This window comes from Kosakonia sp. LAM2021, assembly GCF_016620385.1.
Lineage (GTDB): Bacteria > Pseudomonadota > Gammaproteobacteria > Enterobacterales > Enterobacteriaceae > Kosakonia > Kosakonia sacchari.
Window position 1 is genome coordinate 1 of sequence record NZ_JAENHT010000014.1, and the last position, 91,060, is coordinate 91,060.

74 protein-coding genes, 3 tRNA genes, 2 rRNA genes and 2 pseudogenes are annotated in these 91,060 nt (G+C 53.9%); 49 read left to right on the forward strand and 32 right to left on the reverse strand.

Annotated features, from left to right (window positions below; genetic code table 11):
• From JKP81_RS21325 to JKP81_RS21335, 3 genes are all read left to right on the forward strand, one after another.
• Positions 1–96, forward strand: a 23S ribosomal RNA gene (locus JKP81_RS21325); the annotation flags it as partial.
• 206 nt (positions 97–302) lie between these two features.
• Positions 303–418, forward strand: a 5S ribosomal RNA gene (gene rrf, locus JKP81_RS21330).
• A gap of 54 nt (positions 419–472) precedes the next feature.
• Positions 473–549: transfer RNA gene (locus tag JKP81_RS21335), tRNA-Asp, on the forward strand.
• A 90-nt stretch (positions 550–639) separates the two neighbouring features.
• Here the strand turns inward: JKP81_RS21335 and fabF are convergent.
• Genes fabF through JKP81_RS21355 form a run of 4 tightly spaced genes read right to left on the reverse strand, consistent with a single transcriptional unit; the run spans position 640 to position 5,077 of the window.
• Positions 640–1,914: a beta-ketoacyl-ACP synthase II gene (gene fabF / locus JKP81_RS21340; RefSeq protein ID WP_200553347.1), complete on the reverse strand. Its 1,275-nt coding sequence runs from the start codon at positions 1,912–1,914 to the stop codon at positions 640–642.
• Positions 1,915–1,933: 19 nt separating this feature from the next.
• Positions 1,934–3,496 carry a DHA2 family efflux MFS transporter permease subunit gene (locus JKP81_RS21345; RefSeq protein ID WP_200553299.1) on the reverse strand — a complete coding sequence of 521 codons (1,563 nt, stop codon included), beginning with the start codon at positions 3,494–3,496 and terminating at the stop codon, positions 1,934–1,936.
• Entirely contained in the window at positions 3,493–4,536 is a 1,044-nt protein-coding gene (locus tag JKP81_RS21350) for an HlyD family secretion protein (RefSeq protein ID WP_200553300.1), read from the reverse strand. The genes JKP81_RS21345 and JKP81_RS21350 overlap by 4 nt, the downstream gene beginning before the upstream one ends.
• The gene (locus JKP81_RS21355) at positions 4,523–5,077 is read right to left on the reverse strand and encodes a helix-turn-helix domain-containing protein (RefSeq protein ID WP_017458717.1); all 555 of its coding nucleotides are present in this window, start codon (positions 5,075–5,077) and stop codon (positions 4,523–4,525) included. The genes JKP81_RS21350 and JKP81_RS21355 overlap by 14 nt, the downstream gene beginning before the upstream one ends.
• 202 nt (positions 5,078–5,279) lie before the next feature.
• On the opposite strand from JKP81_RS21355, the gene dkgB reads away from it, so the two are divergent.
• Positions 5,280–6,083, forward strand: coding sequence for a 2,5-didehydrogluconate reductase DkgB (gene dkgB / locus JKP81_RS21360; RefSeq protein ID WP_200553301.1), 804 nt, complete (start codon positions 5,280–5,282; stop codon positions 6,081–6,083).
• Positions 6,084–6,120: 37 nt separating this feature from the next.
• On the opposite strand, the gene yafC is transcribed toward dkgB, so the two are convergent.
• Positions 6,121–7,008: a DNA-binding transcriptional regulator YafC gene (yafC, locus tag JKP81_RS21365; protein WP_200553302.1), complete on the reverse strand. Its 888-nt coding sequence runs from the start codon at positions 7,006–7,008 to the stop codon at positions 6,121–6,123.
• 230 nt (positions 7,009–7,238) lie between these two features.
• On the opposite strand from yafC, the gene JKP81_RS21370 reads away from it, so the two are divergent.
• On the forward strand, positions 7,239–8,036 hold the full coding sequence (locus JKP81_RS21370) for an endonuclease/exonuclease/phosphatase family protein (RefSeq protein ID WP_045513363.1): 798 nt from the start codon (positions 7,239–7,241) through the stop codon (positions 8,034–8,036).
• Positions 8,037–8,097: 61 nt separating this feature from the next.
• Here JKP81_RS21370 and mltD read toward each other — a convergent pair whose 3' ends face one another.
• Both mltD and gloB read right to left on the reverse strand, forming a co-directional pair.
• Positions 8,098–9,468 carry a murein transglycosylase D gene (gene mltD, locus JKP81_RS21375; protein WP_200553303.1) on the reverse strand — a complete coding sequence of 457 codons (1,371 nt, stop codon included), beginning with the start codon at positions 9,466–9,468 and terminating at the stop codon, positions 8,098–8,100.
• Between the two features lie 74 nt (positions 9,469–9,542).
• Positions 9,543–10,298, reverse strand: coding sequence for a hydroxyacylglutathione hydrolase (gene gloB / locus JKP81_RS21380; protein WP_200553304.1), 756 nt, complete (start codon positions 10,296–10,298; stop codon positions 9,543–9,545).
• Positions 10,299–10,331: 33 nt separating this feature from the next.
• Here gloB and JKP81_RS21385 point away from each other — a divergent pair, with 33 nt between their 5' ends.
• Complete coding sequence (locus JKP81_RS21385; protein ID WP_200553305.1) at positions 10,332–11,039, forward strand: class I SAM-dependent methyltransferase; 708 nt, start codon at positions 10,332–10,334, stop codon at positions 11,037–11,039.
• Here the strand turns inward: JKP81_RS21385 and rnhA are convergent.
• A complete protein-coding gene (gene rnhA, locus JKP81_RS21390; protein WP_017458724.1) occupies positions 11,036–11,503 on the reverse strand; it encodes a ribonuclease HI in 468 nt (155 codons plus the stop codon). The two genes, JKP81_RS21385 and rnhA, sit on opposite strands and share 4 nt — an antisense overlap.
• 52 nt (positions 11,504–11,555) lie before the next feature.
• Here rnhA and dnaQ point away from each other — a divergent pair, with 52 nt between their 5' ends.
• Together dnaQ and JKP81_RS21400 are read left to right on the forward strand one after the other, a co-directional pair.
• Entirely contained in the window at positions 11,556–12,287 is a 732-nt protein-coding gene (dnaQ, locus tag JKP81_RS21395; RefSeq protein WP_200553306.1) for a DNA polymerase III subunit epsilon, read from the forward strand.
• A 135-nt stretch (positions 12,288–12,422) separates the two neighbouring features.
• A tRNA-Asp gene (locus tag JKP81_RS21400) sits at positions 12,423–12,499 on the forward strand.
• A 46-nt stretch (positions 12,500–12,545) separates the two neighbouring features.
• On the opposite strand, the gene JKP81_RS21405 is transcribed toward JKP81_RS21400, so the two are convergent.
• Complete coding sequence (locus JKP81_RS21405; protein ID WP_200553307.1) at positions 12,546–14,021, reverse strand: NCS1 family nucleobase:cation symporter-1; 1,476 nt, start codon at positions 14,019–14,021, stop codon at positions 12,546–12,548.
• Between the two features lie 146 nt (positions 14,022–14,167).
• Here JKP81_RS21405 and JKP81_RS21410 point away from each other — a divergent pair, with 146 nt between their 5' ends.
• The 3 genes from JKP81_RS21410 to puuE are packed head-to-tail and all read left to right on the forward strand — an operon-like array spanning position 14,168 to position 16,592.
• Complete coding sequence (locus JKP81_RS21410; RefSeq protein WP_200553308.1) at positions 14,168–14,884, forward strand: GntR family transcriptional regulator; 717 nt, start codon at positions 14,168–14,170, stop codon at positions 14,882–14,884.
• Complete coding sequence (locus JKP81_RS21415) at positions 14,884–15,621, forward strand: aspartate/glutamate racemase family protein (protein WP_200553309.1); 738 nt, start codon at positions 14,884–14,886, stop codon at positions 15,619–15,621. The genes JKP81_RS21410 and JKP81_RS21415 overlap by 1 nt, the downstream gene beginning before the upstream one ends.
• 29 nt (positions 15,622–15,650) lie before the next feature.
• Positions 15,651–16,592 (forward strand): allantoinase PuuE, encoded by a 942-nt coding sequence (puuE, locus tag JKP81_RS21420; RefSeq protein ID WP_200553310.1) that lies wholly within the window; start codon positions 15,651–15,653, stop codon positions 16,590–16,592.
• A gap of 36 nt (positions 16,593–16,628) precedes the next feature.
• Here the strand turns inward: puuE and xni are convergent, their stop codons facing one another.
• The 5 genes from xni to queF form a co-directional block, all read right to left on the reverse strand.
• Entirely contained in the window at positions 16,629–17,381 is a 753-nt protein-coding gene (gene xni / locus JKP81_RS21425) for a flap endonuclease Xni (RefSeq protein ID WP_370568909.1), read from the reverse strand.
• Positions 17,382–17,490: 109 nt separating this feature from the next.
• Positions 17,491–18,858, reverse strand: a complete 1,368-nt coding sequence (locus tag JKP81_RS21430) for an L-serine ammonia-lyase (protein ID WP_200553311.1) — start codon at positions 18,856–18,858, stop codon at positions 17,491–17,493.
• Positions 18,859–18,916: 58 nt separating this feature from the next.
• Positions 18,917–20,206 (reverse strand): HAAAP family serine/threonine permease, encoded by a 1,290-nt coding sequence (locus JKP81_RS21435; protein ID WP_200553312.1) that lies wholly within the window; start codon positions 20,204–20,206, stop codon positions 18,917–18,919.
• Between the two features lie 451 nt (positions 20,207–20,657).
• A complete protein-coding gene (gene ppnN / locus JKP81_RS21440; RefSeq protein WP_086873140.1) occupies positions 20,658–22,022 on the reverse strand; it encodes a nucleotide 5'-monophosphate nucleosidase PpnN in 1,365 nt (454 codons plus the stop codon).
• A gap of 117 nt (positions 22,023–22,139) precedes the next feature.
• Complete coding sequence (queF, locus tag JKP81_RS21445) at positions 22,140–22,985, reverse strand: NADPH-dependent 7-cyano-7-deazaguanine reductase QueF (RefSeq protein ID WP_200553313.1); 846 nt, start codon at positions 22,983–22,985, stop codon at positions 22,140–22,142.
• 69 nt (positions 22,986–23,054) lie between these two features.
• On the opposite strand from queF, the gene syd reads away from it, so the two are divergent.
• The 8 genes from syd (at position 23,055) to JKP81_RS21485 (ending at position 31,474) form a co-directional block, all read left to right on the forward strand.
• A complete protein-coding gene (syd, locus tag JKP81_RS21450; protein ID WP_200553314.1) occupies positions 23,055–23,600 on the forward strand; it encodes a SecY-interacting protein in 546 nt (181 codons plus the stop codon).
• A gap of 631 nt (positions 23,601–24,231) precedes the next feature.
• Positions 24,232–24,561 (forward strand): YqcC family protein, encoded by a 330-nt coding sequence (locus JKP81_RS21455; protein ID WP_200553315.1) that lies wholly within the window; start codon positions 24,232–24,234, stop codon positions 24,559–24,561.
• Positions 24,561–25,355 (forward strand): tRNA pseudouridine(65) synthase TruC, encoded by a 795-nt coding sequence (truC, locus tag JKP81_RS21460; protein WP_200553316.1) that lies wholly within the window; start codon positions 24,561–24,563, stop codon positions 25,353–25,355. The genes JKP81_RS21455 and truC overlap by 1 nt, the downstream gene beginning before the upstream one ends.
• Before the next feature lie 5 nt (positions 25,356–25,360).
• Complete coding sequence (locus JKP81_RS21465) at positions 25,361–25,810, forward strand: flavodoxin (RefSeq protein WP_200553317.1); 450 nt, start codon at positions 25,361–25,363, stop codon at positions 25,808–25,810.
• A gap of 380 nt (positions 25,811–26,190) precedes the next feature.
• Positions 26,191–27,546 carry an MFS transporter gene (locus JKP81_RS21470; RefSeq protein ID WP_017458740.1) on the forward strand — a complete coding sequence of 452 codons (1,356 nt, stop codon included), beginning with the start codon at positions 26,191–26,193 and terminating at the stop codon, positions 27,544–27,546.
• Entirely contained in the window at positions 27,546–28,886 is a 1,341-nt protein-coding gene (locus JKP81_RS21475) for an enolase C-terminal domain-like protein (RefSeq protein ID WP_200553352.1), read from the forward strand. The genes JKP81_RS21470 and JKP81_RS21475 overlap by 1 nt, the downstream gene beginning before the upstream one ends.
• Positions 28,887–28,906: 20 nt before the next feature.
• Positions 28,907–30,247, forward strand: a complete 1,341-nt coding sequence (gudD, locus tag JKP81_RS21480) for a glucarate dehydratase (protein ID WP_200553318.1) — start codon at positions 28,907–28,909, stop codon at positions 30,245–30,247.
• Positions 30,248–30,334: 87 nt separating this feature from the next.
• On the forward strand, positions 30,335–31,474 hold the full coding sequence (locus JKP81_RS21485; RefSeq protein WP_200553319.1) for a glycerate kinase: 1,140 nt from the start codon (positions 30,335–30,337) through the stop codon (positions 31,472–31,474).
• Positions 31,475–31,634: 160 nt separating this feature from the next.
• Here the strand turns inward: JKP81_RS21485 and barA are convergent, their stop codons facing one another.
• Positions 31,635–34,403 carry a two-component sensor histidine kinase BarA gene (barA, locus tag JKP81_RS21490; protein WP_200553320.1) on the reverse strand — a complete coding sequence of 923 codons (2,769 nt, stop codon included), beginning with the start codon at positions 34,401–34,403 and terminating at the stop codon, positions 31,635–31,637.
• A 57-nt stretch (positions 34,404–34,460) separates the two neighbouring features.
• Between barA and rlmD the strand changes: the two genes are divergently transcribed.
• The 5 genes from rlmD to eno all read left to right on the forward strand — a co-directional run bounded on the left by rlmD (position 34,461) and on the right by eno (position 42,278).
• Positions 34,461–35,762 (forward strand): 23S rRNA (uracil(1939)-C(5))-methyltransferase RlmD, encoded by a 1,302-nt coding sequence (gene rlmD / locus JKP81_RS21495; RefSeq protein WP_200553321.1) that lies wholly within the window; start codon positions 34,461–34,463, stop codon positions 35,760–35,762.
• Between the two features lie 52 nt (positions 35,763–35,814).
• A complete protein-coding gene (gene relA / locus JKP81_RS21500; RefSeq protein WP_200553322.1) occupies positions 35,815–38,052 on the forward strand; it encodes a GTP diphosphokinase in 2,238 nt (745 codons plus the stop codon).
• A gap of 64 nt (positions 38,053–38,116) precedes the next feature.
• Entirely contained in the window at positions 38,117–38,908 is a 792-nt protein-coding gene (mazG, locus tag JKP81_RS21505) for a nucleoside triphosphate pyrophosphohydrolase (RefSeq protein WP_200553323.1), read from the forward strand.
• Between the two features lie 352 nt (positions 38,909–39,260).
• Positions 39,261–40,898 (forward strand): glutamine hydrolyzing CTP synthase, encoded by a 1,638-nt coding sequence (gene pyrG / locus JKP81_RS21510; RefSeq protein WP_017458748.1) that lies wholly within the window; start codon positions 39,261–39,263, stop codon positions 40,896–40,898.
• An 81-nt stretch (positions 40,899–40,979) separates the two neighbouring features.
• Positions 40,980–42,278: a phosphopyruvate hydratase gene (eno, locus tag JKP81_RS21515; RefSeq protein WP_065369248.1), complete on the forward strand. Its 1,299-nt coding sequence runs from the start codon at positions 40,980–40,982 to the stop codon at positions 42,276–42,278.
• Between the two features lie 64 nt (positions 42,279–42,342).
• Here eno and JKP81_RS21520 read toward each other — a convergent pair whose 3' ends face one another.
• On the reverse strand, positions 42,343–43,452 hold the full coding sequence (locus JKP81_RS21520) for an SDR family oxidoreductase (protein ID WP_200553324.1): 1,110 nt from the start codon (positions 43,450–43,452) through the stop codon (positions 42,343–42,345).
• A 299-nt stretch (positions 43,453–43,751) separates the two neighbouring features.
• Positions 43,752–44,690 (reverse strand): YgcG family protein, encoded by a 939-nt coding sequence (locus JKP81_RS21525; protein ID WP_200553325.1) that lies wholly within the window; start codon positions 44,688–44,690, stop codon positions 43,752–43,754.
• Between the two features lie 198 nt (positions 44,691–44,888).
• On the opposite strand from JKP81_RS21525, the gene queE reads away from it, so the two are divergent.
• Positions 44,889–45,560, forward strand: a complete 672-nt coding sequence (gene queE / locus JKP81_RS21530) for a 7-carboxy-7-deazaguanine synthase QueE (RefSeq protein WP_200553326.1) — start codon at positions 44,889–44,891, stop codon at positions 45,558–45,560.
• A gap of 216 nt (positions 45,561–45,776) precedes the next feature.
• Complete coding sequence (locus JKP81_RS21535) at positions 45,777–46,562, forward strand: SDR family oxidoreductase (protein ID WP_200553327.1); 786 nt, start codon at positions 45,777–45,779, stop codon at positions 46,560–46,562.
• Positions 46,563–46,655: 93 nt separating this feature from the next.
• On the opposite strand, the gene queD is transcribed toward JKP81_RS21535, so the two are convergent.
• Positions 46,656–47,018, reverse strand: a complete 363-nt coding sequence (gene queD / locus JKP81_RS21540) for a 6-carboxytetrahydropterin synthase QueD (RefSeq protein WP_017458754.1) — start codon at positions 47,016–47,018, stop codon at positions 46,656–46,658.
• A 357-nt stretch (positions 47,019–47,375) separates the two neighbouring features.
• Between queD and cysJ the strand changes: the two genes are divergently transcribed.
• The 3 genes from cysJ to cysH are packed head-to-tail and all read left to right on the forward strand — an operon-like array spanning position 47,376 to position 51,682.
• A complete protein-coding gene (cysJ, locus tag JKP81_RS21545) occupies positions 47,376–49,181 on the forward strand; it encodes an NADPH-dependent assimilatory sulfite reductase flavoprotein subunit (RefSeq protein ID WP_200553328.1) in 1,806 nt (601 codons plus the stop codon).
• Positions 49,181–50,893 (forward strand): assimilatory sulfite reductase (NADPH) hemoprotein subunit, encoded by a 1,713-nt coding sequence (cysI, locus tag JKP81_RS21550; RefSeq protein WP_200553329.1) that lies wholly within the window; start codon positions 49,181–49,183, stop codon positions 50,891–50,893. Before cysJ ends, cysI begins: the two co-directional genes overlap by 1 nt.
• Before the next feature lie 54 nt (positions 50,894–50,947).
• Positions 50,948–51,682, forward strand: coding sequence for a phosphoadenosine phosphosulfate reductase (cysH, locus tag JKP81_RS21555; protein ID WP_017458757.1), 735 nt, complete (start codon positions 50,948–50,950; stop codon positions 51,680–51,682).
• 34 nt (positions 51,683–51,716) lie between these two features.
• Here the strand turns inward: cysH and hpxZ are convergent, their stop codons facing one another.
• The 4 genes from hpxZ to ggt form a co-directional block, all read right to left on the reverse strand.
• Positions 51,717–52,100 (reverse strand): oxalurate catabolism protein HpxZ, encoded by a 384-nt coding sequence (gene hpxZ, locus JKP81_RS21560; RefSeq protein ID WP_045513280.1) that lies wholly within the window; start codon positions 52,098–52,100, stop codon positions 51,717–51,719.
• The gene (locus tag JKP81_RS21565; protein ID WP_200553330.1) at positions 52,097–53,473 is read right to left on the reverse strand and encodes an AtzE family amidohydrolase; all 1,377 of its coding nucleotides are present in this window, start codon (positions 53,471–53,473) and stop codon (positions 52,097–52,099) included. Before JKP81_RS21565 ends, hpxZ begins: the two co-directional genes overlap by 4 nt.
• A 197-nt stretch (positions 53,474–53,670) precedes the next feature.
• A complete protein-coding gene (gene hpxX, locus JKP81_RS21570; protein WP_200553353.1) occupies positions 53,671–53,856 on the reverse strand; it encodes an oxalurate catabolism protein HpxX in 186 nt (61 codons plus the stop codon).
• A 9-nt stretch (positions 53,857–53,865) separates the two neighbouring features.
• Positions 53,866–55,449 carry a gamma-glutamyltransferase gene (gene ggt, locus JKP81_RS21575; RefSeq protein ID WP_200553331.1) on the reverse strand — a complete coding sequence of 528 codons (1,584 nt, stop codon included), beginning with the start codon at positions 55,447–55,449 and terminating at the stop codon, positions 53,866–53,868.
• Between the two features lie 118 nt (positions 55,450–55,567).
• On the opposite strand from ggt, the gene JKP81_RS21580 reads away from it, so the two are divergent.
• From JKP81_RS21580 to hpxK, 3 genes are all read left to right on the forward strand, one after another.
• Positions 55,568–56,407: a MurR/RpiR family transcriptional regulator gene (locus tag JKP81_RS21580; protein WP_200553332.1), complete on the forward strand. Its 840-nt coding sequence runs from the start codon at positions 55,568–55,570 to the stop codon at positions 56,405–56,407.
• A 202-nt stretch (positions 56,408–56,609) separates the two neighbouring features.
• Complete coding sequence (locus tag JKP81_RS21585; protein ID WP_200553333.1) at positions 56,610–57,848, forward strand: alanine--glyoxylate aminotransferase family protein; 1,239 nt, start codon at positions 56,610–56,612, stop codon at positions 57,846–57,848.
• Positions 57,848–59,098: an allantoate amidohydrolase gene (gene hpxK / locus JKP81_RS21590; protein WP_200553334.1), complete on the forward strand. Its 1,251-nt coding sequence runs from the start codon at positions 57,848–57,850 to the stop codon at positions 59,096–59,098. The genes JKP81_RS21585 and hpxK overlap by 1 nt, the downstream gene beginning before the upstream one ends.
• A gap of 36 nt (positions 59,099–59,134) precedes the next feature.
• Here hpxK and JKP81_RS21595 read toward each other — a convergent pair whose 3' ends face one another.
• Both JKP81_RS21595 and fadE read right to left on the reverse strand, forming a co-directional pair.
• Complete coding sequence (locus JKP81_RS21595) at positions 59,135–59,905, reverse strand: amidohydrolase (RefSeq protein WP_200553335.1); 771 nt, start codon at positions 59,903–59,905, stop codon at positions 59,135–59,137.
• A 113-nt stretch (positions 59,906–60,018) separates the two neighbouring features.
• Positions 60,019–62,466, reverse strand: coding sequence for an acyl-CoA dehydrogenase FadE (fadE, locus tag JKP81_RS21600; protein ID WP_200553336.1), 2,448 nt, complete (start codon positions 62,464–62,466; stop codon positions 60,019–60,021).
• A gap of 236 nt (positions 62,467–62,702) precedes the next feature.
• On the opposite strand from fadE, the gene lpcA reads away from it, so the two are divergent.
• Together lpcA and JKP81_RS21610 are read left to right on the forward strand one after the other, a co-directional pair.
• Positions 62,703–63,284 carry a D-sedoheptulose 7-phosphate isomerase gene (lpcA, locus tag JKP81_RS21605; RefSeq protein ID WP_017458774.1) on the forward strand — a complete coding sequence of 194 codons (582 nt, stop codon included), beginning with the start codon at positions 62,703–62,705 and terminating at the stop codon, positions 63,282–63,284.
• Positions 63,285–63,421: 137 nt separating this feature from the next.
• Positions 63,422–64,189, forward strand: coding sequence for a class II glutamine amidotransferase (locus tag JKP81_RS21610; RefSeq protein ID WP_045513248.1), 768 nt, complete (start codon positions 63,422–63,424; stop codon positions 64,187–64,189).
• Here JKP81_RS21610 and dpaA read toward each other — a convergent pair.
• Positions 64,160–64,897 carry a peptidoglycan meso-diaminopimelic acid protein amidase gene (gene dpaA / locus JKP81_RS21615; RefSeq protein ID WP_020456686.1) on the reverse strand — a complete coding sequence of 246 codons (738 nt, stop codon included), beginning with the start codon at positions 64,895–64,897 and terminating at the stop codon, positions 64,160–64,162. The two genes, JKP81_RS21610 and dpaA, sit on opposite strands and share 30 nt — an antisense overlap.
• A gap of 349 nt (positions 64,898–65,246) precedes the next feature.
• Here dpaA and dinB point away from each other — a divergent pair, with 349 nt between their 5' ends.
• A complete protein-coding gene (gene dinB, locus JKP81_RS21620) occupies positions 65,247–66,302 on the forward strand; it encodes a DNA polymerase IV (protein ID WP_200553337.1) in 1,056 nt (351 codons plus the stop codon).
• A gap of 392 nt (positions 66,303–66,694) precedes the next feature.
• Here the strand turns inward: dinB and pepD are convergent, their stop codons facing one another.
• Positions 66,695–68,152: a cytosol nonspecific dipeptidase gene (gene pepD, locus JKP81_RS21625; RefSeq protein ID WP_200553339.1), complete on the reverse strand. Its 1,458-nt coding sequence runs from the start codon at positions 68,150–68,152 to the stop codon at positions 66,695–66,697.
• A gap of 262 nt (positions 68,153–68,414) precedes the next feature.
• Here pepD and gpt point away from each other — a divergent pair, with 262 nt between their 5' ends.
• The 3 genes from gpt to crl all read left to right on the forward strand — a co-directional run bounded on the left by gpt (position 68,415) and on the right by crl (position 70,682).
• On the forward strand, positions 68,415–68,873 hold the full coding sequence (gene gpt, locus JKP81_RS21630; protein WP_010427903.1) for a xanthine phosphoribosyltransferase: 459 nt from the start codon (positions 68,415–68,417) through the stop codon (positions 68,871–68,873).
• Positions 68,874–68,981: 108 nt separating this feature from the next.
• Positions 68,982–70,226, forward strand: a complete 1,245-nt coding sequence (gene frsA / locus JKP81_RS21635; protein ID WP_200553340.1) for an esterase FrsA — start codon at positions 68,982–68,984, stop codon at positions 70,224–70,226.
• Positions 70,227–70,283: 57 nt separating this feature from the next.
• Complete coding sequence (gene crl, locus JKP81_RS21640; RefSeq protein ID WP_017458780.1) at positions 70,284–70,682, forward strand: sigma factor-binding protein Crl; 399 nt, start codon at positions 70,284–70,286, stop codon at positions 70,680–70,682.
• A 140-nt stretch (positions 70,683–70,822) separates the two neighbouring features.
• Here crl and phoE read toward each other — a convergent pair whose 3' ends face one another.
• Positions 70,823–71,926, reverse strand: coding sequence for a phosphoporin PhoE (gene phoE, locus JKP81_RS21645; protein ID WP_200553341.1), 1,104 nt, complete (start codon positions 71,924–71,926; stop codon positions 70,823–70,825).
• 296 nt (positions 71,927–72,222) lie between these two features.
• Between phoE and proB the strand changes: the two genes are divergently transcribed.
• From proB to JKP81_RS21670, 5 genes and pseudogenes are all read left to right on the forward strand, one after another.
• Positions 72,223–73,326 (forward strand): glutamate 5-kinase, encoded by a 1,104-nt coding sequence (gene proB, locus JKP81_RS21650; RefSeq protein ID WP_200553343.1) that lies wholly within the window; start codon positions 72,223–72,225, stop codon positions 73,324–73,326.
• An 11-nt stretch (positions 73,327–73,337) separates the two neighbouring features.
• Positions 73,338–74,591, forward strand: a complete 1,254-nt coding sequence (gene proA / locus JKP81_RS21655) for a glutamate-5-semialdehyde dehydrogenase (RefSeq protein ID WP_200553345.1) — start codon at positions 73,338–73,340, stop codon at positions 74,589–74,591.
• A gap of 111 nt (positions 74,592–74,702) precedes the next feature.
• Positions 74,703–74,778 (forward strand) — tRNA-Thr (locus JKP81_RS21660).
• 163 nt (positions 74,779–74,941) lie between these two features.
• On the forward strand, positions 74,942–76,138 hold the full coding sequence (locus JKP81_RS21665) for an integrase arm-type DNA-binding domain-containing protein (protein ID WP_161590700.1): 1,197 nt from the start codon (positions 74,942–74,944) through the stop codon (positions 76,136–76,138).
• Positions 76,139–76,411: 273 nt separating this feature from the next.
• Positions 76,412–77,455 (forward strand): annotated as a pseudogene (locus tag JKP81_RS21670) (IS3 family transposase).
• A gap of 32 nt (positions 77,456–77,487) precedes the next feature.
• Here JKP81_RS21670 and JKP81_RS21675 read toward each other — a convergent pair.
• The 4 genes and pseudogenes from JKP81_RS21675 to JKP81_RS21690 all read right to left on the reverse strand — a co-directional run.
• A pseudogene (locus tag JKP81_RS21675) lies at positions 77,488–77,649 on the reverse strand (arsenical resistance protein ArsH); the annotation flags it as partial.
• Between the two features lie 52 nt (positions 77,650–77,701).
• Positions 77,702–78,106, reverse strand: a complete 405-nt coding sequence (locus JKP81_RS21680; protein ID WP_161590702.1) for an H-NS family nucleoid-associated regulatory protein — start codon at positions 78,104–78,106, stop codon at positions 77,702–77,704.
• A gap of 551 nt (positions 78,107–78,657) precedes the next feature.
• Positions 78,658–78,885, reverse strand: coding sequence for a hypothetical protein (locus JKP81_RS21685; RefSeq protein ID WP_096924194.1), 228 nt, complete (start codon positions 78,883–78,885; stop codon positions 78,658–78,660).
• Between the two features lie 268 nt (positions 78,886–79,153).
• The gene (locus JKP81_RS21690) at positions 79,154–79,372 is read right to left on the reverse strand and encodes a cold shock domain-containing protein (protein ID WP_161590703.1); all 219 of its coding nucleotides are present in this window, start codon (positions 79,370–79,372) and stop codon (positions 79,154–79,156) included.
• Positions 79,373–79,649: 277 nt separating this feature from the next.
• Here JKP81_RS21690 and cspF point away from each other — a divergent pair, with 277 nt between their 5' ends.
• From cspF to JKP81_RS21700, 3 genes are all read left to right on the forward strand, one after another.
• A complete protein-coding gene (gene cspF, locus JKP81_RS21695) occupies positions 79,650–79,862 on the forward strand; it encodes a cold shock-like protein CspF (protein ID WP_001446195.1) in 213 nt (70 codons plus the stop codon).
• An 81-nt stretch (positions 79,863–79,943) separates the two neighbouring features.
• On the forward strand, positions 79,944–80,108 hold the full coding sequence (locus JKP81_RS23680; protein WP_213076230.1) for a YnfU family zinc-binding protein: 165 nt from the start codon (positions 79,944–79,946) through the stop codon (positions 80,106–80,108).
• 155 nt (positions 80,109–80,263) lie between these two features.
• Complete coding sequence (locus JKP81_RS21700) at positions 80,264–88,846, forward strand: GH36-type glycosyl hydrolase domain-containing protein (protein ID WP_161590704.1); 8,583 nt, start codon at positions 80,264–80,266, stop codon at positions 88,844–88,846.
• 19 nt (positions 88,847–88,865) lie between these two features.
• On the opposite strand, the gene JKP81_RS21705 is transcribed toward JKP81_RS21700, so the two are convergent.
• Positions 88,866–89,099, reverse strand: coding sequence for a hypothetical protein (locus JKP81_RS21705; protein ID WP_004132711.1), 234 nt, complete (start codon positions 89,097–89,099; stop codon positions 88,866–88,868).
• Positions 89,100–89,252: 153 nt separating this feature from the next.
• On the opposite strand from JKP81_RS21705, the gene JKP81_RS23790 reads away from it, so the two are divergent.
• The 3 genes from JKP81_RS23790 (at position 89,253) to lpxP (ending at position 90,891) form a co-directional block, all read left to right on the forward strand.
• Positions 89,253–89,429 (forward strand): YnfU family zinc-binding protein, encoded by a 177-nt coding sequence (locus tag JKP81_RS23790; RefSeq protein ID WP_213076229.1) that lies wholly within the window; start codon positions 89,253–89,255, stop codon positions 89,427–89,429.
• 79 nt (positions 89,430–89,508) lie between these two features.
• Positions 89,509–89,781, forward strand: a complete 273-nt coding sequence (locus JKP81_RS21710) for a hypothetical protein (protein ID WP_170833537.1) — start codon at positions 89,509–89,511, stop codon at positions 89,779–89,781.
• A gap of 201 nt (positions 89,782–89,982) precedes the next feature.
• Positions 89,983–90,891: a kdo(2)-lipid IV(A) palmitoleoyltransferase gene (gene lpxP / locus JKP81_RS21715; protein WP_161590705.1), complete on the forward strand. Its 909-nt coding sequence runs from the start codon at positions 89,983–89,985 to the stop codon at positions 90,889–90,891.
• Positions 90,892–91,060 lie beyond the last annotated feature (169 nt).

The window sequence follows — 91,060 nt, forward strand, 5'->3', positions numbered from 1 at the left end:
AAGGAACGTTGAAGACGACGACGTTGATAGGCCGGGTGTGTAAGCGCAGCGATGCGTTGAGCTAACCGGTACTAATGAACCGTGAGGCTTAACCTTACAACGCCGAAGATGTTTTGGCGCGAGAGAAAGACATCAAATCAGCTTGATACCGGATTAATGTTAAGTCCGAAGGATTTTACGCAGCAGCAAGGCGGCAACTGAGACGAGACGGCAGGAGCATACTGGAGTATGTGACTGTTGCGAGCGAAGGCAGCCAACGCAGAAGCGGTGTAAAAGACACAGGACAGAGCACAAAGAATTTGCCTGGCGGCAACAGCGCGGTGGTCCCACCTGACCCCATGCCGAACTCAGAAGTGAAACGCCGTAGCGCCGATGGTAGTGTGGGGTCTCCCCATGCGAGAGTAGGGAACTGCCAGGCATCAAATTAGCAGTGAACCGGGGCAACAAACCGGTGGTTGTAAAGAAATTCGGTGGAGCGGTAGTTCAGTCGGTTAGAATACCTGCCTGTCACGCAGGGGGTCGCGGGTTCGAGTCCCGTCCGTTCCGCCACTCATTTAAGAGCCGCATCTCTAACGAGATGCGGTTTTTTTTCGCCTGTTATTTCGATAAAAAGGGCAATCGCGCCCTTTTTACCGTATGTCACTCCCAGCGTTTCAGTAGCAGGCTGGCGTTCACGCCACCAAATCCAAAGCCATTTGATAAGGCATAACGCATCTCCAGCGGCTGCGCAGTCAGCGCAACTAAATGCAATCCTTCAGCCCCGGCGTCAGGGTGATGCAAATTTAGCGTTGGGGGTACAACCTGATCACGTAAAGCCAGGATAGTGAAAATAGCTTCAATACCGCCTGCCGCGCCCAACAAGTGTCCCGTTGCGGATTTTGTTGAGGTAATTGCAACCGGAGTTTCACCAAAAAGCCCCTTAATCGCCGCCAGTTCTCCTTTATCTCCGACCTGTGTTGAGGTCGCATGTGCATTAATATGTTGAATGTCCGCAGTGGTAACATCTGCCTGGCGAATGGCTGCTTCCATGGCGCGACGCGCACCGTTACCATCTTCCGGGCCTGCCGTCAGATGGTACGCATCCGCGCTGGTTCCATACCCAACCAGTTCTGCCAGCGGTATAGCACCTCGTGCCTGAGCATGTTCCAGCGATTCGATAACCAGCAATCCGGCGCCTTCACCCATCACAAAACCATCACGATCGCGATCAAATGGTCGCGATGCTGTCGGTGGATCGTCGTTAAAACTGCTTGATAGTGCTCGTGCAGCCGCAAAACCGGCAAGACTCACCCGGTGTATTGCCGCCTCACTGCCACCACACAGTGCAATATCCGCTTCACCGCTACGGATCATACGCGCGGCATCGCCGATTGCCTGCGCCCCTGCGGCACAGGCGGTAACCGGTGCGCCAATCGGTCCGCGAAAACCATGCGCAATAGAAACATGCCCGGCAGCAAGGTTGGCGAGGAAAGAAGGGATGGTAAAAGGGGAGAGCCGCCGTGGCCCACGATCGTCCGTTGTGCGCACAGCATTGGCGATTTCGTTAAACCCACCGATTCCGGTCGCAATTACCGTGGCCGTGCGATCTTTTTCTGCTTGATCCTGTGGAAACCAGTTCGCCTGCGTCAGAGCTTCTTTTGCCGCCACCAGCGCAAATTCAATGAAACGATCCATCTTTTTGCGCTCTTTGGCGGGAATCGCCACCAGCGGATCAAAACCGTATTGCGGATCCTCTTCAATAGAAGGAACCTGTCCTGCCACTTTGCAGGGAATATCGTCGACAACCTCGTCTGCAAGCTGGCTAATCCCTGATTTACCTTGTAATAGCGATTGCCATACATGCGCTACACCACAACCCAGTGGGCTGACAATTCCCATACCTGTTACCACGATGCGTTTTGTTGAAACGCTCATCATCACTTCTCCTGAAATATCATGCCGTTTGCGGTTTTTTCATTAAGGGAACCAGCAGAGCAGCGATTAAAAAACCTAACATGATCAGATAGAAAGCATCTGAAAACGCTTGTGTCCGGGCCTCACGCAACGTGATGGCCGAAAGATTCTTTAGCGCAGCACTGCCGGCGATATCGGGTGAAATTCCCTGACTAACCAATCTGCTGACGTTGCTCTGAACGAATTCCGTGACGGAAAGAGAGGCGTTATTGAGATGATCCGCGAGGCGGCTGTAGTGCAAATTGGTTCGGTCATTAATCACAGTGCCGCACAAGGCGATGCCAATCGCGCCGCCCAGATTGCGCATCAAATTGAACAGACCTGATGCCAGCTTCAGCCGCGTCGGCGGCAGGCTGCCAAGGGTCAGCGTGACTGTCGGGGCAACCGCAAATTGTTGCGCCAGGCCGCGAAAAGCTTGCGGTAACAGAAGTTCTTGCGCTCCCCACTCATCGGTGAGCGGAATAAAACTGTACATCGACAACGCAAATCCGAGCAGCCCAGCCATCAGCAGCCAGCGTAAATCGACCCGATTTGCAAGCCACGCATATAACGGGATCGACAGCACCTGGAAAAGCCCAGTGGAAAACACCGCCAGACCAATTTCCAGTGCGCTAAAGCCGCGCACGGTGCCAAGAAATAAGGGTGTTAGATAGATCGTAGCAAAAATGCCAACCCCCGCCATAAACGAGAAGTAGCAGCCCAGCGCGAACGTTCTGTCCTTAAGCGCACGAAGATCCATCACCGGTTGCGTATGGCGTAACGTGCGAACAACAAAAAAGACGCCGCACAGCAACGCCACCCAGCCAGTGAGCGCTAAGGTGTTGTCATCAAACCAACCCCAACGTGGGCCTTCTTCGAGGGTATATTCCAGACACCCCAGCGATACTGCGAGCAGCAGGATGCTCAGATAGTCCGCGCCGCGCAATAGCGACGGGTTTGGCGTATCAATTTTTACCAGCAGTGGCACGGCGAGGGTGATGTAAATCCCCGGTACGATGTTGATATAAAACAGCCAGTGCCAGCTGAAATTCTCGGTTATCCAGCCACCGACTGTTGGGCCGAGCGTGGGTGCCAGCGATGCCAGCCCGCCAATCGTTGCAGCAGCGATGACGCGTTGTTTTCCCTGGAAAAAAGCAAAAGCGGTAGTGAAAACCAGTGGGATCATCGAGCCGCCCGCCAGCCCTTGTAACGCGCGAAAAGCGATCATGCTTTGGATATTCCACGCCCAGCCGCAGAGCAGGCTCATCACCGTAAACCCGGCGGCGGAGGCGGCAAAAAGCCAGCGTGTGGACATCACCCGCGCCAGCCAGCCAGAGAGAGGAATAATGATGATTTCGGCGATCAGATAGCTGGTTTGTACCCATACTGTTTCATCATCACCGGCAGAAAGCCCTCCGCCGATATCACGTAGCGACGCCGACACAATCTGGATATCAATCAGGGCGATAAACATGCCCACACACATCGTTGCGAAGGCAAACACTTTCTGACTCACCGGCATTGAAACGCCCGGTTGCAGCGGCACAGCATCTGTGGTGCTCATTGTGCGCTCTTTTCGTCAACGGTAACGATGACAGAAAACCCCGGGCGCAATACGCCGAGTTTTGCCGCTTCGCCCTCCAGCGCAATACGCACGGGCACACGCTGGACGATCTTCGTAAAGTTTCCGGTGGCATTTTCTGCCGGCAGGAGACTAAATCGTGAACCGGTTGCGGGGGAAACGCTGAGAACATGGCCGTAGAACGTTCGACCCGGCATGACATCCGCCACAATGGTCGCGCGTTGGCCTGGGCGCATATGGGCTAGCTGGCTCTCTTTGAAATTAGCGTCGACCCATAAGCCCTCTGCGGGAACCAGTGAAAGCAGTTGCGTGCCGCCGCCGACGAAGGAGCCGGACCAGGCCCGACGATTCCCTGTCACGCCATCGAACGGGGCGCGGATCTCGGTATAACTCAGGTTTAATTTCGCGATTTCAAGATTCGCCTGAGCTTGCTGCAGTGCGGCTTGCGTCTGTTTTTCCCGTGCATCAAGCACAGCCAGCTGGCGCTTGGCAACAGCGTTATCCGCCTGCGCTTTGCTCTCCTGCGCACGTGCCTGGCGATAATCTGCAGCCGCGTTTTCCCGTACCTGTACAGAAACGGCACTGGACATCACCAGCGCGCCGTAACGGCGGTTGTCATTGGCTGACTTATCACTCACCGCTTTAGCAGCAGCCAACGATGCTGTTGCGCCTTCAATGGTCGCCAGTTGCAACTGGCGCGTCGCGGCAATATCAGCCAGCGCCGCCTGCTGCGCGGCGACTTCACCGGCGGCTTTCGCCAGTGCAGCCTGGTAATCCCGGTCATCAAGGCGGACTAAAAGGTCGCCTTTTTTGACCAGCATATTGTCCTGAACGGCAATCTGTTGGACATAACCGGACACTTTACTGGAGATGGCGCTGATATCACCGCCCACGTAGGCATCGTCGGTAGACTGAATAAATCGCCCGCTTTGCCACCAGTACACGCCGTAACCCGCAACGGCGAACAGCGCTGTGGCTATCAGCAGCAGGGTAAGTGCCTTTTTCTTTTTACTGAGCGTCATTATTGCGGCTCACATAGTGAAGAGGGGCGAATTTTTGCGTGTTATCGCCCGCGCGTTTGCGTAGCAAATAATCGTGGCGGTAATGGATAACCGGTGCCGCCGCAGGGCCGGGCACCAGTGTATATTTCTCCGGCGTGATGGGTTCCCCAGTTGCTTTATCAATAAGGATGGTCTCAACCGGGCGCTGTGTTGCACGCTCGACTAACTCTATTTGCGCGCCTTCTGGCGAGAAGTGACGGTTTCCCCATTCCACCAGGGCGAGGATCACCGGGCGAAAATCGCGCCCGAGGGCCGTGAGGTGATATTCATAGCGTGGCGGTGTTGTGCTGTAGCTCACTTTTTCCAGCAGCCCGTCATCAACCAACTCTTTCAGACGACGAGAGAGAATGTTGGGGGCGACATTGGCGCTTTTCTGGAACTCATCAAAACGTGTGAAACCGGCAAAAGCGTCACGCAGGATAATTATGCTCCAGCTGTCACCAATGCGGCCTAAGCTACGGGCAATGGGGCAGGGAGCGTTGCAAAGCGGTTCATTTTTCATGGTCTGACCCGGTTACTAATTAGATTCTGCGCTCACGGTGACATAGTGACTTTCAAAATGCAAGTCACTATCTTTGCGCGCTGAATTCCTGACTTTTGCTTCTCAGGCAAAAAACCTCTGCTTTTTCGCCTCTTTTTCCCCTTACTGAAGCGGGGAATAATCAGCGCAACGAAACATTACGAAATCAGAAAGAGGAATTCTTATGGCTATCCCTGCATTCGGTCTTGGTACCTTCCGTTTAACTGACGAAGCGGTTATCGCTTCTGTGAAAAATGCCCTTGAGCTGGGCTATCGCGTGATTGATACCGCGCAGATCTACGGTAACGAAGCTGCCATTGGCGAAGCGCTGGCTCAGAGCGGCGTTGCGCGTGAAGAGCTGTTTATCACCACCAAAATCTGGACCGAAAATCTGGGCGCAGACAAACTGATCCCCAGCCTGAAAGAGAGCCTGAAAAAATTAGGCACGGATTATGTTGATCTGACCCTGATTCACTGGCCGTCTCCGGGCGCAGCTGTGGCAGTTGATGTCTCTATGCAAGAGCTGATGAAGGCAAAAACGCAGGGGCTGACGCGCCAGATTGGTGTGTCGAACTTCACCATTCCGCTGATGGAGCAGGCCATTGCCGCCGTGGGCGCGGAAAATATCGCCACTAACCAGATTGAATTGTCACCGTATCTGCAAAACCGTAAAGTCGTTGACTGGGCGAAACAGCACGGTATCCATATCACCTCTTACATGACGCTCGCATACGGTAAAGCGCTGAAAGACGAAGTGATTGGTCGTATCGCACAGAAACATAACGCTACGCCGGCGCAGGTAATCCTGGCATGGGCGATGGGCGAAGGTTATGCGGTTATCCCGTCTTCGACCAAGCGTGAGAACCTGGCAAGCAACCTGCTGGCACAGTCGCTTAAGCTGGATGCGGAAGATAAAGCGGAAATCGCGAAGCTTGATTGCAATGACCGTCTGGTCAGCCCGGAAGGCCTGGCGCCGAAGTGGGATTAATCGAGAATTCAACGGGAGCGTAATGCTCCCGTTGTTGTTATTGCGGCAGATGTTCGCTGATAAAATCAATAAAGGCACGAATACGCGTGCTCACCGCACGGTCACTGTAATAGACTGCACTAAAAGGCATCTCTACCGGCAGGCGCTGATGCGCCAGTAAATCTACCAGTTCCCCACTTGCCAGCTCCTTATCAATCATATAGTCCGACAAACTGGCGATACCGTTGCCGCTCAGACACAAGTGTTTAAGCGTTTCTCCGCTATTTGAGGAAATATCCGGCGTCGCTTCAAACAGTTGACCATCGGCAGAAGCAATTGGCCAGGTGTTGAGGGAGACCGGTTCGGTAAACCCGAGTAACACATGATTACGCAACTCTTCGACGGTTTCAGGCTTGCCATGGCGAGCGATGTAATCCGGTGAGGCGATAATTTTCCGATAGCTCTTGAACAGCGGGCGCGCGCGCAGACTGGAGTCAGTCAGTTTCCCCACGCGGATAGCCACATCCACTTTACGCTCAATCAAATTGATAAACGTCTCGCTTGAGACCAGAGAAAGGTTGATTTCCGGGTAGCGTTCACGAAACGGTTTAATCAGCGGCATAAGGAAATGCAGTACGACCGGCGTTGCCGCATCAATGCGCAGCGTACCGCGCGGCGTGGATTTCGTTTCCATCACCTCTGTTTCTGCGGCCGCCATCTCCTGCAATACGCTTTGTACGCGGCGGAAATAGCGTTCGCCTTCTTCGGTTAAACTGAGCTGGCGCGTGGTGCGATTAAGCAAATTTACGCCCAACTTGTTCTCCAGTTTTTTAACTGCACGGCTGATCGCCGAGTTCGCCTGGCCCAGGCGTTCCGCTGCCCGGCTGAAGCTGCCGCTTTCGACAACAGCGACAAAAATCGCGAGTTCTTCTGAGGTGGTTTTCATTATTGCCTCTGTAGCAACACTGCAACGATATTATTCATCCATAAGCTATTTAACCATGTTGAAGCCTGCGATGCCACGTACGCGCGGCGCTGGCGGCATTAATAAGCGCTCACTAACCATAACCGGGGGTTTTTCTGCCGATTGTGCGTTGAAAGTGTGCGCTAAAATCCCTATAACTGAATGACCGCCCGGGAGCCGGGTGCGGAAATCAATGAGGTTTGAAGCCGAAAGTGCCAAAGAATACCTACGCCATGCGATATGTTGCCGGACAGCCAGCGGAGAGAATTTTGCCGCCGGGATCCTTCGCGAGCATCGGCAAAGCGTTGCCTGCAGGTGTGCCTTTAAGCAGCGACGAAAAAATCCGTGTGCTGGTATGGAATATCTTTAAGCAGCAGCGCGCCGAATGGTTATCGGTGCTGCAGAGTTTTGGCAAAGACGCGCATCTCGTGCTGTTACAGGAAGCGCAAACCACACCGGAACTGGTCAGGTTTGCGACCACTAACTATCTTGCTGCCGATCAGGTTCCCGCGTTTGTGCTGCCGCAACATCCCTCTGGCGTCATGACGCTTTCGTCCGCGCATCCGGTCTATTGCTGCCCGCTGCGTGAGCGGGAACCGATTTTGCGGCTGGCGAAATCAGCGCTGGTCACGGTGTACCCACTGCCTGATTTACGTAACCTGATGGTGGTGAATGTCCATGCGGTGAATTTCAGCCTGGGCGTGGACGTCTACAGCAAGCAGCTGTTGCCGATAGGCGATCAGATTATGCGCCACGCCGGGCCTGTGATTATGGCGGGGGATTTCAACGCCTGGAGCCGACCGCGTATGAATGCGCTCTATCGCTTTACGCGCGATATGTCGTTGCGACAGGTTCGTTTCACCGATGACAATCGCCGCCGCGCCTTTGGTCGTCCGCTGGATTTTGTTTTCTATCGTGGTTTGAATGTGCAGGAAGCGTCGGTGCTGGTGACGCGCGCATCGGATCACAACCCGTTGCTGGTGGAGTTTACCCCAGGCAAACCGGCTTGAGTGGGAACTCACGGGCAAAAAAAAGCACCGCGGGGAAACGGTGCTTTTTTATCGGTTTGTATCAGGAGTCCGGTGTGGCGCTGTTCTTAACAAACAGGGTCAGCTGATCGCCTGGCTGCAAATTATCGGTATCGTTATTCCAGCGCATGACATCCTGGATGTTCACGCCGTGACGTTTCGCAATACTCGATAACGAATCCCCTTTGCGAACGCGATAGGTAATGCTATCGCTGTTGCTGGCGAGACGCTGCGCGCTGCTACCTGCGCCTACCGTCAGACTCTGGCCTACTTTCAGGTTCGAACCGCGCAGGTTATTCCACTGCTGGATATCCTTTGCGCTCACGCCGAGACGCGCCGCGATGGCGGAAAGCGTATCGCCTGAGCGAACCTTGTAACTCCGGCCTGGCAGCGGGGTGTTATCCGCAAGCTGGGTCGGCTGTACGGCGGCGATTTCGCCGGATGCCAAGGATTCACGCAGTTGATCGGCGTGTTTCTTCGGCACCATCACGTACTGCGGACCCGCTGAACCTAACGTCGAACCTTTAACGCCTGCGTTAAACGTTTTCAGTTTGTTCACCGAAATCCCGGCCATTTCAGCCAACTGATTGACCTCAACCGGGCTGCTCAGTCTGACTCGCGCCAGCGCACGGCTTTCGTCTGGTGTTGGCAGACTCACGCCATAACGCTTACTGTTTTTGAGAATATCGCTCAAAGCCAGCATTTTAGGCACGTAAATTTTGGTTTCCTGCGGCAGTGAAAGTGACCAGAAATCGGTGGGTTTACCCCGCGATTTATTGGCTTTCATCGCTTTCAACACGCGACCTTCACCGCTGTTATAAGCAGCGACTGTCAGTAACCAGTCGCCGTCAAACATGCGGTTAAGACGCTGCATCATGTCAAGCGCGGCCGTGGTAGAGGCCACAATGTCACGACGCGCATCGTAGCTGCGAGTCTGCTTTAAACCATAATTTCGCCCGGTGCTCGGTATGATCTGCCAAATGCCTGCGGCATTGGCGCCAGACGTCGCGTGTGGGTCAAAAGCGCTCTCCACTATGGGTAGTAGTACCAGTTCCATGGGCATGTTACGTTTTTTAACTTGCCCTGCTATCCAGTACATATACGGCTCTGCCCGTAAAGTTACATCGTGGAGATAGCTCTTATTGCTTAAATACTTGAGTTTTTGTTCGCGAATCCGGGTATTTTCCGGAATTCCCATCTTTAGCTCGTCGCTAATGGAGGTCCACAAGTCACTGTTATTCTGGGCGGCGAATGTTCCATCGTCCATCCACCGCGCCTGACTAGTAAACTTCCCTGCTTCCCCTTGACCAGCTGCAGAAAGGCTCTGTGCGTGCTGTTGTACCGTACCGTCATGGTTAGACGCCTGGCACCCAGCAAGCAAGACAGAGGCGAATAAGATCGCTTTTGCCTTCATGTGTGTGTCAATAGTAGTTGCTTAAAAGACGAGCGATGATAACGGCGTCGTCTTTAAAAGGCAACCCGGAAATATCAGAAGTTATCTTTCTTTGACCTTAACCATGCGAAACGCTCTTCAGGGTGTTGCAACTTTGTTTCTTGGTTTATTACATCAATTAAATCAGTATCTTCCGTGCGTAAAAATAAATTAATTCGCCTTTCATTTTTCAGAATTACGGGCAGTGTTTTTTGGTTTTTCGCACGTAACTCATTAACTTTTCGATAATATTCGTTAAGTGCAGGATCCTGCGGTAAGATGCTGATCGCAAACTTCATATTCCCTAAAGTATATTCGTGTGCGCAGCAAATCACCGTATCATCCGGGAGCGCATTAATCTTACAAAAGGATTGATACATCTGGCTTGCCGTCCCTTCAAATAATCTGCCGCAGCCACCAGAAAATAGCGTGTCACCGCAAAATAGATAAGGAGAACTGAAGAAACAGATATGTCCTAAAGTGTGACCTGGCGTGGCAAAGACGGAAAAATCATGTCCTAAAACGGAGATAACGTCCCCCTCTTTAACAATCTGTGTGGTTCCCTTATCTTGCGTTTCCTCTGGACCATAAACCACCACATCAGGGAAATGTTGACGCAACGCTTCCACACCGCCAACGTGGTCGTTGTGATGGTGAGTGAGCAAGATAGCTTCCGGTTGCCACTGGTTTTCTTCTAATGCGCGTAATACCGGTGCGGCTTCGCCCGGATCGACAATCAGGCAGCGGCCGTCATCATTGTTCAGCACCCAGATGTAGTTATCCTGGAACGCCGGAATACTGTTAAGATTCATAAATTACCTCTCAAAGCGTAGCGGAAGGTTGTGATGAAACCGGCAAGGACTCCTAAGACATTGGTCGCCCCTGCAAGCTGGAGCGATGTACCTAAAGGCGCGTATTACCGCGAAGCGCTGGAAGGAGAACTTAAGCCGTGGTTTGCAAAAATGTATGGTTTTCATTTGCTTAAAATCGGCAATCTGAGCGCGGAAATCAATGCCGAAAGCTGCGCTATTTCCCACCAGGTCAATGTTTCCCTCAGCGGCGAACCGGCGCAGGTGAGAGCCGATCCGCTGCATTTACCGTTCGCAGAGAAATCGGTAGATGCCTGCTTGCTGGCGCATACGCTTCCCTGGTGTACCGATCCGCATCGGTTATTGCAGGAAGTGGATCGTGTGTTAATAGATGACGGCTGGCTGGTGATGAGCGGTTTTAACCCGATTAGCCTGCTTGGGCTTTGCAAAGCAGTCCCTTTTGCGCGCCGATCACCCGCAGTAAAAAGCCGGATGTTCACCCTGATGCGCCAGTTTGACTGGTTATCGTTGCTCAATTTCGAGGTGTTACATTATAGCCGCTTTCGCGTGCTTCCCTGGACGAAACAGGGCGGGAAACTGCTTAGCACGCATTTACCGGCGCTGGGGTGTATGCAACTCATCGTCGCGCGCAAACGCACCATTCCGTTGACGCTCAATCCGATGAAGCAGAGCCGCAGCAAGCCCCGCGTTCGCCAGACCGTTGGCGCGACCCGCCAGTCTTAACTTTCCGGCTGATAGCCCACATCTTCCTGCGTTGGGTTCATCGCGGCGGCGCGTGCCAGTTCATCGCAGCGCTCGTTTTCCGGGTGACCTGCGTGGCCTTTTACCCATTCCCAGCGGATCTGATGTTGGCTGAGCGCCGCATCGAGCCGCTTCCAGAGATCGACATTCTTGACCGGTTTTTTTTCCGCTGTTTTCCAGCCACGTTTTTTCCAGTTGTGGATCCACTGCGTGATCCCCTGGCGTACATACTGGCTGTCGGTGCTGAGCACCACTTCGCAATGCTCTTTTAACGCTTCCAGTGCGACAATAGCCGCCATCAGTTCCATACGGTTATTAGTGGTAAGACGGTAGCCTTCGCTAAACAATCTTTCATGCTGACGATAGCGTAAAATCGCCCCGTAACCGCCCGGACCTGGGTTGCCAAGACAAGATCCGTCGGTGAAAATTTCTACCTGTTTAAGCATCTCTGGTAGACTTCCTGTGTTTAAAACGACAAGTCTGACATAAATGGCCGCTATGAGCACAGCAATTACACGACAGATCGTCCTCGATACCGAAACTACCGGTATGAACCAGATTGGCGCCCACTATGAAGGGCACAAGATTATTGAGATCGGTGCGGTGGAGGTGATCAACCGCCGCCTGACCGGTAACAACTACCATATTTATCTCAAGCCTGACCGGCTGGTGGATCCGGAAGCGTTTGGCGTTCACGGTATCGCCGACGAATTCCTGCTCGATAAACCGACGTTCGCCGACATCGCCGATGAGTTTATTGAGTATATCCGCGGTGCGGAGCTGGTCATTCACAACGCGTCGTTTGATATCGGCTTTATGGATTACGAGTTCAGCAAGCTGAACCGCGGTATTCCAAAAACCGAAACGTTTTGTAAAATCACCGACAGCCTGGCGCTGGCGCGTAAAATGTTCCCCGGCAAGCGCAACAGCCTCGATGCGCTCTGCTCGCGTTATGAAATAGATAACAGCAAACGTACGCTGCACGGCGCATTACTCGACTCCCAAATCCTTGCTGATGTCTATCTGATGATGACCGGCGGCCAGACATCGATGAAATTTTCGATGGAAGGCGAAGGGCAAACGCAAACCGGCGATGCGGAGATCCAGCGTGTTGTTCGCCAGGCAAGCCGCTTGCGCGTGGTTTTAGCCAGTGATCAGGAGCTGATGACCCATGAATCACGGCTCGATTTAGTGCAGAAGAAGGGCGGAAGCTGCCTGTGGCGTGGGTAAAATCGTTTTGTTAACACGGGAAAATCACCTCGCGGGTGATTTTTGCAGCAAACAATTCAAAACGATGGAAAAAGCGTTGACGGCACCAGGTGCAATCCGTAATATGCGCCTCGTTCCCTAACAGGAACACAACGCGGAGCGGTAGTTCAGTCGGTTAGAATACCTGCCTGTCACGCAGGGGGTCGCGGGTTCGAGTCCCGTCCGTTCCGCCACTATTCAGAAGGCCTGAATCAGCAATGATTCAGGCCTTCGTCGTTTCTACTCCTTTGCAGCCACGCGTTGTGCGGTAAAGGAAGTGCTGCTCACACCTTCACGTTCGTGGCGCGCCAGAAAGCGGTAGCAACCCGCACCGAGGAACGCGCCAATAAACCAGCTAAAATTGGCCACTTCATGCAGCGCCGGAATAAAGCTAATAATCAGCCCAACCGCCACCGATGGCACCAGCGCAGCAATTGCTTTCGGGTTAAAGCCGTTTTTGTACCAGTAACGCCCGTTTGGTGAGTCGGTAAACAGATCGTCGACAAACACGTTTCCGCGTTTAATCAGATAAAAATCGGTCAGTAAAATACCGAACAACGGGCCAATAAACGCGCCGAGCACATCCAGCGTGTAGTGGATCAACTCCGGAGACTGGAACAAATTCCACGGTGTTAGCAGTACCGAGCCGACCGCCGCGATCATCCCGCCGGTACGGAAACTGATTTTTTGCGGGGAACAGTTAGAAAAATCGAAGGCCGGGGAGACGAAGTTCGCCACAATATTGATGCCGATGGTGGCGGTGATCATCGTCAGCAGCCCAATTGCCATCGCCAGGCTGTTGCCAACATGGCTTACGGTTTCGATAGGATCGGTGATCATCTTGCCAAACAGCGATTGGGTGCCGGAAACAATCACTACTGTGACAATGGAAAATAGCAGGAAGTTAAACGGCAGCCCCCAGCGGTTGCCGCGGCGGATCTCTTGCATACTTTTACCGTAGCGGGAAAAATCGCCAAAATTGAGCAGCGGGCCGGAGAAGTAAGAAACCACTAATGCCGTTGCGGTGATCATCTGCCAGGTTTGCTCGCCTGCTGTGAGCTGTTTACTGGCGAGCGTGAAAGAGATGCCATCGAAACCCGTTTGCCAGAGGATCCATCCCGCCAGCGCCATCATCGCCACGTATACCGCCGGACCGGCGATATCGATAAAGCGTTTAATCGCGCTCATCCCGTGCCAGAACACTAGCGCTTGCAGCACCCACATAATGCCGAAACAGAGCCAGCCCAAATGCGACAGGCCCAGAAAGTGACCGTTGGTCAGGGGCGTAAGGGCAGGCCAAAATTTCAGGATCACCAGCATTAACGCGTTGGCGGCCAGATAGGTCTGAATGCCATACCACGCAAACGCAATCAGCCCACGGATCACCGCCGGGATATTCGCGCCGAACACGCCAAATGCCTGACGGCAGATCACGGCATACGGCACACCGGCCATTTGGCTCGGTTTCGCCACCAGGTTTGCGCACAGCTGCACAATACAGATCCCCAACAGAAGGCAAAGTAGCACCTGCCAGCTGGCAAGCCCTAAGGCGAAGAAGCTGGCGGCAACCACATAGCCGCCCATGCTATGCACATCGGACATCCAGAAAGAGAAAATATTGTACCAGCTCCAGGTTTGATGGCGGGTCGGCGCCAAATCTTCATTGGTCAGGCGTGGGCTGTAGCGAGCATCGTAATTTGGTTCAAGGTTTGGCATGGATTCTGCTCCTCTGAATACAGATAGTGACATGTTGTCTGCTATCCCTCGTTGCATTAACCAGGCCAGGTTTTAATTTTTTGTATACAAAATAAATTAACGGTGTATACAAAAATAGATGAATTGAGTAACAAAGGAATTGCGTTATGAACCAGCAAATAGGGCTGCGAACCCCTGCAGATCTGGAAGATAAAGAGCATCTCATTTGGCAATCTTTAATGACCGCCATCGTTGAACATCAATTGCCGCCGGGAAGTAAATTGCCGGAAGAAGCGCTGGCGGAGGTTTTTGGCGTCAGCCGTACCGGCATCCGCAAGGTATTAACCCGCCTTGCGACGGTGCAAATGATCACCATGACGCCCAGACGTGGTGCATTTGTCGCCAATCCCGGCGTTGAAGAGTCAAAAGCAATCTTCACGACCCGTAAAATGATCGAATGCGCCAACCTGCCGCTGGTGCTGGAACATCTGCAGTCGCCGCACCTTGCGGCGCTGGAAAACATCATCGCGCAGGAAGAAGAGGCGCATCAAAGCCACGACGGCGCGGCGGCTATCCGCCATTCTGCGGCTTTTCATATTCAGCTGCAGGCCATTTCCGGTAATGCGGTGGTGACTGACATTATCACCACGCTGGCGCAGCGTTCATCGCTGGTAATAGCCGCCTGGGGCGCGCCCTGGCAGCGCGGCTGTCGCTGCGACGATCATGACCAACTGATTACGCTGCTGCGTAAAAAGGATCTATCAGGGCTTAGTGAGGCGATGGCCCACCATTTTGATCACATTGTTTCCAGCCTGCGCTTTGAGCGCAGCGGCGAGACATTACCGGATTTTGCCCGCCTGTTTGGTGCGCCAGGAGAACACTGATGAGCCAGTTTTGTATACAAGTTATCAATCCTAATACCAGCCCGGAAATGACCGCCACCATCGCCAGCGCGGCGCGCAGCGTGGCGTCGCCTGGCACCACCATTCTTGCCAGTTGCCCCTCGCAGGGTGTGGAATCCATCGAAGGGCATTTTGATGAAGCCATTGCGGCGATTGGCGTGCTGGAGCAAATCAAACAGGGCAAAAACCAGGGTGCACAAGGGCACGTGATTGCCTGTTTTGGTGACCCCGGATTACTGGCGGCGCGTGAGCTGGCGAGCGGGCCGGTCATCGGTATTGCCGAAGCGGCTATGCACGTGGCAACGCTGGTGGCGACGCGATTTTCAATTGTAACTACGCTGCCGCGTACGGTGATTATCGCCCGTCATTTACTGCGCCAGTATGGCTTCGAACATCACTGCGCCGCGCTGCATGCCATCGATTTACCGGTGCTGGCGCTGGAAGATGGCACGGGTCTTGCTCAGCAAAAGGTACGCGAGCGTTGTATACAAGCCAAACGAGAAGATCATAGCGGTGCCATTGTGCTGGGCTGCGGCGGTATGGCGAACCTTGCCAGCGAGTTGACGCAAGAGCTGGGCATGCCGGTGATCGACGGCGTTACGGCCGCGGTGAAGATGGTGGAATCTCTTCTCGCGCTGGGGATTGGCACCTGCAAATACGGCGATCTCGCGTATCCCAATAAAAAGCCGCTTTCAGGATGTTTTGAACAGCTTTGCTGAAAGCGGCCCCGTAAAGAGGTCGAATCAGCATGCAATCAGCAACGGACAAACCTTTCTGGCATTTCACCGCCGACTACCCTCGCGATATGGCGGGCTATGCGGGAAAACCGCCGCACGCCCGCTGGCCGGGCGGCGCGCGCATTGCCGTTCAGTTTGTCCTTAATTTTGAAGAGGGTGGCGAGAACCATGTGCTGCATGGCGACGCGGGTTCAGAGCAATTTTTGTCGGATATTATTGGCGCTGCCAGCTATCCCGCGCGGCATATGTCGATGGACTCGCTGTACGAGTATGGATCGCGCGCAGGGTTCTGGCGTATTCATCAGGCTTTTCAGCAACGTGGCCTGCCGCTCACGGTTTTTGGCGTGGCAATGGCGTTGGCGCGTAACCCGGAAATCGTCGCGGCGATCAAAACGGCAGACTACGACGTGGTAAGCCACGGCTGGCGCTGGATCCATTATCAGGATTTTGATATTCAAACCGAACGCCAGCACATGCAGCAGGCGATCGAAATCCTGCAAACGCTGTTTGGCAAAAAGCCCCTTGGCTGGTACACCGGGCGCGACAGCCCAAACACCCGTAAGCTGGTGGTCGAGCAGGGCGATTTTCTCTACGACAGCGATTACTACGGCGATGATTTACCCTTCTGGACCACCGTGGAGGGGAAACCGCATCTGATTGTGCCGTATACGCTTGATGCCAACGATATGCGCTTTGCCACGGCTCAGGGTTTTAACACCGCCGAACAGTTTTATACCTACCTGAAAGACAGCTTCGATGTGCTGTATGAAGAAGGTGAGCATGCGCCAAAGATGATGTCGATTGGCATGCACTGCCGCCTGCTCGGGCGGCCTGGGCGCTTTCGCGCACTGCAGCGTTTTCTTGATTACGTGCAAAGCCACAATGATGTCTGGATCTGCCGTCGCCAGGATATCGCCGAGCATTGGCTAAAGCACCATCCGTATAAGGGCTGAAGCAAGGCGAACAGCCCGCCACCGTGCGGGCTTTTCTCAGCGTGTCAGCCGTAGCTGCTGTAAGTTGCCATCCAGTTGCAGATCCGTTTGCAGACGTGCCACATCGCGGCAGGTAAAGGCCATTGCTTTATGTGCTTCCAGTTTTTGCCGCCACTTTTCCGGCACGTCCGTGAGATTCTCGTACAGTGCTTCCAGCGTCGGGAAGGTGTTTAACAACTGGGTGGCGCTTTTCGGGCCAATGCCAGCGACGCCTGGCACTTTAGAACTGCTGATCCCCGCCAGCCCCCAGTAATCCGGCAGTTGTTCCGGCGTGACGCCATATTCTTGGTCGATAAAGGGCGCATCCAGCCAGCGTTTCTGGAAATAATCGCGGATACGGATGGTCGGGGAAAGCAACTGGCAATAGCCTTTGTCCGTGGAAACAATTGTCGCCTGCTGTCCGGCCTGCGCCATTTTTACCGCCAGCGTAGCGGCGAGATCGTCCGCTTCGTTACCCGGTGTTGCCCAGCAACGAATACCGCGCTGTTCAAAAGCGCTGCGCAAAGCGGGCATCTCGGCATGCAGCGTCTCTGGCATGGGAGGTCGCCCGGCTTTATAGTCGGGTAATAACTGGTGACGCCAGCCCTGGCTGCGAGCCTCATCATCGAACACCGCCACGGCGTGCGTCGGCTGGCTGTGAACCACAAGCTGTTCCAGCGCGTGAAGACAGGTGTCTACACAGGGCGATCCCTGCACCGCGTGGATCCGGCGGATAAGATTAAGCGCGTCGACAATTAACAGATGAGCCACAGATACCCTCCTTGAAATCGTGCTTAAGGGTAACATCGCGTGCGGCGTGAGGCTATGAAGCGGGGGATAATCAGGAAGATGCCTCGCAAAACGAGGCATCTTCCTGGGCTTAATCGCAGGTTACGATCTTCATCGCCAGCCCGCCGCGTGAGGTTTCGCGGTACTTGGCGTTCATATCTTTCCCGGTTTCGTACATGGTTTCGATGACTTTATCCAGGCAGACGCGCGGCTCGCTGGTACGGCGCAGCGCCATACGCGCGGCGTTCACCGCTTTCACCGACGCAATGGCGTTGCGCTCGATGCACGGCACCTGTACCTGTCCCGCGACCGGATCGCAGGTCAGACCGAGGTTGTGTTCCATACCGATTTCCGCCGCGATGCAGACCTGTGCCGGGCTTGCGCCGAGCAGCTCTGCAAGGCCTGCCGCGGCCATCGAACAGGCAACACCCACTTCGCCCTGGCAGCCCACTTCGGCACCGGAAATGGAGGCGTTCATTTTATAGAGCGAGCCAATCGCGCTGGCGACCAGCAGGTAGCGCGCCAGTGAATTGGCGTTCACCTGGCGAATAAACTTATCGTAATAAGCCAGCACTGCCGGAACAATGCCGCATGCGCCGTTGGTTGGCGCGGTCACCACGCGACCACCAGCGGCGTTCTCTTCGTTAATCGCCAGTGCGAACATGTTGATCCAGTCGACGACCTGCATCGGATCTTTACTGGTGTTATCGCTGCTGACCAGCATGCGACGCAGCGCGGCGGCGCGGCGCGGAACGCGTAATTTTCCCGGTAACACGCCTTCGGTAGTAATTCCGCGCTCAATACCGCCCTGCATCACTTCCCAGACGCGTGCGAGGTGCTGTTCCAGCTCCTCTTTGCTGTGCAGCGCCAGTTCGTTCTTCATCATCAGACCAGAGAGTGAAAGCCCGCTTTCCTGGCAGTGACGTTGCAGATCCGCCGCATTTTTGTACGGGTAAGGTACGGCGACAGGCGCGTTGTTGGTCTGACCAAAATGTTCTTCGTCGACAATAAAACCGCCGCCGATAGAGTAATAGGTCTGGCTATAGAGAACCTTGTCGCCCGCGAGCGCAGTAATACGCATGCCGTTTTCATGCAGCGAGAGGTTATCGGCATGGAAGTTCATGCATTGATCGACAGGAAACTCGACTTCGTGCTCGCCGTTAGCCAGCAGCAGACGGCCGTGCGTGTTTACGTCCTGAATAAATCCCGGAATGGCATCGATATCGACGCTATCCGGCAAGTTACCTGCCAGACCCATAATGATAGCGATATCGGTATGGTGTCCTTTACCGGTCAGAGAGAGGGAACCGTAAACGTCTACCACTACACGGGTCACGTCGTGCAGCATGCTGCGAGCAATCAGATCGTCAGTGAATTGTTTACCGGCTTTCATTGGGCCAACGGTGTGCGAGCTTGAAGGGCCAATGCCGATTTTGAAAATATCGAATACGCTGATCATGACGCATTTTCCATTGCAATGAGAGTCGCGCCGCCCGTGGCGAGCGGCGCGAAAGAGATTAGCTGAACAGAGAGAAGAAGATCGCGGAGATAGCGATAAGGCCCATGATAACAACGAAGATATTGCTGATTTTACCGCTGTATTTACGCATTGCCGGTACCTTGGCGATAGCGTACATCGGCATCAGGAACAGGATCATCGCGATAATCGGGCCGCCCAGGGTTTCAATCATTCCGAGGATGCTCGGGTTCCAAGTCGCCACAGCCCAGGTGGTCAGCAGCATAAACAGCGCGGTAATGCGGTTCAGCTTGTTGATTTCGATGCTTTTGCCTTTACCACGCAGAGACTTAATAACCATACCGTTGAAACCTTCGCGCGCACCCAGATAGTGACCGAGGAAGGATTTGGTGATGGCGATCATCGCGATGATCGGTGCCATCCAGGCGATGATCGGTGCGTTAAAGTGGTTTGCCAGGTAAGAGAGAATCGAGATGTTCTGCTGTTTCGCCGACGCCAGGTCAGCCGGAGAGAGGCTGAGTACGCAGCTGAACACGAAGAACATTACCGTCAGCACCATCATGATGTGTGCGAACGCCAGAATACGTGAACATTTGCTCTCTGCTTCGTCGCCGTACTCTTCACGTTTTGCAACCGCAAACGAGGAGATGATCGGCGAGTGGTTAAAGGAGAACACCATTACCGGAATGGCCAGCCACAGAGTCATCCACAGGCCGTTGCCGGTCGCAGACGTGCTGCTTAAAGACAGGGTATCGAGTACCGCACCGTTCCACTGCGGGATCAGGTAAACCGCCAGCAGCATCAGCGCGATAACAAACGGGAACACCAGAATACTCATCGCTTTTACGATCATCTGCTCGCCAAAACGCACGATAGTCATCATGCCGACAATCAGGATCAGCGACAGAATGGCACGCGGCGGCGGCGTCATACCCAACTGGTGGGTCATAAAGCTGTCAACGGTGTTGGTGATCGCCACGCTGTACACCAGCAGGATCGGGTAGATAGCGAAGAAGTAGAGCAGGGTAATCAGTTTGCCCGCGCCGATACCAAAGTGCTCTTCAACCACTTCGGTGATGTCTTCGCCAGGGTTTTTACCCGACAGCACAAAGCGAGTCAGACCGCGGTGTGCAAAATAAGTCATTGGGAAAGCGAGGATGGCCATGATGATCAGCGGAATTAAACCGCCGACACCGGCGTTAATTGGCAGGAACAGTACACCAGCGCCGATAGCAGTACCGTACAGGCCCAGCATCCACATGGTATCCGTTTTGCGCCATGAACTTCGTGTAGCCGATGTGGCCAGCGTACTGGTTTGAGTGGTTTCCATTTATAAATCTCCTGGGAAAAGCAAAATGCTGGCATGACGGGCGAATACAATGCCTGACAGGCTGGCGGTAATATTAAATTCGGTCAATTACGGTTTTTTTATAATTTCTTTCCGCAATTATTTGCGGCGGAAAGATACATTTATGTTATGACTCTATCAGTGATCAGGATCGCAATTGCAATAAATCACTTTTTATGTGGATATATTTAGACCATCTCTCTGCTTAATGATCGAGAGATGAAATTTATGGGCGCGAAGGCTATCACCAGCAAGATTTGCGATCAAACGCACACCGTTTAAATACGATAAATGCCCTGTAAAAAACCGCTATCGCAGTGATTTATCGACGTTTAAGGGCAACTGAAACGTATGAATATGCTGGGGATATGGGGGGAGCTGTGCGGGAAAAAAATCCGAGGTATAAGGGCGACTTATAGGTCGCCCTGGGAGATCAGGCGCAGATTTCGTAGCAAGGAATGTACGCGCTGCCTGGCAGTTTCATACGATGCTGGGCGACAAAGCCCTGTAGCAAGTCATCCATCCGGCGCATCATGTCGCTATCGCCATGAATTTTATACGGGCCGAACTCCTCAATAGCCCGAATGCCGTGCTCTTTCACGTTACCCGCCACGATGCCTGAGAACGCCCGGCGCAGATCCGCCGCTAACGTTTCTACTGGCTGATCCGGATAAAGTTTCAGGTTAGCCATATTTTCGTGCGTGGGTTCAAATGGCACTTGCAGATCCGGCGCGATGCGAATAGACCAGTTGAAGCTATACGCATCCCCGGTTTCACGACGGTTTTCTTTTACCCGCGGCATCGCTTTTTTCATTTGCCGCGCCACTTCAGCCGCATCATTGATGATGATGGTGTAGTGGCTGCGTGCGGCTTCACCCAGCGTGTTGACGATAAATTCGTCCAGCACGCGGAAATAATCCGCACTCTCTTTTGGCCCGGTCAGGATCAGCGGTAGTACCTGGTTTTTGTTGGCCGGGTTCATCAAAATCCCCAGCAGATACAACAACTCTTCCGCCGTGCCTACGCCGCCAGGGAAAATAATGATCCCGTGTGCAATACGGACAAACGCTTCCAGACGTTTTTCAATATCCGGCATGATGATCAGTTCGTTGACCAGCGGATTTGGCGGCTCAGCGGCAATGATCGACGGCTCGGTCATGCCGATAAAACGGCCCTCTTTATAACGTTGCTGCGCGTGGCCGACCGCAGCGCCTTTCATGGGCGCTTCCATCGCACCTGGGCCGCAGCCCGTGCAGATGTTCAGCTCACGCAAGCCAAGCTGGGTTCCCACGCGGCGAGCGTAGAGGTACTCAGTTTCGTTAATCGAGTGGCCGCCCCAGCAGACCACCATGCTCGGCGCTTCGCCGACATGCAGCGCGCGGGCGTTACGCAAAATGGAAAAGACCAGGTTGGTGATATGAATGGAGCTTTCCAGATTTAAATGCTGGACGCGTCCGGCGTTATGAATCTGCCCATTAACGAAGAGAATGTCGCGCAGAACAGCAAACAGGTTGGCCTGCAGCGAGCGAATAATACGCCCGTCGACAAAGGCCTCTTCCGGTGGGTTGATCAACTCCAGCTTTACGCCGCGTTCACGGCGTAACACGTTGATATCAAAACTTTCGTTACGGGAGAGCAGCTCTTTGCTGCTGTCGGTCTGGCTCCCTGAGTTCAGTACAGCGAGCGAGCAGTTGCGAAACAGTTGATACAGGTCACTGCTGGCCGTGCGTTTAAGCATATCGACTTCCAGCTGCGACAGCATATCCATTGAGCCAAGCGGGCTAATATGTGTAATCAAGTGAACTCCTTACGGGACGAAAATTTTATCTTTCCCGTGATTACAATAGCCCTGGCTTATGACGTTTAACAACCTGTCGCGTGGGATCTTCCACGCAGAGTCGTAAAATGTTGGGTTTTACTGGCGTACTAACCGACCGGTTGCAGGGACAAAATCGGTATTAGTGCGCCATGGGTTGATATCCAGCCCGCCGCGTCGGGTATAGCGCGCATAAACGCTCAGTTTTTCCGGCTGGCAGAAACGTTGAATGTCCGTGAAAATGCGCTCCACGCATTGTTCATGAAATTCATTGTGATGGCGGAAAGAGACCAGGTAGCGCAGCAATTTTTCACGGTCGATTTGCGCGCCGCGATACTGGATTTGCACTGAGCCCCAATCTGGCTGGTGGGTGATCAGGCAGTTCGATTTTAATAAATGGCTGACCAGCGTCTCTTCGACAACCTTTCCGCTGGCGGCATCGGTTAACAGCGCGGCGTCAAAGTCGTAACTCTCGATCGCGATATCCTGGTCGTCGATACAGGTGCCGTGAAAATGGGCGACAGGCTGCCCTTCCAGTTCATCAATGCGATACAGCACCACGTTCACGGCACCTTGCGCGCAGACGCTTAAATCGCGTTGCAACGTGTCGTGTACCTCTTGCCAGCTGGCAAACCGTGTCTGGTTAAAACTGTTGAGATAGAGTTTGAAGCTTTTCGATTCCACCAGATTGATGCTGGCGTGATCCAGCTCAACGTGGCCAACTGCCACCTGCGGCAAACCTTTCGCGTTGAGCCAGGAGAGTTCATACAACGTCCAGATATCCGCGCCGCGAAAAGGCAGGTTCTCGGCTTTTAAGCCTAACGGATCGCGGTTTAACGAACGGGGAACGCCCTGCAGCAAGCTGGCGTCGTAGGTGTCGCGGTAATCAGTGGTTTTGCCAAGCGTCAGGCCAGCCAGCGCCTGGTGGTTATCATAAGAGGACATGTTTCATCGCCATTTTGCAGGTAAACTATGACGCAGAGTTTATCCTGGCTTATGTGAAGAGAGAAATCGGTGGAAAAAGAGACGGCGCATGCCCTGAAAGCCTTTACGGAACGTTACTGTAATGCGTGGCACGAACAGCGAGACAGCTGGCCGCAAAGCGAAGAACTTTACGGTATTCCCTCGCCGTGCATTATTTCTTCCACCGACAAGTACGTTATCTGGCAGCCAAAACAATTCGTGCCGGAACGAAATGTAAACCCAATTGAACAGGCCATGGAAATTGTGGTACAAACGCCGCTCCATACCTTTTACACCACACAATTTGCCGGTGATATGACCGCGCGTTTTGGCGAACTGACGCTGACGCTACTGCAAACGTGGAGTGAGGATGACTTCGTGCGTATGCAGGAAAATCTGATTGGTCACCTGGTTACGCAGAAAAGGCTGAAGTTATCACCTACACTTTTTATTGCTACGCTCGACAGCGAACTGGATGTGATTTCGCTGTGTAACCTAAGCGGCGAAGTGGTAAAAGAGACGCTGGGTACGCGTCAGCGCACTATTCTTGCCCCAAGCCTCGCCGCATTCCTCGACCAGCTCGAACCCGTTGTGTAATCCTCTATACTACTCATCTTGTGAGAGATCTCTTACACGACCTGTAAGAGATCGCCAGGTCTTTTTCCATACTTCTGATGCGCCTTCTCATTCATAATTAATATAAATCATGAGGTTAATCTAAAACCCTTTGCCTGTTGAGGTTTCATTCAAAGGCGAATTTGCGTTAAGTATTCTTGTAAGACGTCACGTAATGGGTAATTCTATTTGAGTCGACACGGAGTCTGACAACGAAGCGTACATCAGGATGATGTTGTTTCGAGGACTCACCAGGACGGTGCTGCAAGGAAAGGCTTCAGGACGAAGCAAGGGGACATCGCTGGAATGCGTTAACGGACACCTCCAGGACGGAGAATGAGAGCCGGTAAGGATACCCGGCAGATCAGGAAGATCCAGGACACGCTTTACGGATGAGGCCATGTCACATCGGGGTGGTGTGAGCAAGATGCGCTGTTTAAGGATGAACGGGTCAGGAGACCGCAGGAAAAGTTTTCATGGATGAGCAGGGAGCACACGAGTAGCGGGACTGCTGCGAAACGAACCGGGAGCACTGTTTTTACAGTGCTCCCTTTTTTTATTTGTTCCGCTCTTTGATATGCTGCGCGCCAGTCTGATTATTCCGGGGGTTTATATGACTCAACATCAACGCGTGCGTGAGCAACTTCATCTTCTCGAAGCGCAACTGCGCGAACACAATCTGTGGCAAACCAGCGCGCCAGCGGCAAGCGCCTTCGAAAGCACGCAGCCTTTTTGCATGGACACCCTTGAGCCGTTCGAATGGCTGCAATGGGTGCTCATTCCTCGCATGCATGCTTTATTGGATGGTCAGCAGCCATTACCGCAGGCGTTTGCCATCGCGCCGTACTATGAAATCGCCCTGGATGCGACCCATCCGTCCCGTGATGTGATGCTGGTGCATTTACAGCAACTCGATGCGCTGTTCAGTGACGAAAACGCCTGATGCTGGAGATTATTTACCAGGATGAGTGGCTGGTGGCGGTGAATAAACCTTCCGGCTGGCTTGTACATCGCAGCTGGTTAGATCGCGATGAAAAAGTGGTGGTGATGCAAACCGTGCGCGACCAAATCGGCCAGCATGTTTTTACCGCCCATCGCCTCGACAGACCCACTTCCGGCGTGTTGTTAATGGGCTTATCCAGCGAGGCCGGTCGCCGTTTATCGCAGCAATTTGAGCAACATCAGATTCAAAAGCGCTATCACGCCATTGTGCGTGGCTGGTTGATGGAAGAGGCGTTGCTTGATTATCCGCTGGTCGAAGAGCTGGATAAAGTGGCCGACAAGTTTGCCCGCGCCGATAAAGAAGCGCAGCCTGCCGTAACGCACTATCGCGGGCTGGCAACGTGCGAAATGCCGGTGGCGACGAGCAAATTTCCCACCACGCGCTATGGTCTGGTCGAACTGGAACCCAAAACGGGCCGCAAGCATCAATTGCGTCGCCATCTGGCGCATCTGCGCCATCCGATCATTGGCGACAGTAAACACGGCGATTTGCGGCAAAATCGTAGTGCGGCGGAACATTTTGGCTGTAACCACCTGATGCTGCATGCCAGCCAGTTAACGCTCTCGCACCCGTTTACCGGCGAGCCGTTAACGATTCGCGCCGGGCTGGATGAAACCTGGATGGGCGCGCTGTCGCACTTTGGCTGGCGCGGGCTTCTCCCTGAAAATGAAAGGGTTGAGTTCTTGCCAGTGAGCCGCCAGGATGAGGGCAATCTGGAATCACGCAAGGAGTAATGAGCATGGCGAAGGTCGGAATTTTTGTTGGCACCATGTACGGCAATTCGCTGCTGGTGGCGGAAGAAGCGAAGGAGATCTTACAGGCGCAGGGCCACAAGGCGACGGTATTTGAAGATCCCGAAGCCAGCGACTGGGAAAACAACAAAGGCAATTACGCGCTGATAGTCACCTCCACGACCGGTCAGGGTGATTTGCCGGAAAGCATTGCGCCGCTGTTCCATTATCTGCGCGACACCGTGGGTTATCAGCCCGATCTGCACTATGGCGTCATTGCCCTGGGCGATAGCACATACGCCCATTTCTGCGGCGGGGGTAAGCAGTTTGATGCCTTGCTGCAAGAACAAGGTGCGCAGCGTATCGGCGAAATGTTGCTGATCGACGCCAGCGAAGACCCGGAACCGGAAACCGTTTCTAATCCGTGGGTTGAGCACTGGGCGACCCTGCTGAAATAACCTGTCTTCCTCTCCGTACGCGGGGAGGAAACCTCTCTTTTTGCCGCGTCAAGCGACACATTTCACACTCTTTAACGCTGCCTCTCTTTTGACCGCCTTCGGTCATGCTCCATTTTCATTTCCGTGAAGTACTCCCCATCCGCCTGGGCTAATGCCTTAAAGGGCATAGCCGCGCCCGGCGAATGTTGTGTTGTTGCACGGTGAGAGTTCAAAAGGCGCTCCATATACTTTTTCTTGCCAGTTAAAAAAACGCGGCCCGCCGGGTGCGGCAAACCCGGCAGGAGCAGCAAAAACACAATGACATCATCCTGTCTTCCCCTACAGGTTGCGCCGTACAGGATGAATGGACAAAAGAACATTTATGCTTCGGGAGTACAACCATGAGTACATTTAGCCAGGCGGCGAGCGGCGCTGAAAAGCGTACCAACGCCCGCTACTGGATAGTGGTGATGCTGTTTATCGTCACATCCTTCAACTATGGCGATCGCGCCACGTTGTCGATTGCCGGTTCGGAGATGTCCAAAGCGATAGGTTTGGATCCGGTCGGTATGGGTTATGTTTTCTCCGCGTTTTCCTGGGCTTATGTGATTGGCCAGATACCGGGCGGCTGGTTGCTTGACCGCTTCGGATCAAAACGCGTCTATTTCTGGTCTATCTTCACCTGGTCGCTGTTTACCTTACTGCAAGGTTTCGTCGACATCTTTAGCGGCTTTGGCATCATCGTTGCGCTCTTCACCCTGCGTTTTATGGTCGGTCTGGCCGAATCCCCTTCCTTCCCTGGCAACAGCCGCATCGTTGCGGCCTGGTTCCCGGCGCAGGAGAGGGGCACGGCGGTGGCGATTTTTAACTCCGCGCAATACTTCGCGACGGTGATCTTCGCGCCGATCATGGGCTGGCTGACGCACGCCGTGGGCTGGTCACATGTGTTCTTCTTTATGGGCGGTCTCGGCATTTTCATCAGCTTCCTGTGGCAGAAAATGATCCACGAGCCGAACCAGCATCCGGGCGTTAACAAAAAAGAGCTGGAGTACATTGCTGAAGGTGGTGCGCTGATCAACATGGATCAGGCGAAAAGCGCGCAGCATGTTCCGTTCTCAGAAAAATGGGGGCAGATCAAACAGCTGCTGGGTTCCCGCATGATGATCGGCGTCTACCTGGGCCAGTACTGCATTAACGCCCTGACCTATTTCTTTATCACCTGGTTCCCGGTTTACCTGGTGCAGGCGCGCGGCATGTCGATTTTGAAAGCGGGTTTTGTTGCTTCAATCCCGGCGATCTGCGGATTTGTGGGGGGCGTACTGGGCGGGATTATTTCCGACTGGTTAATGCGCCGTTACGGCTCGCTGAATGTGGCGCGTAAAACGCCAATCGTATTGGGGATGCTGCTCTCCATGAGCATGGTGTTCTGCAACTACACCGACTCCGAAACGCTGATTATTGCTTTCATGGCGCTGGCTTTCTTCGGTAAAGGTATCGGTGCGCTGGGCTGGGCGGTGATGGCAGATACCGCGCCGAAAGAGATCAGTGGCCTGAGCGGCGGTCTGTTCAACATGTTCGGTAACATCTCCGGCATCGTGACGCCGATTGCCATTGGTTACATCGTCGGCACGACCGGCTCGTTTAACGGCGCGCTGATCTATGTCGGTATCCATGCGCTGGTGGCGGTACTGAGTTACCTGGTTCTGGTGGGTGATATCAAGCGTATCGTGCTGAAACCTGTGACAGGACGTGAATGATGAACACACAAGCAAGCCCGATTATCACCGAGATGAAAGTCATTCCTGTGGCCGGGCATGACAGCATGCTGATGAACATCGGCGGCGCGCATAACGCATACTTCACCCGCAATATCGTGGTGCTCACCGACAACGCCGGTAACACCGGCGTCGGTGAAGCGCCAGGCGGCGACGTGATCTACAAAACATTGGTCGACGCCACGCCGATGGTGGTGGGGCAGGAAGTGGCGCGGTTGAATAAAGTGGTGCAGCGCGTACACAAAGGCAACCAGGCGGCGGATTTCGACACCTTCGGTAAAGGTGCCTGGACGTTTGAACTGCGCGTGAACGCGGTGGCGGCACTGGAAGCCGCTCTGCTGGATCTGTTAGGCAAAGCGCTGAACGTCCCGGTGTGCGAACTGCTTGGCCCTGGCAAACAGCGTGATGCGGTGACGGTGCTGGGTTATCTGTTTTATGTTGGCGATCGTACTAAAACCGATTTGCCCTATCTGGAATCGACGCCTGGCAGCCATGAGTGGTATCACCTGCGTCATCAGGAAGCGATGAACAGCGATGCGGTTGTTCGCCTGGCGGAAGCGTCGCAGGATCGCTACGGCTTTAAAGATTTCAAACTCAAGGGCGGCGTACTGCCAGGCGAAAAAGAGATCGACACCGTGCGGGCGCTGAAAAAACGCTTTCCGGATGCGCGCATCACTGTCGATCCCAACGGTGCCTGGCTGCTCGACGAAGCCATCAGCCTGTGCAAAGGCCTCAATGATGTGCTGACCTACGCGGAAGATCCGTGCGGCGCGGAACAGGGCTTCTCCGGGCGTGAAGTGATGGCGGAGTTCCGTCGCGCCACCGGCTTGCCGGTTGCCACCAATATGATTGCCACCAACTGGCGTGAAATGGGCCATGCGGTGATGTTAAACGCGGTGGATATCCCGCTGGCGGATCCGCACTTCTGGACGCTTTCCGGCGCGGTACGCGTGGCGCAACTGTGCGACGACTGGGGATTAACCTGGGGTTGCCACTCCAACAACCATTTCGATATCTCGCTGGCGATGTTCACTCACGTTGGCGCGGCAGCACCGGGAACGCCAACTGCCATCGACACCCACTGGATCTGGCAGGAGGGCGACGCGCGCCTGACCAAACAGCCGCTGGAGATCCGCCAGGGGAAAATCGCCGTACCCGATGCGCCAGGCCTTGGCGTAGAGATCGATTGGACGCAAATCGAAAAAGCGCACGCGGCATACAAGAAGCTGCCCGGCGGCGCGCGCAATGACGCAGGCCCGATGCAGTACCTCATCCCTGGCTGGACGTTTGACAAAAAACGCCCCGTTTTTGGACGTCATTGATAGACCAAAAGGATTAAAAAATGAGCACATACAGTTCGACACCCGTTGTCTCTTCCATGCAGGTCATCCCGGTTGCGGGCCACGACAGCATGCTGATGAACCTGAGCGGCGCGCATGCTCCGTTCTTCACCCGCAATATCGTGGTGATTAAAGACAATGCCGGTCACACCGGTGTCGGTGAAATCCCCGGCGGCGAGAAAATCCGTAAAACGCTGGAAGATGCTATTCCGCTGGTGGTTGGTAAGACGCTGGGTGAGTACAAAAATGTCCTCAACACCGTGCGCAGCAACTTTGCCGACCGCGACGCCGGCGGCCGTGGCCTGCAAACTTTCGATCTGCGTACTACGATCCACGTGGTAACCGGTATTGAAGCGGCGATGCTTGATCTGCTCGGCCAGCTCCTCGGTGTGAACGTTGCGTCGCTGCTTGGCGAAGGTCAACAGCGCAGCGAAGTGGAGATGCTCGGTTACCTGTTCTTCGTTGGCGACAGTAAAAAAACGCCGCTGCCGTACCAGAGCCAACCGGATGACAAATGCGACTGGTATCGCGTGCGCCACGAAGAGGCGATGACGCCAGATCGCGTGGTGCGCCTGGCGGAAGCTGCGTATGAGAAATACGGTTTTAACGATTTCAAACTGAAAGGCGGCGTGCTGGCGGGAATGGAAGAGGCCGAAGCGATTTCCGCGCTGGCAAAACGCTTCCCGCAGGCGCGCGTGACGCTCGATCCGAACGGTGCCTGGTCGCTGGATGAAGCGATCAAAATCGGTAAGCACCTGAAAGGCGTGCTGGCGTACGCGGAAGATCCGTGCGGCGCGGAACAGGGCTTCTCCGGTCGTGAAGTGATGGCGGAGTTCCGCCGCGCGACCGGCCTGCCGACCGCCACCAATATGATCGCCACCGACTGGCGTCAAATGGGCCATACGCTGTCACTGCAATCAGTGGATATCCCGCTGGCGGACCCGCACTTCTGGACCATGCAGGGTTCGGTACGTGTGGCGCAGATGTGCCACGAGTTCGGTCTGACCTGGGGCTCGCACTCGAATAACCACTTTGATATTTCGCTGGCCATGTTCACCCATGTTGCCGCTGCGGCACCGGGCAATATCACCGCTATCGATACACACTGGATCTGGCAGGAGGGCAACCAGCGCCTGACTAAACAGCCATTCGAAATCAAAGGCGGGATGGTGCAGGTGCCGAGCAAACCGGGTCTTGGCGTGGAGCTGGATATGGACCAGGTGATGAAAGCTAACGAGCTGTATCAAAAACACGGTCTCGGCGCGCGTGACGATGCAATGGGAATGCAATACCTGATCCCGGACTGGAAATTTGATAACAAACGTCCGTGCATGGTGCGTTGATGAAATTGCCAGTCCTTGCGGGGGCTGGCATTTCCTCATCTTTGCTGGGTGTATGCTTAAAGCCGTGAATATGCGTAAGGATGGCTTATGAAAATTGTGATCGCACCAGACTCTTACAAAGAAAGTTTAAGTGCCCTGGATGTGGCGACCGCGATTGAGAGCGGTTTTCGTGAAATTTTCCCCACGGCGGAATACGTCAAAATACCGGTGGCGGACGGTGGCGAAGGGACGGTTGAAGCCATGGTCGCCGCTACCGACGGGCGTATTGTTAAGGTTGCGGTCAAAGGCCCGCTCGGCGAGCAGGCGGAAGGGTTCTACGGCATTTCTGGCGACGAGCAATCCGCTTTTATCGAAATGGCCGCCGCCAGCGGGCTGGAAATGGTGCCCCCGGCCAAACGCGATCCGCTCATCACCACGTCCTGGGGCACCGGTGAGTTGATTCGCCATGCGCTGGACGCGGGCGTAAAACATATCATCATTGGCATTGGCGGTAGTGCGACCAATGACGGTGGTGCTGGCATGGTGCAGGCGCTGGGCGCAAAACTGCTGGATGAGAACGGCCAGCAGATTGCGCTGGGTGGTGCAGCGCTGGAAACTCTGGCGCGAATTGATACTGCACAACTGGATAAACGCCTTGCCGAGTGCCGTATTGAAGTGGCGTGTGACGTGACCAATCCACTCACCGGAAAAGAGGGTGCGTCGGCGGTGTTTGGCCCGCAGAAAGGGGCGACGCCGGAGATGATCCACAGGCTCGATAAAGCGCTCGAACATTATGCGCGGATCATTGCCCGCGACCTGGATTTGGACGTGCTGCACCTGGCGGGCGGCGGTGCGGCAGGGGGAATGGGCGCTGCGCTGTATGCGTTTTGCGGCGCAGAGTTGCGCCAGGGTATAGAGATTGTCACCGATGCGCTGGCGCTGGATGAGTACGTGATTGGCGCTGACCTGGTGATCACTGGCGAAGGGCGTATCGATAGCCAGACGGTGCACGGCAAAGTGCCCGTGGGCGTGGCAAAAGTGGCGAAGCGACATAATATTCCGGTGATCGGCATTGCTGGCAGCCTGACCGCCGATGTTGGCGTGGTGCACCATCACGGTATCGATGCGGTGTTCAGTGTGATCTACAAGGTCTGTTCGCTGGAAGACGCGCTGGAAAATGCCGGCGAAAATGTCCGCATGACCGCGCGCAACGTGGCGGCAGTGCTGAAAGCAGGGCAAAAGCTGTAACCGCAAACCGCCCGGTAGCATGCACGCTTACCGGGCTTGTTCTAACGCGTTCTCACTGACCTGGTGGTGGCGTGTTGAGTGGATAATCAATGAGTTGTTTATCCACGCGCGGATAAACAACGTGTTTGACCTAAACTCCCGCCAGCGGTTATGCGGCAGGCTACCCCAGCAATTTGTGTGCTTCGCGGGTGACGTTATCCATCTCATCGAGCAGTTCCAGAAACTCCGGCTCCAGCTCTTCGGCCGCAACGCCACTGCGTAACTGCTGTTCAATCAACTGGCAGAGATTTTTCAGCCGCGGTACGCCGCTGTAACCGCAACTGCCGTGCAACTTATGGATGCCTTCAGAAAGCCCTTGCGGCGCTTCGCCAACCAGCTGTTCTTCCACCATATTGCGGATCTCCGGCAGGAACTCGACCAGCATATGCAGCATCTCGCGCGCCAGATCTGTTTTCCCTGCCGCCTGGCGCAGCGCCAGTTGCCAGTCGAGCGTGGTATCGGCGTCAACCACGATATCCGCAGGTGCTACTGCCTGTTGCGGTGGCGTCAGCCAACTGCCGATATCCGGGCCGGGCTTATAGCGGCGCAGCAGACTGCGCAGCTTGTCCTCTTCAATGGGCTTCGCCAGATAGTCATTCATCCCGGCGCTGAGCAGTTTCTCTTTTTGCCCGGCCATCGCATGGGCAGTAACGGCGACGACCGGCGTTTGCTGCTGGTGCGGCAACTGGCGAATCAGCTCGCAGGCGCGAATGCCATCCATGTCCGGCATCTGAATGTCCATCAGGATCAGATCGAACTGTAGCTGCCGTGCGCGCTCAATGGCCTGTATACCGCTTTCGCACAGCTCGACATGCTGCACCTGATCTTCCAGCAACGCGCCGATGAGTTTCAGGTTGGCCGGGTTATCGTCCACTGCCATTACCGTCATCGGCAGTTTTGTTTCATCTACCGGCTGAGCCTGCGTGAGCCGGGTCGCACGGCAATATTCTGTGAGCGCGGGCAGCAGGCGGGTGGTGGTCAGTGGTTTCAGCAGACAGGCCGCCGCGCCGTCTTGTTTCAGCTCCTCGGCATTCACCTGCGCATGGCAAGGCAGCGCTAATAGCAGGTAGTCGGTCATGGCGGCGGCACGTGCGAGGCGGTCGTGCTGCATGTTGAGCGGCTCACGCACCGTCACCGGAATCGCCATCAGCAGAATGTCGTAATGCGCCTGCGGCAGTGCCGAGAACGACGGGCTGTAAATCACCTCCAGCGGCGTTTCGTGCAACACGTCCAGCGTGCTTTGCGCGGCTGTCGCATTGGGCTCGACATAGGCAAGGCGCTTGCCCGCCAGGCAGCCGGTGGCTGGCGCTTCGCTGATGGCGTTTGGATTAAGATCGAGATTAATGTGGAACCAGAAGGTGGAGCCGCGATTCGGCTGGCTATGGAAGGAGATATCGCCGCCCATTTCATTGACCAGCCTTTGGGTTATCACCAGCCCCAGGCCGGTGCCGCCGTGGCGGCGAGAGATGCTGGCATCGGCCTGACGAAATGCCTGGAACAGCCGCGACTGATCGCGCTCGGGGATGCCGATGCCGGTATCGCGGATCTGCATCTCAACCTGCACTTTGTTGTTACTGATGGCGCGCTTCTCTACCACAATGTCGATATTGCCATGCTCGGTGAACTTGATGGCGTTGCCGACAAGATTGGTGATCACCTGTTGCAAACGCAGCGGATCGCCAATCACGTTATCCGGCACATCGTTTTTGATGTTCAGCGTCAGTTCCAGCCCCTTGTCGTGCGCCGAATGCGCCAGCAGGATAACCACTTCATCGAGCGTATTGCGCAGCGGGAACGGGATGCTTTCCAGAATTAACTTGCCTGCCTCCAGCTTGGAGAAATCCAGCACGTCGTTAATGATCGCCAGCAGGTTGTTCGCCGAACGTTCAATCGTCAGCAGGTGATCGCGCTGCGTGGGGTTAAGCTCAGATTTCAGCGTCAGGCGGGTAAAGCCAATCACGCCGTTCAGCGGCGTGCGCAGCTCATGGGACATATTGGCGAGGAACTCAGACTTGATGCGCGCCGCTTCCTGGGCGCGTTTTTTCGCCAGATCCAATTCGACGTTCTGGATCTCCATCTGCTCCAGCGTTTCGCGCAGATCGGAAGTGGACTGGTCAATGTTGTGCTGCATCTCTTCGTGGTAGGCTGCCAGCGACATCGCCATTGAGTTGATGCCGTTTTTCAGCATATCCAGCTCGCCAAGCATAAAACCTTCGACGCGGCTGTCGAGCTGCCCGCGTCGAATGCGGTCAACGGTATTGACCATATTACGAATCGGGCTGGTCACGTCGCGCATTAAGCGCCAGCCGAAAATCAGCGCAATACCAATACAGAACAAAATCATCAGGCTGGAGATAAAAATCTCTTTGTACTGCTGCAAACGGACCGATTTGAGATCCAGCTCCAGCGCCACATAGCCGAGCATGTTGCCGGTAATTTTATCCGCCGGTAGCGCGGTGTTGGTTTGCGTAAATCCTTCGGAAAGGATGGGCGTGCGCAGGATCATCACATCGCCACGCCGGGAGACGCTGAGCCTGCGCGGAAAAGGTTGCCCTTCCGCCAGCCGGAGATTATCGCCATCAAGCTGGAAATTAGAGGAAACGAATACGTTATTCTGCCCATCGTAAATGGAAATTGCCCGCACAATATCGGAATGACGGCGATGTAAAACGCTCACCAATTGGCCAATCGCGTCTTTGTCCTGCAACGTCATGCTGTATTCGCTGGAGACCGCCAGCGGCTCAATGATGCTGGCACCGGCGTCTTCCAGTTGACGCTGCAAATCGTTATAGCGGTGAACGACAAAGAAGATGCTGAGCAACACACCGATAAGCACGGTGGGCGCCAGAATCAGAATCATCATGCGTGCGCGCAAGCTGTAGTTGGTCATGGAGTTCCGTTATGGGAGAATTAGGCCATTAATCTGTAAATGAGATAAATCCCTGCAATGGCGCAATTCTACTCTGCAAAACGACGTGTGACGACTAGTCAAAAAGTAACCGTAACCGTAACTGATCTTGATCCCTTTGGGCAGGGGGTTGCGCGCCATAACGGGAAAGCGCTGTTTATCCCTGGGCTGTTACCCGGCGAAACGGCGGACATTGTGCTGAAAGAGGATAAGCGACAGTTTTCACGCGGTGAGGTGAAGCGCCGCCTGAATGATAGCGACGAGCGCGTTACCCCGCAGTGTCCGCATTTTGGCGTCTGCGGTGGTTGCCAGCAGCAGCATGCCAGTATTGCCCTGCAACAGCGCAGCAAAAGTGCGGCGTTGGCGCGTTTGATGAAACGGGACGTTGATGAAGTGATTGCGGGTGAACCCTGGGGGTATCGCCGCCGCGCGCGGCTCAGCCTGAGCTGGCAGCCCAAAAACCAGTGTCTGGAGATGGGGTTTCGTAAAGCGGGCGGCAACGACATTATTAATGTCACCCGCTGCCCGGTGTTGGTGCCCCGTCTTGAGGCATTACTGGCGCCGCTGCGCGAATGCCTGAGCGGGTTGCAGGCAGTGCGTCAGCTTGGCCATGTAGAGCTGGTGGAGGCCGATAATGGCCCATTAATGGTTTTGCGTCACACTGCTGCATTAAGTGCAACAGACAGAGAAAAACTGGAACAGTTTTCGCATTCTCAGGAACTCTCTCTGTATCTCGCGCCACAAAGCGAGATACTAGAACAGGTTAGCGGAGAATCTCCCTGGTACAGCTCTGACGGGCTACGCTTAACGTTCAGCCCGCGGGACTTTATTCAGGTTAACGATGGGGTTAACCAGCAAATGGTGGCGCGAGCGCTGGAGTGGCTCGATGTGCAGCCCGGCGACCGGGTGCTGGATCTGTTCTGCGGCATGGGCAATTTCACGCTACCGCTGGCAAAACGCGCGGCCAGTGTGGTTGGTGTGGAAGGCGTCGCCAATTTGGTGGCGAAAGCGCAGGATAACGCGCAACAGAATGGCTTGCAGAATGTGACATTCTTTCATGAAAATCTGGAGGAAGATGTCACGAAACAGCCCTGGGCAAGCCGTGGTTTTGACAAAGTTTTACTCGATCCGGCACGTGCAGGCGCTGCCGGAGTGATGAAACATATTCTAAAATTGTCGCCGGGCAGAGTGGTGTACGTTTCCTGTAACCCTGCCACCCTTGCCCGCGACAGTGAAGCGCTATTGGATGCGGGTTACCAGATCCAGCGGCTGGCGATGCTGGACATGTTCCCGCACACTGGCCACCTGGAATCGATGGTGTTGTTTGTGAATCACAAATGATTAATTTCGGCTTGTCGAGTTCGACAGGCCCGGTCCCTGAAAGGAGAGGACAATGGTTGCGGTACGCAGTGCGCATTTGAACAAAGCGGGTGAATTCGATCCGGCCAAATGGATCGCGAGTCTGGGGATAACCAGTCAGCCGTCGTGTGAACGCTTAACCGAAACCTGGGCATATTGTCTGCGACAAACACAGGGACATCCGAACGCGGAATTACTGCTGTGGCGCGGCGTCGAGATGGTGGAGATCCTCTCCATGCTGAGCATGGATACCGACACGCTGCGCGCGGCTCTGCTGTTCCCGCTGGCCGATGCGGAAGTGGTCAGCGAAGAGGTGCTGCGCGAAAGCGTCGGTACATCGGTGGTCAACCTGATCCATGGCGTACGCGATATGGCAGCTATCCGCCAGTTGAAAGCTACCCACACTGATTCCGTCTCCTCCGAACAAGTCGATAACGTTCGTCGTATGCTGCTGGCGATGGTGGATGATTTCCGCTGCGTAGTTATCAAGCTGGCGGAACGTATTGCCCACCTGCGTGAAGTGAAAGATGCGCCGGAAGATGAACGCGTACTGGCGGCGAAAGAGTGTACTAATATCTACGCGCCGCTGGCGAACCGGCTGGGCATCGGGCAGCTCAAATGGGAGCTGGAGGATTACTGCTTCCGTTACCTGCATCCGGCGGAGTACAAACGCATCGCCAAGCTGCTGCACGAACGCCGTATCGATCGCGAACACTACATTGACGAATTTGTTGGGCATTTGCGTGCCGAAATGAAGACCGAAGGCGTCAAAGCGGAAGTGTATGGCCGCCCGAAACACATCTACAGCATCTGGCGAAAAATGCAGAAAAAACACCTCGCCTTTGATGAGCTGTTTGATGTGCGCGCCGTGCGTATCGTCGCTGAGCGTTTACAGGACTGCTACGCTGCGCTCGGGATCGTACACACCCATTACCGCCATCTGCCGGATGAGTTTGACGACTACGTCGCGAACCCAAAGCCGAACGGTTACCAGTCTATCCACACGGTGGTGCTTGGGCCGGGCGGTAAAACCGTTGAAATCCAGATTCGTACCCGCCAGATGCATGAAGATGCGGAGCTTGGCGTCGCTGCACACTGGAAATATAAAGAGGGTACAGCTACCGTTGGCAGCCCGCGTTCGGCGCACGAAGACCGCATTGCATGGCTGCGTAAACTGATTGCCTGGCAGGAAGAGATGGCCGATTCCGGCGAGATGCTCGACGAAGTTCGCAGCCAGGTGTTCGACGACCGCGTGTATGTCTTTACCCCGAAAGGCGATGTGGTGGACTTGCCTGCAGGTTCGACGCCGCTGGATTTTGCTTACCATATTCACAGCGATGTCGGTCACCGCTGCATCGGCGCGAAGATCGGCGGGCGCATCGTACCGTTCACTTATCAATTGCAGATGGGCGATCAGATCGAAATTATCACCCAGAAGCAACCGAACCCAAGCCGCGACTGGCTGAACCCGAACCTGGGCTATGTGACCACCAGCCGTGGGCGCTCGAAGATCCACGCCTGGTTCCGGAAACAGGATCGTGACAAAAACATTCTGGCGGGGCGTCAGATCCTCGACGATGAGCTGGCGCATCTTGGCATCAGCTTGAAAGAGGCGGAAAAATTCCTGCTGCCGCGCTACAACTTTAACGAGCTGGACGAGTTGCTGGCGGCGATTGGCGGCGGGGATATCCGTCTCAATCAGATGGTGAATTTCCTGCAATCGCAGTTCAATAAACCGAGCGCAGAAGAGCAGGACGCCGCCGCGCTGAAGCAACTGCAACAGAAAACGTACGCGCCGCAAAGCCGTAGCAAAGACAACGGCCGCGTCGTTGTCGAAGGGGTTGGTAATCTAATGCACCATATCGCGCGGTGCTGCCAGCCGATCCCGGGTGATGAGATCGTTGGTTTTATCACTCAGGGGCGTGGGATCTCTATTCACCGCGCCGACTGCGATCAGCTGGAAGAGCTGCGTAACGTGGCGCCGGAACGTATCGTCGACGCCGTCTGGGGCGAAAGCTACTCGGCGGGTTATTCGCTGGTGGTGCGCGTCACGGCGAACGACCGTAGCGGATTGCTGCGCGACATCACTACCATTCTCGCCAATGAGAAGGTGAACGTGCTCGGCGTCGCCAGCCGCAGCGATACCAAAGAACAGCTGGCCACCATCGATATGAATATCGAAATCTACAACCTGCAAGTGCTGGGCCGCGTGCTCGGCAAACTCAACCAGGTGCCGGACGTCATCGACGCTCGTCGCCTGCACGGTGGCTGATTTTCTCTTCATGCGAGCCTCGTCCTGATGGGCGAGGCTCAACACTCATTACCAGGGATTTCTCATGACTCAAATCGATCGTCTGCTCGGGATTATGCAACGCCTGCGCGATCCGGAAACCGGCTGCCCGTGGGACAAGGAGCAGACTTACGCCACCATTGCGCCTTACACGCTGGAAGAAACCTACGAAGTGCTGGACGCTATTTCGCGCGAAGATTTTGACGACCTACGCGGTGAGCTCGGTGACCTGCTGTTCCAGGTGGTTTTTTATGCACAGATGGCGCAGGAAGAAGGGCGTTTCGATTTCAGCGACATTTGCGCCGCTATCAGCGACAAGCTGGAGCGTCGCCACCCGCACATTTTCGGTGACGCGCATGCGGGAAACAGCACGGAAGTGCTGGCACGTTGGGAGCAAATTAAAAGCGAAGAGCGCGCGGAAAAATCTCAGCACTCAGCGCTGGACGACATTCCACACAGCATGCCTGCGCTGATGCGTGCGCACAAAATTCAGAAGCGCTGCTCGACTGTCGGCTTTGACTGGACGTCGCTCGGCCCGGTGCTCGACAAAGTGTACGAAGAGATTGACGAAGTCATGGACGAAGCCAAACAAGCGGTGGTGGACGAAGCGAAACTGGAAGAAGAGGTCGGCGATTTGTTGTTCGCGACCGTCAACCTTTCGCGTCATCTTGGCGTCAAAGCGGAAGTGGCATTGCAAAAAGCCAACCTGAAATTTGAGCGGCGTTTCCGCGAAGTTGAGCGCATTGTACGCGAACGCGGTCTGGAAATGACCGGTGTAGATCTGGAAACAATGGAAAATGTCTGGCAACAAGTAAAACGCCAGGAACATGATCTTTAAAGCATTTGTTCCAGTAAGCGCGATTTGTGTGATTTTTAAAATAACAAGCGCTTGATTTGCGTCAAAAACATTTACCCAAAAGTGGCTATTTTCACACTCCTTAAGTTTGTTGAAATGCCTTGAGAATCGCCTCTTCGAGTAATTCGGGTCGCAGCAAGGCGGCAACCGAGCGAATCTTCAGACGCAGCGAAATGCGCCGCGCCTGGGGTAAGCGAAAGAAGCCAATGCAGATGCGGCCTGAAGAACAGAGGAGAGGGGCAATGAAAGTTTGTGGCGTAGACCATCATCGGGTATACTGCTTTCCCGTCCTGGTTATTCCATCGTCTTTTAAACCTAACTTCTCAGGTTCAGCATGACAACGAACTATATTTTTGTGACCGGCGGGGTCGTATCCTCTCTGGGTAAAGGCATTGCCGCAGCCTCCCTGGCAGCCATTCTTGAAGCCCGTGGCCTCAACGTCACCATGATGAAATTGGATCCGTACATTAACGTCGATCCAGGGACCATGAGTCCAATCCAGCATGGTGAAGTGTTCGTTACCGAAGACGGCGCTGAAACCGATCTGGATTTGGGTCACTACGAGCGTTTTATCCGCACCAAAATGACCCGTCGCAACAACTTCACCACTGGTCGTATCTACTCCGAGGTTCTGCGTAAAGAGCGTCGTGGCGACTATCTGGGCGCAACTGTACAGGTTATTCCGCACATTACCAACGCGATTAAAGAACGCATTATTGCCGGTGGCGAAGGCCATGACGTTGCGCTGGTTGAAATCGGCGGTACGGTGGGTGACATCGAATCCCTGCCGTTCCTTGAAGCTATCCGTCAGATGGCGGTAGAAGTGGGTCGTGAGCGCACTCTCTATATGCACCTGACGCTGGTGCCTTATATGGCGGCTTCCGGTGAAGTGAAAACCAAACCGACGCAGCATTCTGTTAAAGAGCTGCTCTCTATCGGTATCCAGCCAGATATTCTGATTTGCCGTTCCGATCGCGCGGTTCCTGCTAATGAACGCGCAAAAATTGCTTTGTTCTGTAACGTTCCAGAAAAAGCTGTGATTTCTCTGAAAGACGTCGATTCCATTTATAAAATCCCGGGCCTGTTGAAATCCCAGGGGCTGGACGATTATATTTGTAAACGATTCAGCTTGAACTGTCCGGAAGCAAACCTGGCCGAATGGGAACAGGTTATTTATGAAGAAGCGAATCCGTCAGGCGAAGTCACCATTGGTATGGTCGGTAAGTACATTGAACTTCCGGACGCATACAAATCGGTTATTGAAGCACTGAAACATGGTGGCCTGAAAAACCGCGTCACCGTCAACATCAAGCTGATTGACTCGCAGGATGTTGAAACGCGCGGCGTAGAGATCTTAAAAGGTCTCGATGCGATTCTTATCCCTGGCGGCTTCGGCTACCGTGGTGTGGAAGGCAAAATCGCCACCGCGCGCTATGCGCGTGAAAACAATATTCCTTACCTGGGGATTTGCCTGGGTATGCAGGTTGCGTTGATTGAATTCGCTCGTAACGTGGTCGGAATGGAGAACGCCAACTCCACGGAATTTGTGCCAGACTGTAAATACCCGGTTGTGGCGCTTATTACCGAATGGCGTGACGAAGACGGCAACGTTGAGCAGCGTTCGGAGAAGAGCGATCTCGGTGGCACCATGCGCCTCGGCGCACAGCAGTGCCAGCTTGGTGATGACAGCCTGGTTCGCCAGCTGTATGGCGCGCCAACCATTATTGAACGCCATCGCCATCGTTACGAAGTCAACAACATGCTGTTGAAACAAATCGAAGCTGCGGGTCTGCGTGTTGCGGGCCGTTCCGGGGATGATCAGTTGGTCGAGATCATCGAAGTGCCGAATCATCCGTGGTTCGTCGCTTGTCAGTTCCACCCGGAATTTACTTCTACGCCGCGTGATGGACATCCGCTGTTTGCCGGTTTTGTGAAAGCCGCCAGCGAGTATCAGAAGCGCCAGGCGAAGTAAAAAAGTTACAACAGCAACGCGTACCATCGGTACGCGTTGTTTGTCTGGAGTTTTAGTTTAACTTGTACTGAGGAAAACCTAATGTCCAAAATCGTTAAAGTCATCGGTCGTGAAATCATCGACTCCCGTGGTAACCCGACTGTTGAAGCCGAAGTACACCTGGAAGGTGGTTTCGTAGGTCTGGCTGCTGCGCCGTCAGGTGCTTCCACTGGTTCCCGCGAAGCGCTGGAACTGCGCGATGGCGACAAATCCCGCTTCATGGGTAAAGGCGTACTGAAAGCGGTTGGCGCGGTTAACGGCCCGATCGCTCAGGCAATCCTGGGTAAAGACGCGAAAGACCAGGCCGGCATCGACAAAATCATGATCGATCTGGATGGTACCGAAAACAAATCCAACTTCGGCGCGAACGCAATCCTGGCTGTTTCTCTGGCTACCGCTAAAGCTGCTGCTGCTTCTAAAGGCCTGCCGCTGTACGCACACATCGCTGAACTGAACGGCACCCCGGGTAAATACTCTATGCCGGTTCCGATGATGAACATCATCAACGGTGGTGAGCACGCTGATAACAACGTCGACATTCAGGAATTCATGATTCAGCCGGTTGGCGCGAAAACCCTGAAAGAAGCTGTACGTATGGGTTCAGAAGTGTTCCATAACCTGGCGAAAGTACTGAAATCCAAAGGCATGAACACCGCTGTGGGTGACGAAGGTGGCTACGCGCCGAATCTGGGTTCCAACGCAGAAGCACTGGCTGTTATCGCTGAAGCGGTTAAAGCTGCGGGCTACGAGCTGGGCAAAGACATCACTCTGGCGATGGACTGTGCAGCATCTGAGTTCTACAAAGACGGTAAATACGTTCTGGCTGGCGAAGGCAACAAAGCGTTCACCTCTGAAGAGTTCACTCACTTCCTGGAAGATCTGACCAAACAGTATCCGATCGTTTCCATCGAAGACGGTCTGGACGAATCTGACTGGGCTGGCTTTGCTTACCAGACCAAAGTGCTGGGCGACAAAATCCAGCTGGTGGGCGACGACCTGTTCGTAACTAACACCAAGATCCTGAAAGAAGGCATCGAAAAAGGCATCGTTAACTCCATCCTGATCAAATTCAACCAGATCGGTTCTCTGACCGAAACGCTGGCTGCGATCAAAATGGCGAAAGACGCTGGCTACACCGCTGTCATCTCTCACCGTTCTGGCGAAACTGAAGACGCTACCATCGCTGACCTGGCTGTTGGTACCGCTGCAGGCCAGATCAAAACCGGTTCTATGAGCCGTTCTGACCGCGTTGCTAAATACAACCAGCTGATTCGTATCGAAGAAGCGCTGGGTGAACAAGCACCGTTCAACGGTCGTAAAGAGATCAAAGGCCAGGCGTAATCGCTAAGCGTTGATCAAATAAAAATGCCAGTCAGTTGACTGGCATTTTTTTTTGGGCTTTTGACTATTTAAAATCGACTTCCATCTGCTGCGGTATCGTCAGGCCGCGCGTTGTCTGCACGCAGCGGGCGATATAGTCGGTAAACCGCGGCGGCTTCGGCATGCCCATGCTGAGCAGCTTATCATTGCTGAAACGTACGTTAAGCGTGGCAAACGCTCCGTAAAGACGCATCGCTTTCAGCATCAGGCGCTCGTTGCACGGCCCGAAGATATCCTTCAGCTCGCGGCGCATTTTCACCAGTGTTTCATAGCTAACCTGTGCGTATTTATCGCCAACCGGCGCTTTTTCCAGCGCCTGCGCCATTGCCCTGTCGATATCGGCAAAGCGGACGCTATTCTCTTCCCCGGCCGAGATATGCACCACTTCACCCTGCGCAATCTCTCCGCTAAGTAGCATCAGCAGCGCATCGGCGCAGTAATCCACCGGGATCACATCCACGCGATCTTCCAGTGAACACATAAATTTTTGCAGCATCAGCCCCATGCTGAACACCCAGAAGATACTGGTAGACGGGGTGCAACCGTGGCTGGTGTGGCCGACGACAATCGATGGACGTGCGATCACCAGCGGCAACTGCGGGCACTCTTTGCGCATCAGTTGTTCGATAGTGGATTTGGAGTGCGTATAGGTCACCAGGTGCTCGGCATTCTCGCGAAACTCGCTGCTTTCCGGTACCAGTGAATCCGGCTCCGGGGTACACGACATCGCGGTGCCAACGTGCAGAAAACGCTGTAACCCGGCAACTTGCGACATCCGGCGTGCAAACGTCAGCGTGCCTTCCACGTTGACTTTCCACACCAGCGGATTGTTACCAAAAGAGGCCACGGCTGCGCAGTTCAGCACGTGGGTGACATTTTCCAGACGCGGATCGGCAGTAAAACCTTCTGGTTCGCCCAAATCGCCGAGCAGGATCTGCGAAGTCGAAAGTGAGTTCAGCACCTCATCACTGAGGTTGAATTTGCGCATATTGCTTTTAACGCGCGCAAGCCCGGCTTCGCTATTTTCGGCGCGAACCAGCAGCAATAAATTCATCGGTAGATTGTCGTGAAGAATTTTTTCTAATACCGCCCCGCCAAGAAACCCAGTGACACCCGTAATCAATAATGTATTCATCAACGCTTTCTCATCATGGTTGTTGTGGCGGATTGTAGGCACAGAAAGCTAAACGCCATATCAATAAAATGACGTACAAAAACGGGGTTTCTTAAGCTGGTTTTAAGGAAGAAAACGCGGGGGATTTGTCTACGACAACCAATAAAATAAAAAGATTCCGCCACGTTTCGGAAAATATTTATATCGATGATATTTAATGAATTATTTTTCGTTTGTTAGCCTGTTAATTATTCATAAATATAATTCAGGATGTAAAAGAAATAATACCTGGTTACATCATTTCTTTTGCGCTTTACGGCTCACCAGTTCCCCGAAGCGCCGCCGCCGTCACTCGAACCGCCACCACCGCTGGAACTGTCGCTACTGCTATGGCTGGAACTCTCGCTGCTGGTATAAGTGGTCGTGTCGGTGCTGGTCTCGCCTCCACGCGAATAAGTAAGTTGCCTGCTCTCACGATATTTCTGCCGGCCTGCGGCGGTAAGTCGCTGCGGGTAAATCAACCATACGCACAAAATCATCAGCAAAATAAAGGCGGGCACGGCAGCGCAGAATATAGTAAAAGGCAGCAGCAAAGGGTTTTGTTCACTGTACGCGAACAAAATCACGGCCAGAGGACAGGCGATAAGAAACAGTCCTGCCAGCGTGCGGATTTTGCCTTTGACCATCAGGGCAATGATGACCACCGCCAACACAATCAAACTCTTCCACAGGGAAAACCAGGTGGCCATTTGCTGGAAAAATGACGGGGGTTGAGCTTTAGGTAGCGGCTGGCTGGCAAGCACGGTGCTGATCCCCTCAACGCCGCGCACAATACCGGTATTCAGGTCATTTTGCCGGAAGGACGGAAGCATATATTCATCAATGATTTGCTTTGCCAGCGCGTTGGTTAACATGTCCTCCAGGCCGCTTCCCACCACGATACGCACTTTTCTGTCCTGCAACGCGACCAGCACCAATACGCCGTCATTACGCCGGGCATCGCCAAGCTGCCAGCGGTTAAAAACTGTGTTGGCAAAGTGTTCAATGGTTTCGCCATTTGTCGTGGCTATCAGCAGTACGGCGGTTTGTGTCCCTGTACGGGCATTCAGATCGCTTACCTGCAGGATAAGCGCTTTACGCTGCCAGAGGCTTAACTGATTTTCAGGATCGTTAACCACGCCATTCATCGGTGGAACAGGCACAGCCAGCGCCGGAAGGGTAAAAGTCAGCACCAGCAGCAGTGCCAATATGCGCGCCATTTGCATCATCCTTGCGGGGCAAATCAGGGAAAGAACCGTCATAGGATAGCGGCTGAAAGCCGGTAATGACAATTTGCCATAACTGATAGTTTTCATTATCAGGAAGTTAAATCGCCCGCGGTGCGCGGCGCAAATGGCACATGATCCCCTGCGGGTTATCTGCAATAATGGCGTTTTTCCCTGGTAATAAGAGCGACGATGCAGTACCCGATTAACGAGATGTTCCAGACCCTGCAAGGCGAGGGTTACTTCACCGGCGTTCCCGCCATTTTTATTCGTTTACAGGGATGCCCGGTTGGTTGCGCCTGGTGCGATACCAAACACACCTGGGATAAGCTCGCGGATCGGGAGGTTTCGCTGTACAGCATTCTCGCGAAGACCAAAGAGAGCGACAAATGGGGCGCGGCAAGCAGTGAAGATCTGCTCGCCATTATCCAGCGTCAGGGCTGGACAGCACGCCATGTGGTCATTACCGGCGGTGAGCCCTGCATACACGATCTCACTGCGTTGACCACGCTGCTTGAGCACAACGGCTTTAGCTGTCAGATTGAAACCAGCGGCACACACGAGGTTCGTACGTCGCACACCACCTGGGTCACCGTATCGCCGAAAGTGAATATGCGTGGCGGTTATGATGTCCTCCAGCAGGCGCTGGAGCGCGCCGATGAGATTAAGCACCCTGTTGGCCGCCTGCGCGATATTGAAGCGCTGGACGAGTTGCTGGCGCAGCTACACGATGATAAACAGCGGGTCATCGCCTTGCAGCCGATAAGCCAGAAAGAGGATGCGACACGCTTGTGTATTGAAACCTGTATCGCCCGCAACTGGCGGCTGTCGATGCAGACACACAAATATCTCAATATTGCTTAATAGAAACCCGCCGCTGGCGGGTTTTTTAATACAGAAAGGGGAAATAAAGTGATTATTCCGAAGTGAATTATCGTGATAATTTAACTTTGACCTTTATCAAGTGTTATTTTATTTATCTGTGTTAGAAAATGTCCGGTCACGATATTTAAATATTGCAAAATTCGCTTCGTTATTGCGGAGCGTTGCTTTTTTTCTAAAAGGATTTTGGAACAAGCAATGTCAATAAGATCAATTAATAATTTTTCGCTGGACTTTTTTTCCTTACAGGGGAAAACCGCTATTGTCACCGGCGGTAATAGTGGATTAGGACAGGCGTTTTCCGTTGCGCTGGCAAAAGCCGGGGCAAATGTTTTTATTCCGGCGATTACTTCAGACGGTGGGGAAACAGAAGAAGCCATTAAACAGCAGGGCGTAGATGTTGAATTTATGGAAATTGATATTACCGCCGAAGGCGCACCGCAAAAGATAATCAGCGCCTGCTGTGAACGCTTCGGTACGGTTGATATTTTGGTGAATAACGCAGGTATCTGCAAAATGAATAATGTCTGGCAGTTTAATCGCGCTGATTGGGATCCGATGATTAATGTGAATCTGACGGCCGCCTTTGAATTATGTCATGAAGCTGCAAAAGTGATGGCGAAAAACCTTCGCGGAAAAATTATCAATATTTGCTCGGTGCGTTCATTTTTAGGTCAACAGGGATCGCCAGCCTATTCCGCGACAAAACATGCGCTGGCCGGTTTAACAAAAGCCTATTGTGACGAATTAGCGCAATTTAATATTCAGGTAAACGGTATCGCGCCGGGGTATTTCTCCACGGATATCACGCAAATAATTCGTAGCGATCGCAAGCAATATAAATGGGGAATTGATCACACACCGGCTATGCGCTGGGGAGATACGCAGGATTTAATGGGAGCGGTAATTTTTCTCGCCAGCCGCGCCTCGGATTTTGTCAATGGTCATTTATTAGTCGTCGATGGCGGTTATCTGGTGCGTTGAACACACTGGTGTCTGCGGGCGGAGCAGATAAAGCGTGGGCAAATGTGCTGTCAACCCGCTGCTCGGCTCGCAGGTTGACAGTACGAAAGTCTGTTATTCGCCGCGATAAACGCAACCCGCCGTGCAGGTCTCTTTTACCATCACCGCGCTCAGTAGCGGCACCACCGGTTTCATCTGATCCCAAATCCATTTCGCCAGCACTTCGCTGGTGGGGTTTTCAAGCCCTGGGATCTCATTCAAATAATAGTGGTCCAGGCGCTCGTAAAGCGGCTTAAACGCGGCTTTTAGCTCGGCGAAGTCCATTATCCAGCCGGTATAAGGATCCACCTCGCCGGTGATCTCCAGGCGCACCATAAACGAGTGGCCATGCAGACGACCGCATTTGTGCCCCTGCGGGACATGCGGCAAGTGATGAGCGGCTTCGAAAGTGAAATCTTTAAACAACGTGGTCGACATAATGAACTCTCTGGCTTACAAAAAACCGCCGCATGGTAGCGGAAATGACCTTTTTTAGCATTAATTAAAATCACTAAAAGCGGTTACGACAGAAGCTGAACCGCAACACATTCATTTTATCAATGTAATTCAATAAGTTATTCAACCGGTTTTAGTGTTAACAACTATAACTAAAACAGGTTAGTTCTTTTGGTTATTTATTATTTCCAACCTTTCTTTAATTGTTATTATCCCCACCGTTAACCTTAGTTTCACTTCACTTTTTTCAAAATTATATCCCCATGGATTTCGCGGCGTTGGCGCGTTCACAGGCTGCGCGAAAGACGAAAGGGAATTGCTACTGGAACAATACGACGCATGATGACCCAGGTCCCACCTTCCGCGTTGCTTCCGCTTAATCCGGAGCAACTGGCGCGCCTCCAGGCGGCCACCACTGATTTAACACCCACCCAGCTCGCCTGGGTTTCCGGCTATTTCTGGGGCGTGCTGAATCAGCAGCCAACTGGCGCAACGGTCGCTGCGACGCCGGTAGCAGAAGCCTCCTCTATTACGCTGATTTCCGCCTCGCAGACCGGTAACGCCCGCCGTGTAGCCGAAGCGCTGCGCGATGACTTATTGGCGGCGAAACTCAATGTCACGCTGGTCAACGCGGGCGACTACAAATTCAAACAGATCGCGAATGAGAAACTGCTGATCGTCGTTGCCTCAACGCAGGGTGAAGGGGAAGCACCGGAAGAAGCCGTTGCGCTGCATAAATTCCTGTTCTCGAAAAAAGCGCCAAAACTGGATGGCACTGCCTTTGCGGTCTTCGGTCTGGGCGACACCTCGTATGAATTTTTCTGCCAGGCCGGGAAAGATTTCGACAGCAAACTGGCGGAACTGGGTGCTGAACGTCTGCTGGATCGCGTCGATGCGGATGTTGAATACCAGGCCGCAGCAGCAGAATGGCGCGCCCGTGTGGTTGAGGTGCTGAAAGCCCGTGCGCCAGCCTCTACGCCTGCGCAAACCGCTGTCGCCGCCAGTGGTGCGGTGAATGAAATTTTCTCCAGCCCGTACACCAAAGAAGCACCGCTTAGCGCAAGCCTGTCGGTTAACCAGAAAATCACCGGACGTGATTCAGAAAAAGATGTGCGCCACATCGAAATCGATTTGGGCGACTCCGGCTTGCGTTATCAGCCGGGCGATGCGCTCGGCGTCTGGTATCAGAACGATCCTGCGTTAGTCAAAGAGCTGGTTGAGCTGCTATGGCTGAAAGGCGATGAGCTGGTCACGGTTGAAGGTAAAACTCTGCCGCTCGCCGAAGCGTTGCAGTGGCATTTCGAATTGACGGTCAACACCGCCAATATCGTGGAAAACTACGCCACCCTGACGCGCAGTGAATCACTCCTGCCGCTGGTCGGCGATAAAGCGCAGTTGCAGCACTACGCCGCGACCACGCCAATTGTCGATATGGTGCGTTTCTCTCCGGCGCAGCTGGATGCGGACGCGCTGATTGGCCTGCTGCGCCCGCTGACGCCGCGTCTTTACTCGATTGCCTCTTCGCAGGCAGAAGTGGAGAGTGAAGTGCATGTCACCGTCGGCGTGGTGCGTTATGACGTCGAAGGCCGCGCCCGTGCGGGCGGTGCCTCCAGCTTCCTCGCCGATCGCGTTGAAGAAGAGGGCGAAGTCCGGGTCTTTATCGAGCATAACGATAACTTCCGTCTGCCGGCGAACCCGCAAACGCCGGTGATCATGATTGGGCCGGGCACCGGTATTGCGCCGTTCCGCGCCTTTATGCAACAGCGCGCCGCCGATGAAGCGCCAGGCAAAAACTGGCTGTTCTTTGGCAATCCGCACTTTACCGAAGATTTCCTCTACCAGGTCGAGTGGCAGCGCTATGTTAAAGAGGGCGTGCTGAGCCGCATCGATTTGGCCTGGTCCAGAGATCAAAAAGAAAAAGTTTACGTACAAGACAAACTGCGCGAACAAGGCGCGGAACTGTGGCGCTGGATCAATGACGGTGCGCACATTTATGTCTGCGGCGACGCCAATCGCATGGCGAAAGACGTTGAGCAGGCTTTACTGGATGTAATTGCCGAATTTGGTGGCATGGACACCGAAGCGGCGGATGAATTTTTAAGTGAGCTGCGCGTTGAGCGCCGTTATCAGCGAGATGTCTACTAATGAGCGAAAAACACCCAGGCCCACTGGTGGTCGAAGGCAAACTGACCGACGCCGAACGCATGAAACGCGAAAGCAACTACCTGCGCGGTACGATTGCGGAAGATTTGCATGACGGTCTGACCGGCGGTTTCAACGGCGACAACTTTCTGCTGATCCGTTTTCACGGCATGTATCAGCAAGACGATCGCGATATCCGCGCCGAGCGTGCTGAGCAAAAGCTGGAGCCACGCCATGCGATGATGCTGCGTTGCCGTTTGCCGGGCGGAATTATCACCACCAAACAGTGGCAGGCGATTGATAAATTCGCCCACGACAACACAATTTACGGCAGCATCCGCCTGACCAACCGTCAGACGTTCCAGTTTCACGGCATTTTGAAGAAAAATGTGAAACCGGCGCACCAGATGCTGCACGCCGTTGGGCTGGACGCGCTGGCGACCGCCAACGACATGAACCGTAACGTGCTTTGTACTTCGAACCCGTACGAATCTGAACTGCACGCTGAAGCCTACGAATGGGCGAAAAAGATCTCCGAACATCTGCTGCCGCGCACCCGTGCTTACGCGGAGATCTGGCTCGATCAGGAAAAAGTGGCGACCACCGATGAAGAGCCGATCTTAGGCCAGACTTACTTGCCGCGTAAGTTTAAAACTACGGTGGTTATCCCGCCGCAGAACGACATCGATCTGCACGCTAACGACATGAACTTCGTGGCGATTGCGGAAAACGGCAAGCTGGTGGGCTTTAACCTGCTGGTTGGCGGCGGTCTGTCTATCGAGCATGGCAACAAGAAAACGTACGCCCGCACGGCGAGCGAATTCGGTTATCTGCCGCTGGAACACACGCTGGCGGTCGCGGAAGCGGTAGTTACGACGCAGCGCGACTGGGGCAACCGCACCGATCGTAAAAACGCCAAAACCAAATACACGCTGGAGCGCGTTGGCGTAGATACCTTCAAAGCGGAAGTTGAACGCCGTGCCGGGATCAAATTTGAACCGATCCGCCCGTACGAATTTACCGGTCGCGGCGATCGCATCGGCTGGGTGAAAGGCATCGACAATAAATGGCACCTGACGCTGTTTATTGAAAACGGCCGTATTCTGGATTACCCGGGCCGTCCACTGAAAACCGGCCTGCTGGAAATTGCGAAGATCCACAAAGGTGAATTCCGCATTACCGCCAACCAGAACCTGATCATCGCCGGTGTGCCGGAAAGCCAGAAAGCGAAGATCGAAAAACTGGCGCGCAGCCACGGGCTGATGGACGCGGTAAAACCGCAGCGCGAAAACTCAATGGCCTGCGTGTCGTTCCCGACCTGCCCGCTGGCGATGGCAGAAGCCGAGCGTTTCCTGCCTTCGTTTGTCGATAAAGTCGAAGCGCTGATGGAAAAACACGGCGTGGGCGATGATCACATTGTGCTGCGTGTAACCGGCTGCCCGAACGGTTGCGGTCGTGCGATGCTGGCGGAGATCGGCCTGGTCGGCAAAGCGCCGGGACGCTATAACTTGCATATCGGTGGTAATCGCAGTGGCACACGCATTCCGCGCATGTACCGCGAAAACATTACTGAACCCGAAATCCTTGGCGCTATCGATGAGCTGGTCGCACGCTGGGCGCACGAACGAGAAGAGGGCGAAGGTTTTGGCGACTTCACCATCCGCGCTGGAATTATCCGCCCGGTGCTCGATCCGGCGCGGGATTTCTGGGAATAACGCCTGATTCCTTCCTCCCCGATCGGGGAGGAAGAGGTGATAAGAGAGGTCAATATGTCCGTACTCGATCTGAACGCGCTAAACGAGCTGCCCAAAGTAGACCGCATACTGCAGCTTTCTGAAACCAACGCGCAGCTTGAGAAACTCAGCGCTGAAGAGCGTGTCGCCTGGGCGCTGGAAAACCTGCCGGGTGAATATGTGCTCTCCTCAAGCTTTGGCATTCAGGCGGCGGTGAGCCTGCATCTGGTCAACCAGGTGCGCCCGGATATCCCGGTGATCCTCACCGATACCGGTTATCTGTTCCCGGAAACCTACCAGTTTATCGACGAGCTCACGGACAAGCTCAAGCTGAACCTGAAAATCTACCGCGCCGAGCAAAGCCCGGCCTGGCAAGAAGCGCGCTACGGAAAACTGTGGGAGCAGGGCGTTGAAGGGATTGAAAAATACAATCACATCAACAAAGTCGAGCCGATGAACCGCGCGCTGGCCGAACTGAACGCAAAAACCTGGTTTGCCGGGCTGCGCCGCGAGCAATCCGGCAGCCGCGCCACATTGCCGGTGCTGGCTATCCAGCGCGGGGTGTTCAAAGTGTTACCGATCATCGACTGGGATAACCGCACGGTTTACCAGTACCTGCAAAAACACGGGCTGAATTACCACCCGCTGTGGGATCAGGGCTACCTTTCGGTGGGCGACACGCACACCACCCGCAAATGGGAGCCGGGCATGGCAGAAGAAGAGACCCGCTTCTTTGGCCTCAAACGCGAATGCGGGCTGCACGAAGGTTGATTTTCTCCCTCTCCTTTGACGGAGAGGGCTGTTGTTACCCCATCACACTCACATGCGCCGCCACAATGCGCCAGCCCCACGGGAACTTCACCCAGGTCTGCATCTGGCGGCCAATTTTCTCACTGTTTTCCCGCGTAAACTCGGTGCTCGCCACCGCCATATCATCGCCAAAAGTGGTGATAGTGGTATTGCGTAGCACGCGCTCAAGCCCGCTGGAGGGGCGCGCGTTGCGAAAATCGCGGATCGCGGCAATGCCGTACAGGTTTTCGGTCGCGCCGTAACGCACGGTACGTGCGTCATCCCAGAACAGCTCGTCCAGTACATCAATATCATTGCTGATAAGCGCCTGCTCATAGCGGTAAAACGCGGTGGTCACTTCATTGAGTATCGCCGGGCGATCAACATTATCTCGGTTCATGCTGCATCCTGTGGAAAAAGAAGACCGGCCTGTTCCAGCCGCCATGCCGCCTGTAAACAGCGCGCTTCCTGCCAGGGCGCGCCAATAATTTGTACGCCTATCGGTAAACCGCTGGCGGCTTTCAGCGCCACGGTGACCACCGGCAAGCCAAGAAATGAGATCGGCTGCGTTAACATGCCCATGCTCGCTTTTATGGGTAAATCGACGCCGTTAATGTGCATGGTCTGCGCGCCAATCAGCGTTGCACAGCAGGGCGTTGCCGGGGCTAACAGCAGATCGACATCCTTAAACAACGGCAACGTTTTATCGCGAAACCAGGCGCGAAACCGCTGTGCCTGCGTGTACCACGCCGAGGGTGTCATCGCGCCCGCCAGCAGGCGTTCGCGCGAGTTGGGTTCGAACGCGTCAGCGTCGGTGCGCAGGGCGGGTAAATAATGGTTACCGCCTTCCGCCGCCGACAGCAAAAAGGCCGCCGTTCGCGCCAGCTCCGCTTCCGGCAGCGTTATCGCATTGTCAGCATTCAGCGCTCGCGCGACACGGGCAACGGCCTGACGCGCATAGTCATCGCACCAGCTTGTGAAATACCCCTCCAGCACGGCGCAGCGCAGCCTGCTTTTCCCATGCAACTGCGGCAAGGCGGCATCACTGGCGCGATCGGACTGCCAGCGATCGTCGGGATCGTGACCCTGCAAAGCGTCATACACCTGCGTTAAATCCTCAACGCTACGCGCCAGCGGGCCGATATGATCGAGGCTGGCGACAAACGGATGGCTACCGCTGCGCGACAGGCGGCCAAATGTCGGTTTCAGTCCGTTAATACCGCACAGGGAGGCGGGTACGCGGATTGATCCGTTGGTGTCACTACCGAGCGAAAAATTGACCATCCCCGCCGCGACAGCCGCCGCCGAACCGCCGGACGAACCGCCTGCGATACGCTGCGGATCGCGTGGGTTGCGCGTTGCGCCGTAGTGGCTGTTTTCGGTGGTAAAACCATAGGCGTAGGCATCCATATTCAGCGCCCCGGCGAGCATCGCGCCCGCGCGCGTCAACTGGCGAAGCGCAAACGCGTCTGCCGTGGCGGGCGGTTGCTGGCAAAAGAGCTTCGCTCCGGCAAGCGTGGCGACGCCTTCGATATCAAACAGGTTTTTCACGCCATACGGCACGCCCGCCAGCGCGGGCAATGCTTCGCCATTGGCGATTTGTTGGTCGATTTGCGCGGCCTCAGCCAGCATGCGCATAGCTGTGATGTCAGTAAAGGCGTTGAGGCGCGGATTGTCGCGCTCAATGCGCGCCAGCGTCTGCTGCGCCAGTTCGCTGGCGCTAAAGGTTTTTTCCCGCAGGCCACGCTGAATATCAGCAATCGATAAATTCATAGCCGGTGCTCTCCTGCGCCTTGCTGACGGTGCGCCAGTTCGCAGGCGCTAACGTTTTTTCCCGCAGGCCACGCTGAATATCAGCAATCGATAAATTCATAGCCGGTGCTCTCCAGAGTCTTGCTGGCGGTGCGCCAGTTCGCGAGCGCTAACGTTTCTTCCCCGCAGACCGCGCTGGATCTCAACAATCGATAAATTCATAACCGGTACTCTCCTGCGCCTTCCTGGCGGTGCGGCAGCGTAAAAGCCATTAGCGGTTGCGCCATCGCGGCGATTCTGGCGAGCTGGATTTCCAGCTCGGCGCGGCGTGCGTCATCCAGCGGGACATCAAGCAGTTGTTCCATCAGCCAGATATAGGTCGGCCAGTCAAATGTTGTCTTCATCATTGCTCCTTAAAATCCCGCTGCGCTGCCGTTACTACGCAGATCGTAAGCCCCTTCCAGCATGCCGCTGGTATGGCGCACAATCGCCCCTGCGTGCCCGGTCGCTTCACTCATTCCCGGCAACCACTCAACCTCATGCCCCAGCGCGCGCAGCGCCTGGTATGTCTCTTCGCTAAAGCGTCCTTCCAGTTTCAGGCTATCGGATAGCTGCCCCCATGTGCGACCCAGCAACCAGCGTGGGGCGCAAACCGCCTCCTGCAACGGCATGCCCTGCATGACATGGCGGGTAAAAATGGCGGCCTGCGTTTGCGGCTGACCGTCGCCACCCATGGTGCCGTAAACCAGCGTGCGCCCATCTTTCAGGCGCGCGGCGGCGGGGTTTAAAGTGTGGAACGGCTGTTTACCTGGCATCAGCGCCAGCAGATGTGCCGGATCGAGACTAAAAGCCGCGCCGCGGTTTTGCAGCAGCACGCCACTTTCCGGCAGCACCACGCCGCTGCCAAATTCGTGGTATATGCTCTGGATAAACGACACCGCCAGCCCGTTTTTATCGATAACCCCCATCCACACGGTATCGCCCGGCCCTTTCCCCTGTCCCCAGGGCGCGGCGCGCTGCTCATCAATGCTGGCCGCCAGTTGCTCCAGCGGTGCTTGCTCCAGCAGGCTCTGTACCGGCAGCGTGACGTGGCGCGGATCGGTGATGTAGCGATCGCGCAGGCCGAAGGCTTTCTTGGTCGCTTCCACAATGCGGTGAATGGTTTGCACTTCACTTGCCTGCGCCATCTCCAGATGGTCAGTAATGCCGAGAATGGCCAGCGATACCAGCCCCTGCGTCGGCGGCGTCATATTGAAAATTTCGCCCTGGCTATGGCTGAGCTTCAACGGCACGCGGCGCTGGGCGCGATGGTTCGCCAGATCCTGGGCGGTCACGGGTAAACCCAACGCCTGCATTTCGCGGGCGATCAACTGCGCCAACGAGCCACGGTAAAAACTGTCCAGCCCTTCGGTGGCAAGCTGGGTCAGCGTGCGGGCGAGTTTAGGCTGGCAAAAGCGGCTGCCTGCCAGTGGGGTATTGCCTTGCGGTAAAAAGGTGTCTGCAAAACCGGGGATATCCACCAGTTCCGCATATTTACTTTGCGTAGCGCTGGCCTGCGACTGGGTGACCGGAATGCCGTCGGCGGCGTAGCGAATCGCATCGGCCAGTAACCGGGAGAGCGGAAGCTGCCCGCCACCGAGCGCGGCGGAGACTTTCAGCGCCTCATCCCAGCCGCTGAGCGTGCCGGGTACAGTCAGCGCGGCAAGCGTTCCGCGATGGGGGATATGCGCGTGACCAGCATAAAACTCGCGTGTCGCGTGTTGCCCGGCCGCGCCGCTGGCGTCGATGGCGAGTGGTTCGCCTTCAGGCGGCACAATCAACCAGAAGCCATCGCCGCCGATGCCGTTCATGTGCGGGTAGGCCACCGCAATGGTTGCTGCTGCCGCTACCATCGCTTCAATTGCGTCGCCACCGTGGCGCAGCACCGACAACGCCGATTCGCTGGCGAGATGGTGCGGTGTCACCGCCATGCCGGAGGGGGCCATATTACTTTGCATCGTCACGCTTCCTGTTTTCTGCGGGTAAGTGCAGAACACTAAGCAAGAGCTGTTCCAGATTGACGCCGGGCGTTTCACTGTGTCAGCTTAGCCTGAAACAAAAGTTGCAGGAGAAGCTATGCAGCAGCTGGATGAGCGTTTACGGGCGAGCTTTGACGAGCTATCCCCACAGGAACAACGGGTTGCCTCGTTTATCATCGATCATTTCGACGATCTGGTGAGCTATAACAGCGCCGAGCTGGCGCGCTTGAGCGGGGTATCGAAAGCGACCGTCAGCCGCTTGTTTAAGCGCCTGGGCTACGATCGTTTCAAAGAGATGCGCGATGAACTGCGTACGCTGCGCCAGAGCGGTATGCCGCTGACCGAGAACCGCGACGCGGTGCAGGGCAACACACTGCTGGCGCGCCATTACAAGCAGGAGATGGCGAACCTGACGCTGTGGGTCAATACGCTGGATGCCGGGCAATTCGCCGAGATTGTCACCGCGCTCAACACGGCGAAGCGGGTGTTTATTTTGGGTCTGCGTAACAGCGCCCCTGTGGCGTTGCACCTGCGCCAGCAACTGCTGCAAAGCCGTGGTCAGGTGCTGCTGATGCCGCAGCCGGGGCAGACGCTGGCGGAAGAAGTGGTCGACATCACCCCGAACGATATGGTGGTGGTGGTGGCGTTTCGCCGCCGCCCGCGCGTGGTGCGCCCGCTGCTGGAGGTGTTGCATCAGCAGGGTATTCCGCTGTTGGCAATCAGTGAGCCGCAGGCCGCCAGCATTAAGCCGCTGTGCCGCTGGCACATCGGTTTGCCGCTGGAGAGCGTCTCCGCGTTCGACAGCTACAGCAGCGCCATGAGCCTGGTTAATTTGCTGTCCAATGCCGTGCTGCACACCGCACTGAGCGAAGGGCGCCAGCGAATTCACCACATCGCTTCGCTGTACGATGAACTGGATGAGCTTGAACACCGTTAATGCACTACAATGGTGCTCCTGCACCATCCTGATGTGTTATGACGGGGCGTTAAGCGCCCCGTTTTCTTTTGGATTTGCCTATGAAATAGCGGTTACTCTGCGCTGGTGTCGTGTTTTTGTCTGTGGCACATTAGTTGCAGAATTTAATTCAACGAATCTTTTGTTTCATTTCTTACGCTGTCGCAGACTAAAGGACGCGCCCATGTTTGATTTCCAGCAATTCCCGCAAATTAATCCGCCTTCGCGCCTGTTGATGGGGCCGGGGCCAATCAACGCCGACCCGCGTGTTCTGCGGGCGATGGCGAGCCAGCTGATAGGGCAATACGACCCGGTTATGACCGGCTACATGAACGAAGTGATGGCGCTCTACCGTGAGGTGTTTCGCACGGAAAACCGCTGGACGATGCTGGTGGATGGCACCTCGCGCGCGGGTATTGAGGCGATCCTCGTTTCCGCCATTCGGCCTGGTGATAAGGTGCTGGTGCCGGTGTTTGGTCGTTTCGGTCATCTGCTGTGTGAAATTGCCCGCCGCTGCCGCGCTGAAGTTCACACCATTGAGGTGCCGTGGGGCGAGGTGTTTAGCCCGGATCAGATTGAAGATGCCATCGTTCACATCAAGCCGCGCCTGCTGCTAACGGTACACGGCGATACCTCGACCACCATGCTGCAACCGCTGGATCAATTAGGTGAGATTTGTCGCCGCCACGATGTGCTGTTTTATACCGACGCCACCGCTTCGCTCGGCGGCAACCGGTTAGAAAGCGATGCATGGGGCCTGGATGCCGTTTCCGCCGGGTTGCAAAAGTGCCTTGGCGGCCCGTCCGGGAGTTCGCCCATTACTCTTAGCGCACGAATGGAAGCCGCAGTACGCGCGCGCAAATGCGTAGAACAAGGCATTCGCACCGAGGCGCATCAGGATGGTGCAGAGGAGATGATCTACTCCAACTATTTCGATCTCGGCATGGTGATGGATTACTGGGGGCCGGAACGTCTGAACCACCACACAGAAGCGACCAGCATGCTGTTCGCCGCCCGCGAATGCGCACGCATTATGCTTGAAGAGGGCATGGAAAAGCTGATTGCGCGCCACGAACTGCACGGGCGCGCAATGCTTGCGGGCATCCAGGGCATGGGGCTGGAGGTGTTTGGCGATATCCGCCACAAGATGAACAACGTTCTCGGCGTGCACATCCCGCAGGAAGTACATGGCGAAGAGGTGCGTAAACGTCTGCTGGATGATTTCCATATTGAGATTGGCACCTCGTTTGGCCCGCTGCAGGGCAAGATCTGGCGCATCGGCACCATGGGGTATAACGCGCGCAAAGATTGCGTGCTGCAAACGCTGACCGCGCTGGAAGCGGTGTTAAACCGGCTGGGTTTTCGCACCGTTCAGGGTGCGGGCATGCAGGCGGCATGGGACATTTACGAAGGAGTCAGTTAATGATGACGTCTTTCGATGCCGCGCAAGCCGCCAGCCGGCTTATGCAGCGCTGTGACGCGCTGGCGCAAATCAGCGAAACGCCGGGCCAACTCACCCGTGTTTATCTCTCGCCTGAGCATTTGCAGGCAAATGCGCTGGTTGCCGGGTGGATGCAACAGGCGGGGATGCGCACCTGGCAGGATGCGGTCGGCAATATTTTTGGCCGTTACGAAGGTATCGAAGCGGGAGGCCAGGCGCTGCTGCTCGGTTCGCATCTTGATACCGTGCGCGATGCCGGGCGATACGACGGTATGCTTGGTGTACTGGCGGCGATTGAAGTTGTTGATGGCCTGAATCGGGCTAACCTGCGCGGCAGGCAGGCGATCGAGATTGTCGGTTTTGCTGACGAAGAGGGTACGCGGTTTAACATCGCGCTGCTTGGCAGCCGTGGGCTGACCGGCAGCTGGCCGCAAGCGTGGCTGGCCTGTGAAGATGCGCAGGGCGTTAGCGTGGCGCAGGCGCTGGAACAGGCCGGGTTGGATCCCGCGCAGATTGCCAGTGCGCAGCGCCCGGTCGCGGATTTTTCCGCCTATCTGGAGCTGCATATTGAACAGGGACCGGTACTGGAACAAGCGGATCTGGCGCTCGGCGTGGTCACGGCCATCAACGGTGCGCGGCGGCTTAGCTGCCGTTTTACCGGTGAGGCCGGGCACGCCGGTACAGTGCCGATGCGTCATCGCCGTGATGCGCTGACCGCTGCCGCCGAATGGATACAGATTATCGAACAGGCAACGATCGAGGCCGGCCCGGAGATGGTTGCCACCGTTGGCACATTGCAATGCGAACCCGGTGCGGTAAATGTGATCCCCGGCGCGGTTGGGCTTACGCTCGATATCCGTAGCCCGCAGGATGATAAGCGCGAAGCATTGCTCAACCACTTGCTGGACGAAGCCAACCGCATCGCCCGGCAACGCAGGCTTGAGTTCCGCCACGACATTTTTTACACCATTGCCGCCACGCCGTGCGATATGCCACTGCGTGAAGAGCTGGCTGATGCGGTACACATCGTGCAGGGGAAGGTTTTATCTCTGCCGAGTGGCGCAGGGCATGATGCTATCGCCATTGCGGAACGCTGGCCTTCAGCCATGCTGTTTGTGCGTTGTTATAAAGGCATCAGCCATCATCCGGCGGAAAGCGTGGCCTGTAGCGATGTCGCCCACGCTCTGCGCGCTCTGAGCCTTGCGGTAGGAAGGCTTATTCACGCGCAGTAGACGTGGAACTTTTCCCGAAAGGGAGAGGGGATCGCCTTACTCCAGCGTAAAGGGATCGGCATCCTGCCAGGCCGGAAACTTCTCGCGGTACTCCTGTAACGCACTGAGTGACAGCTCGGCGTCAATGCGCGTCGCCTGGTGCGGCTCGGCGGTGGCGATGATTTCGCCCTGCGGGCTGATAACCCGGCTGTCGCCACGATAGTGGTGGCCGTTGCCATCGGTGCCGACACGATTGCAGCCCGCCACCCAGGCGAGGTTTTCAATCGCGCGGGCAACCAGCAGTGATTGCCAGTGCAGCGAGCGCGGCGCTGGCCAGTTGGCAACATAAAGCAGCAGATCGTAATCATTGCGGTTACGCGACCACACCGGAAAACGCAGGTCGTAACAGACCAGTGGCAGAATGCGCCAGCCGCGCCACTCAAACACCACGCGCTCGTTACCCGCTTCGTAGTGATGGTGCTCATCGGCCATGCGGAACAGATGGCGTTTATCGTAGAAGTGCACCTTGCCTTGCGGTTCGACGAGCAGAAAGCGGTTTACCGGGCCGCGATCGGTTTGCAGCGCGGCGCTACCGGCGACCAGCGCATCGGTCTGGCGCGCTTTGTTCTGCATCCAGGCAATGACCTCATCTTGCGGCATGGATTGTTTCGCCGCCTCCATGGCAAAACCGGTGGTGAACATTTCCGGCAGCACAATCACATCACGCCCGGTGACGTCTTCTAACTGGATATCGAAATGGCGCAGGTTGGCGGGGCCATCCATCCAGACTAACGGTTGTTGTAACAGCGTAATTTTTAAACCAGGCACAATAGCAACTCCCCCGTAAGACAGCATTTGCACACTGTAGCATGAGGATAAATAAAAAAACCCGCATGATGCGGGTTTCGATAAGAGGAGAGCGTTTTCAGCCGCTTACTTCGTCAGGCAGCTTCCGGTTTACGCACTTTCTCCGGCGTTTTTACCACCGGCTGAGTCGCCAGTGCCTCCGGTTCAAAGTCGTCAACGTTGATACTGCGCAGGCGGCTGACTTCGGCTTTGTTCAACAGCGCGGCCTCATCCTGATTAATCAGCCCGCTTGCCAGCGCCTGCTGCGCCAGCACGTCCAGACGGGTAAAGGGCAGATTTTTGCCTAACTCTTTGCAGATGCGCTGATGGATCGGATCCGCTGCCATCACATCAACCAGCGCCTCTTCCAGCAGACCGACCGGGTTATGCTCGCTTGGCGTCAGGTACTGACCGCGGCCAATACGTGAACGCGTTGCGCTCGGGGTTTGCAGGATCTTCGCGACCTTGTGATCCAGTTTGTCGGACGGTGCGCGGTAATGACGGCCGGTCGGGAAAATCACCAGGCTCAGGGCGCCCGCCACAAAGCGGTTCGGGAAGTTCTCCAGCAAATCATGCATCGCTTGTTCCGCCTGGTAGAGCGCATCCTGCACGCCCCAGTGTACCAGCGGCAGATCCGCTTCCTGACGGCCTTCGTCGTCATAGCGTTTCAGCACCGCCGAAGCGAGATAGAGCTGGCTTAACACATCGCCGAGACGTGCCGAGATGCGTTCGCGGCGTTTCAGGCTGCCGCCAAGTACCGCCATGGACACATCCGAGAGCAGCGCCAGGTTGGCACTCACACGGTTCAGATGCTGGTAATAACGTTTAGTCGCGTCACGGGTCGGCGTGGCGCTGGTTAAACCGCGCGTCAGGCCGAGCCAGAGGCTGCGCATTTCGTTGCTGCCGACGTGGCCGATATGTTTGAACAACAGTTTATCGAAGGCGTCCACGTCGTTATTCTGCGCGGCAGCCATCTCTTCCAGCACATACGGATGACAGCGGATGGCGCCCTGGCCGAAGATCATCATGGTACGGGTGAGGATATTCGCGCCTTCTACGGTAATGGCGATCGGCGCACCCTGGTAGCTACGCGCCAGGAAGTTACCCTCGCCGAGCATGATGCCTTTACCACCAGCAATATCCATCGCATCAATAATTGACTGCTGACCACGGTGGGTACAGTGATACTTAACGATTGCCGAAAGCACCGCCGGTTTTTCACCGAGCATAATGCCGTAAGTCACCAGCGATGCGGCTGCATCCATGGCGTAGGCATTACCGCCAATACGCGCCAGCGGCTCTTCGATGCCTTCCATTTTACCAATCGATACTTTGAACTGGCGGCGGATATGAGCGTAGGCACCAATCCCCATCGCGACGGATTTGACACCGCCGGTGGAGTTGGACGGCAGTGTAATACCGCGACCTACCGACAGACATTCCACCAGCATACGCCAGCCCTGACCGGCCATTTTCGGCCCGCCAATAATGTAATCAATCGGTACAAAGATATCGTCGCCGCGGGTCGGACCATTCTGGAACGGCACGTTCAGCGGGAAGTGACGGCGGCCAATTTCCACGCCCGGCGTAGAAGTGGGGATCAACGCACAGGTAATGCCTAATTCTTCGTCGCCACCCAGCAGTTTATCCGGGTCAGAGAGTTTGAACGCCAGACCCAGCACGGTAGCGATTGGTGCCAGCGTAATGTAGCGTTTGTTCCAGGTCAGGCGCATACCGAGCACCTGTTCGCCCTGCCAGTCACCCATGCAAACGATGCCGGTATCCGGAATGGCGCCCGCATCGGAGCCAGCTTCCGGGCTGGTCAGTGCGAAGCAGGGGATTTCTACACCGCGCGCCAGGCGCGGCAAATAGTGATCTTTTTGCTCCTGGGTGCCGTAGTGTTGCAGCAATTCACCCGGGCCTAAGGAGTTCGGTACGCCGACGGTGATCGCCAGAATACCGGAGACTCCCGCGAGTTTTTGCAGCACACGGGACTGGGCATAAGCCGAGAATTCCAGCCCGCCGTACTCTTTTTTGATGATCATCGCAAAGAAGCGGTGCTCTTTTAAGAACGCCCACAGTTCCGGCGGCAGATCGGCCATTTCATGAGTGATCTGGAAGTCATTCGCCATGCGACAGGCTTCTTCTACCGGGCCGTCGATAAACGCCTGCTCTTCAGCGGTCAGGCGCGGCTGCGGGTAGTTATGCAGTTTTTTCCAGTCCGGGTTACCGCGAAACAGATCGCCTTCCCACCAGGTTGTCCCGGCGTCGATGGCCTCTTTTTCGGTGCGCGACATTGGCGGCATCACTTTACGGAAACCACGGAATACCGGTGCGGAAATCAACGCTTTACGCATCGGTGGCAGGTTAAACGGCACCAGAATAATCGCGAGCGGCAGCAGCACCCAGATAGACCACAGGCCAGCAACGCCCAGCGCGGCGGTCCACGCCAGCAGGATCACGCTGCTGAGCAGCAGGTTAACGCGGTGGTAAAACAGCGCGCCGAGCAGAACAACCGTTGCGATAATGCTCAAAATCATCATAAAGAAAAGCTCCCTTGCTTGTAGGAGGTCTGACCACTTGTGATGTATTGGTTGTAGTGGATGTGATTTCTTTTAGCAATGTGTTTACAAAATAATTACAACCTGGTTCACATTGTTGGGGGCTTTTTGCGCACGGAAAATGAAAACCACAGGGCGCTACGGCTTTGACTTCTCGCCTGGAATAGTATCCGGTACACTGCGCAGTGTTATTTACATTTATGCTGAAGGATATCCTCATGTACCAGGATCTTATTCGTAACGAACTGAACGAAGCGGCCGAAACGCTGGCGAACTTCTTGAAAGATGATGCCAATATTCACGCTATTCAGCGCGCGGCGGTATTGCTGGCCGACAGCTTTAAAGCTGGCGGCAAAGTGTTGTCCTGTGGTAACGGCGGCTCGCATTGTGATGCGATGCATTTCGCCGAAGAGTTAACCGGGCGCTACCGCGAAAACCGTCCGGGTTACCCGGCGATTGCCATCTCTGACGTGAGCCATCTCTCCTGCGTCAGCAACGACTTCGGTTACGACTATGTTTTCTCCCGTTATGTGGAAGCCGTTGGTCGCGAAGGCGACGTGCTGCTGGGTATCTCCACTTCCGGTAACTCCGGCAACGTTATCAAAGCGGTTGCGGCAGCGCGTGAGAAGGGGATGAAAGTGATCACCCTGACCGGTAAAGACGGCGGTAAAATGGCAGGCAGCGCAGATGTTGAAATTCGCGTGCCGCATTTTGGTTATGCTGACCGTATTCAGGAAATTCACATTAAGGTGATTCATATCCTGATTCAGTTGATTGAAAAAGAGATGGTTAAGGCTTAAGGAAGGCTATTTTTGCCATTTTGACTTCGGCAGTGCGCGAAATCCTGTTTAGGTACAGTTAATCGACGCACTGTCCGTATGCCAACTGGCTGCACCAATTACGCCTTCTCTGATAAGGGCGCTGTGTGGGGGTGTGTATGTGCGAACTGCTCGGTATGAGCGCAAATGTGCCAACCGATATCTGCTTTAGTTTTACCGGTCTCGTCCAGCGTGGCGGCGGAACCGGGCCGCATAAAGATGGCTGGGGCATTACCTTTTACGAAGGCAAAGGCTGTCGCACGTTCAAAGATCCGCAACCGAGTTTTAATTCCCCTATTGCGAAATTAGTGCAGGACTATCCGATCAAATCCCGTTCGGTGATTGCCCATATTCGCCAGGCGAACCGTGGCGAAGTAGCGCTGGAAAATACCCATCCGTTTACCCGCGAACTGTGGGGACGTAACTGGACCTATGCGCACAACGGACAGCTTACGGGTTATAAGTCGCTGGAGACCGGTAACTTCCGCCCGATTGGCGAAACCGATAGCGAGAAAGCATTTTGCTGGCTGTTGCACAAGCTGACCGAACGCTACCCGCGCACACCGGGCAATATGGCGGCGGTGTTTAAATACATTGCGGCACTGGCCACGGAACTGCGCGAGAAGGGCGTTTTTAATATGCTGCTGTCGGACGGGCGTTATGTAATGGCGTTTTGTTCGACCAATCTGTTCTGGATCACCCGCCGTGCGCCGTTTGGCGTGGCGAAGCTGCTGGATCAGGATGTGGAAATTGATTTTCAGCGGGAAACCACACCAAACGATGTGGTTACCGTGATTGCCACCCAGCCTTTAACCGGCAATGAAACCTGGCAAAAGATTATGCCGGGCGAATGGGCATTATTTTGCCTGGGGGAGCGTGTAGTTTGACGCCAGTTGCGGCTGAACAGCGGTGTTCAGCGGCTTGCTAACCACATAGCGGCCATCCACTACCGAGACAACCGGCGGCTGGTGGGTGGTGGCGAAGTAGTCATAACCCGGCTTCAATTGCTTCCAGAAATCCGCATAGGTTGAATATTTATGGCGCTGCATATTGGCGTCGGTCATGCGGAACGGATAGATACTCACCTGCACGTTCGGCTGCCCGAAAACCAGCGCGGCGGTAACAAACTGGAAGATCTCATCAATACCGGAATCCGTCATGGCGTAGCAGCCAATCGACACGCAAGCGCCGTGGATCATCAGGTATTTGCCTTCATAGCCGTGGGCGCGATCGTAGTTATTCGGAAACCCAATATTAATGGCTTTATAGAAGCGGCTATCTGGCTTCAACTGGCTGCGCTGCACGGAGTAGAAACCCTCCGGGCTTTTAAAATCACCTTGGCGCTGCTTGGGGCCTAACCCGCCGGAGTAATTACAAATCTTGTAGCTGTCGAGCAACTGATATTGCTCGCCCATCTTGACGTAAAGATCAAGGGTGCGCTCTTCTTTGAAGATCTGGATATAAACCGGCGACCCCATCAACTGCTGCTTATATTCTTTGCTGACCGGCGTTACTGAACCGTTGCTGCTCACCAGGCCAGCAAAAGAGACGCACGGAAGCAGAAGCATCGCAATAAATAATGCGATTTTGCGCATACTACTTGTTTCCTTGATAAAGCTAATACCACATTGCCAGGACGGCAAAAGAAGCCCAAAATTCAGACTATTCTGTTTTGGAGCGCCCACATTAGCATTACGGCATTTTTTCGCAAGCCCCAATCTACATCGTCTTTCACGCTGCCTTTTCATTGGCTTCGCTTTTGTCTCGCGTGAATAAGATTGAGGATTACGTATCAAACGCTTGGCCGAAAGCTGGCGACTATTATGCGAGTAAAAAGCCTGAATTGCCGCTTATATTCCTCTCTTTTCGCCGGATTTACGTGCTGGCTTCTCAATTGCTGTAAATGTGCTGTATACTTATCCAGTGTTCTGTGAGGGCGTACGCATGCGCAAAATCATACATGTTGATATGGACTGCTTTTTCGCGGCGGTAGAGATGCGCGATAACCCGGCCCTGCGCGATATTCCCATCGCTATCGGCGGTAGCCGGGTACAACGCGGCGTGATCAGCACGGCGAACTATCCGGCGCGCAAATTTGGCGTACGCAGCGCAATGCCAACAGCGATGGCGCTTAAACTCTGCCCGCACCTCACGTTGTTGCCCGGCCGTTTTGACGCTTACAAAGAAGCATCTAACCAGATCCGCGATATCTTCTCCCGCTACACTTCGCTTATTGAACCGCTCTCGCTGGATGAAGCCTACCTTGATGTTACCGATAGCCCGCACTGCCACGGTTCGGCGACGCTGATGGCGCAGGAGATTCGCCAGACCATTTTTAATGAAACCCAACTGACGGCTTCGGCGGGCGTTGCACCGGTGAAGTTTCTCGCCAAAATCGCCTCCGATCTCAACAAGCCCAACGGGCAATATGTGATTACTCCGGCTGATGTACCGGCGTTTCTGCGCACGTTACCGCTCGGCAAAATCCCCGGAGTGGGAAAGGTATCAGCGGCAAAACTGGAAACGCTGGGGCTGCGCACCTGTGAAGATGTGCAAAAAAGCGACCTGGCCGTGCTGCTTAAACGCTTTGGCAAATTCGGCCGTGTTTTATGGGAGCGCAGCCAGGGCATTGACGAGCGGGAAATTAACAGCGAACGGCTGCGTAAATCCGTGGGCGTGGAGCGGACGCTGGCGGAAGATATTCACAGCTGGGAAGAGTGCGAAGCGATTATTGAACATTTGTACCCTGAGCTTGAGCGGCGGCTGGCAAAAGTGAAACCGGATCTGTTAATTGCTCGTCAGGGAGTAAAACTGAAATTTAATGATTTCCAGCTTACGACTCAGGAGCATGTCTGGCCGCAGTTAAATAAAGAGGATTTACTGGCGACGGCGCAAAAAACCTGGAACGACCGTCGCAGCGGGCGCGGTGTCCGACTGGTTGGGTTGCATGTCACGCTGCTTGATCCTCAACTGGAACGCCAACTGGTATTAGGTTTATAAAAAATACGCTACGGATCTATTTCAAACTTCTTTATCCCCGACGTTTATTTCTCGTTACTGTAAAAGCATTTCACCATTCCCTGAAGTCTCTTTGTATTTCATATAGCCCCGGATTTCGTCTGCCGATCCCTTTTATTTGCTCACCTATAAAAGGAGATACGAGCAATTCTCTTTGCCGTCTCGCTTCGGAATACATTTCTGATAAACGGCTGGCAACCTTGCTGATTGCTCATTGTCTGCAACAAATAAAGGATGCTGAATACGCGAGGCTGAAATCGAAAGGTCGATTGTTTCACCAGCAGATTGAACGGGGAAACCTGTTTAAAGGAATGGCATTTAAGGCAGTGTAAAGTTCAGGAAAATGTCCGCGCCGGGCGGCGCGGACTACAGGCTTATTTCGCTGGAATCGCTTTCAGCAGCTCGGTCAGCAGGGTCCAGTAATGGCCTACGCTTTCGATATGCACTTGCTCATCGGGTGAGTGCGGGCCGGTAATGGTTGGCCCAATCGATACCATGTCCATGTCCGGGTATGGTTTTTTGAACAGACCACACTCCAGACCTGCGTGGATCACCTGAATGTTCGGGGTTTTGTTGAACAGACGCTGATAAGTTTCACGCACCAGCGCCATCACCGGAGAACGCGCGTCCGGCTGCCAGCCAGGGTAGCCGCCTTTCGGTGCGGTTTTCGCTCCCGCCAGCGCACCCAGTGACTCCAGCATGCTCACCACATAATCTTTGCCGCTATCTACCAGTGAGCGGATCAGGCAGATAATCTCGGCGTTGTCGTCTTGCAGCGTTACCACGCCCACGTTCAGCGAGGTTTCTACCACGCCTTTAGCGACATCAGAGTTGCGAATAACCCCGTTCGGCGTCGCGTTCAGCAGGCGCACAAACGTATCGCGCGAGGCGGTGGTCAGCGCGGCTTTATCGCTGCTTGCACTGTCCAGCAGTACCACCAGATTCTTCTCTTTGGCTTCCAACTCGTTTTTCAGGATTGCCTGATATTCGCTGGCCAGCGTTTTCAGCTGCGCGGATTTATCTGCCGGAACGGCGATAACAGCAATCGCTTCGCGCGGAATCGCGTTACGCAGCGTACCGCCAGTGAAATCGAGCAGACGCAGATCCAGCTCCTCTGCGTGGCCGGCCAGGAAGCGTGCCAGCAGTTTGTTGGCGTTACCTAAACCGACATGAATTTCGGCACCAGAGTGGCCGCCTTTCAGCCCTTTCAACGTCAGCTTAAAGGTTTCATACCCGGCGGGTACGGCTTCGCGGGAGAGTGGCAGGGTGGTGATAAAATCGATACCGCCTGCGCAACCCATGTAGATTTCACCCTCTTCTTCAGAGTCGGTGTTAATCAGAATGTCCGCCTGCAGCCAGTTCGCTTGCAGACCAAATGCGCCATCCATGCCCGCTTCTTCGGTCATGGTCAGCAGCACTTCCAGCGGGCCGTGTTCAACGCTGTCATCTGCCAGCACCGCCAGCGCGGAAGCCATGCCGATGCCGTTATCCGCGCCGAGTGTGGTACCGCGCGCTTTAACCCATTCGCCGTCTACATACGGGCGAATCGGATCGGTGGTGAAATCGTGTACTGTGTCGTTATTTTTCTGCGGCACCATATCAAGGTGTGCTTGCAGAACTACCGGCTTGCGGTTTTCCATGCCTGCGGTGGCTGGTTTACGGATCAGAATGTTGCCAACCTGGTCGCGCTCCGCATGCAACCCTTTTTCTTTCGCCCAGCTCATAATGTGCCCGGCGAGTTGTTCTTCATGGTAGGACGGGTGCGGAATAGAACAAATTTTGGCAAAAATATCCCACAGCGGCTGTGGTGATAGGTGAGACAGTTCAGACACGATGAGTCTCCTTACGAAGAGCCTGCGCAACGTACCTTGCAGGTCACAGGGTTAAATAAACGAACATCGCAAGCGTTGAGCTTGCGAGATGGCGTTGAGAATACCACTTTATTGCCGCGCTGCGAGCACCAGTGCGCGGAAAAAGCGCCGGTAATGCCGGGTAATACTGGTTTTTAGCGCTTCAGATCTCTATAATCTCGCGCAACCTATTTCCCCCTCGAATAATTTTTAAGCCGTTAAAACACAGGCTGGGACACTTCACATGAGCGAAAAATACGTCGTCACCTGGGACATGTTGCAGATTCACGCACGCAAACTGGCCGCCCGATTGATGCCTTCAGAACAATGGAAAGGCATTATTGCCGTAAGCCGTGGCGGTCTGGTGCCAGGCGCACTGCTGGCGCGTGAGCTGGGCATTCGTCATGTTGATACCGTATGTATCTCCAGCTACGACCACGACAACCAGCGTGAGTTGACCGTGCTGAAACGCGCAGAAGGTGACGGTGAAGGTTTTATCGTGATCGACGATCTGGTGGACACTGGCGGCACAGCTGTCGCGATTCGTGAAATGTATCCCAAAGCGCATTTCGTCACTATTTTCGCTAAACCGGCAGGTCGCCCGCTGGTTGACGATTACGTGATTGATATCCCGCAGGATACCTGGATTGAGCAGCCGTGGGATATGGGCGTGGTGTTTGTACCGCCAATCAGCGGCCGTTAATCCTGCTTCGAAACATTTGCTCACGCCCGGTTTTGCCGGGCGTTGTTCTTTTTAGCGCGCAACAGGTTACAATAACCGCCGGTGATAGATACATGGAGCCTGCGCGCAATGTCACAGCCCAATCTTAGCGAAACGTTATTCAAACCCCGCTTCAAGCACCCTGAAACTTCCACGCTGGTACGCCGGTTTAATCGTGGCGCGCAATCGCCGATCCTGTCGACTCTTGATGGCAAAAATGTGCCGCACTGGTATCGCATGCTCAATCGGCTGATGTGGGTCTGGCGCGGCGTGGATCCGCGAGAGATCCTCGAAGTGCAGGCGCGCATTGTGATGAGCCAGGCTGAACGCACCGACCCGGAGCTGTATGACACGGTGGTGGGTTACCGTAACGGCAACTGGATCTATGAATGGTCCGTACAGGCTATGTCGTGGCAGCAAAAAGCGATGCAGGAACCCGCGCCACAGATCAGTGGCAAACACTGGCTGCATGCGTCCAGTTTGTTCAGCATTGCCGCTTATCCTCATATTAAAGGTGATTCGCTCGCTGAGCAGGCGCAAGCGCTGGCGAACCGCGCGTATGAAGAGGCGGTGCAGCGTCTGCCGGGTGAGATCAAAGAGCTGCAGTTCGCTATTCCCGGTGGCACGCCGGTCACCGGATTTCTGCACATGCCGCCTGGCAATGGCCCGTTCCCGACGGTATTAATGTGCGGCGGGTTGGATAGCCTGCAAAGCGACTATTACACCCTGTTTGAACGCTATTTCGCGCCGCAAGGCATAGCGATGCTGACGCTGGATATGCCGTCGGTTGGCTTCTCTTCGAAGTGGAAATTGACGCAGGACTCCAGCCTGCTGCACCAGCATGCGCTGCAAGCGCTGCCGAACATTCCCTGGGTCGATCACACGCGGGTGGCGGCGTTTGGCTTTCGCTTTGGCGCGAATGTGGCGGTGCGCCTGGCATATCTTGAATCTTCGCGCCTGAAAGCAGTGGCTTGCCTTGGGCCAGTGGTGCATGCATTGCTGAGCGACCCGCAACACCAGGGACGCGTGCCGGAGATGTATCTGGATGTGCTCGCCAGCCGCCTGGGGATGCACGACGCTTCCGACGAGGCGCTGCGCGTGGAGCTGAATCGCTACTCGCTGAAAACCCAGGGTTTACTCGGCAGACGTTGCCCCACGCCGATGCTTTCCGGTTTCTGGCAAAACGATCCCTTCAGTCCGGAGGAGGAGTCGCGTTTAATCTCCTCGTCATCTGGCAACGGCAAACTGCTGGAGATCCCGTTTAATCCGGTTTATCGAAATTTTGATAAGGCGTTGCAACAAATAACCGGATGGATCAACCATCATTTCCGTTAATAGATTGATAAATTCTATCGGTTTGGTAAAACAGTTGCTTCACAAAAGGAGATCGCAATGACGTTACCGAGTGGACATCCGAGAAGCAGGTTGATTAAAAAGTTTACTGCGCTAGGGCCTTATATCCGCGAAGAGCAATGCGAAGAGAACCGTTTTTTCTTTGATTGCCTGGCAGTTTGCGTGAATGTTAAACCCGCGCCGGAAAAACGAGAGTTCTGGGGCTGGTGGATGGAAATGGAAGCGCAAGAGACGCGTTTTACCTACCGTTATCAGTTCGGCCTTTTTGATAAAGAAGGGCAATGGAAACCCACGGCAATAAAAGATCAGGAAGTTACCGATCGATTAGAGCACACGCTGCGCGATTTTCACGAACGTGCGAAAACCCTGCTGGCTTCACTTGAGCTGAAGCTGGAACCTGCCGAAAACTTCAAAGAACAATTGAAGCTCACCGCGTAATTCCCCGCATAAAAAATGCCCGATAGCTTGCGCTTATCGGGCCTGGCCGCAGTTTCCCGGCCTTTCACCTGAATCAGGTTAAATAAATGCCCTCTTGCGAGGGCATTCAATATAACGAGGGGTATTACAGTTACTGCAACTTAGAACTGGTAAGTCACGCCAACGGCAACAACGTCGTCGTCAGCCAGACCCAGCTTGTTGTCGTCTTTGAGCTGGTTGATTTTGTAGTCAACCATCGCCGAGAAGTTCTTGTTGAAGTAGTAAGTTGCGCCAACGTCGATGTAGTTAACCAGATCTTCGTCGCCAACGCCTTTTTCCAGGTCTTTGCCTTTGGTCAGGACATAACCCAGAGACGGGCGCAGACCGAAGTCGAACTGGTACTGGACAACCGCTTCGAAGTTTTCGGTTTTGTTAGCAAAGCCTGAACCCAGCCCGGTGCTCGATGCGGCAGATACAGGTGTCATGTTGTAAGCGACGCCGTACATGGTGGCGATGTACAGGTTGTTAGCGTCGTATTTCGCGCCGGTTGCCCAGGCTTCGGCTTTCTCGCCGCGACCAAACGCGGCGGTGTTCTGCGCGTTGGTGCGGTCAGAGTTCGCATATGCGCCAAGCAGGCTGAATGCGCTGCCGCCGAAGTTATAGGAGAGTGAAGTCCCCCAGCCGTCGCCGTTCTGTTTGCTGACAGCGCGGGTGGTGCTTTCGTTTTTACCCTGATACTGCAGGGTCATATTCAGGCCGTCGATCATGCCAAAGAAGTCGGTATTGCGGTAAGTTGCAACGCCATTGGTACGTTTGGTCATGAAGTTATCGGTACGGGTCATGCCGTCGCCGCCGAATTCCGGGAACATATCCGTTACGGAAGCCACGTCGTACAGCACGCCCAGGTTACGACCGTAGTCGATAGAACCAAAATCTTTGATTTTCAAACCAGCAAACGCCAGACGGGTTTTCTGGCTGGTCGCTGAGTTGTTGTTGTTGGTTTCGTCGTTGTTACCAGCAAATTCGGCTTCCCAACGGCCGAAACCGGTCAGCTGATCGTTAATCTGTGTTTCGCCTTTGAAGCCGAAACGCACGTAAGTTTTGTCACCGTCGTTGGTGGTATCGTCACTGAAGTAGTGCATGGCTTTCACTTTGCCGTACACATCCAGTTTGTTGCCGTTCTTGTTATAAACTTCGGCTGCGTGAACAGAAGAAGCTGAAGCGACAACGCTCATCACCATTAATGCCAGAGTGCTCTTTTTCATTTTGATTCCTGATTTGACTAACGCGCTAATATTCGCTGGGCATACGCCCCGTGAAAAACAGGAAGGGTTTTAACGCTGCGAAATTAAAGATTTATGACAAATTAAGAATATTTTTAAAAAGTTGTGTTTTTTTGTTCTTGCCATAAAAGTGTCAAATCCTGCCGCTACGCTTGCTGATCCCGCGCAACAAAAAAGTGAGCTGACAGCTCTGGCAGTTGGCAATCGCTCTGACTCCTGTTACAACGTCTGACGACGATTTACTTTCCTTATATTTCCTTAAAAAACGGCAGAGAATCATGAGTGACAGCCAGACGCTGGTGGTAAAACTCGGTACCAGTGTTTTAACGGGCGGTTCCCGTCGCCTGAACCGCGCCCATATTGTTGAACTGGTGCGCCAGTGCGCGCAGCAACACGCCGCCGGGCACCGAATTGTAATTGTGACGTCTGGCGCGATTGCCGCCGGGCGCGAGCATCTGGGCTACCCGGAACTCCCCGCGACTATCGCGTCAAAACAACTGCTGGCGGCAGTAGGGCAGAGCCGTTTGATTCAACTGTGGGAACAACTGTTTTCCATTTACGGGATTCATATTGGGCAGATGCTGCTGACGCGCGCTGATATGGAAGATCGTGAGCGTTTCCTCAATGCGCGCGATACGCTGCGTGCGCTGCTCGATAACAATATCGTGCCGGTAATTAACGAAAACGACGCCGTTGCCACCACTGAAATCAAAGTCGGCGATAACGATAACCTCTCGGCGCTGGCGGCGATCCTTGCCGGCGCCGACAAACTGCTGCTGCTGACCGATCAGCAAGGTCTGTTTACTGCCGATCCGCGTAGCAACCCGGATGCGGAACTGATTAAAGACGTTTACGGCATTGACGATGCGCTGCGCGCAGTAGCCGGAGACAGCGTTTCCGGCCTTGGTACGGGTGGTATGGGCACCAAGCTGCAAGCCGCTGATGTTGCCTGCCGCGCGGGGATCGACACCATTATCGCCGCTGGCAGCAAGCCCGGCGTGATTGGCGATGTCGTGGAAGGTATTTCTGTTGGCACGCGCTTTCACGCACAGGAGTCGCCGCTGGAGAGCCGTAAACGCTGGATCTTTGGCGCGCCGCCTGCCGGTGAAATCACCGTTGATGAAGGCGCAACTGCCGCCATTCTGGAACGCGGCAGCTCCTTGTTGCCCAAAGGGATTAAAAGCGTGACAGGCAACTTTTCCCGTGGTGAAGTGATCCGCATTCGTAATCTGCAAGGCCGCGATATCGCCCACGGTGTAAGCCGTTATAACAGCGATGCGCTGCGTCGCATTGCCGGGCAACATTCACAGCAGATTGACGCCATTCTGGGCTACGAATATGGCCCTGTCGCGGTGCACCGCGACGACATGATTACCCGTTAAGGAGCAGAAGTATGCTGGAACAAATGGGCATCGCTGCCAAAGCAGCGTCATACAAACTGGCATTGCTCTCCAGTCGCGAGAAAAACCGCGTGCTGGAAAAAATCGCTGATTATCTCGAAGCGCAGGCGGAAGAGATCCTGCTCGCGAACGAACAAGATCTGCTGGAAGCTCGCCGCAACGGGTTGAGCGATGCGATGCTTGACCGTCTGGCGCTCAATCCGGCGCGCTTAACCGCGATCGCCAACGATGTGCGCCAGGTTTGCAAACTGGCGGATCCGGTAGGCCAGGTGATTGACGGTGGGCTGCTGGACAGTGGCCTGCGCATTGAGCGCCGTCGCGTGCCGCTGGGCGTGATTGGTGTGATTTATGAAGCGCGTCCTAACGTCACGGTGGATGTCGCCTCTTTGTGCCTGAAAACCGGTAACGCCGCGATCCTGCGCGGTGGCAAAGAGACCTGGCGCACCAATGCCGCCACGGTAAAAGTTATTCAGCAGGCGCTGGAAGAGTGCGGCTTACCGGCCGGTGCGGTGCAGGCTATCGAAAGCCCGGATCGCGCGCTGGTGAATGAAATGCTGCGCATGGATAAATATATCGACATGCTGATCCCGCGCGGTGGCGCTGGTTTACATAAGCTGTGCCGCGAGCAGTCGACCATCCCGGTGATCACCGGAGGTATCGGCGTGTGTCACATTCTGGTTGATGATTCTGCGGAAATCGATCCGGCGTTAAAAATCATCGTTAACGCGAAAACCCAACGACCCAGTACCTGCAACACGGTGGAAACACTGCTGGTGCATCAGGGTATTGCGCAGCGATTCCTGCCCGCGCTGAGTAAGCAGATGGCGGAAAGTGGCGTGACATTGCATGCTGATGAACAGGCGTTGGCGCTGCTGCAAAATGGCCCGGCGAAAGTGGAAGCAGTGAAAGCGGAACAGTATGACGACGAGTTTTTATCGCTGGATCTGAATGTGAAAATCGTGGCAGGTCTGGATGACGCCATCGATCATATCCGCCAGCACGGTACCCAGCACTCTGATGCCATTCTTACGCGTACGTTGCGTAATGCAGACCGCTTTATCAACGAAGTGGATTCCTCTGCGGTGTATGTAAATGCGTCTACGCGTTTTACCGATGGTGGGCAGTTTGGCCTGGGGGCAGAAGTTGCGGTTAGTACGCAGAAGCTGCATGCGCGTGGCCCGATGGGGCTGGAAGCGTTGACGACTTACAAGTGGATTGGTTTCGGCGACGACACGATTCGTGCTTAATTGAAAAAGGGTGATGCAAAAGTAGCCGTTTGATTCCCAAGGGCATTGACGCATCACCCGCTTAGTTTTAACCTTCTACTCCGTGATTCACGCCCGTGAACATATTGCAGGGCCGATATAGCTCAGTTGGTAGAGCAGCGCATTCGTAATGCGAAGGTCGTAGGTTCGACTCCTATTATCGGCACCATTTCAAACTCTTCCCAGGTCTACCTAAATCAATTAAAAGCCCGTATACTGCGGTTTCTAGCCCGTATCTTATCTCCTGTTATCAACTGGATTCAACCGAAATCAAGTCGCAGTTGGGGGCATAAGTGGGGGCATTCTGTGTTCGGTCCAGGGAGATGCCCCCAATGAAACTTAATGCGAGACAGGTAGACGCTGCTAAACCCAGAGAGAAAGCCTATAAGCTGGCAGATGGTGCTGGCTTGTATCTTGAGGTTGTTCCCTCTGGTTCCAGATACTGGCGGATGAAGTATCGCTTCAATGGAAAAGAGAAACGTCTGGCTTTTGGTGTCTATCCGGCAGTGTCCCTTGCACAAGCGAGGGCACTACGTGATGAAGCCAAGAAAAAGCTGGCAGAAGGTATCGATCCATCGTTTGCCAAGAAAGAAGAAAAGTTGGTTCGCGATGTGCAGCTCAATAATACGTTTCAGGCTGTGGCACTTGAATGGCACGGAACGAAGGTGAGCCGGTGGTCAGAAGGCTATGCCTCCGACATTATCGAAGCCTTCAATAAAGATATTTTCCCTTATATTGGCCAACTGCCGGTGAATGACATCAAGCCTTTGGTTCTGCTGAATGTGCTATGTCGAATGGAAAGCCGTGGCGCGACAGAGAAGGCCAAGAAGGTTCGCCAGCGCTGCAGCGAAGTTTTTCGTTATGCCATCGTTACCGGCCGCGCGGAATACAATCCTGCGGCAGATCTAACCAGCGTGATGTCAGGACATAAATCGAAGCATTATCCCTTCCTTACCGTTGAGGAGTTACCAGACTTCTTTAAAGCTCTCGCAGGCTATACAGGAAGCCCGTTAGTTGTTCTTGCCGCTCGTCTGCTTATCCTTACGGGAGTTCGCACCGGCGAGCTTCGAGGTGCTTCCTGGAGTGAGTTTGATCTTGAGAAAGAGGTGTGGGAAATACCTGCAGAGCGTATGAAGATGAAACGGCCTCACCTTGTCCCCCTGTCTACCCAAGCGCTGGAAATCGTACAGCAGCTCAAAGTGATGTCTGGGCAATATCCTCTGGTATTCCCAGGGCGTAATGATCCCCGTAAGACGATGAGTGAAGCGAGCATTAATCAGGTATTCAAACGGATTGGATATACAGGAAAGGTTACGGGGCATGGCTTCCGCCATACGATGAGTACGATTTTGCATGAGGAAGGGTTCAATACAGCGTGGATTGAAACCCAGCTGGCTCACGTTGATAAAAATGCGATTCGTGGGACGTATAACCATGCGTTGTATTTGGAAGGACGTAGGGAGATGATGCAGTGGTATGCGGATTATATTGATAACATTGGAAAATATAAAATAATCATGGCCTTATGATACGAATCTTAAATTGGTTCTTTATTAGTAGGTAGTGTGAAATCTAAAGCTTAGCTCCTCCGTTTTGGAGGAGTTCAACCCCAGTAATTTTTTTGTACTGATTTACATTTGCGTCTGACTGTCTGTTTAGGTGCCAAAAGCGGAAGTTGGAGTTCCAGACGCCCTCTAAAAATAATGGTTCGTTTTGTAGGGACATTTACAGTAGCTATTTGATCCTACCCGCGGATAGTGGACACGCGACTAAGTGAGTAAACTCTCAATCAGAGGTGACTCATGACAAAACCAGTATCAACCAGCAAAAAGCCCCGTAAGCAGCACTCACCTGAATTCCGTCAGGAAGCCCTTAAACTGGCAGAGCGTATTGGTGTTGCCGCAGCAGCCCGCGAGCTCAGCCTGTATGAATCTCAACTGTATGCCTAGCGCAGCAAACAACATCAACAAATGACCTCGTCGGAGCGTGAAAGTGAACTGGCTGCTGAAAATGCACGTCTCAAGCGGCAACTGGCGGAGCAGGCTGAGGAACTCGCTATTCTCCAAAAGGCCGCGACATACTTCGCGAAGCGCCTGAAATGAAGTATGTCTTTATCGAAAATCACCGGGCAGAGTTCAGTGTCAAAGCCATGTGTCGTGTGCTTCGGGTTGCCCGCAGCGGTTGGTATGTCTGGTGCCTGCGTCGCCATCAGATAAGCCCACGCCAACAGTTCCGGCTCATGCTGTTCGTCAGGCATTCACTGAGGCAAAACAGCGTTATGGTTCGCCTCGTCTTGCTGACGAACTGCCGGAATACAACATCAAAACCATTGCCGCGAGCCTGCGTCGTTAGGGACTGCGGGCGAAAGCGACCAGCAAGTTCAGCCCGGTCAGTTACCGTGAGCACGGCTTGCCCGTGTCAGAGAACCTGCTGAAACAGGATTTTTACGCCAGTGGCCCAAACCAGAAGTGGGCAGGTGACATCACGTACCTGCGCACGGACGAAGGCTGGCTGTGCCTGGCGGTGGTTATTGATCTGTGGTCGCGAGCCGTCATCGGCTGGTCAATGTCATCGCGTATGACAGCACAACTTGCCTGCGATGCACTGCAAATGGCGCTGTGGCGGCGTAAACGGCCGCAAAATGTCATTGTTATGACAATGCCTGTGTGGAAAGCTTCTTTCATTCGCTGAAAGTGGAATGTATTCACGGAGAACACTTTACCAGCAGAGAAATAATGCGGACGACGGTGTTTAATTATATCGAGTGTGACTACAATCGCTGGCGTCGCCACAGTGCGTGTGGCGGTCTTAGCCCGGAACAATTTGAAAACCAGAACCTCGCTTAGGGCTGTGTCCACATTACGTGGGTAGGATCACATTATATATTGTCCTGATTAACACGGGATGAAAGCTCCTGATGGCTCTTTTTTTGCTCGCTGTAACGGTCTGCAAGATAAACGGTTTGTCCCTTAAGCAGCACTGTGATTTTAAACAGCTTCTCGGCTATATCGACGGAACTAAATGTTTCTCGACTATTCTCTAAGGCAACTTGCGGCCTACACAAAAAAGAGCCGGGTTATACCCGGCTCTTTTTAGCTGATTTCAAAATCTTTTAATTCCCCACCTTCAGCAATCAGATTTGAGATCCGCTTCGGCATTCGCCCCTGACCTGACCATGTTTTTGACTCTCCAGTTTCGTCAGTATATCGATACTTCGCGGGGCGGGGGGAGCGCGTCCTTTTAATCTTACCCGGAGAGCCAACAACAGCCATAAGTTCGGATGGGTCGATACCCTCATCAAGCATCATCTGACGAAGTGATTCCAGTTTATCGCGGCGCTGACTTTCATTTGCAAGACGTAATATCTCTTCTTCTCGTCGTTCTATAAGAATAATTTTAAACTTTTCCAGAACATCTTCCAGTACATCTAATGACATTTCACGAGTCTGGGAACGTAAGGTACGGATATTATTTAACTGTGTGAGAGCATCTGACATAAAGAGACCTCTTAAAGTTTCAGCAAATACCAATGTCGACGGTTGCTCATCAACCCGATTTTTCTTACTGAGAATTTTAATCCGATTGGTACAAATTGTTATTAACTAGGTTTAGACTACTGATATAAATCTCTTATCGCAAGACAAAACTAAGAAGAATGTGCAAGAACTAAATTCTAACTCTTACGAAATGTCCATGCATTTTTGAAGGTACTTAAAACTATGATGCCAGGAGCCATCCGGAGAGCCTTTTTATACCCTCCTAACCTATTGCTTCAGTCATACCTGAAGAGCTTTAAATCAGGAGAGACAGCGCCGCCACTTAGCAAGGTTTTTCACAAATGGCAAGATGGCATGCAGGGGAGAGACACCTGCATTTTGTCAGAGGGTAGCGAATTACTCTCTCTTTATAGAGGTGTTTCTAAAAAATTGTAATGTAAAAAAAGCCTGCTGTTAGCAGGCCATAAATGTTTTTTACTCATTTTTTGTTCGATTCTGATAAATAGGGTAAGCATGCAATTAAACATGGAGCAGAGAGCATGACAAAAATGCTATAAATACTTCCTGACTGCATCAAGTATCTCCTGTGACGTTAACTCCCTGTCAGTAGCCACGTAAACAATACCATGATCGCCAGTTAAAGAAGGAAAACCTGCAGACATAATCCGAAGGTGTGTTTCTTCACCGTTTGGATATTCCTGCCTGATAGAGGATATACCTTCCAGAACGGTCATGACTTTACAGGATTCAGCATTAAAGAAAACAAGGACTTTAATCATATTCTATTACCCTGTTCTCTCGTGGATATTAACTGGCAGATGCCATTAAGGTCAAAGCCATTACGCACTTCTTATTTAACATGTGGTTAGTTTGTGCTTTTAGACTTTTTATGCAGTAGTACTGCACTTCATCACATCGGTTAGCATACTCATAATTTTGAAAAATATGCTGATCAGATATTATGAATAAACGACTTTCATCTGATTTAAGTTATGGGTCTGTCTACTCAGGAATAATCCTTCATCGTTATCGCAGACCCACAATGATTTATTTATCGCAAAGTGTTACGTTTGCAGCAGCAGGACCCTTGTCTCCGCGGTGAATGGCGAATTCAACTTTCTGACCTTCAAATAAAGTTTTAAAGTTGTCGCCATTAAGTGCAGACAAATGGACAAAGATATCTTTGCTGCCATCAAAAGGAGAGATGAAGCCAAAACCTTTGTCTTCGTTAAACCATTTAACCAGGCCCATAATTCTAGAGGTCATACTGACTCCGTTATACATGATTGTATTGATAGTAAACGTATAAGATAAACATATGGACTCAAAAGAGGGGATATCAACGATAGCGCCTGGTAATGAGAACTGCCCGGAAAATTTCTAACTTTCATTAGTACATCGAACAGATGGGATTCATTAAGGCACAGGGAATCGATATAAGCAAATTATCTTTTAGCCGTCCAGAGGTCCTGTAGGGAAAATAAAAGTGGCTGAATGCCATTTTCAATGTATAGTCTTTAAGTGTTTTCAATAAGGAATTGACTTGTCCCATAAAATGACAGGAATTGTCAAAAGCTTTGATATTCTTAGTGGTAAAGGCCTCATCATCCCATCTGATGGACGAAAAGACGTTCTGCTTCACATTTCAGCCGTTAACTCTCGCGAATCAGAATTACTCATCCCTGGAAGTCGCATAGAGTTTTGCCGGATAAACGGTCTCAGGGGGCCTGTGGCTGCGAACATTTATCTTTCCTGATTTTCAGTGTGTCAAAATAGATAGATTAAAACTTAACCACATGTGGTACGGTGAAGCTCATTCATTGAAAGGTTAATGGTTATGTCTGTTATCAATTACGCAATGAAATTCTTCAGCAGTGCGTCTACTGCCACTGCTGCCTGTCCTGTTTGTGGCTTAAAATCAGTACAACCGTTGTCAAAAATCCGGCTCAACCAGACAATGCTTTGCCCCGGATGTAAGGCTCTGTTTATCTCCCGACGCTAGCTCGACCAAAACCGCAGAACAGAGCTCATGTCCTATACTTATGTTAGATTCCGGCAGCTGTTAAATCCCTGATGCCTGACGCCCATCCTGAGAGAACGTTTCTGAACTGATTTCGCAACTGCTCCTGCGCGCTAACGTCGCATCAGAGCAATGCTATGAAAATGATCCCCAGAGCGTGGTTTAACCGCTCCCGTATTCTGATGAATGCTGCCGAAAACATAACGTTTTCGGCGAACGATCCTGCCGGTGAAAGCTCGCCGCGGTCAGAACTCTTTTCGACCGTCCAGATGGAACGCTACGGCCAGAAGCTGGCGCGGACTCATAAAGTATCACCGGATAGGCATCCTTATTATCTTCTGAAACGGCTTGGCGACAATGAGGCCGTCATTACCCAAAACTGCTATGAGCTTAACGCGGGTAAAAAGACCAGTATCATGCCCGCCGGTGAATGGCTGCTGGACAATTATTATCTGATTGAGGAACAAATCCGCACTGTCCGCCAGCATCTGCCGAAAAGCTTTGGCAAAGGTCTTCCGTCGCTTGTATCGCCGTTGAATTGCCCACGAATTTATCATATTGCATCAGAGGCCATTGCTCACGGCGATGGCCGCTGGGATGCAGCCAGCCTGACCAGCTATCTTACTGCCTATCAACAGGTGACGCCGCTGACGCTGGGTGAAGTCTGGGCGTTACCGGGAATGCTGCGCCTTGCGCTGATTGAAAATCTTCGTCGTATCAGTATGGAAGTGATAAAAGCGCAGCAGGACAGAAACCTTGCTGATACGTGGATAACAAGGATTGTCGAATGCGCAGAGAGCGCGCCTGGTGATTTAATCATGGTGGTTGCCGATATGGCGCGCTCCCGACCTCCGTTAACCAGTGCGTTTGTCGCAGAGCTGGTGCGGCGCCTGCAGGGGCATGGCAACGCGCTGTCGTTACCTCTGACCTGGGTTGATCAGTGCCTTCGGGAACAGGGGATCACCACTGACGTTCTCATACATAGTTTCAATCAGCAGCTTGCCGCCAGCCAGCTGTCCGTCAGTAACAGCATCGCGGGCCTGCGTTTATTGAGTGAAACGGACTGGGCTGATTTCGCCGAAACGATAAGCGTTGTCGAACAGGCATTACGCAATGATCCTGCCGGCATCTATCCCCGGATGCACTTCAATACCCGGGATCATTACCGGCACGTAGTTGAGGTTCTGGCCAGAGACAGCGGTCTCAGCGAGCCTGAGGTTGCTGAGAAGGCGCTGGCGTTTTCAGAGGAAAAAGCGCCTGATACACCGGAACATCATGTTGGTTATTATCTTGCGGGCGAAGGTCGACAGGCGCTGGATATTCATCTCCTAGCAGACGCCTCAAGGCTCATACGCTTGCGGCACAGTTTCAACAGAATAACCCTGCTGTCATGGCTTGGAAGCCTGGCGTTGCTGACAACCGCAGCGACCGCAGCAATATTGCACGAAACCGCCATGCAGGGCGCAGACTGGCTATTGATCGCGGTGATATTACCTCTGATTATCGCATTAACTCAGTTAATGAGCGATTTGCTCAGTGATGCAACCACCCGTTTTCGCGTTCCTCGACCCTTGCCGGGGATGGATTTTTCAGCCGGTATTCCCGCTGACAGTGCCACCATGTTAGTCATTCCCTGCATGTTGACCAGCCACGAAAGTTTCAGCCAGCTCCTCACCAGTCTTGAAGTCTGCTGGTTGGGGAATGAAAACGAAAATCTCAGGTTCGCGCTGCTCACTGATTTTGCTGATTCTGAAAATGAACCCTCGCCGGAAAGTCACGCGCTGCTCAGACAGGCTATCGCCGATACGCAGGCGCTTAATCGCCGCTACCCCTCCGGCCGACCACGTTTTTATCTGTTACATCGCCAGCCTGAATGGAACCCCTCGGAAGGAGCGTGGATGGGCTATGAACGCAAGCGGGGAAAACTGGCGTTACTGAACAGCTGGTTGCGCCATCCCGGAACGCAATTCGTCAGCGTTGCAGAGATGCCTGCCCACCTTTTACCGGGTCACATAAAATACGTCATTACCCTGGACAGCGATACGGTGCTCCCGCGCGATACGGCACACAAACTCGTCGCGACGATGGCGCATCCGCTGAATACGCCTGAGTATGATCCGGTACGCCAGAGGGTTGTCAAAGGATTCGGTATTTTACAGCCCGGTCTTGCGGAGGAGATACCACGCAACGGTCAGGGGCGTTACGCAGCCCTGCGCAGCAGCGTACCGGGCAATAACCCTTATTCGATGATGTCTTCGGATATTTATCAGGATCTCTTTGGGGAAGGCTCGTTTGTAGGCAAAGGGATTTACGATGTTGATATTTTTATGCAGGCCACTACCAACATCTGCCCGGAAAATCTGGTACTCAGCCACGATCTGCTTGAAGGATGCTATGCACGTTCGGGTCTGCTGAGCGAGGTGTTACTCTACGAACAGTACCCTAATAATTATCTGTCGGATGTTGCACGACGTTCACGCTGGATCCGGGGTGACTGGCAACTGCTTAACTGGCTAAAACCACGCGTCAGAAAAGCCGATGGAACCCGGGTCAGGAATCCGCTGACCGCGCTTTCTTACTGGAAATTACTCGATAATCTACGTCGCAGTCTGGTCGCCCCCTCCTTACTGATATTGCTGTTTTTCGCTCTGCTTTGGGTACCCAATCCGGTTTACTGGCTGGGCATACTGTTGCTGATATGGCTGTTGCCAGCCATCCTCTGCATTAGCCATGACCTTCTGCATAAACCTCTGCGTCGCCGCGTGAAGCCGCATCTGTTACTGGTGGGGGCGGGCGCGCTAAAGCGTCTGTCAGGTATCAGCCTTAATTTTGCGATACTGCCGCACGAAGCCGGATATTCGCTGAAAGCGATCGCCGTGACGCTATGGCGACTGGGGATAAGCAGGCGTCACCTCAGCCAGTGGGTCAGCCATAGCCAGGACAGCAGTCAGGCCAGACCCACTGTTGCACGTTTTTATCAGGCAATGTGGCTGAACGTTGCCGGTGGCGTGGCGCTGACAATACTGACCGGACAATTTGCCCCACAGCTGCTGGGGATTGCGTTACCGATCGGTTTGGTATGGTGTGTGGCACCGCTGCTGATGAGCTGGCTGAGTCGCCAGCCCGTGCGTAAGGTTTTTTCGCCTAATCAGGAACAAAAACAGCTGTTACGCCAGACAAGCCGTGAAATCTGGGCTTTTTTTGAAACATTTGCCACAGCAAAAGAGAACTGGCTTCCGCCTGATAATTATCAGGAAATACCACAACCGACGGTGGCACACCGAACTTCTCCTACCAATATTGGTCTTTCACTTATGGCTAACCTGACGGCATGGGACTTTGGCTACCTGCCTGGCGGAGAGGTGCTCCGGCGCGTGTCGCTCACGCTCGACACGATGGATCAAATGGAGCACTACCGGGGCCATCTCTACAACTGGTATGACACCCGTACGCTGGTCCCCCTAAGTCCACGTTATATCTCCAGCGTCGACAGCGGCAATATGGCCGGGCATTTATTGACCCTGCGTGCAGGCCTGTCCGCCATGCGTCATCAGCCTGTTTTAAGCAACCAACAGATACTGGCAGGACTGAACGATACGCTGGATATTCTGGAAAAACAGTGGGGTAAGAACCCACCTGACAGCCTGAGACTGCTGCGCAAGCATTGCCTGAACGCGGTGTCGCTCTCTCCGCAGGCGCTTTTCAGCGAACTGAAAAGCATGCGCACCCAGTGCAACCATCTGACCAGCGCATGTCATCAGGGATCTCCTCTTCAGATGCGCTGGGCTGGACATCTGGAGCATCAACTGGTTCAGCTTTGCCATGAGTGGTCTCTGTTGCTTGGCTGGTTGCCTGCATCCTGGAATGAACAGACGCTGCCGACGCTGAGTGAGCTTGCCCGTCCGACATTAACCGGTCCAGGAACGCCTCCGGCGTCAGTGGCGGAGCAGGCCCGAATGCGACTCAATATTATCACCGAGCTGGAACAGCGGCTGGATGAGCATGCCCGGATGGATTTCGCCTTTCTGTACAGTGAAGCAACCAGTCTGCTCAGCGTCGGTTATAACTGTGACACCAATATGCCTGACAAGAGCCACTACGATCTCCTGCCGTCTGAAATCCGCCTGACCAGTTTTCTTGCCATTGCGACTAATCAGCTGCCTCTTAAAAGCTGGTACGCGCTGGGTCGATTGTTTACCACGATTGATAATGAAACTGCCCTGATGTCATGGAGCGGATCCATGTTTGAATATCTGATGCCGAATCTGGTGATGCCCACCTGGCCCGGCAGCCTGCTCGATGAAATGAGTCAGTCGGCGGTTATGCGCCAGATTCACTGGGGGAAAGAACGCGGGGTACCATGGGGTGTTTCAGAGTCTGGCTATCATGCTTTTGATGTTCAGCATAATTATCAGTATCAGGCATTTGGCGTACCGGGGCTCGGTCTACGCAGGGGACTTGCCGATAACATGGTTGTTGCTCCTTACGCCACGCTGCTGGCGCTGATGGTTTCCCCACAGAGAGCCTGTGAGAACCTGTTCAGGCTGCAAAAAAATGGTGCACGCGGAGAATACGGTTTTTATGAAGCGCTGGACTATACCCCCTCACGTCTTGCAACCGGTCAGCTCTATGCGGTGGTACAGTCCTGGATGGCGCATCACCAGGGTATGGCATTTCAGGCGCTGGCTCATGTGCTGCTTGACGCCCCCATGACTGAACGCTTTATGTCCAGCACGGTATTCCGGTCAGCGAGTCTGCTGTTACAGGAGCGTGTGCCGGATGCGGTCGATCTGTACAGTCCGCGCCGTCATTTTGAATCTCATGAGGGCATGGTCAAACCCGTTCGCTATGAACCCCGTATTTTCTATAGCGTGGATACCCCCGCCCCGGATATTCAACTCCTGTCCAACGGCCATTATCATCTGATGTTGACCGCGGGCGGCGGTGGTTACAGTCGCTGGAATGATATTGCACTAACGCGCTGGCGCAGTGATACCACCCGTGATAACTGGGGAGCATTCTGCTACATCCGCGATACCCAGACGGGAGATGTGTGGAGCAATACCTGGCAACCAACAGGCTACACCAGCGGACAAGACGAGGAAGTGTTGTTCACCGATGCGGGGGCAGAATTCAGACGCAGCTTAGGGGGACTCAGCGTCAAAACTCAGGTGGTGATCTCTCCGGAGGATGATGTTGAATTGCGACGGCTCACACTGATTCATCGTGGTCGTAAGCCTCGCTCTCTGGAGCTGACAACCTATGCTGAAGTGGTACTGGCACCTGATGCCAGCGATCTGGCACACCCGGCATTCAGCAATTTGTTTATTCAGACTGAGCTGGCTCCTGAGCGTGACGCTATTCTTTGCCACCGGCGCCCGCGCTCACCGGATGAACCGGGCTCTTGCCTGTTTCACATGATGGTGGTGCACGGCGATAACCGACATAACGTGTCGTTTGAAACGGACAGGGCAAGGTTTATTGGACGTGGCAGAAACCCTGCGAATGCACAGGCAATAGAGACGGGAGGGATGCTAGGCAACACGTCGGGCTCGGTGCTGGATCCGATACTGGCAATTCGCAACGCCATCATTCTGCAGCCGGGGCAGCCGGTTACGATTGATATCATTTATGGCATCAGCGAGACCCGTCAGCAGAGCCTGGCGTTGCTGGAGAAATATCGCGATTACCCTATCGCCGATCGCGTCTTTGAACTGGCCTGGTCTCACAGTCTGGTGGTATTGCGCCAGATGAACGCCAGTGAAGATGATGCCACGTTGTTCAATAGTCTCGCCAGCGCTGTGCTTTACCCTGTCCAGGAGCTGCGCGCCGAAGGCCACGCGATCGGCCGCAACCGGCGTGGCCAGTCCGGACTGTGGGGCTGGGCAATTTCAGGGGATCTGCCGATAGTGCTGCTGAGTATAACCAGCGAGGAAAGTATCACCTCAGTGACCACACTGATTCAGGCACACCGTTACTGGAGACAGAAAGGGCTGGATGTTGATTTGGTCATCCTGAATAACAGCCCCGGCGGCTACCAGCTGGGATTACAAAATCAGATTATGGAGTTAATTTATGCCGGGTCTGAAGCCAGTCTGCTGGATAAAAAGGGCGGGCTTTTTGTCCGGAACGGTGAGCATCTCTCCGCTGAGGATAAGTTGCTTTTGATGAGCGTGGCCTGTCTTTATCTTGATGACCGCGCAGGGGGTATTAATGAGCAGCTTAACCAGCGTATTCATACCCTGAAATCGCCGGCAAGGGCATTCATTCCGCGTGCTGTGCGCGAGCGTAATCAACATACGGACTGGAGCCCTGATACCAGTCAGTTATGCCATTTCAATGGGTACGGTGGATTTTCTCAGGATGGGCGGGAGTATCAGATCGTCCTTCGGGAAAATGCGCTTACACCGGCTCCCTGGTCGAACATACTGGCAAATTCTCGTTTTGGCTGTGTGATCTCAGAGGCAGGGCAGGCCTATACCTGGTATGAGAATGCCCATGAATACCGGTTGACGCCGTGGGAGAACGATCCGGTGAGCGATCGCAGCGGCGAGGCATTTTACCTGCGCGATGAAGAGAGCGGGGAGTGCTGGTCGCCGACGGCTTTACCTGTTCGCGGACACGGTGATTACCTGACCCGCCATGGTTTTGGCTACAGCGTTTTTGCCCATCGTGAGAGTGGTATAGACAGCGAGTTGACGGTCCTGGTTGCTGAAGAAGATCCGGTTAAACTGGTGCTCCTGACGCTCAGCAACTCTTCGGGACGGACACGTCAACTTTCCGTCACAGGCTATGTAGAGTGGACGCTCGGAGAAACACGAACGCGCTCAGCCCCTCACATTGTGACACATGTGGCCAGAACGCCCGGCGGCTGCGGGGTGCTTGCGAATAACTTTTATGGTGATAATGGTGGCGGCCGAACTGCATTTTTTGCCGTCAGCGGTAATGACTGTTCTCTGACAGGGGATCGCCGGGAGTTTATTGGCCGTAATGGTTCCCTTCACGCCCCTTCGGCCATGAAACTGCAAAAGCTTTCTGGTAAGACGGGGGCCGGTCTGGATCCCTGCGGAGCGGTGCAATCGGCGGTTACATTAATTGACGGGGACCAGAGGACGTTTATTTTTATCCTCGGCGCAGAGGAGAATGATGTTTGTGCTCAGGAGACGCTGGCCCGCTACATGAACGAGGATACGGTCCGCCAGGAGCTGAACCGGATTCATAATCACTGGCACAATGTTCTCGATAAAATCGTAGTTAACACCCCCGACACGTCCGTAAATTTACTGGTTAATGGCTGGCTGTTGTATCAGACGGTCGCCTGCCGTCTTATGGCTCGGAGTGGCTACTATCAGTCTGGCGGTGCATTTGGTTTTCGCGATCAGCTGCAGGATACGCTGGCTCTGAGCCACGCTGCTCCGGACCGGATGCGTGAACAGATAATACTCTGTGCATCACGGCAGTTTATCGAGGGGGATGTGCAGCACTGGTGGCACCCGCCACACGGCAACGGTGTGCGTACCCGCTGTTCCGATGACTATCTTTGGCTGCCGCTTGCTGTTTGCCACTATGTTGAAACGACGGGGGATATGGATGCACTGGAAATACGCATTCCTTATCTGGAGGGACGCTCGCTTCAGCTTGGTGAAGAGTCTGTCTATGACACGCCGGTCATCAGCGGCACCGAAGAGACACTCTGGTTACACTGCGTCAAAGCTATTCACTATGGACTTCGCTTCGGGGAGCATGGCCTGCCGCTGATGGGGGCTGGTGACTGGAATGACGGTATGAACCGGGTGGGTATCGAAGGCAAAGGTGAAAGCGTCTGGCTGGGCTTCTTCCTGTACGACATTTTGCAGCGGTTTGCAGCGCTGGCGGAGCGCAGGCTGGATGAAAGCGTCGCCGCGATGTGCCGTTCACAGGCTCTGCGCCTGCAAAGTAATCTCGAAGCCCACGCCTGGGATGGGGAATGGTACCGGCGCGGGTATTTTGACGATGGTACTCCCCTGGGATCGAAAACCTCACAGGACTGCCGGATTGATGCGATTGCGCAGAGCTGGTCTGTGTTGTCCGGCGCCGCGAGCCCGGGACGGTGCGCAAAGGCCATGCAGGCGCTGGATAAGCACCTTGTGGATAACGAAGGAGGGCTGATCAAACTGTTAACGCCTCCTTTCGACGGACACGGTCCAAATCCGGGCTACATACAGGGGTACCTGCCCGGCGTGCGGGAAAACGGAGGGCAGTATACGCATGGCGCCATCTGGGCAGTGATGGCCTTTGCCCGAATGGGGAATGCCGAACGAGCCTGGCAACTCTGGTCAATGCTCAGCCCTATAAATCATACCCTGAATGCGGACTCTGTCGGGATTTATAAAGCTGAGCCTTATGTCATGAGTGCTGATGTCTACAGCGTCGCTCCCCATACCGGACGTGCAGGGTGGAGCTGGTATACGGGTTCCGCAGCCTGGGCCTGGCGTTTACTTACCGAGGAATTACTGGGGATAAAACGTTCCGGCAATGACTTTAGTGTTCATGCCAGGTTACCGGATGAGTGGTCGTCTTTTTCTATGGCATATCAATATGGTGAAAGCCATTATCAGATTAGTGTTTCACGCGGCGATGCAGAATATTGCGTGACGCTGGATGGTGTTCTCCTCCCTGATGACAGAATACCGCTGAAGGATGATGGACAAAACCATACGGTTGAGATCATTCAGAACTGACACTGATCCCGGAGGTGCATTAACGTCTGCCGTTAATGCGCTGATTATCCCTGAGAACATCAATCGCAGTCTGCATGGCGATTTTGTCATCCCGCCTTTTTTGTTTGTCCTGCATGACCTGAAGGTATTCCAGCAAGGTGCGGGTATTAATCGGCCGGCCCTGTTTACCCACAGCCAGCACGGCTTCGCCAAGAATAATTTTCACAGGCGGTAATTGTGCCGGATACCAGTCAAGGGTGTCTTCTGATTTCATCTTAAATTTCTCACGGAAGGGTAGTGTATCATAAATAAGACGTTCAATTTTCAATATCTGATATCCTGATTCAGACACAACTTAACATAACTTATGCCAGTTATTTTTATATTAAAGCGTATAATAATTACTCTATTCCTCAGAGAATTATTTATGTCTTATACAAATGGGCTCAGGTATTTTAAAGAAAGACCGGTGCATGTTGCCTGCCCGGTATGTGCACACAGAGCCGATCAGAAAGCAGGTAAACTAAGAAAAGATGCGGTTCTTGAGTGCCCTGCCTGCGGACTGTTGTTCAGACCTTCAGAATGCTGGTGTATCGGCGGCTGATCAGCTTCTGCCACGTAACGTCAGTGATGTCGGAAAATGACAACATTCCTCCTGTACTGCTGTTGTCGAGGGTATGATAATGAAATCTAAAAAATCTGTTTTTATTGAAGGGCATATCATGTCGAACAGCTGTCACGGACAGGCTGGCCAACCTTTCTGTATTCACCGGGTCAGGTTTAGTAATGGTAAATATGCGATTATTCGGGTGGCATCCGGGATATGTTTCAAACCAGGCGAAATTATTCAACGAAACGATTGTGAGTGGTTTTATAAACTTACCAAAATTCGGCTTCTTTCTTTTGAGTACCTTGATGATGATGAATCAAGAAGACAATTCCTTGAGTATCAATGATAAAACCATGGATTTATAACAGAATAAATTTGCTGGCTTACAATTCACCCCTGGCTCTTTAAATTATTCACCAGTCATTGGAAAATATTTTTCCTGAATTTAGATGAATTTAAATTATCTAAAACAAAATGTATCGCTAAAGACGAATTGCCTCATTGTTTTCCTTTTGCGTTATAACCTTCATTAGCATTAAGGAAATTTATGGCACAGACTTTTACTCATAATTTACTTCTTCCTCGCCACTGGCTTACCTGGTCTGGTTTGGGTCTGCTGTGGCTTCTCGTTCAACTTCCTTACCCGGTTTTACATATTCTGGGCTCTGGCCTTGGAAAAATATCCAGACCCTTTCTGAAACGTCGGGAACGGATTGCGATTAGAAATATCGAACTGTGCTTTCCCGAGATGACACCGTTTGCCCGGAGCCAGATGGTCAATAAAAACTTTGTTTCTCTCGGGCTGGGACTGATGGAAACAGGAATGGCCTGGTTCTGGAGCGATGCGAGAGTCAAAAAATGGTTTGATGTCGAAGGGCTTGAAAACCTGACCGGTGCGACGAGAGGAGTAATGGTTGTCGGGATTCATTTTATGTCCCTTGAGTTGTGTGGAAGAGTAATGGGGTTATGCCATCCTATGATGGCAACATATCGCCCACACAATGATCCATTAATGGAATGGGTACAGACAAAAGGGCGTATGCGTTCAAATAAGGCTATGATTAATCGACGTAATTTATCAGGTTTTGTTCATGCGCTAAAAGCAGGTGAAGCCGTTTGGTTTGCACCAGACCAGGATTATGGGTCTAAAGGAAGCGTTTTTGCACCTTTTTTCTCGGTAAAAAAAGCAGCCACGACGAACGGAACGTATGCTCTGTCAAAACTCGCTGGTGCACACTTGATCACACTTAGCATGATTCGACGTAGCGATAAAAAAGGTTATCACATGTATATCAGCAATCCGTTGTCAGGCTATCCAGGGGAAGACAAGATCGCCGCAGCGGCTTATATGAACAAGATCATCGAGCGTGAAATTCTCCGTGCCCCTGAGCAATACCTGTGGATGCATCGCAGGTTCAAAACGCGTCCTGAAGGCGAAGTCTCTTTATACAAATGAACCACTCTACTTGTCATGAGCCAGAATCTGTCTTTCTTGCCACTGCGTATTGAATCGCCACGGGTTTAACAGACACCTCAGAGTCATTTAAGATGGCTTAAAGAGAGGTGCCCATGAGCGGTAAGCGTTATCCCGAAGAGTTTAAAACTGAAGCAGTCAAACAGGTTGT

Bases quoted from the DNA above. Each gene is read 5' to 3' on its own strand.
- JKP81_RS21700 (WP_161590704.1), top strand. From the start codon at position 80,264: ATGAAAATGATCCCCAGAGCGTGGTTTAACCGCTCCCGTATTCTGATG.
- JKP81_RS23790 (WP_213076229.1), top strand. From the start codon at position 89,253: ATGTCTTATACAAATGGGCTCAGGTATTTTAAAGAAAGACCGGTGCAT.
- JKP81_RS21520 (WP_200553324.1), bottom strand. From the start codon at position 43,452: ATGAATACATTATTGATTACGGGTGTCACTGGGTTTCTTGGCGGGGCG.
- gudD (WP_200553318.1), top strand. From the start codon at position 28,907: ATGAGCACATACAGTTCGACACCCGTTGTCTCTTCCATGCAGGTCATC.
- proA (WP_200553345.1), top strand. From the start codon at position 73,338: ATGCTGGAACAAATGGGCATCGCTGCCAAAGCAGCGTCATACAAACTG.
- dnaQ (WP_200553306.1), top strand. From the start codon at position 11,556: ATGAGCACAGCAATTACACGACAGATCGTCCTCGATACCGAAACTACC.
- crl (WP_017458780.1), top strand. From the start codon at position 70,284: ATGACGTTACCGAGTGGACATCCGAGAAGCAGGTTGATTAAAAAGTTT.
- JKP81_RS21410 (WP_200553308.1), top strand. From the start codon at position 14,168: ATGAACCAGCAAATAGGGCTGCGAACCCCTGCAGATCTGGAAGATAAA.
- pyrG (WP_017458748.1), top strand. From the start codon at position 39,261: ATGACAACGAACTATATTTTTGTGACCGGCGGGGTCGTATCCTCTCTG.
- JKP81_RS21705 (WP_004132711.1), bottom strand. From the start codon at position 89,099: ATGAAATCAGAAGACACCCTTGACTGGTATCCGGCACAATTACCGCCT.
- cysJ (WP_200553328.1), top strand. From the start codon at position 47,376: ATGATGACCCAGGTCCCACCTTCCGCGTTGCTTCCGCTTAATCCGGAG.
- JKP81_RS21435 (WP_200553312.1), bottom strand. From the start codon at position 20,206: ATGGAAACCACTCAAACCAGTACGCTGGCCACATCGGCTACACGAAGT.
- JKP81_RS21585 (WP_200553333.1), top strand. From the start codon at position 56,610: ATGTTTGATTTCCAGCAATTCCCGCAAATTAATCCGCCTTCGCGCCTG.
- JKP81_RS21455 (WP_200553315.1), top strand. From the start codon at position 24,232: ATGACTCAACATCAACGCGTGCGTGAGCAACTTCATCTTCTCGAAGCG.
- truC (WP_200553316.1), top strand. From the start codon at position 24,561: ATGCTGGAGATTATTTACCAGGATGAGTGGCTGGTGGCGGTGAATAAA.
- gpt (WP_010427903.1), top strand. From the start codon at position 68,415: ATGAGCGAAAAATACGTCGTCACCTGGGACATGTTGCAGATTCACGCA.
- puuE (WP_200553310.1), top strand. From the start codon at position 15,651: ATGCAATCAGCAACGGACAAACCTTTCTGGCATTTCACCGCCGACTAC.
- yafC (WP_200553302.1), bottom strand. From the start codon at position 7,008: ATGAAAACCACCTCAGAAGAACTCGCGATTTTTGTCGCTGTTGTCGAA.
- mazG (WP_200553323.1), top strand. From the start codon at position 38,117: ATGACTCAAATCGATCGTCTGCTCGGGATTATGCAACGCCTGCGCGAT.
- lpxP (WP_161590705.1), top strand. From the start codon at position 89,983: ATGGCACAGACTTTTACTCATAATTTACTTCTTCCTCGCCACTGGCTT.
- JKP81_RS21565 (WP_200553330.1), bottom strand. From the start codon at position 53,473: ATGAATTTATCGATTGCTGATATTCAGCGTGGCCTGCGGGAAAAAACC.
- gloB (WP_200553304.1), bottom strand. From the start codon at position 10,298: ATGAATCTTAACAGTATTCCGGCGTTCCAGGATAACTACATCTGGGTG.
- ggt (WP_200553331.1), bottom strand. From the start codon at position 55,449: ATGCAAAGTAATATGGCCCCCTCCGGCATGGCGGTGACACCGCACCAT.
- JKP81_RS21475 (WP_200553352.1), top strand. From the start codon at position 27,546: ATGAACACACAAGCAAGCCCGATTATCACCGAGATGAAAGTCATTCCT.
- eno (WP_065369248.1), top strand. From the start codon at position 40,980: ATGTCCAAAATCGTTAAAGTCATCGGTCGTGAAATCATCGACTCCCGT.
- queE (WP_200553326.1), top strand. From the start codon at position 44,889: ATGCAGTACCCGATTAACGAGATGTTCCAGACCCTGCAAGGCGAGGGT.
- JKP81_RS21350 (WP_200553300.1), bottom strand. From the start codon at position 4,536: ATGACGCTCAGTAAAAAGAAAAAGGCACTTACCCTGCTGCTGATAGCC.
- fabF (WP_200553347.1), bottom strand. From the start codon at position 1,914: ATGAGCGTTTCAACAAAACGCATCGTGGTAACAGGTATGGGAATTGTC.
- cysH (WP_017458757.1), top strand. From the start codon at position 50,948: ATGTCCGTACTCGATCTGAACGCGCTAAACGAGCTGCCCAAAGTAGAC.
- frsA (WP_200553340.1), top strand. From the start codon at position 68,982: ATGTCACAGCCCAATCTTAGCGAAACGTTATTCAAACCCCGCTTCAAG.
- hpxX (WP_200553353.1), bottom strand. From the start codon at position 53,856: ATGAAGACAACATTTGACTGGCCGACCTATATCTGGCTGATGGAACAA.
- hpxZ (WP_045513280.1), bottom strand. From the start codon at position 52,100: ATGAACCGAGATAATGTTGATCGCCCGGCGATACTCAATGAAGTGACC.
- dpaA (WP_020456686.1), bottom strand. From the start codon at position 64,897: ATGCGCAAAATCGCATTATTTATTGCGATGCTTCTGCTTCCGTGCGTC.
- JKP81_RS21690 (WP_161590703.1), bottom strand. From the start codon at position 79,372: ATGACCTCTAGAATTATGGGCCTGGTTAAATGGTTTAACGAAGACAAA.
- relA (WP_200553322.1), top strand. From the start codon at position 35,815: ATGGTTGCGGTACGCAGTGCGCATTTGAACAAAGCGGGTGAATTCGAT.
- JKP81_RS21665 (WP_161590700.1), top strand. From the start codon at position 74,942: ATGAAACTTAATGCGAGACAGGTAGACGCTGCTAAACCCAGAGAGAAA.
- JKP81_RS23680 (WP_213076230.1), top strand. From the start codon at position 79,944: ATGTCTGTTATCAATTACGCAATGAAATTCTTCAGCAGTGCGTCTACT.
- JKP81_RS21485 (WP_200553319.1), top strand. From the start codon at position 30,335: ATGAAAATTGTGATCGCACCAGACTCTTACAAAGAAAGTTTAAGTGCC.
- queD (WP_017458754.1), bottom strand. From the start codon at position 47,018: ATGTCGACCACGTTGTTTAAAGATTTCACTTTCGAAGCCGCTCATCAC.
- proB (WP_200553343.1), top strand. From the start codon at position 72,223: ATGAGTGACAGCCAGACGCTGGTGGTAAAACTCGGTACCAGTGTTTTA.
- mltD (WP_200553303.1), bottom strand. From the start codon at position 9,468: ATGAAGGCAAAAGCGATCTTATTCGCCTCTGTCTTGCTTGCTGGGTGC.
- JKP81_RS21535 (WP_200553327.1), top strand. From the start codon at position 45,777: ATGTCAATAAGATCAATTAATAATTTTTCGCTGGACTTTTTTTCCTTA.
- dkgB (WP_200553301.1), top strand. From the start codon at position 5,280: ATGGCTATCCCTGCATTCGGTCTTGGTACCTTCCGTTTAACTGACGAA.
- rlmD (WP_200553321.1), top strand. From the start codon at position 34,461: ATGGCGCAATTCTACTCTGCAAAACGACGTGTGACGACTAGTCAAAAA.
- cysI (WP_200553329.1), top strand. From the start codon at position 49,181: ATGAGCGAAAAACACCCAGGCCCACTGGTGGTCGAAGGCAAACTGACC.
- JKP81_RS21685 (WP_096924194.1), bottom strand. From the start codon at position 78,885: ATGATTAAAGTCCTTGTTTTCTTTAATGCTGAATCCTGTAAAGTCATG.
- JKP81_RS21385 (WP_200553305.1), top strand. From the start codon at position 10,332: ATGAAACCGGCAAGGACTCCTAAGACATTGGTCGCCCCTGCAAGCTGG.
- JKP81_RS21470 (WP_017458740.1), top strand. From the start codon at position 26,191: ATGAGTACATTTAGCCAGGCGGCGAGCGGCGCTGAAAAGCGTACCAAC.
- JKP81_RS21415 (WP_200553309.1), top strand. From the start codon at position 14,884: ATGAGCCAGTTTTGTATACAAGTTATCAATCCTAATACCAGCCCGGAA.
- hpxK (WP_200553334.1), top strand. From the start codon at position 57,848: ATGATGACGTCTTTCGATGCCGCGCAAGCCGCCAGCCGGCTTATGCAG.
- JKP81_RS21405 (WP_200553307.1), bottom strand. From the start codon at position 14,021: ATGCCAAACCTTGAACCAAATTACGATGCTCGCTACAGCCCACGCCTG.
- JKP81_RS21580 (WP_200553332.1), top strand. From the start codon at position 55,568: ATGCAGCAGCTGGATGAGCGTTTACGGGCGAGCTTTGACGAGCTATCC.
- fadE (WP_200553336.1), bottom strand. From the start codon at position 62,466: ATGATGATTTTGAGCATTATCGCAACGGTTGTTCTGCTCGGCGCGCTG.
- rnhA (WP_017458724.1), bottom strand. From the start codon at position 11,503: ATGCTTAAACAGGTAGAAATTTTCACCGACGGATCTTGTCTTGGCAAC.
- JKP81_RS21525 (WP_200553325.1), bottom strand. From the start codon at position 44,690: ATGGCGCGCATATTGGCACTGCTGCTGGTGCTGACTTTTACCCTTCCG.
- phoE (WP_200553341.1), bottom strand. From the start codon at position 71,926: ATGAAAAAGAGCACTCTGGCATTAATGGTGATGAGCGTTGTCGCTTCA.
- JKP81_RS21680 (WP_161590702.1), bottom strand. From the start codon at position 78,106: ATGTCAGATGCTCTCACACAGTTAAATAATATCCGTACCTTACGTTCC.
- JKP81_RS21345 (WP_200553299.1), bottom strand. From the start codon at position 3,496: ATGAGCACCACAGATGCTGTGCCGCTGCAACCGGGCGTTTCAATGCCG.
- JKP81_RS21610 (WP_045513248.1), top strand. From the start codon at position 63,422: ATGTGCGAACTGCTCGGTATGAGCGCAAATGTGCCAACCGATATCTGC.
- queF (WP_200553313.1), bottom strand. From the start codon at position 22,985: ATGTCCTCTTATGATAACCACCAGGCGCTGGCTGGCCTGACGCTTGGC.
- barA (WP_200553320.1), bottom strand. From the start codon at position 34,403: ATGACCAACTACAGCTTGCGCGCACGCATGATGATTCTGATTCTGGCG.
- JKP81_RS21710 (WP_170833537.1), top strand. From the start codon at position 89,509: ATGAAATCTAAAAAATCTGTTTTTATTGAAGGGCATATCATGTCGAAC.
- dinB (WP_200553337.1), top strand. From the start codon at position 65,247: ATGCGCAAAATCATACATGTTGATATGGACTGCTTTTTCGCGGCGGTA.
- JKP81_RS21355 (WP_017458717.1), bottom strand. From the start codon at position 5,077: ATGAAAAATGAACCGCTTTGCAACGCTCCCTGCCCCATTGCCCGTAGC.
- JKP81_RS21430 (WP_200553311.1), bottom strand. From the start codon at position 18,858: ATGATCAGCGTATTCGATATTTTCAAAATCGGCATTGGCCCTTCAAGC.
- JKP81_RS21465 (WP_200553317.1), top strand. From the start codon at position 25,361: ATGGCGAAGGTCGGAATTTTTGTTGGCACCATGTACGGCAATTCGCTG.
- lpcA (WP_017458774.1), top strand. From the start codon at position 62,703: ATGTACCAGGATCTTATTCGTAACGAACTGAACGAAGCGGCCGAAACG.